The following is an 89489-nucleotide window of genomic DNA, read 5'->3' as shown; positions in this document are numbered from 1 at the left end:
CTCCTCTCTCCTCTCTCCTCCTTTGCTTTTTACCTTCTCTCCCTCTATATATAGTACCCTGCTACCTGCTACCTGCTACCTGCTACCTGCTACCTGCTACCTGCTACCTGCTACCTGCTACCTGCTACCTGCTACCTGCAATCTGCTCCGGGTAGCAATGACCAGTATTACTGGCCATCAGTAATTGAATCTGTTAGTTATGCATCACTCCGTATTGACCGGGCAGGCCAGCAGCTGACGAATATGTGATTGCTGGTCGCTGTTTTGTAACCAAACAGCATACAGTGGCCTTACTGCAACGGGCGTATCTGGCATTACGATGAGATCGGCATATTCGTTCTGCCAGAAATCGGGTAAAAAGGCGCAGGCCCCGGTGGTATGCAGGAGCTGGCGCGTCAGATGAGCGGAGGTGGTAGTCAGAACCGGAACATCATCCGCGCCGGCCATATAGCTTTGATGCTGATGAAAATCTGCCCCCCATTCCAGCTTGATATAATCATATTTCTCCCGCCTGCCAGATTGTTGAGAACAAAACAGCGTGAGCGAGATATGACCAATTTGCTGACTGGTCAGCTCGTCCATTTTGGGCGCTTCGGTAGTGATCAACAGGTCTAACTGGCGCTCATGAAGCTGTTTCACCAGCAGATGACGCTGTGCCACACGCGCTTCAAGGTGAAGACTCTCGCGGCTCTCGTAAAGCGTCTGCAGCCAGGGCGTAAGATAGGCTTCCCACAGCGAAGCGCTGGCTCCAATCGACAGTTCATGGTGCTGCGGCGTATGTGACACCTCTTTCTTTGCCATCATCCAGGTGCTCATCAGGCTTTCGGCGTAGGGAAGAAGGCGTTCGCCTGCCGACGTCAGCCGGATATTATTACGGTGGCGGGTGAAAAGATCCACGCCCAGCTGGGTTTCAAGCTGCCTGATGCGAAAGCTAACGGCAGATTGAGTGAGATAGAGCGCTTCAGCGGCACGTCCAAAGTGGCGGGTTCTGCTCACTTCAAGAAAGGTCTTTAATAATTCCGTATCCACGGCCATCTCCTAAAAAACATTTGTCGTTATGATTTAAATGTTTTGTTTTACACTCTGTCAAGCGTATCTAATACTCCGCGCCATAAATAGCACGGCCATAAAAGAGTTAGGAGCGTGTAAAATGGCGGAAAGCTTCGCAACAACAAATCGTTTTTTTGATAACAAACATTATCCACGCGGTTTTTCCCGTCACGGTGATTTCACAATCAAAGAGGCCCAGCTGCTTGAGCGTTATGGTTACGCTTTTAACGAGCTGGATCTGGTAAAGCGTGAACCTGTGACGGAAGAAGAGCGTCTGTTCATTGAAGTGTGTCGCGGTATTCGCGAGCCACAAACCGAAGCAGAGCGCGTCTGGTCGAAATACATGTCGCGTATCAAGCGTCCTAAACGTTTTCATACCCTTTCAGGCGGTAAGCCTCAAGCGGAAGGGGCTGAGGATTATACGGACAGCGACGATTAAGAGAAAGGGCCTGAAAAGGCCCTTTTTTTACGCCTGAGCTTAGGTCCGTATCGCGTAACCCACTGTGTTCAAGTCCAGGTGCGTCCTGCTGAACTGGCCGGGCGCGGCAGAGGGTTCTACTTCAGGTTAGCATTAAGGGAGCGGATGGTGCTACTCCAGACTTTTATTCAGGTGTATAAGCAACCGGTCAATGCCCCGATAACTTACCGCTTCCTGCAGATGTGCGCGCTGAAGCTCTTCATCGCCCGCGAGATCGGCAATGGTTCTGGCCACTTTTAAGATGCGCTGCCAAGCCCGTACAGACAGTCCCAGCTGATTAAGTACCTCCTCCAGCCACAATGCATCCTGCCGCTGCAGCTGACAGTATTGATGAATCTCAGGAGGATTTAGATGTGCATTGATTTTTCCTCCCCTCATCATCTGCTTATCCCGTGCCGCCAGCACCCTTATACGGACGACTTCGCTTCCTTCGCGCGCGACAGGCGGATGACTCAGGGTGCCTGAGGGGAGCAGTGGAACTTCCAGTGAAAGGTCAAAACGGTCGAGGAAAGGGCCGGACAGACGATTCAGATAGCGTAACGTTTGCTGCGGGGTGCAGAGATTATGAGGGCCGTGGTAATGACCACCGGGGCTGGGATTCATTGCGGCGACCAGTTGAAAGCGGGCAGGGTAAGTCACCCGGGCACGTGCTCGCGAAATACAAATCTCGCCCGACTCAAGGGGTTCCCTCAGTGCTTCAAGCGTCTTTCGGTCAAACTCGGGAAGCTCATCCAGAAAAAGTACGCCGTGATGAGCGAGTGAAATCTCTCCGGGTTTGGGAATTGAGCCGCCACCTACCAGGGCATAGCGTGATGAAGTATGGTGAGGCGAACGGAAAGGGCGCTGACGCCACTGTCGCCGCATTGCGCCGAGACTGGAAAGGCTGGTGATCGCAGCGCTTTCAAGTGCTTCTGCGTCGCTCAGCGGGGGCATTAATCCGTTGAGCCTGGTGGCGAGCATGGTCTTCCCGGTGCCGGGGGGCCCTATCAGCAGCAGGTTATGTCCACCCGCAGCGGTAATTTCAAGCGCCCGTTTAGCCTGCTGCTGACCGATAATGTCCTGTAAATCTTCGCTCTGAGGCAGAGTATCCTGCTGGGTATATTGTGCTTCCCCAAGTGGTGACTGCCCATGGAGGAAGGCACATACCTCAAGCAAATGCCCGGCAGTTAAGCTATTGCCGTTTTTGATCAATCCCACCTCGCTCAGGTTATCAGTAGAGAGAATGAGCTGGCGTTGAGCAGCTGAAGCCGCCAGAGCCGCCGGGATTGCGCCCTGTACGCCTCGCAGAGCGCCTGTAAGCGCCAGTTCGCCCAGGAATTCATATTGGCTCAGTTTGTCCGCAGGAATCTGTTCAGAGGCGCCCAGAATGGCAATAGCAATGGGGAGATCGTAACGTCCGCCCTCTTTAGGCAGGTCTGCCGGTGCCAGGTTGACGGTGATCCGCCTGGCAGGGAAGGTGAAGCCACAGTTAAGGATTGCACTTCGCACACGCTCGCGCGCTTCTTTGACCGTGGTTTCGGGCAGGCCGACCAGCACCAGCGCGGGCAGACCGTTACTCAGATGAACTTCTACGGATACCAGAGGGGCATCTACGCCTATTGCGGCACGGGTACAGGCTATGGATAGCGACATATCATCTCCTTTAAGACGCCATACCCTGCACCCATGTTTGGCACAAAACGAGCCCAAAGATCTATTTCACCGGGCAACGCTGAAAAATTTTTACCCCTCTTCGCATCATTACATGACGATCTTCACAACGCATCACGTTAATCAACACATCCAACCGCCGCACGATGCATTACGGCGTGTGAGTAATGAATAATTTTCACAGTGTGCTTATTTACTGAAAAATGTGGCTTTTTCTGGAAATGTCTTCTGGCTGACTAAAATAAAAACGTAAAAAAAGTTGAAAGACCCGCAGAAACTGTGATAACTCTGTAGGCATTACTTCGAACAAGCGAATATACAGAATACAAATGAAAGCCCTCCTACGCGTCCTAAGCCTGGTCCTCATTAACGTCGTCGTGATTATTATCACGCCGTGCGGGGCTACGCTCGGAGGAAGAAAGGCTTAAAAATCAAGCCTGATTTCGAAAGAACCCCCGCACCGAAAGGTCCGGGGGTTTTTTTTTGGCAACTTATCAACGAAGAGGAACAGACAATGAACAGTAGAATAAAATGCTGTTGTTCCCCACAAGAGGCGGGGAAATAACTATGAATGGTGCTCAGTGGGTGGTTCAATCGTTGCGTACGCAGGGTGTCGAAACAGTTTTCGGCTATCCCGGAGGTGCGATTATGCCGGTCTATGACGCGCTCTATGATGGTGGCGTCGAACACCTACTTTGCCGCCATGAACAGGGCGCTGCTATGGCTGCCATTGGCTATGCCCGGGCGACCGGTAAAGTGGGCGTCTGTATCGCAACTTCAGGTCCCGGTGCCACTAACCTGATTACGGGCCTGGCGGATGCGATGCTGGACTCGGTGCCACTGGTTGCCATTACGGGACAGGTTTCTACCGCCGTGATCGGAACCGATGCTTTTCAGGAAATCGACGTGCTGGGCATGTCCCTCTCCTGCACGAAGCACAGCTTTCTGGTTCAGTCACTCCATGAGCTGCCGGAAATCATGGCTGAGGCATTTGCTATCGCCGCATCCGGCCGCCCTGGCCCCGTACTGATCGACATTCCGAAAGATATCCAGCTGGCCAGCGGCGACCTTACCGCCCACCTTGTTCCGGTTGAAGCCGAGGCAGAACACCCTCATCAGGCATTACAGCAGGCGCGCGCTATGCTGGCCCAGGCGGAAAAGCCGGTGCTGTATGTTGGGGGAGGCGTAGGTATGGCGGGTGCCGTAAATGCCCTGCGCGCCTTCGCTAAGGAGAGCGGCATTCCTGTCGTCGCCACGCTTAAGGGCCTGGGGTCGCCAGACAGTCACGATCCCTGCTATCTGGGCATGTTAGGGATGCATGGAACAAAAGCGGCCAACCTGGCGGTGCAACAGTGCGATCTGCTAATCGCCGTAGGCGCCCGCTTCGATGATCGCGTAACGGGAAAACTTAACGCGTTCGCCCCCCATGCGCGCGTCATCCATATGGATGTCGATCCTGCCGAACTCAACAAGCTGCGTCGGGCGCATATTGCCCTGCGCGGTGACCTCAATAAGCTGTTGCCAGACCTCTATCACCCGGTTGAAATCGACGCCTGGCGTGAGCATGTGCAGGCACTGAAGGCCGGGCATGGCTGGCGCTACGATCATCCGGGTGATGCCATCTTCGCTCCGCTGTTCCTGAAGCAGCTTTCCGACCGTAAACCCCACAGCGCGGTCGTGACCACTGACGTTGGCCAGCATCAGATGTGGGCCGCCCAGCATATAAACCACACCCGCCCCGAAAACTTCATCACCTCCAGCGGGTTGGGAACTATGGGCTTTGGCCTGCCCGCTGCCGTCGGCGCTCAGGTTGCGCGTCCTGATGATACGGTTATCTGTGTCTCTGGCGATGGCTCGTTCATGATGAACGTGCAGGAGCTGGGTACGATTAAGCGAAAAAAACTGCCGGTGAAGATCGTGCTGCTGGATAACCAACGCTTAGGAATGGTTCGCCAGTGGCAGGAGCTGTTCTTCTCTGAGCGCTACAGCGAAACGAATTTATCTGACAATCCCGATTTTCTGACCCTGGCCAGCGCCTTCGATATACCCGGCCAGCGGATTACCCGTAAAGATGAGGTCAATGCGGCATTAGACGCTTTGCTACAGAGTGAAGGGCCTTACCTGCTCCATGTCGCCATAGACGAACATGAAAACGTCTGGCCTCTGGTGCCGCCTGGCGCCAGTAACGAACATATGATGGAGAAAACCTCATGATGCAGCATCAATTGTCTATCGAAGCGCGTTTCCGACCCGAAATACTGGAGCGCATTTTACGCGTGATCCGCCACCGTGGCTTTCAGATCTGCACCATGAACATGGCGACAGAAACGGGTAGCGACAATATTAATATTGAAATGATCGTTGCCAGCCTCCGTCCGGTCGAACTACTGTCAACGCAGTTAACAAAATTGATGGATGTCGCGAGCGTCCAGATCCAACAACAGACAACACAACAAATAAGCGCCTGAGCGCAAAGGAAATAAGAATGACAAAGAAAGCTGACTTTATTTGGTTCAATGGCGAGATGGTTAAATGGGAAGAGGCGAAAGTCAGCGTGATGTCCCATGCGCTACATTACGGCACCTCGGTGTTTGAAGGTGTCCGCTGCTACGACTCGCATAAAGGCCCGGTCGTCTTCCGTCACCGTGAACATATGCAGCGTCTGCACGATTCGGCAAAAATCTATCGTTTCCCGGTCAGCCAGAGCGTGGATGAACTGATGGAAGCCTGTCGCGAGGTGCTGCGGGTCAACAAACTGAAAAGCGCTTATATCCGTCCGCTGGTGTTTGTGGGTGACGTAGGTCTGGGCGTGAACCCGCCGGATGGCTACGAAACTGACGTAATTATTGCCGCCTTCCCGTGGGGCGCTTACCTGGGCGCTGAAGCCCTGGAGCAGGGCATTGACGCGATGGTCTCTTCATGGAATCGCGTGGCGCCTAACACCCTGCCGACGGCGGCAAAAGCGGGCGGTAACTACCTCTCCTCATTGCTGGTCGGCAGTGAAGCGCGTCGTCACGGGTATCAGGAAGGCATTGCGCTGGATACGCAGGGTTACATCTCTGAAGGGGCGGGCGAAAACCTGTTTGAAGTGAAAGACGGCATTCTGTTTACGCCACCTTTCACCTCTTCAGCGCTGCCGGGCATCACCCGCGATGCCATTATTAAGCTGGCAAAAGATAGGGGAATCGAAGTGCGCGAGCAGGTGCTGTCGCGCGAATCTCTCTACCTGGCCGATGAAGTATTTATGTCCGGTACGGCGGCTGAAATTACCCCGGTACGCAGCGTGGATGGTATCCAGGTTGGTGAGGGCAAACGCGGCCCGGTTACCGGTCGTATCCAGTCGGCCTTCTTTGGCCTGTTTACTGGCGAAACCGAAGACAAATGGGGCTGGCTGGATCCGGTTAACCCATAACAATTCGATTAATACGGGCATCAGTTGATGCCCGTGCACTCTCTTATTCTGGAGTATGAGCATGCCTAAGTACCGTTCCGCTACCACCACCCATGGCCGTAATATGGCCGGAGCCCGCGCCCTCTGGCGTGCCACCGGTATGACCGATGACGATTTCGGCAAGCCGATTATTGCGGTGGTTAACTCCTTTACGCAGTTTGTGCCGGGTCACGTTCATCTGCGCGACCTGGGAAAACTGGTCGCTGAAGAGATTGAAGCCTCCGGCGGTGTGGCAAAAGAGTTCAACACTATCGCGGTGGATGATGGCATTGCGATGGGCCACGGCGGCATGCTCTACTCTTTGCCTTCACGTGAACTGATTGCCGACTCGGTAGAGTACATGGTTAACGCACACTGTGCGGATGCTATGGTCTGTATCTCAAACTGCGACAAAATCACCCCGGGGATGCTGATGGCTTCCCTGCGTTTAAACATTCCGGTGATCTTCGTTTCCGGCGGCCCGATGGAGGCCGGTAAAACGAAGCTCTCGGATAAAATCATCAAGCTGGATCTGGTCGATGCGATGATTCAGGGTGCGAATCCGAACGTCAGCGATGCCGACAGCGACCAAATAGAGCGTTCAGCCTGTCCGACCTGCGGCTCCTGTTCAGGGATGTTTACCGCCAACTCAATGAACTGCCTGACCGAAGCGCTGGGCCTGTCTCAGCCCGCGAACGGCTCGCTGCTGGCCACTCATGCTGACCGCAAAGATCTGTTCCTGAACGCCGGAAGGCGCATTGTTGGCCTGGCGAAACGGTACTACGAGCAGGATGACGAAAGCGTGCTGCCGCGCAGCATCGCCAGTAAGGCGGCGTTTGAAAATGCCATGACGCTGGATATCGCCATGGGCGGCTCGACCAATACCGTGCTGCACCTGCTGGCCGCCGCGCAGGAGGGTGACATCGACTTTAATATCTCCGATATTGATCGCCTGTCACGCAAGGTTCCGCATCTGTGTAAGGTGGCGCCAAGTACTCAGAAATACCATATGGAAGACGTACACCGTGCCGGTGGCGTGATGGGTATTCTGGGCGAGCTGAGCCGTGCGGGCCTGATGGATAACAGCGTCAGAAATGTGCTGGGCCTGAGCCTGCAGGAGACGCTGGATCAGTACGACATTGTGCTGACCCAGGACGAAGCGGTGAAAAAAATGTTTCGTGCCGGCCCGGCAGGCATCCGCACCACTAAGGCATTTTCACAGGATACCCGCTGGGAAACGCTGGATGATGACCGCCAGGAGGGCTGCATTCGCTCGCGTGAGTTTGCATTCAGTCAGGACGGTGGGCTGGCAGTTCTGTATGGCAACATGGCTGAAGACGGCTGCATCGTTAAAACCGCCGGCGTGGAGAAAGAGAGCCACACCTTCCGCGGCCCGGCGAAAGTTTATGAAAGCCAGGATGATGCGGTTGCCGCAATTCTCGGCGGTAAGGTTGTTGCCGGTGACGTGGTTGTGATCCGCTACGAAGGGCCAAAAGGCGGACCAGGCATGCAGGAAATGCTTTATCCCACCACCTACCTGAAATCAATGGGGCTGGGCAAAAGCTGCGCACTGATCACCGATGGCCGCTTCTCGGGCGGGACCTCCGGCCTTTCCATCGGACATGCGTCACCGGAGGCGGCGAGCGGCGGCACCATTGCGCTGGTGAAGGACGGCGACATCATCGATATCGATATTCCTCAGCGCAGTATCAGGCTGGACGTGCCGGATAACGAGCTGCATGCCCGTCGTGAAGAGGAAGAAGCGCGCGGAGACGCCGCCTATACCCCTCACGGTCGTGAACGTGAAGTCTCCTTCGCCCTGCGCGCTTATGCCTTGCTGGCAACCAGCGCGGATAAAGGTGCCGTACGGGATAAGAGCAAGCTGGGAGGCTAATGGTTATGGCTGAATCTCAACCGCTATCCGCTCAGCCCTGTGGGGCTGAGTATCTGCGCGCGGTTCTGCGTTCCCCCGTTTATGAGGTGGCGCAGGTCACTCCGTTGCAAAAAATGGAGAAGATCTCTTCCCGGCTGGGTAATACGATTCTGGTGAAGCGCGAAGACAGGCAGCCGGTGCACAGCTTCAAGCTGCGCGGCGCGTATGCCATGATTGCCTCCCTTAATGCGCAGCAGCGGGCGGCGGGTGTCGTCACCGCGTCGGCAGGCAACCATGCCCAGGGCGTAGCGCTGTCGGCAACGCGTCTGGGGATAAAATCGTTGATCGTAATGCCGGTGACGACCGCCGATATCAAAGTTGAGGCGGTAAGGGCATTTGGCGGTGAGGCCTATCTGTTTGGTGCCAATTTCGACGAGGCGAGGGCGAAAGCCCTCGAAATGGCGGAGCAGAGCGGCTACACCTTCATCCCGCCGTTCGATCATCCCATGGTTATTGCCGGTCAGGGCACGCTGGCCATGGAGCTGCTCCAGCAGGATGCGCATATCGATCGCGTTTTTGTGCCGGTGGGCGGTGGCGGCCTGGCGGCGGGCGTGGCGGTGCTGATCAAACAGCTGATGCCGCAGATCAAAGTGATCGGCGTCGAGGCGGAGGATTCTGCCTGCCTGAAAGCCGCGCTTGAGGCCGGTGAACCGGTCGATCTGTCCCGCGTCGGGCTATTTGCTGAGGGCGTGGCAGTCAGGCGTATCGGCAGCGAAACCTTTCGGCTCTGTCAGCAGTACCTGGACGACATCGTCACCGTGGACAGTGACGCGATCTGCGCGGCGGTGAAGGACCTGTTTGAGGATACGCGTGCCATAGCGGAACCCTCAGGGGCGCTGGCGCTGGCGGGCATGAAAAAATATATCCAGCAGCACCAGATCAACGGTGAGCGCCTGGCCCACGTGCTGTCAGGTGCTAACGTTAACTTCCATGCTTTACGTTATGTATCAGAACGCTGTGAGCTGGGGGAACAGCGCGAAGCGCTGCTGGCGGTCACCATCCCTGAGCAGCAGGGGAGCTTTCTGCGATTCTGCCAGCTCCTCGGCGGCCGCGCGGTTACTGAGTTCAACTATCGCTATGCCAGCCCGGATAGCGCCTGCATTTTTGTCGGCGTACGGCTGTCGCGTGGTCTGGAAGAGCGCAGCGAAATCCTGCATCAGCTTGAAGCGGGCGGTTACAAGGTGGTCGATCTCTCCGATGATGAGATGGCCAAGCTTCACGTCCGCTATATGGTGGGCGGGCGGCCTGGAAAACCCCTGCGGGAGAAGCTGTTCAGCTTTGAATTTCCCGAAGCGCCTGGCGCGCTTCTGCGCTTCCTGCAAACGCTGGGGACACACTGGAATATTTCGCTGTTCCACTATCGCAGCCACGGCACCGATTATGGTCGCGTCCTGGCGGCTTTTGAACTGAGCGACAATGAACCGCAGTTTGCGGAGCATCTGGCGGCGCTGGGTTACGATTTCCATGATGAAACCAGTAACCCTGCGTTTCGCTTCTTCCTGGCGGGTTAGGTTTACATCAGGCTCCAGAACGCGTCGATAAGCGGTTCGTTGAGCCGTTTCTTCTGTACGCAGATGCCTAGCTCAAAGGGGGCGACCATCTCGACGTTGTCCAGTTCGAGAATGCGATTGCGTATCGGCTCCGGGCTGTTTTCCAGCACCACATCCGGCAGCAGCGCTATGCCGCAGCCCAGTGCCACCATCGAAACAATGGCTTCGTGGCCGGAAACGGTAGCGTAAATCAGCGGATTAGGAATGCGCTGGCGGCGGAACCACAGGTCGATGCGCTGCCGGGCAGGCCCCTGGTCCGGCAGAATAAACGGAATTTGCGACCAGTCCGGGTCAGGCTGGGTGGCCTGGCTGCGTACCGGACAGGGTAGCGCCGGCGCTATCAGGATCAGCGGGATGAGCCCCAGCGGCATAAAGCCGATGCTGGCAGGCAGGGTTGCCGGACGACCAGCAATAGCAATGTCCGCCTCGGTGCCCTGCACTTTGTCCACGGCATCTGCCGCATCGCCAGTGGTCAGTTTGATTTCAACAAGGGGATGTTCGGCACGGAAGCGATCCAGGATCGGCGGCAGATGGCTGTAGGCCGCCGTCACCGAACAGAACAGCTTTAGCTCGCCGCTGAGCGACGGCCCATGCTGGCCGATAGTATGGCGAAGCTGCTGGTATTGCAGCAGCGTCTGCTGGGCGAAATGGCGCAGTTCCTCACCCGCATCGGTCAGCGTAACGGTGCGATTATCACGCAGGAAAAGCGGCTGGCCGAGATCTTCCTCCAGCCTCTGGATCTGTCGCGACAGCGTCGACGGGCTGACGTGCATGGCTCGGGCGCTGCGGCCAAAATGGCGGCTTTCGGCAAGGTGAAGAAACAGCTTAAGGTCACGCAGATCCATCGGCTTAAGGCCTCGTTTTAACGTTGCATTTTATGCAACATGATATTGTTAATATATCAATTTCAGCAATACATTTCCTGTCATATGATGGGGAACAGACAGGGTGAGCCGGGACGCGGCTACACTGATAAATAAAATGCGAAACACAACCTCATACGGAGTACCCATGGCTAACTATTTCAACACACTCAACCTGCGCAATCAGCTGGCGCAATTAGGCAAATGTCGCTTTATGATGCGCGATGAGTTCGCGGATGAAGCCAGCTACCTGAAAGGCAAAAAAGTGGTAATCGTTGGCTGCGGCGCTCAGGGCCTGAACCAGGGTCTTAACATGCGCGATTCCGGCCTTGATATCGCCTATGCGCTGCGGGCTGAAGCCATCGCTGAAAAACGTGCCTCCTGGCGCAAAGCGACCGAAAACGGTTTCAAAGTGGGTACTTACGAAGAGCTGATCCCGCAGGCTGACCTGGTGGTTAACCTGACGCCAGACAAGCAGCACACCTCCGTAGTTCGCGCCGTTCAGCCGCTGATGAAAGATGGCGCGGCGCTGGGCTACTCTCACGGTTTTAATATCGTTGAAGTTGGCGAGCAGGTGCGTAAAGACATCACCGTGGTGATGGTTGCGCCGAAATGTCCGGGCACTGAAGTGCGTGAAGAGTACAAGCGTGGTTTCGGCGTTCCAACGCTGATTGCTGTTCACCCGGAAAACGATCCGAAAGGCGAAGGCATGGCGATCGCCAAAGCCTGGGCGGCGGCGACCGGTGGCCATCGTGCGGGCGTGCTGGAATCCTCCTTCGTTGCCGAAGTGAAATCCGATCTGATGGGCGAGCAGACTATCCTGTGCGGCATGCTGCAGGCAGGCTCTCTGCTCTGCTTTGACAAGCTGGTGGCTGAAGGTACCGATGCGGCTTACGCTGAGAAACTGATTCAGTTTGGCTGGGAAACCGTTACTGAAGCGCTGAAGCAGGGCGGGATCACCCTGATGATGGATCGCCTGTCTAATCCCGCTAAGCTGCGCGCATTTGCGCTCTCTGAACAGCTGAAAACCATTATGGCTCCGCTGTTTCAGAAGCATATGGATGACATCATCTCCGGTGAATTCTCTTCCGGCATGATGGCCGACTGGGCGAATGATGACAAAAAGCTGCTGGGCTGGCGTGAAGAGACCGGTAAAACCGCGTTCGAAACGGCACCGCAGTTTGAAGGTAAGATAGCCGAGCAGGATTATTTCGATGAAGGCGTGGTGATGATTGCGATGGTGAAAGCGGGCGTTGAGCTGGCGTTTGAGACCATGGTTGATGCGGGGATCATTGAAGAGTCTGCCTACTACGAGTCACTGCATGAACTGCCGCTGATCGCCAACACCATTGCCCGTAAGCGCCTGTACGAAATGAACGTGGTTATTTCAGACACAGCCGAATACGGCAACTATCTGTTCTCCTATGCTGCGGTGCCGCTGCTGAAAGAGTTTATGACCACCCTCCAGGCGGGCGATTTGGGTAAATCTGCGGCGGTCTCCGCCACCGTCGACAACGCCCAGCTGCGCGATGTAAACGAAGCCATCCGCCAGCACCCTATTGAAGCCGTAGGACGCAAGCTGCGCGGCTACATGACGGATATGAAGCGCATTGCCGTAGCCGGTTAATGGCGCAGGCTGACCGGCTGCATGCGGATAATGGGGCGGTGATGAAATCGCAGCCGTTGCAGATGAAGCTGCATGAGTTGGCAATAACGCCGTTTCACAGCCGGCCAGGGGTCAGTAACGACGACGCGTATGTGGAGTTATTGTTCAGGACGCTGAAAGATATGCCGCAGTGGCCATCATCGGGGGTGCGGCAAGTTAGATGATGCGCGTGAATGGGTAGAGAGTTTTACCCGGTGGTATAACGAAACGCATCGACATAGCGGCATCAGGTACGTAACGCCAGGCCAAAGGCACCGGGGCGAAGATGACACGGTGCTGAAGAAGCGGGATGACGTGTACCAGATGGCAAAAGCGCAACGCCCTGAATCCCTGAACGTTGGTCTGGCAGGACACGGAACTGGCAGCCGGTAGATGAGGTTATGTTGAATCCAGAGCGGGAAAAACAGGCAGCCTGAATCAACCAGGGGTGCCAACTACCTTGACACTTACCGTAAGGGCGCTACGCTCTCTGACTACGCGTAGCATCCTGAATATTCGACAATATCACGTTTCCGCCCGCTTTGGCGTCCTTAACATCTCATTAAAGTCGCATAGCGTTTGGTATTGCCCTAAGGTTTGCACCATCTTGTCAGAACCAGTTTTTCGCATATCGAGAACAATGTCTTCAACGCTTCGTTGATTGGTATTATCAGCTAATGCCATTGCCCCGATTAACGTACCGGTGCGACCAACCCCGGCATTGCAGTGAATTAACGGCTTTGCACTGAGATGACTGTTTTCCGCACATTTTTCGCTGATTTTACTTTTAACATAATGAGTCAATTTATTTAATTCGTTCACGTTGATGGTGGTTCTGTCAGGCCAGTTTGTCACATGTATAACTGAAAGCGTCTTTGCCTTCTGCCCATCATCGATTGTCATTTGGTGATGATTTAAAATCAGGTCACCAAGTCTTGTATTTTTTTTCATTCTTGTTTTACTTTTAACCCTTGTCCTGGTGGTAACCTGGATGCCATCATAATTTTTATCCTCGCAAAAATACATAGGTAGTTTTTTTGCAGCGATATCTTCTGATGATGATAACACGACGACCACTGCTGGTTTTTGTTCCAGCAACATTCGGCAATGCTCGGCCATATAATTAGCCTGGGGATACTGGCAGCGCATTGCAATTTCTCTACCGTTAATCGCAATCTTGTTTGCTGGCATAGCCGTGCCATTTGATGTTCGAATCTGCGAACATGCCGCTGTACCGATATCTTCGTAACGCTGGATATTCGGAACGTTGATATACTGAAAAGATTGTGCAAGCTTATTTATCTTATCATACTGGGTTACCACATCATTATCCGTAACGTAATCTTTGCGTGGTAGCGCCGGAAAACAAGCGTTCGCGCGGGAAAGAAGATCCGCATACTTCGCTGAACACTTCATTACCATATTATTATAACTAACCGATTTATTTAGCTTTAGATTATCAGGCCTATTTTTCACCTCAAGTAACCTTTTGGCAAAACAAACGTTCTCAGGGCTTTTATTTTCTTCGGCCAATCTAACTGCTGACAGGGTACTCTTGAATAGATGAGCTTTAATGTAGAGCATGGGTGTGTTAACTTTAATCATGTCATTACCCTCTGGGTTGAAGAGTTAAAGATTTACTAGTATCTCGCTAAAACTCCACTCAATCACTAAACTAGAAAAGGCTTTATTAATTGAATTTTCTTCTGATTTTCGGGCCGCCAAACCCTCAATACAGGAGGAGTTATCACGGGGCATAGCCATAACAAAACTCCTACCATCATAATTTGTAACCTTAAAAATATTACCGCCCAAAGCAGATGAAAAAAAGATTTATTTGACGCGGCTTTTCAAATTTGAGAGCCTTGCCAATTTTCACCAGGCGAGAATGTGATTTATATATTAAGTTTGGCATATACTTATACCTCTATTAGGTAAATATTAAAAATATCATTTATATGATACAATTATGTTTATGCTGGTTTCTTTCTAAAAACGGTCAAATCTCATTTGAAAAATGGGATGAAATAGCTGCAGATGACAAATACTTCTCCGCAACCATTCCTTATCAGACTGTAGTCTCTACAGAACGTAGCACGCCTGCGACGTGAGCGGCGCTGTGGGCAAGACGCCCCGCTGGCACTTCCATCACTCAGATAAAGGTTCTCAGTATGTGTCGCTGGCCTACAGGCAGCGGCTTAAGGATGCAGAGCTGCTGGCGTCAACAGACAGTACCGGTGACGACTGCGACAACGCGATGGCAGAAAACATCAACGGACTTTTCAAAGCGGGGCTGATTCACCGTCAGAGCTGGAAAACCCGGGCAGAAGTTAAGCTTGCCACGCTGACGTGGTTGGACGGATAGAACAACAGCCGCCTGCTGGAAAGGCTGCGTCACATCCTGCCGGCAGAAGCGGAACAGGCATATTATGCTTCCATCGGGAATAGGGTTCTGGCAGCCTGACTGTCCCAGACAAAAAACTCTCCAGAAAACCAGGGCGGTTCAGTTGAGGTAATGAGCAACAACCTGCGGCCTAAATTCTGGTGAGAACTTTTTTCTGGCCATAAAAACAGAAGACCCCTAATCGCTGGGTGTCCAACTTTCGGGGTTCACTTCATTTCAGTGGTTTTTTTGCCAACGGCATCGCGAACCGATTAGTTACGGTACAGCACCTTGATGATGTGGTAACCGAACTGAGTATGCAGTGGGCCATAAGGGGTGATAAGCGGGCAGGAAAACACTACTTTATCAAAAGCGGGGACCATTGCGCCCTGTTTAAACTCGCCCAGATGCCCACCCTTTTTGCCCGATGGGCAAATGGAGTGCTTCTTCGCCAGCTTTTCAAAATCGGCGCCCTGTTCCAGCTGTGCCAGAATGTCCTGCGCTTGTTTCTCTTCCTTTACAAGGATATGCAGTGCTGCTGCGGTTTTTGCCATGATCGTACCTTGAGTCGTATGGATGCTGCTGGCTATACTACCACGCTGTGATTTCTTTCCCTCTGTCATTTCATCGAGCGACTTCCTTATGCGTCTTAATCCTGGCCAGCAACACGCCGTCGAATTTGTTACCGGACCCTGTCTGGTATTAGCCGGGGCGGGATCGGGGAAAACGCGCGTTATCACCAACAAAATCGCCCACCTGATCCGCGAATGCGGCTATCAGGCCAGACACATTGCTGCGGTAACCTTTACCAATAAGGCCTCGCGGGAAATGAAAGAGCGCGTGGCGCAGACGCTCGGGCGTAAAGAGGCACGCGGCCTGACCATCTCCACCTTCCATACGCTGGGCCTGGAAATTATCAAGCGTGAGTACGCCGCCCTGGGAATGAAATCGAACTTCTCACTGTTTGATGACCAGGATCAGCTTGCCCTGCTGAAGGATTTAACGGAAGAGTGGCTGGAAAACGATAAAAACCTGCTGCAACAGTTGATTTCGACGATCGGAAACTGGAAAAACGATCTGATGGATCCCTCCCGCGCGGCGGCCGCCGCGCTTACCGATCGCGACCGGCTGTTTGCGCACTGCTACGGCCTGTACGATCGGCATCTTAAATCCTGTAACGTGCTGGATTTTGATGATTTAATTCTGCTGCCTACCCTGTTGTTCCAGCGTAATACCGAGGTACTTGAGCGCTGGCAACAGCGTATTCGCTATCTGCTGGTGGATGAATATCAGGATACCAATACCAGCCAGTATGAGCTGGTGAAACTGCTGGTGGGCGCGCGAGCCCGCTTTACCGTGGTTGGTGATGACGACCAGTCAATCTACTCCTGGCGCGGCGCCAGGCCGCAAAATCTGGTGCTGCTGAAGGAGGATTTCCCTGCGCTACAGGTGATCAAGCTTGAGCAGAACTATCGTTCCTCTGAACGCATCCTGAAAGCGGCCAACATTCTGATTGCCAATAATCCTCACGTCTTCGAAAAGCGCCTTTTTTCCGAGCTGGGCTACGGTGCCGAACTGAAAGTGGTGACGGCCAATCAGGAAGATCATGAGGCAGAACGGGTGATCGGCGAGCTAATCGCCCACCACTTTGTCAATAAAACCCAGTATAAGGATTACGCGATCCTCTATCGCGGTAACCATCAGTCCCGCGTCTTTGAAAAGATGCTGATGCAGAACCGCATCCCGTACCATATTTCCGGCGGCACATCTTTTTTCTCCCGGCCGGAGATCAAGGATCTGCTGGCCTATCTGCGGGTGCTGACCAACGCCGACGACGACAGCGCGTTTATGCGCATTGTAAACACGCCGAGACGTGAAATTGGCTCAGCAACGCTCCAGAAGCTGGGCGAGTGGGCGATGCACCGTAACAAAAGCCTGTTCAGCGCCAGCTTTGATATCGGGCTGGAGCAGACGCTATCGGGAAGGGGGCTGGAATCGTTGCAGCGCTTTACCGGCTGGCTCCGGGAGATCGCTCAGCTGGCGGAACGAGAGCCGGTGAACGCCGTGCGCGATTTGATCCGCGGTGTCGATTACGAAAGCTGGCTGTTCGAAACCTCCGCCAGCCCGAAAGCCGCTGAAATGCGGATGAAAAACGTCAACACGCTGTTCCAGTGGATGTCCGAAATGCTGGAAGGCAGCGATATTGATGAGCCAATGACGTTAACCCAGGTGGTTACCCGTTTTACGCTGCGCGATATGATGGAGCGGGGCGAAAGCGATGAAGAGTCCGACCAGGTACAGCTAATGACGCTGCATGCCTCTAAAGGCCTGGAATTCCCCTATGTCTATCTGGTGGGGATGGAGGAAGGACTGCTGCCGCATCAGAGCAGCATTGATGAGAATAACGTTGAGGAGGAGCGCCGACTGGCCTATGTGGGTATCACCCGCGCCCGGAAGGAGCTGACTTTTACGCTCTGTCGCGAACGGCGCCAGTACGGTGAACTGATTCGTCCTGAACCCAGCCGCTTTCTGCTTGAGCTTCCGCAGGATGATCTGAACTGGGAAACCGAGCGGAAGGTGGTCAGTCCGCAACAGCGAATGCAAACGGGGCAGAGCCGCGTCGCCGGTCTTAAAGCCATGCTGGAAAAAGCGAAGGGGAACGCGAGTTCCTGACAGGGAGCCGGATTCTGACTCTGACGGCTAAAGGAGGAACAGGGGAGGCTTATCCTGTCAGGTGATGGTCAGGCACCAGTGGGCGTAGCTTTGCCAGTGGCACTCCTGCTCCAGCAGTTCAGCGCGAAGCGGGTGCGCCTCCAGCCAGCCATCGGGTAGCGTCACGCTCAGATTGTCCTCATCGGCGTCCAGTTTGATCGCTGGCAGCGTGTTGTCACGGCGTCGGCTGGCAAAAATAATCGCCAGCCGCAGCAGACGGCACAGGCGCTCTGCCATGCGCGGTGGCACCGCATTTTGCTGGCTCAGCAGCGCCAGATCGATGCTGTTAGCCTGGTTTTTTAGCAGTGTGGCGATAAGTTTCTTCTGGGCGGGCGTAAAGCCTGGCAGGTCGAGATGGCGGATCAGATAAGCGGCATGCTGAGGGGCCTGTTTGAAATCTATGCTAAGTCCGATTTCATGAATCTGACTGGCGCTGTCGAGCAGTTCCCTACATCGTTCATCCAGTTTCCAGCTCTCACCGACCTGCCGGGCAAAACTTTCAGCCAGCTGGCGTACGCGATCGGCCTGGTCTGCATCAATGGCAAACCGGCGCTGGATAGTGCGCAGCGTACGACTGCGGATATCGCGATCGACCGGCAGATGCAGCATGCCGTATACCAGGCCTTCACGCAGCGCCCCCCCGGCCAGCGTCATACTGCTAATGTTCAGCTCATTAAAAATCGCAATCAGGATCGACAACCCACTGGGAAACACCAGCGCACGCTCAAGCGTCAGGCCTTCAATCTCCAGCTCTTCCAGCTTGCCGCACTGAATGGCGCGCTGTCTGAGCTGTTGCAGTTTACTCAGCGTAATGTGCTCATCCATGCCCTGCGCCATCATGATCTCCTGCAACGCCTGAACGGTGCCGGACGCCCCCACGCATACCTGCCATCCCTGTTCGCAAAGGGAATTGGCAACAGGGCGGATCATGTCGCGCGCCGCCCGTTCTGCCTGCTCGAAATTTACTTTACCCAAATGGCGATCGGCAAAGTAGCGCTCCAGCCAGGTGACACAGCCCATCGGCAGGCTAAACAGGGAGGTCGTTTGCGATCCGCTGCCCGTGACCAGTTCGGTGCTGCCGCCGCCAATGTCCACCACCAGGCGCTTATCCGGGCCGCCAGTGGTATGGGCCACCCCCTGATAAATCAGACGGGCTTCCTCTTCGCCACTGATAACGTTGACCGGGCAACCGAGAATGTGCTGCGCCGTTTGCAAAAAGGCGCCCGCATTGGCGGCGAGACGCAGGGTGGCGGTTGCCACCACGCGGATTTGCGTCGGCGGAATGTCCTGTAGCTGCTCTGAAAAGAGCCGGAGGCAGTGCCAGCCGCGGGCCATGGCCTCGTCGGAGAGATGGCTGTCACTGTCGAGGCCAGCGGCCAGACGCACTTTGCGCTTAATGCGCGCCACCGTCTGGATGCCTCCGGCAACCTCGCGCACCACCAACATATGGAAGCTGTTTGATCCCAGATCTATTGCTGCATAAAGTGATGACGCGCTCAGCATGGCAGGCTTATCCCGATCGTTTACGGTTACTATTACGCGGCGCGCCGCTGCGACGGTTGTTATTGCCACCGCGGCGAGGCCCATTGCCAGAGCGGTGACGCGTCAGGCGCTTAGGCGGCGGAAGATCGGTCATTAACGCGTCACTGTTGTAGCGGCTGACGGTAATGCTGTGGCCGATATACTCTTCAATCGCCGGCAGATTCAGCGCGTACTCTTCACAGGCCAGGCTGATGGAGTGCCCGTTGGCCCCTGCGCGACCGGTGCGTCCAATACGGTGCACGTAGTCTTCGCGATCGTCCGGCAGGTCATAGTTAAAGACGTGGGTAACGGCGGGAATATGCAGGCCACGCGCGGCAACGTCGGTGGCGACCAGAATATCCACATCTCCTTTGGTAAAGTCGTCCAGAATGCGCAGACGCTTTTTCTGAGCCACATCGCCGGTTAGCAGGCCAACGCGATGGCCATCGGCGGCCAGATGGCCCCAGATATCTTCACAGCGATGCTTGGTATTGGCGAAAATAATCGCCCGATCGGGCCACTCTTCTTCCAGCAGCGTTTGCAGAAGACGCATTTTTTCTTCGTTAGACGGATAGAAAAGTTCTTCTTTGATACGGTGCCCGGTTTTCTGCTCCGGCTCAACTTCCACATACTCGGCGTTGTTCATATTTTCGAACGCCAGTTCGCGAACGCGGAAGGAGAGGGTGGCGGAAAAGAGCATATTCAGCCGCTGATTAGCCGCAGGCATGCGACGGAACAGCCAGCGAATATCTTTGATAAAGCCGAGATCGAACATACGATCGGCTTCGTCGAGCACAACAACCTGAATCGCACCTAAGTTAACGTGATTCTGTTTGGCGTAATCAATCAGCCGACCGGTCGTGCCAATCAGGATATCAACGCCGCTTTCCAGCACCTTAAGCTGTTTGTCGTAGCCGTCGCCGCCATAGGCCAGCCCCAGCTTCAGGCCGGTAGCCTGGGTCAGCGGTTCAGCATCTGCATGAATTTGCACGGCTAATTCGCGCGTTGGCGCCAGGATCAGCGCGCGTGGCTGATTAGTCTGGCGACCAACAGGTGCAGGGTGAGAAAGAAGATGATGGAACGTTGACGTCAGAAACGCCATCGTTTTGCCGGTACCGGTTTGCGCCTGTCCCGCTACATCACGCCCCTGAAGGGTGAAAGGTAGTGCGAGCGCCTGTATAGGCGTGCAGTTATGAAAGCCTTTAGTTTCAAGGGCTTCAATTACCTGAGGGTGCAGGGCGAAGTCGGAAAACTTCTGTTCAGTTAAGTGTGTTTTGCTCATAGTGTGGTAGAATATCAGCTTACTATTGCTTTACGAAAGCGTATCCGGTGAAATAAAGTCAACCTAAGTTGGCAGATTTTACGCCAACCAGCCAGGCATAATCTTTTGGAGTAAGACATGAGCAGCGATAAAATTGTTCACCTGACCGATGACAGCTTCGAAACCGACGTATTAAAAGCAGAAGGTTTGACGCTGGTCGACTTCTGGGCAGAGTGGTGTGGCCCTTGCAAAATGATCGCCCCCATTCTTGATGAAGTCGCCGAAGAGTACGACGGCAAGCTGACAATCGCCAAACTGAATATCGACGATAATCCGGGCACGGCACCAAAGTATGGTATTCGCGGTATTCCTACCTTGCTGCTGTTTAAGGATGGTGAAGTGGCCGCGACCAAAGTTGGCGCACTCTCTAAAGGTCAGCTTAAAGAATTCCTGAACGCGAATCTGGGCTGACAAACTGGCTGCGTCCGGCAGAGAGCGAAATTTCAGCTCTGCGCTGGACGCAAGCCATTAAGCGTGCTAACTTACTTCTACTGCACTATGTACTTACCTGTACTAAGACTCTAAGTTTTACTCCTTGTTGAACACTGTTTTCATCTAAATCTTACAGATATTCAGCAATCTGACGGTTAGCATCATCAGCATTTCCGGCGTCTTGTCCTTACCGTCTCCTCGTCTCAGATTTGCGTTATCCTGCACGTAATCATCGAGCGGACCCAGACAAGAGTGCCATTAACAGGCATGGATTTTTCGCCATTCCACTTACGACAAACATTTCGAGATTTACCCCGAGTTTAAGAACCCACCATTATGAATCTTACCGAACTAAAAAATACGCCGGTTTCTGACCTGATAATACTCGGCGAAAATATGGGGCTGGAAAACCTGGCGCGTCTGCGTAAGCAGGACATCATTTTCTCCATCCTTAAGCAACATGCAAAAAGCGGCGAAGATATTTTCGGCGATGGCGTACTGGAGATATTGCAGGATGGATTTGGTTTCCTCCGCTCTGGAGACAGCTCCTACCTCGCCGGCCCTGACGATATTTACGTTTCCCCCAGCCAGATTCGGCGCTTTAACCTCCGCACAGGTGACACCATTTCCGGCAAGATCCGTCCGCCGAAAGAAGGTGAGCGTTATTTTGCCCTGCTGAAAGTTAACGAAGTTAACTACGATAAGCCGGAAAATGCGCGTAACAAGATCCTGTTTGAAAACTTAACCCCACTGCATGCGAATTCACGCCTGCGGATGGAGCGCGGCAACGGTTCGACTGAAGATTTAACCGCTCGCGTACTGGATCTGGCGTCGCCAATCGGTCGCGGACAGCGCGGTCTGATCGTCGCACCGCCTAAAGCCGGTAAAACCATGCTGCTGCAAAATATCGCGCAGAGCATCGCCTATAATCACCCAGACTGCGTACTGATGGTGCTGCTGATTGACGAGCGTCCGGAAGAAGTGACCGAGATGCAGCGTCTGGTTAAGGGTGAAGTCATTGCTTCTACCTTTGACGAACCAGCGTCACGCCACGTTCAGGTTGCGGAGATGGTAATTGAGAAAGCTAAGCGCCTGGTTGAGCACAAAAAAGATGTGATCATCCTGCTGGACTCCATTACCCGTCTGGCCCGTGCTTACAACACCGTCGTACCGGCTTCCGGTAAAGTGCTTACCGGTGGTGTGGATGCGAACGCCCTGCATCGTCCAAAACGCTTCTTCGGCGCGGCACGTAACGTTGAGGAGGGCGGAAGCCTGACCATCATCGCGACAGCGCTGGTCGATACCGGTTCAAAAATGGACGAAGTGATTTACGAAGAATTTAAGGGTACCGGTAATATGGAACTGCATCTGGCGCGTAAAATCGCCGAGAAGCGTGTGTTCCCCGCGATTGACTACAATCGTTCCGGTACGCGTAAAGAAGAGCTGCTTACCAGCTCGGAAGAACTGCAGAAAATGTGGATCCTGCGCAAAATCATCCATCCAATGGGTGAAATTGACGCCATGGAGTTCCTCATTAACAAACTGGCTATGACGAAAACTAACGATGAGTTCTTCGATATGATGAAACGCTCATAACGCGTTTCGCCTGTACGGCGGTCACTGGCCGCTGACAGGTGTCATTATGGCCGCTTTGAACTTTATGGGCGGTCAAAGGCAAAAAGAAAACTCGGGCAACGCCACGTTCAAACGTGGCGTTTTTCGTTTGTGGGTTATACGATATTCAGCTACCGGAGAATTAAATAAAGGTGCCTTTCAGGATAAAATTTCAGCGCATTACGGAATTTTGAAGGGAAGCACAATGGAAATCAGAAATCTGCGGTTGTTTAATGGCACAATAGTTGCTTATAACACTGCGAGATTCTTTGCCGAGAGCTGTTTAATGTGAATTTACTCAATATGAGTACAGAGCTTGCCTTAATATTTTTGTTTTCACTGGTATTTCTCTTTTTTGCCCGTAAAGCAGCTAAAAAGGTGGGGCTGGTTGATAAGCCTAACTATCGCAAACGTCATCAGGGCGTCGTTCCCCTGGTTGGCGGCATCTCTGTTTTTGCAGGAATCTGTTTTAGCTACGTCATCAGTAATTACTATCTCCCTCATTTTGTTCTTTATCTCGGCTGCGCGGGCCTGCTGGTGCTGGTCGGTGCGCTTGACGATCGTTTTGATATCAGCGTGAAATTCCGTGCCATCGTCCAGGCGGCCATCGCCGTGGTGATGATGACCTTCGGTAAGCTCTATCTGCTGAGCCTGGGGTATATCTTTGGCCCCTGGGAACTGATCGTCGGGCCGTTTGGCTATGTGCTGACGCTGTTTGCCGTATGGGCTGCCATCAACGCCTTCAATATGGTTGATGGCATTGACGGGCTGCTGGGCGGTCTCTCCTGCGTCACCTTCCTGGCGATGGGCATTATTCTCCTGCTCGACGGGCAGCAAAGCCTGGCGATGTGGTGCTTTGCGATGATCGCGGCCATCGTGCCCTATATCTTGCTGAATCTTGGCGTATTGGGTCGCCGGTATAAGGTGTTTATGGGCGATGCAGGCAGCACGCTAATCGGCTTTACCATTATCTGGATCCTGCTGGAGGCGACGCAGGGGCAGTCTCATCCGATTACGCCGGTCACGGCGTTATGGCTGATTGCTATCCCGCTAATGGATATGGTGGCCATTATGTATCGCCGCCTGAGTAAGGGCATGAGCCCGTTCTCCGCTGACCGTCAGCATATTCATCATCTGATTATGCGTGCGGGTTTCTCCTCGCGGCAGGCCTGCCTGTTAATTACGCTTGCCGCTACGCTGCTTGCCGGCGTCGGCGTGGTGGGCGAATCCCTCTCTTTTGTCCCGGACTGGGCCATGCTGCTGCTGTTTTTAATGGCATTTATGCTTTACGGCTACTGCATCAAGCGGGCATGGCGCGTGGCACGGCTAATCAAAAGAGTAAAAAGACGCCTGCGCAGGGCGCAGTAATGACCCGCTGAGCCGCAATTGCACGATTCCGATACGCTGATGAAAAGGAAAATTATGTATGACGCATCCTGATGCTGCCGATAACGAACTGGATATTCGCGGCCTTTGCTGCGCCCTGTGGAGGGGGAAGCTGTGGATTATCGGCGGTGCGTTGGCGCTGGCGCTGCTGGCCTTTCTCGGCTCGCTGCTGATGACGCCGCAGTGGAGCACGACCGCTATTACCGATCGCCCAACCGTTAATCTGCTGGGCGGCTATTACTCGCAGCAGCAGTTTTTGAATAATCTGGATACGCATGCCAGCAATGCCAGCGTCACGCCGCCATCGGTGATGGATCAGGCGTATCAGGAGTTTGTCCGACAGCTTTCTGCCTGGGATACGCGGCGGGACTTCTGGCTGCAAACCTCCTACTACAAACAGCGGCAAACCGGCAATGCGCACGACGATGCGACGAAACTGGATGAGATGATAAACAATATTCAGTATCAGCCTGCGGACATGGCCAAAAATGTCAGTGACACGGTCAGGCTGGTGGCAGAAACCTCTGCCGAAGCTAATACGCTGCTGCGTCAGTACGTTGCCTTTGCCAATCAGCGGGCGGCCACGCATCTGAACGACGACGTAACCGGTGCCTGGGCCGCGCGCACTATTCAGCTTAAGGCACAGGTGAAGCGGCAGGAGGCGGTTGCCAACGCGATATACCAGCGTCAGGTGAACAGCGTAGAGCAGGCGTTAAAAATTGCCCGCCAGCAGGGTTTTGAGCAGGCGAAGACCTCCACGCCGGTTGAGCAGCTCCCTGACTCTGAACTTTTCCTGCTTGGGCGTCCTCTGTTACAGGCGCGGCTGGAGAATTTGCAGGCCACCGGTCCCGGCTACGAGCTGGACTACCTGCAAAACAGAGCGATGTTGTCCACCCTTAACGTCGGCCCAACTCTGGTGGCGTCTTTCCAGACTTATCGCTATTTGCGTACGCCAGAGGAGCCAGTAAAACGCGACAGCCCTCGTCGCCTGTTTTTAATGATTATGTGGGGTGCAGTAGGGGCTTTAGCCGGTGCAGGGACTGCTCTGGTACGCCGCCCTCGTGGTCGGGCGCGTAATGCGCATTCAGCGACCTAACAGACGAACGAAGAGAGTAACAGTGAAAGTACTAACTGTTTTTGGCACGCGCCCGGAAGCGATTAAAATGGCTCCGCTGGTTCATGCACTCGCACAGGATAGCGAGATAGAAGCGCGTCTGTGCGTCACTGCGCAGCATCGTGAGATGCTGGATCAGGTTCTGAAACTTTTTGCCATCGTACCGGATTACGATCTCAATATTATGCGTCCCGGCCAGGCGCTAAGCGAAATTACCAGCCGTATTCTGGAGGGGCTGAAAGGCGTGTTTGCCGAATTTACCCCTGATGTCGTATTGGTTCACGGCGATACCACCACCACCTTTGCCGCCAGCCTGGCGGCCTTTTACCACCGTATCCCTGTGGGCCACGTCGAGGCCGGGCTGCGGACGGGCGATCTCTATTCGCCCTGGCCGGAAGAAGCGAACCGCACGCTGACCGGCCATCTGGCTTCATATCACTTCACGCCGACGGAAACCGCGCGTGCCAACCTGCTGCGTGAGAATCTGCGCGGAGACCGCATGTTTGTTACCGGCAATACGGTCATTGATGCGCTGTTCTGGGTTCGCGATCGGGTATTGAACGATGAGACGCTCAGAAACAGCCTCGCTGCGCGCTACCCCTTTCTGAAAGCCGGTAAGAAGATGATCCTGGTTACCGGCCACCGACGGGAGAGCTTCGGCGGCGGTTTCGAGCGAATTTGCAGCGCGCTGGCCGAGATCGCCCGGCTTCATCCCGACGTACAAATCGTCTATCCGGTGCACCTGAACCCTAACGTCAGCGAGCCGGTAAACCGCATCCTGCGCGGCATTGATAACATCGTGCTAATCGAGCCGCAGGAGTACCTGCCCTTTGTGTGGCTGATGCTCCATGCCTGGCTTATCCTCACTGACTCAGGCGGCATCCAGGAAGAGGCCCCCTCGCTGGGCAAGCCGGTTCTGGTGATGCGCGACACCACCGAGCGCCCTGAAGCGGTCGAGGCGGGCACGGTCAGACTGGTGGGAACTGACGTGCAGAAGATTGTCAGTGAAGTTTCGCGTTTACTCACGGATGAGCTGGCATACCATTCAATGAGCCGTGCCCACAACCCTTATGGGGACGGTCAGGCCTGCCAGCTTATTGTGCAGGCGCTAAAAAATAATCGGGTTTATTTATGACGTTCAATACCATCTCAATTATCGGACTGGGCTACATTGGCCTGCCTACCGCTGCTGCCTTTGCTTCACGGGGCCATACCGTGGTTGGCATTGATATTAACGCCGACGCTGTAGAAACCATCAACCGTGGCGAAATCCATATTGTGGAACCCGAACTCGACCAGGTGGTGAAAACCGCCGTCGGGCAGGGCTACCTGCGGGCGGCCACCAAACCGGTAGCGGCTGATGCCTTTCTGATCGCCGTCCCGACCCCGTTCCAGGATGAGCATCAGCCGGATATGTCATGGGTTAAGGCCGCTGCACTGTCGATTGCACCGGTGCTGAAGCGCGGGGATTTAGTGATCCTGGAGTCCACATCCCCGGTGGGTGCCACCGAGCAAATGGCCGAGTGGCTGGCCACGGAACGACCCGATCTCCGCTTTCCACAGCAGGCCGGTGAGGCAGCCGATATTCAGATAGCCTACTGCCCCGAGCGCGTGCTGCCCGGAAAGATCATGCTTGAGCTGTTTAAGAACGATCGGGTTATCGGGGGCATGACGGAAACCTGTTCCCAGCGGGCGAAGGCGCTTTATATGCTCTTCGTGGAAGGCGAATGCGTGATCACCAATTCACGAACGGCGGAGATGTGTAAGCTGACCGAGAACAGCTTTCGCGATGTGAATATCGCCTTCGCCAACGAGCTGTCGCTGATCTGCGCCGATCAGGGGATTAACGTTTGGGAGCTGATCCGGCTGGCGAATCGTCATCCCCGCGTCAACATCCTCCAGCCTGGCCCGGGCGTTGGCGGGCACTGTATCGCCGTCGATCCCTGGTTTATTGTGGCGCAGAATCCGGTTCAGGCGCGCCTCATTCGTACTGCGCGTGAAGTCAACGACAGTAAGCCTCACTGGGTACTGGAGCAGGTGAAAAAGGCGCTGGCAGAGTGTCTGACGGCCAGCGATAAACGCGCCAGCGAACTGACTATCGCCTGCTTTGGACTGGCGTTTAAACCAGACATTGACGATCTGCGAGAAAGCCCGGCCATGGAGGTGGCAGAGATGATCGCCAACTGGCATTTCGGCGCCACGCTGGTGGTCGAGCCGCATATTCGTCAGCTGCCTGCGCGGCTGGCCGGTAAGGCCGAACTGGCGCCGCTGGATGAGGCCCTTCGCAAGGCCGACGTGCGGGTGATGCTGGTCGATCATGCCGCGTTTAAAACGGCAGACGTTACTCAGTACGGACCGCGCTGGGTTGTCGACACCAAAGGCGTCTGGCAGTGAGTGCAACCGTGCTGGGCCGCATTGAGCCCCTGACGTGGGAAAATGACTTCTTTGCGGTAAACAGTGCCCTACTGAGTCTGGACGCCCGGGGAGCCGTGCTGGACAGCCATGGATTGCAGGGCTTTGATATCGTCCAGTGCCGGGTGCTTTCGCAGCAGACCGCCGAGCTGGATGCACTGGGCGAGATGGGATTTCGCCTGGTTGAAGGTGAAGTGGACTGCGTGCTGGGCGTGTCGGCGACGTCGCGCCCGGACGGCATACGAATTGCACGCGCTGAGCATATTCCCCTGCTGCGTGAGGCAGCCAGCGCCGCGTTTGCCTTCAGTCGCTTTCGTGCGCCCTGGTATCAGCCCGCCGACAGTGGCCGGTTTTATGCACAGTGGAGTGAAAACGCCGTACGCGGGACGTTTGACCACCAGTGCCTGCTTGCCGTTAATGAGCAGGGTGATATGCAGGGATTTATTTCATTGCGTGAGCTGCCGGACGGCAGCGGCAGAGTCGGCCTGCTGGCCACGCTGCCGGAAGCGCAGGGGCTTGGCGTCGGCCAGCGGATGATTGCTGCCGCCACCGACTGGTGTCGGGTTCGCCGCCTGTCGCGTTTACATATCGCGACCCAGCTGAGCAATCTCCCCGCTCTCCGGCTTTATCATCGCTGCGGTGGCGTGGTTGAACGCACCGCCTACTGGCTTTACAGGTAACAACCATGAATTCGTTTAACGCTTCACCTGGTGGTATGGCAGGTAACATGATGATCCCCTTTAATTCACCCCCGATTGTCGGTACTGAACTGGCGTATATGCAGTCGGCCATGGAGAGCGGGAAGCTCAGCGGCGACGGCGGCTTTACGCGGCGCTGTCAGCAGTGGATGGAGCATCGCTTTGGCTGTAAAAAGGTCCTGATGACGCCCTCCTGCACCGCCTCGCTGGAGATGGCGGCCCTGCTGATCAATATTCAGCCCGGCGATGAAGTCATTATGCCGAGCTATACCTTCGTATCGACCGCCAATGCTTTTGTGCTGCGCGGGGCGGTGATCGTGTTTGTGGATATCCGTCCGGACACGCTGAACATTGATGAAACCCTGATTGAAGCGGCGATCACGCCGAAAACCAAAGCCATTGTGCCCGTACACTATGCCGGTGTGGCCTGCGAAATGGACGCCATCATGGACATCGCCAGCCGTTACACGCTGTTTGTGATTGAAGATGCCGCGCAGGGGATCATGTCCACCTACAAAGGCAGGCCGCTGGGCACCATTGGCGACATCGGCTGCTTCAGCTTTCATGAGACAAAAAATTACACCGCCGGAGGCGAAGGCGGCGCGACGTTGATCAACGACGCGGCGCTTATTGAACGTGCGGAGATCATCCGGGAAAAAGGCACCAACCGCAGCCAGTTCTTTCGCGGTCAGGTCGATAAATACACCTGGCGTGATATTGGTTCCAGCTACCTGATGTCGGATCTTCAGGCCGCCTGGCTCTGGGCGCAGCTTGAAGCGGCAGAACAGATTAATGCCCGTCGCCTTGCCCTCTGGCAGCGTTACTCTGATGCGCTTGAGCCGATTGCACAGACCGGACGCATTACGCTGCCCTCCATGCCGCCCGAGTGCCAGCATAATGCGCATATGTTTTATATTAAGCTGCACAACAATGAGGATCGCGGTGCGCTAATTGACTGGCTGAATGAGGCTGGAATCCTGGCAGTGTTCCATTATATTCCACTCCATTCCTCACCGGCCGGTCAGCGTTTTGGCCGCTTCCATGGGGATGACCAGCATACGCAGGTTGAAAGCGAACGCCTGCTTCGCCTGCCGCTGTTTTATAACCTTTCTGATAATAATCAGAAAACGGTAATCAACTCGCTGCTGAGCTTCTTTTCCTGATATGTCACTGGCTAAAGCATCGGTATGGACAGCGGCCTCTACGCTGGTCAAGATTACAGCAGGTCTGCTGGTGGTGAAGATGCTGGCGGTGTCGTTCGGCCCGGCTGGCGTGGGGCAGGCGGGTAACTTCCGGCAGCTTATTACCGTGCTGGGCGTGCTGGCGGGCGCCGGGATTTTCAATGGCGTCACTAAATACGTTGCGGAACAGTCGCAGCCCACGCCGGCGTTACGCGCCATTACCGGTACGGCTTCGGCGATGGTGCTGGGCTTCTCTACGCTGCTGGCGGCAGGCTTTTTACTCTTTGCCGCGCCGATTAGCACCGCCCTGTTTGGGCACGACCACTACCAGAATGTGGTGCGGGTCGTCGCCTTTTTGCAGGTGGGCATCGCCTGGGCCAACCTGACGCTGGCGGTGTTGAAAGGCTTCCGCGATGCGCGGGGGAACGCGCTGGCCCTTATCCTGGGCAGTCTGGTAGGCGTGGTCGCCTGGTTTATCTGCTACTGGCTGGGCGGCTACAGCGGGGCGCTGGTAGGGCTGGCAATGGTCCCTGCGCTGGTAGTCTTTCCGGCCGCGATAATACTGGCCCGCCGGGATCATCTTCCCCTGCGCTTTCTGCTCCCGCAATGGGATCCGGCGATAGCCGCGAACCTGAGCAAATTTACGCTTATGGCGCTGATCACCGCGGTAACGCTGCCGATCGCGTGGGTGATGATGCGTAATTTGCTGGCGGCGAACAGCGGCTGGGATCAGGTTGGGCTCTGGCAGGGCGTGACCAGTATATCGGATGCCTATCTGCAATTTATTACCGCCTCTTTCAGCGTTTATCTGCTGCCCACGCTTTCCCGCCTCACCAGCCGGCAGGCGATCTCCCGCGAGATCGTTCGCTCGCTCAGCTTTGTGCTGCCGGTGGTGGCTGCGGTTAGCCTGACCGTCTGGCTGCTGCGGGATGTGGCTATCTGGCTGCTGTTTTCCAGCCAGTTTCACGCCATGCGCGACCTGTTTATCTGGCAGCTGGCGGGCGACATTTTTAAGGTTGGCTCCTATGTGTTTGGCTATCTGGTGATTGCTAAAGCGTCGCTACGATTTTATCTTCTGACGGAGGTCAGCCAGTTTCTGTTGCTGACCTTGTTCGCTCGCTGGCTTATCCCTTTGCACGGTGCAACAGGTGCCGCCCAGGCCTATATGGCCAGCTACATCGTCTATTTTGCGCTCTGTACCAGCGCCTTTCTTCTCTATCGTAGAAAAGTATGACCACATTGATTCACGTTCTTGGCTCACCCATTCCCCACCATAATCAGACCGTGCTGCGTTTTTTTAACGACGTACTTTCCGTACGGATGCCCGGCACGACGCCGCGTCATTTCTGGATAGTGGGTGAAGCGCCCGTGGCGTCTGAGTTCACCCGGCTGGACATTCGCTACTTCGCGGATAAACGCGCGATCGCGCAGGCGATCGTTGCCAGGGCCAGGGCGTCGCGGCAAACCCGCTTCTTCTTCCTCGGGCAGTTCAATGCCGCGTTATGGCTGGCGCTGCTGGTGGGGAAAATCAAAGCCGCGCAGTTCTACTGGCATATCTGGGGAGCCGATCTCTACGAACAGGGAAAAGGCTGGCGATTCCGGCTGTTTTACCTGCTGCGTCGTCTGGCGCAGAAGCGCGTGGGACGGGCGTTCGCAACGCGTGGCGATATCACCTGGTTTCAGCAGCGCTGTCCGCGGGTGCCCGCCTCGCTGCTCTATTTCCCTACCCGGATGGCACAGACGATACTGCCCGTCGGAGAGAAAAAAGCGGATGAGCTGACGATTCTGGTGGGTAACTCCGGGGATAGCAGCAATCGTCACGTTCAGGCGCTGCAGGAGATCGCTCAGCAGTTTGGCGACAGGGCATCGGTCATCGTACCGCTCGGGTATCCTGAGAATAACGACGCCTGGATCCAGCAGGTACGGGAGGCGGGCGAGCGGCTGTTCAGCGCGGATAAGCTCCATATCCTCACTGACAAACTCGATTTTACCGCTTACCTTGAGCTGATTTCGCGCTGCGATTTAGGTTACTTTATTTTTGAGCGTCAGCAGGGGATTGGCACGCTGTGCCTGCTGATCCAGGCCAATATTCCCTTTGTGGTGAACCGTAAAAACCCGTTCTGGCAGGACCTGGTTGAGCAAAACGTCCCGGTACTGTTTGCCGGTGATTCGCTGGATGGGCCACGCGTTAAGGAAGCACAGCGGCAAATGGCGCTGCTGGATAAGTCGGCCATCGCTTTTTTTGACCCGGCGTATATCGAAGGCTGGTGTCATGCGCTTACGCTGGCGGAAGGGGATAAAGTATGACGCTGTCGCAGTTTGCGGGCCTGCTGGTGGTCTATCTGCTGTCGCTCGGCGTGGTGCTGACGCTGACGTGGCGAGAGTTTCGTCGGGTGCGTTTTAATTTTAACGTCTTCTTTTCGCTGCTATTCCTGCTGACCTTCTATTTCGGTTTCCCACTGACCTGCCTGCTGGTATTCAGATTCAACGTGCAGGTGGTGCCGCCTGAAAATCTGCTTGAGGCACTACTTTCAGCGACGTGCTTCTACGCAATTTACTATGTGAGCTACAAAACGCGCCTGAGGGCGGCATCAGCGCGGCCATCAAAGCCAGTCTTTACCATGAATCGCGTTGAGACGCATCTGACCTGGGGGATTCTGGCGCTGATTGCGCTGGGCACCGTGCTGGTCTTCTTCCTGCATAACGGCTTTTTGTTATTCCGTCTCCACAGCTACAGCCAGATTTTCTCCAGCGACGTCTCGGGCGTGGCGCTAAAGCGCTTTTTCTACTTTTTTATTCCCGCCATGCTGGTGGTCTATTTTCTCGATCAGCGCATGCGAAACTGGCTGCTGTTTCTGGTGGCGACGGTAGGATTTGGCCTGTTAACCTACGTCATTGTAGGGGGCACGCGCGCCAATATCATCATCGCCTTTGCACTGTTTCTGTTTATCGGCATTGTTCGCGGCTGGATCACGCTGTGGATGCTGGCGATAGCGGGGGTGGCCGGGGTGGTGGCGATGTTCTGGCTGGCGCTGAAACGCTATAACCTTGACGTCAGCGGCGCGGAGGCTTTCTATACTTTCCTCTATCTGACGCGCGATACCTTCTCGCCCTGGGAGAACCTGGGATTGCTGCTGCAAAACTACGACAGGATCGACTTTCAGGGGCTGGCGCCGATGGTGCGGGATTTCTACGTATTTATCCCGAGCTGGCTCTGGCCGGACAGGCCGACAATGGTGCTGAACAGCGCTAACTACTTCACCTGGGAAGTGCTTAATAACCACTCGGGCCTGGCGATTTCACCCACGCTCATCGGCTCACTGGTGGTGATGGGCGGGGTCGGGTTTATTCTTCCCGGCGCTATCGCAGTCGGGATGGTTATAAAATGGTTTGACTGGCTGTATCAGAAAGGCCAGCAGGAGAGTAATCGCTATAAGGCTGCGATATTACAAAGCTTCTGCTTTGGTGCCGTTTTCAATATGATTGTGCTCGCCAGAGAGGGCCTGGATGCGTTTGCATCCCGGGTCGTCTTCTTTTGCCTGATTTTTGTCACGGCGGTGGTGGTGGCGAAGCTGCTCTACTGGCTGCTGGACAGTGCAGGCGTGGTCCGGGCGAAAAAGAGCGCAGCGCAGCCTCTGTCGCATTAAGCCTGAGCGGACACGTCTGTCCGTCAGGCTATTTTTACCTAAAGGAAACGCTCATGGATGCCCCTTCTTCTGTACCGCACTATCAGATCCGCGGCTTTTCGCTGTTGGGTTTTCGCGATATGGCTGGCTTCCTTGATTACCTCTATCAGGGAAGCACCCTGAAGACCGGAACGCTGGTGGCGATAAATGCCGAAAAAGTTCTGACGGCAGAGAGTCAGCCGATGGTTTGCGAATTGATTGATGCGGCGGAATACAAATATGCTGACGGCATCAGCATTGTCCGTTCGGTACGCAAAAAATACCCCGAGGCGCAGATTGCCCGCATTGCCGGTGCCGACCTGTGGGAAGCGCTGATGGAACGGGCAGGCCGTGAAGGGACGCCCGTTTTCCTGATTGGCGGCAAGCCTGACGTGCTTGAGCAGACGCAGGCTAAACTGCGACGCCAGTGGAATGTGAATATCGTGGGTGCGCAGGATGGCTATTTCGCGCCCGCGGATCGCGAGGCGCTGTTCGCACGCGTGGCCGCCAGCGGTGCACGAATCGTAACAGTAGCCATGGGATCGCCCCGGCAGGAAGTACTAATGCGCGACTGTAAGATAAATAATCCTGATGCCCTGTATATGGGCGTAGGCGGCACTTACGACGTGTTCACCGGCCGGGTGAAGCGCGCGCCCCTGTTCTGGCAGAAGATGGGGCTGGAGTGGCTGTACCGGCTTCTTATGCAACCTTCCCGGCTGCGCAGGCAGTTAAAACTGCTTAAATACCTGAAGTATCATTTACGCGGCGATCTTTAAAAAAACTTTTTGTCTTGCGGTAATCGTTGGAATGCAACAATTTTTAGTCCGTTTTCTATACATTCCGTATGTGGTTTAGACAGAACGCACAAAGCGTAAGCAAACGCGATTTTTTATGAAAAAAGCACTGGACAGGATCGGCTCGAATCCGTAGTATGCCCATCCGCAACGGCGCTATGCGCCCGTAGCTCAGCTGGATAGAGCGCTGCCCTCCGGAGGCAGAGGTCTCAGGTTCGAATCCTGTCGGGCGCACCATTAAGTTGTGTGCAAGAGCTGCGGTGGTAACAACCGCGTTAGTTAAGCAGTACAGAAGTAAGCAGTAGGGGTGGTGGCTATAGCTCAGTTGGTAGAGCCCTGGATTGTGATTCCAGTTGTCGTGGGTTCGAGTCCCATTAGCCACCCCAGATTTTGTTCGGTATGCGAAGGTGGCGGAATTGGTAGACGCGCTAGCTTCAGGTGTTAGTGTCTTAACGGACGTGAGGGTTCAAGTCCCTCTCTTCGCACCACAAAATCAGCAGTAATAAAGAAGTCGCAGTATTTCGGCGAGTAGCGCAGCTTGGTAGCGCAACTGGTTTGGGACCAGTGGGTCGGAGGTTCGAATCCTCTCTCGCCGACCACTTTTCAGGACCTTGCTGTGGCGAGGTTTTTTGCTTAAGGTCTGAGGATCTGAGCAACGTAGTACCGCAGTATTTCGGCGAGTAGCGCAGCTTGGTAGCGCAACTGGTTTGGGACCAGTGGGTCGGAGGTTCGAATCCTCTCTCGCCGACCATCTTCAGAAACCCCGCTTCGGCGGGGTTTTTTCGTTTCAAAGTCCAGCTCAGACGGCTTACGCTCTTTGGCAAGGCAACGGTCTCAGGCTCCAGCTACCTGTTTCCCTCTGATTCCTGCAGCACATCCTCCCCCAGGCTTTACGCTTCGCAAACCGCAAACCGCAAACCGCAAACCGCAAACCGATCCGCCTGTTCCGGACTGTGCGTGAATGTCCAGGCATCTGCAATGGCAATATGCTCACCCACTGTCGCTGGCATGAGACGTATAAGTTGATGTATTAAATAGCATTTAATCAATCAGCAGATTGCTGTCGCCGGACAGGGACAAAAGAGGAAAGGGGTGTCGCACTTTTAGGACGTCGTTAAGCGGACAGGGGGAAAGCCCGGGAATTAACGCGATAAAAAACAGCCAAATAGGTGAAAGTATCCGGCTTAACGGCAGGGTGGCATGATGAGTGCAATAGTACAGATGTAGATGCTCATTCCACTGCTTATGTTTGCTCAGGCTTCATAAGGCCGGAATGATGCAGAGCCCTTTATGGTACCTGTTGTCCACCTGCCCGTATCGTTACTGACCTTACGGGACACCCGGACACGACGTTGAGTCAGGTATCCGCCAATTGTCTTACCGACCTGATTTCACACCTGCCTGACCGGCAGGTGTTTTTTTTGGCTGCCCGGCTTAACTACCGGGAGAAAGGGGATTAAGGATTATTCTTCAGCGTGAGCAGCAGGCCGTCGCGACGCATCTGGGCGGCTTCTTCCGGCTTATGCTGATGATCCAGCGTATCAGCCAGCCAGGCATAATCAAATGCGTCCGGGCGCTGCTTAAGGGCTTCCCTGAACGCCTCGCTGGCCAGCTCCCATTCTCCGTGCTTCATCAGCAACTGCCCCAGCGTACTGTGCAGCAGCGGAGTCGCGCCATGCTGTTTAATCTGATGACGCAGCGCTTTCTCGAGCTGTTCCGGATTGCCGGTCTTCAGCCGGGGCATTAGCAATATCAGGCGTTCGTCATAGGCCCGCTTCAACCCGTCCAGCACGATTTGCTGCGCCGTTTCATGATCGTTGCACACAATCAGATGGTCAGCCATCGCAACCTGGAGCGCCGTTTCATGCCGCGTTTTACGACTCTGCGACTGCCACCAGCGCTTCAGGCCATCGCTGCCCTGATCCGCCATTGCCTGATTCATCAGTCCCAGCCAGGCCTCCTGTTTCAGCGCCTGACGGTGAACGTCGTCTGAAACCTGCGCTTTCTCCATTGAAGGCAGGATATCAAGCAGCGCGCTCCATGCCCCCGTGCGGACGTAAGCCTGTTCGGCAAGACGCAGCACTTCCGGATGACGCGGGGCCACCTCGAGCAGGCGATCGACCCCGTTACGGGCCGCGTGATCTTCATTTCTTGCCAGCTGAATGCGGACGCGGGTGATTTCCACCGGTAGCTGATCGCTGCCTGCCAGTTCTGCAGCGCGTTCCAGATGCTGATTGGCGCGCGTGTCGTCGTTACGCTGCTGAGCGGCTTCCGCTGCCAGCAGGTAATTTACCATCGGCTGCTCGGCGTGATCGGCATTGCGCGACAGCAGCTTTTCAACCTGACGATAATCCCCTTCCGCCAGCTTCACCAGCGCGGCATTAGTCTGTTTGCGGGCCCGTTTGCCCTTACGGCCAAGGAACCAGCCGCGCGTTCTGACACCCGTGCGCAGCATACGGCGCAGGATCCACTCAACAAACAGAATAATCACCAGCGAAAGCAGCAGAATGATAGCCAAACCGGTGACGCTGGTTTCGATATTCCAGTTATCGGTCTGAATGAGCACGTAACCCTGATGGCCCGCCAGCATCGGGCCGAGTACCACGCCCGCGATAAGTAAAAGAAAAAGTATCAATACCTTAAGCATGCTTATTCTCCCTGCTGCTGTTGCCCGGCACTGGGCTGCGCCAGCAGGTTGCGCACGCGCGTTTGCATCAGTTTATCCAGCATAGGCTGGCTCTGCAGCGATTCAGGAAGATCCATTGAGATGCTTTGCTGACTGAGATCGTCCAGCTGACTTAAGAACGCTTTCGTGGCCGGGTCGCTGGTATCAAACCAGGCACGCACCCAGGCCGATACGGTATCGATGGATTGCTTGTAGATCTCATCCTGATGACGGGGAACCGCCTGTGCCGCAATGAGCAGACGGGAACGGATGTTTTCGCGCAGATAAATGTCCTGATTCGGGGCCAGCAGCGGCTCCGCCGTAGTATCACGGCGACGCACGGTGATGAAATCATCCATGAAATTGTGCCAGCTTTTCACCAGGTTCTGGCGCCACTCACGCAGGGAAGAGGTCAGCTCGCCGCTATCGGCATCCATCGGCGTATCGTCGTTATCGTTATCCGCCAGGCGCAGATTGTCCACCCCGTTCGACAGCTGGTTAAGCTTGAGGATAATGCCATCGTAGTCCACCTGGCTGACTGACGACAGGCTGCTAATATCCTGGGTCAGGGCGCGGCGTACCTCAATCAGGCTGGGATCGTTCATATCGGCCAGGCTGGAATCTGCGCTTTTAAGCAGCGCGGCGGCCGTGGTCACATCCCGATCGCTCCACAATTTACGACCTGCCAGCTTCACCAGATAATCGGCCTGCGCCAGCAGCCAGGTATGGGCATCGTTCCCGGAGATGGTGGCCACCTTTTGTTTCAACTCATCAAGCTGCTTACTCATTACCGCCTGCTGCTGCCTGGCGGCATCCAGCGCAGCGGTTTGCGTCGTCAGCTGCTGTCCCAGCGTTTGTTTATCGCTAACGGCCTGCTGTTGAAGCTGGGAGAGCTCCCCGGCCAGCGCTTTGCTGGCGGCTGCCTGCTGCTGCGCCTGATGCTTACCGTTAAAATAGAGGCCACCGCCTACGGCCAGTGCGATAGCAATTGCCACAACGGCCAGCGCCGTGCCGGTATTCTTCGACTTATGGGGCGTTTTACTCTCAGCCAGAGAGGGCCCGGCCGCTGGCGTGGTCTCCTCAATGCTGGCCGAGGGATCTTTGTGTTCCGTCATTGTGGCTTTCCCGTTTAAAAGTTTATTGTAACGCGCGGAGCAATGCGTCGTTATCGGCACCATCCGCAACCCTGATTTCGCGCCAACCCAGTTCCCTGGCGCAGGTTGCCAGGCGTTCACTGACGACAATCAGCCGACAGTGGAGAAGCCACTCCTCGCGATCGATTGCGGGAAATAGCGAAAAAAGCTGTTGCAACATCTCGCCGCTGGTCACCACCAGCGTGGTAATCCCGCTGTCCCGCCAGCGTCGTCCCTCTAACGGGCCGTGGTAATATTTCGCACAGCGTTGATAGCACTCGATAAACTGTACATCAGCACCGCGCTGTTGCAAGGTTTCAGCAAGTAATTCCCTGCCGCCATTGCCGCGCAAAATCAGCGCCCGCTTTCCAGCCACCTGCTGGAGTGCAGGTAATTGTATCAGCACCTCGCTGGTTTCGCGCTCGTGTGGCCAGACCACATTCAGCCCGCTGACGGCGTGCAGCGCCAGCGCGGTAGAGCGGCCTATCGCATAATAGTTGAGATTTGCGGGCCAGCTGCCCCCCGCCTTTACCAGCGCGGGCTGGGCGTAGTGAATAGCGTGCTGCGAAAGGATAAACACCAGATCGTCGTCGCGCAGGCTGGCTATCTGCGCCGGGAGACTTCCCAGCTGCGTACCCGGGGTGAATTCAATCAGAGGCATAGCCCAGGCAACCTGACCGGCAAGGCGCAACCGACTGACCAGCTCTTCAGCAGCAGGCTCCGGACGCGTTACCAGGATGCTCATTCGGGAGGATTCCCCTGATAAACGTCAGCGAGGATTTCCCGCCCCCCGTTATCAAGCAGCTCTTCGGCCAGGGAAATGCCCATTTTTTCCGCGTCTTCGCGAGGACCGCGCCGCTCACCGCGTACCATGGTTTTGCCGTCCGGCGCGCCGATCAGCCCGCGTAGCCAGATCTGGTCATCCACAAGCACGGCGTAGCTGCCAATCGGCACCTGACAACCCCCTTCGAGACGGGTGTTCATCGCGCGCTCGGCCCGGACGCGTGTCGCGGTATCCTCATCATTGAGCGCCGACAGCAGCGCGATAGTTTGCGCATCCTCAAGGCGACACTCAATGCCGACCGCGCCCTGGCCAACGGCGGGCAGTGACTCTTCGGCAGGCATGGCGTGACGAATACGATCGCCCAGCCCCAGGCGCTTAAGGCCGGCGACGGCAAGGATAATGGCGTCATAATCGCCCGCGTCCAGCTTCGCTAACCGCGTACCAACGTTGCCGCGCAGCGAGCGAATAATCAGGTCCGGGCGGCGGGCGCTTAGCTGACACTGGCGTCGCAGGCTGGAGGTGCCCACCACCGCGCCGTGCGGCAAATCGTCCACCGAGTCAAACTGGTTAGAAACGAAGGCGTCGAGCGGGTCTTCGCGCTCGCAGATCGTCACCAGTCCAAGGCCTTCAGGGAAGTCGACCGGCACGTCTTTCATCGAATGTACGGCGATATCCGCACGATCGGACAGCATGGCCAGTTCCAGTTCTTTGACAAACAGTCCCTTGCCGCCGACCTTCGCCAGTGGCGTATCCAGGATGATGTCGCCCTTAGTCACCATAGGCACCAGTTCGACGTTAAGCCCCGGATGACATGCCATCAGGCGCTGCTGCACATAATGTGCCTGCCACAGTGCAAGTGGGCTTTGTCTGGTAGCAATTCTTAAAATTTTGTCTAACATGCTTCTTACCGTTTTTATCGTTCATTGATTATCCTATCATTGAACCGTGAAGGCTGTCAGTTTCCGCGGCCTTAAACGGCAGGGAAGAAACGGATCCCGTACGCACTGGCAGGGGATATCGTAAATCGTACTAAACTGTTGTGTAGCGCAACTTTCTTTACGGTCAAGCTGCCAGGTGTTAGATTGATCACGTTTCCAGCAAAAATCCGTACGACTATTTTCTAAAAAAATGCGGCGGACGGCGGAAACAGGCTTTTTTATATGCACTGGGACAATCAGGCGAGACGTCTTGTACCTCTATATAGAGACACTGAAGCAGAGACTGGATGCCATTAACCAGCTGCGCGTTGATCGCGCGCTGGCTGCAATGGGGCCTGACTTTCAACAGGTATACAGTCTGCTGCCAACGTTATTACATTATCATCACCCGCTGATGCCGGGTTACCTTGAAGGTAACGTTCCACATGGCATCGGCTTCTACGCGCCTGATGAAAGCCAAAGCGCCTGGCTTGCCGATCTTGAAGGCGAGTCTGGTGCCAGCGCCGCGTTACCTCCCGAGGGTGAAATGCCCATCACTGGCGTTTACTCTATGGGCAGCACCTCTTCCGTCGGCCAGAACGTTACCTCGGATCTGGATATCTGGGTGTGCCACCAGTCATGGCTTGATAACGAAGAGCGACTGGGCTTACAGAAAAAATGCACCCTGCTGCAAAGCTGGTGCGCGGCGATGGGCGTGGAAGTCAGCTTCTTCCTGATTGATGAAAACCGCTTTCGTCATAATGAAAGCGGCAGCCTGGGCGGCGAAGACTGTGGCTCCACGCAGCATATTCTGCTGCTGGACGAATTTTATCGCACCGCCGTCCGCCTGGCAGGCAAGCGTATTCTGTGGAATATGGTTCCGGGCGAAGAGGAAGAGCACTACGACGATTATGTCATGTCGCTTTACCAGAAAGGCGTACTGACGCCGAACGAGTGGCTGGATCTGGGTGGCCTGGGTACGCTGTCTGCGGAAGAGTACTTTGGTGCCAGCCTGTGGCAGCTCTATAAAAGCATTGATTCCCCTTATAAAGCCGTGCTGAAAACGCTGCTGCTGGAAGCCTACTCCTGGGAGTATCCGGCGACCCGGCTGCTGGCGATGGATATTAAACAGCGCCTGCATGATGGCGAAATCGTCTCTTACGGCCTTGATCCTTACTGCATGATGCTGGAAAGGGTCACGCAGTATCTCACCAAAATCGATGACACCGCCCGGCTGGATCTGGTTCGCCGCTGCTTTTACCTTAAGGTATGCGAAAAGCTCTCCATCGAGGAAGAGCAGTCTGGCTGGCGGCGGGAGATCCTGAGCCAGCTGGTGAAGGAGTGGGGCTGGGACGACGCGCGTCTGGAAATCCTCGATAACCGTGCCAACTGGAAAATTGGCCGCGTGCGCGAGGCTCATAACGAACTGCTGGATGCGATGATGCAGAGCTATCGCAACCTGATCCGCTTTGCGCGGCGCAATAACCTGAGCGTCAGCGCCAGTCCGCAGGATATCGGCGTCCTGACGCGTAAACTCTATGCGGCTTTTGAAGCGCTGCCTGGCAAGGTGACGTTGATCAACCCGCAGATTTCGCCCGATCTGTCCGAAGCGCATCTGACCTTTATTCACGTGCCTAACGGCCGCGCTAACCGGGCGGGCTGGTATCTTTATAATCAGTCGCCGGATATGCAGTCTATTATCAGCCATCAGCCGCTGGAATATAACCGCTACCTTAATAAACTGGTGGCCTGGGCATGGTTTAACGGCCTGCTGACCCGCAATACGCGGCTGCATATCAAAGGCAATGCCGTATGCGATCTGGCGCGACTGCAGGAGCTGGTGGCGGATGTCTCCCATCACTTCCCGCTGCGCCTGCCATCCCCCACGGCAAAAGCGCTCTACAGCCCCTGCGAAATTCGCCATCTGGCGATTATCGTGAATCTGGAATATGACCCGACCGCCGCCTTCCGTAATCAGGTGGTGCACTTCGACTTCCGCAAGCTCGACGTGTTTAGCTTCGGTCAGCAGCCGCAGTGTTTAATCGGCAGTATCGATCTGCTCTATCGTAACTCGTGGAATGAGGTGCGTACGCTGCACTTTAACGGCGAGCAGGCGATGATTGAGGCGCTGAAAACCATTCTGGGCAAAATGCATCAGGATGCCGCCCCACCGGATGCGGTGGAGGTCTTCTGCTACAGCCAGCATCTCAGGGGGCTGATCCGCACCCGCGTTCAGCAGCTGGTATCGGAATGTATTGAGCTGCGACTTTCCAGTACGCGCCAGGAACCGGGCCGCTTTAAGGCCGTTCGCGTGGCAGGCCAGACGTGGGGGCTGTTCTTCGAGCGCATGAGTGTCTCGGTGCAAAAGCTGGAGAATGCGGTGGAGTTTTATGGTGCCATCTCTAATAACAAGCTGCACGGCCTGTCAATTAAGGTGGAAACCGATCAGTCGCGTCTGCCCTCGGTGGTGAATGGCTATGCCAGCGAAGGCATCATCCAGTTCTTCTTTGAAGACACCAAAGACGACCACGGATTTAACATCTATATTCTGGATGAAACCAACCGGGTCGAGATTTATCACCACTGCGAAGGCAGCAAAGAGGAGCTGGTGCGCGATGTCAGTCGCTTCTACTCCTCATCGCACGATCGCTTCACCTACGGTTCCAGCTTTATCAATTTCAACCTGCCGCAGTTTTATCAGATTGTTCAGGTCGACGATCGTTTTCAGGTGATCCCCTTCCGCAGCCAGACGCTCGCTCAGCTCTGCGCCAACGTATCTGATAATGCCTCGGGCGGGGATTACGCCCAGCACATTCAGATGCACTAAGCCAAACCTGCTTCGCTTCGCCAATTGAGAAACAGGATCACCATTTCAGTTGCTTTTAGCACTTCACCTGCGATGATAGACATCCAACAGGCACTGATAACGAGCAGAATAAGCATGAATAAAGTGATTTGCCGGATGGCGCTGGTGCTGGCTGTGGCCAGCCTGACGGGATGTGGACTAAAAGGGCCGCTCTACTTTCCTCCTCAGGAACAGCCAAAAAAGCAAACCAGCGCAAGCGACTATAAGCCAACCCGCGCGGATGCGCAGAAGCAGACAACCACCACCGATCCGACGCAGACCAGTACGTCGTCAGAGACCACTGAATCGGGCACGACGTCGGCTCAGTAAACTATGACATATTCGTCGGAGCAGAAAATGCAGTTCTCGAAGATGCACGGTCTGGGCAATGACTTTATGGTGGTCGATGCCGTTACGCAAAACGTCTATTTCTCGCCCGAGCTGATCCGGCGTCTGGCCGATCGTCATCTGGGGATCGGTTTTGATCAGCTGCTGATCGTTGAACCGCCCTACGATCCCGATCTGGATTTCCACTATCGCATTTTCAATTCTGACGGCAGTGAAGTTGCCCAGTGTGGCAATGGCGCGCGCTGTTTTGCCCGTTTTGTTCGCCTGAAGGGGCTGACCAATAAAAAAGATATCCAGGTCAGCACGCAGTCTGGGCGCATGGTACTCAGCGTGACCCAGGATGAGCGGGTCTGCGTGAATATGGGCGAACCCAACTTTGAACCCCAGCAGGTGCCTTTTCGCGCCAACAAGGCCGAAAGCCTTTACCTGATGCGTGCCGCTGAGCAAACGGTAATGTGCGGCGTGGTGTCATTGGGGAATCCTCACTGCGTGCTCCAGGTCGACAGCGTTAAAACCGCGCAGGTCTCGGTACTGGGTCCGGTACTCGAAAGCCATGAGCGCTTCCCCGAGCGGGTTAACGTCGGCTTTATGGAGATCGTGGACAGCGGGCATATCCGCCTGCGCGTCTTTGAGCGAGGCGCGGGCGAGACGCAGGCCTGCGGCAGCGGTGCCTGTGCGGCCGTGGCGGTTGGGATCCAGCAGGCGCTGCTGGCAGAACAGGTTCGGGTCGATCTGCCAGGCGGCAGCTTAAATATTGCCTGGAAAGGTCCCGGTCATCCGCTCTATATGACCGGCCCTGCCACTCACGTTTATGACGGGTTTATCCACTTATGAAATATGTCGGGGAACAACAGGTTACCAGCGAACTGATGCTGGACGATCGTGCCGTTAGCGATTACCTGCTGCAACATCCGGACTTCTTTATTCGCAATGCGCGGCAGGTCGAGCAGATGCTGGTGCCCCACCCCGTACGCGGCAGCGTATCCCTGGTGGAATGGCAGTTGGGTCGTCAGCGCCATCATATCGGCCAGCTGGAAGAAGAGATCACCCTGCTGATGGAGCAGGCCAGTGCCAATCAGCAGCTGTTCGATCGCCTGCTAACGCTACAGGGCCGTCTGGCCTCAGCCCCCAGCCTGCATGAAATGCTTAACCGCCTGCATCGCTGGGCGCGCGAACTGGGGCTGGCCGGAGCGAATGTGCGTCTGTTCAGCGAAAAGTGGCGCATAGGCGCACCATCGGATTTCACCCAGCTTGCGCTGTCGCGTCAGGCGTTCGAATCCGTTCGCATTCAGCGTCTCGGCAATAAGCAACACTTCTTAGGCAGCCTGAATGGCCCCGAGCTGCTGCTGCTGCTGCCGCAGGCGAAAGCGATTGGCTCGGTTGCACTGTCGCTGATGGGCGAGCAGGGCGATCTGGGCGTACTCATTTTCAGCAGCCGCGACACTCAGCACTACCAGTCAGGCATGGGCACGGTGCTGCTCCAGCATCTCTCCCTGATGCTGCCCGAACTGCTGGCGCGGTGGGTTGAGCGCGTATGAGCAGCGACGCGCCTCTACTTAACGCCGTAGAGGGCTTTCTGCGTTATCTTAAGGTTGAACGCCAGCTAAGCCCGCTGACGCAAATCAATTATCAACGTCAGCTGACCGCCTGTATCGTACTGCTGGAAGAGATGAAACTACCCGACTGGCGGCAGCTCGACGCCGCCCGGGTCCGCTCGCTGGCGGCGCGCAGCCGTCGTGCCGGGTTGAAACCCGCCAGCCTGGCGCTGCGCCTCTCCGCCCTGCGCAGCTTTCTCGACTGGCTGGTCGCCCAGGGGGTGATAAAAGCCAATCCGGCAAAAGGCGTTGCGACGCCGCGCGCGCCGCGCCACCTGCCAAAAAATATAGACGTGGACGACGTCAACCGCCTGCTGGAGATCGACATTAACGATCCGCTGGCGGTGCGGGATCGGGCCATGCTGGAGATCATGTACGGCGCCGGACTTCGTCTCTCTGAACTGGTCGGGATCGACACCGGCCATCTTGATCTGGCGTCCGGTGAAGTCTGGGTGGTGGGTAAGGGCAGTAAAGAGCGCCGCCTGCCCATAGGCCGGACGGCGGTAACCTGGATGGAGCACTGGCTGGCGCTGCGTGAACTCTTTGCGCCTGAAGACGATGCGGTTTTCCTGTCAAAGCAGGGCAAGCGTATCTCGACGCGCAATGTGCAGAAGCGCTTCGCCGAATGGGGCGTAAAGCAGGGCATCTCCAGCCATATTCATCCACACAAGCTGCGCCACTCCTTTGCCACCCATATGCTGGAGTCCAGCGGCGATCTCCGGGCCGTACAGGAGCTGCTGGGACACGCCAACCTGAGTACCACGCAAATCTATACCCATCTCGACTTTCAACATCTGGCGTCGGTCTACGATGCTGCCCATCCCCGTGCGAAACGAGGAAAATCCTGATGCACTTTTACCGCCCGCTGCGCCCTGTGGCGGCGATGTCGTTCGATCTCGACGACACGCTGTACGATAATCACCCGGTTATCCGCCGTACGACCAAAGAATCCCACGCTTTTTTACAGCAGTATCATCCTGCGCTTAACGGATTCAGCGTAGAGAACTACCAGCAGCTGCGCGACAGCCTGCGCGAGCAGGAGCCGGAGATCTATCACGACGTCAGCGAATGGCGCCGCCGCGCCATTGAGCTGGCGATGCGCCAGGCGGGACTGAGTGACAGCGAAGCGGATAAGGGATCGCGGGTGGTGATGACGCATTTCACCCACTGGCGTAATCAGATTGCGGTGCCGGATGAGACCCACACCACGCTTGCCGCACTGGCGGAAAAGCTGCCGCTGATAGCGATAACGAATGGTAATGCCGATCCGCATCTGTTTGGTCTGGAAGGCTATTTTACCTTTATTCTGCGAGCCGGCCCGCACGGCCGCGCCAAGCCGTATCAGGATATGTATCACCTGGCCGCAGAAAAGCTTAATCTGCCGCTGGAAAGCATTCTGCATGTGGGCGACGACCTGACCACGGACGTGGCGGGCGCGGTGCGCAGCGGCATGCAGGCCTGTTGGATAAACCTGCGCGGCGGCAATCTGATGCATATTGATGATGCCCGCCTGCTGCCCACGCTGGAAATTTCACGGTTGGCATCGCTGACTACGCTGATATAATAGGCTGGTTAAATATCCAGTGGGGCGCATGACGCTCCTTTTCTCTTTTTCTGGTGGTGCCTGTGGACGTTTCTGAGTTGCTGGACAGTTTGAATGACAAACAACGCGAGGCCGTTGCCGCGCCGCGCAGCAACTTACTGGTGCTGGCGGGGGCAGGCAGCGGTAAAACCCGCGTGCTGGTGCACCGCATCGCCTGGCTGATGGCGGTGGAGAACTGTTCTCCCTATTCAATCATGGCGGTAACGTTCACTAACAAAGCGGCAGCCGAAATGCGCCACCGCATCGAGCAGCTGATAGGCACCAGCCAGGGCGGCATGTGGATCGGTACCTTCCACGGCCTGGCGCACCGCCTGCTACGCGCTCATCACCTGGATGCCAGCCTGCCACAGGACTTTCAGATCCTCGACAGCGAGGATCAGATGCGTCTGCTCAAGCGTCTGATCAAGGCGATGAATCTGGACGAAAAGCAGTGGCCTGCCCGTCAGGGGATGTGGTACATCAACGGCAAAAAAGATGAAGGGCTGCGACCAAAGCATATTGAAAGCTACGGTAATCCGGTTGAACAAACCTGGCTGCGCATCTACCAGGCCTATCAGGAAGCCTGCGATCGGGCAGGATTGGTGGATTTTGCCGAACTGCTGCTGCGCGCGCACGAACTGTGGCTTAATAAGCCGCATATCCTCAATCACTACCGCGAACGCTTTACCAATATCCTGGTCGACGAATTCCAGGATACCAACAATATCCAGTACGCCTGGATACGCATGCTGGCGGGCGATACCGGCAAAGTGATTATCGTGGGTGACGACGATCAGTCGATCTACGGCTGGCGCGGCGCGCAGGTGGAGAATATTCAGCGCTTCCTCAACGACTTCCCCGGTGCGGAAACAATCCGCCTCGAGCAAAACTACCGCTCGACCAATAATATTCTGAAAGCAGCCAATGCGCTGATCGCCAACAATACCGGTCGGCTGGGCAAAGAGCTGTGGACCGACGACAGCGACGGTGAGCCGATAGCCCTGTACTGCGCCTTTAACGAGCTGGATGAAGCCCGCTATGTGGTCAACCGCATCAAGGTATGGATGGAAAACGGCGGGGCGCTGAATGACTGCGCCATTCTCTATCGCAGCAACGCCCAGTCGCGCGTGCTGGAAGAAGCCCTGCTGCAAACCAGCATGCCCTACCGTATTTATGGCGGAATGCGCTTCTTTGAACGTCAGGAAATCAAAGACTCACTGGCCTATCTGCGGCTAATCGCGAACCGTAATGACGATGCGGCCTTTGAGCGCGTGGTGAACACGCCAACGCGCGGCATCGGCGATCGTACGCTTGATGTTGTCAGACAGACCGCCCGTGAGCGGCAGCTAACGCTGTGGCAGAGTACGCGCGCGCTGTTGCAGGAGAAAGCGCTGGCCGGACGCGCGGCCTCGGCGCTACAGCGCTTCAGCGAGCTGGTGGATTCGCTGGCCCAGGAAACCAGCGAGCTGCCGCTCCACGTCCAGACTGACCGGGTAATTAAGGATTCGGGCCTGTGGCTGATGTACGAGCAGGAGAAGGGTGAAAAAGGCCAGGCGCGAGTCGAGAACCTTGAGGAACTGGTCAACGCCACCCGGCAGTACAGCTATCAGGATGAAGACGAAGATCTGATGCCGCTACAGGCTTTTCTCTCGCATGCCGCGCTGGAGGCCGGCGAAGGTCAGGCAGATAAGTGGCAGGACGCGGTACAGCTGATGACCATGCATGCCGCGAAGGGCCTGGAGTTTATGCAGGTGTTTATCGTCGGAATGGAAGAGGGCATGTTCCCCAGCCAGATGTCGCTGGAAGAGGGCGGCAGGCTGGAAGAGGAGCGGCGGCTTGCCTACGTCGGCGTCACGCGCGCCATGCAGAAACTGACGCTGACCTTTGCGGAAACCCGCCGCCTGTACGGCAAAGAGGTTTTCCACCGCCCCTCTCGCTTCGTTGGCGAACTGCCTGAGGAGTGTGTGGAAGAGGTTCGCCTGCGCGCCAGCATCAGCCGTCCGGTCAGCCACCAGCGTATGGGGACGCCGGTTTCGCAAAATGACAGCGGGTTTGCGCTTGGCCAGCGGGTACGTCACGCTAAGTTTGGTGAAGGGACCATCGTTAACCTGGAAGGCAGTGGCGATCACAGTCGCCTTCAGGTGGCGTTTCAGGGGCAGGGCATTAAGTGGCTGGTAGCCGCCTATGCGAAGCTGGAAACGGTGTGAATGAATGTCACTATGAAACCGTTCAGTAGCTGAAACCCAATAATGGTGTTTCCGGAGCTGGCGGCCCCAACAGCGGTGGCGGATGGACCACCACCACCGATCCCGGTGGCTGGAGTGTGCATCACTATACTGGCGGTAACAGCAGTTCTACCAGTCCCCAGGGGAATGGTGGGGGTAACGGCAATAACGGATCTTCAGGCAGCAGTAAAATCAATCTTACGCTCTTTCCGGAGGCACAGGCATCGGTAGCTGCGGAAAAAGTCACCAACATCGCGCCAGAAGCACTACCGAAAAGTGGCACCGTGGCGGTTAAGGCGCGTATTCAGGATGTCGTGGTTGAGGAGAAACAGCAGTTAGCGGTGGTGCGCCCCGGCAAAAGTCAGCCCGCGCAGCAGGTTCAGGTAGTGCAGGCGGTCAGTACCGCGCGACCGGATGTCTATCAGGTTAGCGTGGTACCGGGTATGCCGCCGGTGCATATTCAGCTTTCGGATGAAACCAAACCGGCGCTCAGTCAACCCTCGGCGGTGTTTACGGAAGTTAAAGAGGCGCAGCCTGGCGCAGTGATCCCCGCAGGGGGCAATAACACTCATGATGCCATTGTGCATTTTCCCACCGGGTCCGGGCAGCCACCGCTGTATGTCTCGGTGGTTGAAATCATGGCACCCGTTAACCAAAAAAACTCAACGAACTCGCCCGAAAACAGCAGACCGTCTGGGCCATTGAGTCTTTGCAAACGCTGCTGAACGAATCACTGCCCCGTATCCGGAGCGACAGCTACACCCTTCCCCTGTTTACCGCAGAAGAAAACCAGTTGCTGCGTGAAAACAGCTATGCCCGGCAACTGGTACAGGTTAAAATTTTTGACATAAGCCATATCCGTGCCAGCGCAGCGGCGCTGCTGGCCGAAACGGATCTGCTCCGCGCCAAAGGCGATACTGCCGGAGCCGACCAACTGCAGCAACAGGCCGCCGCGTTAAACGGGTCGGTTGCTGCATATGAAGCTGAGTTGGTTGCGTTACGTGAAAGTGCTGCAGAAATTAACACCCGCTATGAGGCGATGTATCAGGCGGCCAGCCAGCGTTTTTCTCAGCATCGCGCGGAGGAGAACCGCAAGGCGGTAGAGGCGTATCGCCAGCAAAGAAAGCAGGATCTGCAGGATTATCTCAGCACGGCGATGGTCGCCGCTAATATTAAATCCGCTGAACAACTCAGTGAGGAAATAGAGAAAACACGGCAGTCCCTGCAACAGTCAATTCCCTCCATTGATGCAGCCTGGCAGGAAATTGCCGAGAGCATAGCGGCCACTCTCCCGGTCACTGAACCGATCTCTCCGCCCGATATAAAAATTGATATTCCCGCTTTTGGTGTACCGGCACCGCCCTCTTTTATGCCGCAAAAAACGCTGGAGGAACAGCAGGCGTGGGCGCAAACCAAACTGGCTGTCGCCGGAACCGTGGTATTGCGCGGGTTTGCCGCAGAGGCAGAATCCAGCCGTTCACCGCTGAGTTTTGCCGGGCATCAATTGGGCAGCGTTACCTTTGCTGGCGAGGAAGCCGACCGGTTATGGCAAAGAGCTGAAGAGGCGCGAAAAACGTTGCAGGAAACATCGCACACTCTGCCCGCGGCGGTGACGCTGACCGCGATAGATTTCACTGACACCGATATCAGCACCGTTATGCTGCCCGCTGATGTGCTGGGGCTGACGGATAGCGCAGCCCTGAACAGGGTCGGTGATACGATAGCACTGTCACTGACCGCGCAACTGGTGTTGCAGGATAACCTGTTGAAGGTGGCGTTGGTGCGTCATGAAAAACCGGTCAATGTTCCTGTTGTACACCTTTCCGCCTGGAGTGATGCGGACACCGGATTCTATCATTATGATCTTTGTGATGATGCCGGGGTCAGAGTACCGGTCTTAATCACTCCGGATAAAGCGCCAGGCAGCGGGCCGCTCACGCCTCAGGTGCCGCAAATCCCGGAAGCGATTATCCATACCGGCAATAACAGCGGAACTCAGCCCGCGCCGGTTGTCGAAACGCTGCCCGCTGCGGGGGATACCGGCTACCGCGAACGGATCATTATCCCCCCTGCGGCATCCGGCCTTAAACCCCTCTGGATAATGTTTAACTACCTGCCGGGTAAGTTAAGTATAATGAGGTCTGTAACCCACTGAACCAAAGATTAAGATAATTATTTCAAATAGCGGTCGCCCGGCTGTGCGCTGGCATACCAGGCCATCACTTCAGCCGTTCCTTCGGCACCTTCCTGCGGTGCCCAGTGCTGACAGTCATCTTCCGTCAGCGCCTGATATGGGCCATGTTTCACCTCAAAAATTACGCCGCCTTCATCCAGAGACAGCACCGCATGCCAGCTAAAAGCGGGTATTTCCTGTAACAAAATATCTTCGCCCAGCACGATACGATGGGTCACTTCTCCTGCGTCGTTAAACTGCAACACCACAAAGCGGCCCTTTAGCGGCGTGAGCAACTCCCAGGTTTGCGGATGGCGGTGCGGGCGGATATAGGTACGCGGTTCCATGGCGATGGCCAGACGTTGTACCGGATCGCTGAGTTCTTCATGCAGCGTGCGGTGTGAACGCAGTCGGGCCACGCTGGCAGCCTGTTCACTCATGTGTCTTAAGTCGGAACGGGTAATCTGTTTCATTGGAATCCTTATTATCCGGGGTTGCTGTTGACGCCATTTTCAGCACAGCGTAACATGCGCGCACCATTACCCTAAGAGGACATTCGCCTTGGACACACCCAGTAGATACTGGCTCATTGACCTGGATAACAGGTACAACTCCTAAGGCTATCCTCCTCTGCCGATAGCCTTCGTGGTTGTTGGCGACCTCCGCTTTGCGTCGCTCTGAGTCATATCGACCTGAAACGCCCCGTGTTCAAGCGCCAGTCCCACGTTATTGCGATTTGGGAGTACAGCTATGCTGAGCGCATTTAAACTTGATCACAGCCGCCTGATCCGTCTCGAGCTGGAAGAACCTGGCGATGAGCTGGTCAGTTCGGTCTGGGTTGACCTGGTTGAGCCTGAAGAGAACGAGCGCGATCGCGTGCAGAACGAGCTGGGCCAGAGCCTGGCAACCCGTCCTGAACTGGAAGACATCGAGGCATCTGCCCGTTTCTTTGAAGACGAAGACGGCCTGCATATCCACTCTTTTTTCTTCTATGAAGATGCGGACGACCACGCCGGTAACTCCACGGTGGCATTTACCATCCGTGAAGGCCGTCTTTACACGCTGCGCGAGCGCGAACTGCCTGCGTTCCGTCTTTATCGCATGCGCGCACGTAATCAGGTGCTGATTGACGGTAATGCCTGGGAGCTGCTGCTGGACCTGTTTGAAACGAAAATCGAACAGCTGGCGGATGAAATTGAAAACATCTACAGCGATCTGGAAAAGCTCAGCCGGGTTATTATGGAAGGACAGCAGGGTGACGAGTTTGACTCAGCGCTGTCAACGCTGGCGGAACTGGAAGATATCGGCTGGAAGGTTCGCCTCTGCCTGATGGATACCCAGCGCGCGCTTAACTTCCTGGTGCGTAAGGCTCGCCTGCCGGGCAATCAGCTGGAGCAGGCGCGGGAAATTCTGCGCGACATCGAATCGCTGCTGCCGCATAACGAATCGCTGTTCCAGAAGGTGAACTTCCTGATGCAGGCGGCGATGGGCTTTATCAATATCGAACAGAACCGCATCATCAAAATCTTCTCGGTGGTCTCCGTGGTGTTCCTGCCGCCAACGCTGGTGGCCTCCAGCTACGGCATGAACTTTGAGTTTATGCCGGAGCTGAAGTGGAGCTTTGGTTACCCCGGCGCGATTGCTCTGATGATCCTGGCGGGGCTGGCGCCTTACGCCTACTTTAAGCGCAAAAACTGGCTCTGACGCCGCCGTGTGGATGACATCCACCCTGACCGCCAGGGTGAATGTCACATATCAGACGGGTACCGGCTGTCTGCGCCTGAACGTCCATATTGCATCAAAAATAAACACCGCCAGCGCGGCCCAGATAAAGCTAAAAGAGAGGACTTTATCCGGCGTCATCTGTTCGCCGTAAAAGATAACGGCCAGCAGGAACATCAGCGTCGGGCCAAGGTACTGAAAAAAACCGACAGTGGAGAGGCGCAGGCGCGTGCAGGCGGCGGTAAACAGCATCAGCGGGACGGTGGTCACCACCCCTGCGGCAATCAGCAGCAGGTTAAGATGTAACGTATTCTGGCTCAGATGGCTGGTGTGGCTGTCGGCCACGACGAAAAGATAAATGGCGGCCGCCGGGAGCAGCCAGGTGGTTTCAATCAGCATGCCGGTCTGGGCATCCACCCCAATCTTCTTGCGCAGCAGGCCGTACAAGGAAAATGTCACCGCCAGGCCCAGCGCAATGACCGGTACCGAGCCAAACTTCCACAGCTGTAGCAGGACGCCGCAGGCGGCCAACGCCACTGCCAGCCACTGTGCCCGCCGGAAACGCTCCCCCAGAAACACCATCCCCACAAGCACGTTGAGCAGTGGATTAATGAAATAGCCCAGGCTGGCCTCCAGCAAATGCTGGTTATTCACCGCCCAGATAAACAGCAGCCAGTTACCGGCTATCACCGTGGCGGAAAGCGCCAGCAGCAGCACTTTCTTCGGCTGACGAAGCGTAAGCTTTACGCTCTCCCAGTTCCGGCAAAGGCTAACCAACAGCAGCATAAAGAAAAATGACCAGATAACCCGGTGTGTCATGATTTCCGTGGGCGGCACCTCCTGAATCAGCTTGAAGTAGGCAGGTGCTACGCCCCAGATAAAATAGGCACCCAGGGCGAACAGTACGCCCTGTCGCGTTTGTTGCGCGTCCATGAAAGTTTACTCCGTTAAATGAGTGGATAGGAGGCAGATGTTTGTTCGTAAAGCTGTACAGGCAGATAACGTTTAGTTTTTACTAGCCGACAAGATAGGTTGCCGTCGCGCTGGCGATGTAGACCCCTATGTCATTGTGCAGCTCCACCCGGGCAACGGCCACTTTGTTCCCCGCGCGTAGCAGACTGCTGCTGGCGATAAAACGCTCTCCCCGGCCCGGCCGCAGATAATCCACGCGCATATCAATGGTGCCCATGCGCGAAAGTCGCTGACGCAGTTCATCTTCGGTGATGCTCTCCTGACGGGTGAGGGCGCTGCTCACGCAAATCAGCCCCGCGGCAACGTCCAGTACGGCGGCAATCACCCCGCCGTGCAGGATCTGTTGCGCCACGTTACCCACCAGCTTTGTCTGGTTGTCAAAACTGAGTTCGGCATAGTCGGGTTCCAGACGATCCAGGCGCAGGCCCAGTGACTGATTGAACGGCATATCATAGACAAATATATCTCCGATCAGGCGCCGGGCAGCGTCCTGAGGCAGAGAGACGGCTGAGGTCATAAGGCGTTTCCTTTGTGGCAAAATGGCACAGAGAGAGTGGGCAACGGCATCACTGTTATACGCTCAGCCTCTGCCGCGTTTTACTTTATACAATCAGCACTAATGCCCCCCGACGTTTCTGTGTAGAATGGCGTGCTTTTTACCCACATTACGTTCAATTCTGGAGAACACATATGGCTATGCTCAAAGGATTGCTGATGACAGCACTCCTGTTTCCCTCGTTAGTACTGGCACAGGAAGCGACGGTCACGGAAGTACATGACCAGCCTGCCGTGCGCGGCAGTATCATTGCTAACCTGCTGGAAAAGCATGACAACCCCTTTGTGCTTTATCCCTATGAAAGTAATTACATCATTTATACCGATACCAGCAGCATCAATAAAGAGGCGATTAAGTCATATAACTGGGCGAATAAGGCGAAGCACGACGAGGCAAAGTTTCAGCTAAGTCTGGCGTTTCCGCTGTGGCGTGGAATTGCGGGCGATAACTCGGTGCTGGCGGCCTCCTATACTCAGGACTCCTGGTGGCAGATCTCGAACCGGGGCGGCTCATCCCCGTTCCGCGAAACGAACTATCAGCCGCAAATTTTCATCGGTTGGGCAACGGATTATTCGTTCGCGGGCTGGACGCTGCGCGATGTGGAAACGGGCCTGAACCATGAGTCCAACGGACGTTCCGATCCGACTTCCCGTAGCTGGAACCGCGTATACGCCCGACTGATGGCGCAGAACGGTAACTGGATGGTGGAAGCTAAACCCTGGTACCGCATTCCAGAAAGTGAAAATAATGATGATAACCCAGATATCACTAAGTACATGGGGTATTATCGCCTGACGGTAGGCTATCAGTGGGGCGAAAGCATCTTCAGCGTGAAGAGCAACTATAACTGGAACACCGGTTACGGCGGCGCGGAGATGGGCTGGAGTTATCCACTCAGTGAGCATATGCGCTTCTACACCCAGTTGTTTAGCGGCTACGGTGAATCACTGATTGACTACAATCATCGCCAGACGCGTATTGGCGTCGGCGTGATGCTGAACGACCTGTTTTAAAGCTCTCGGGGTGGGCCACCTGGCGCTGGCCCACTCATCATCAGATTTGGGGAATATGTGTCTACGGCAGCAGTAATAAATCAGGAAGCGTTGGCGGAACAGGTCCTGCAGGATACCTTCGGCTACCAGCAGTTTCGCCCCGGACAACAAACGATTATTCAGGCGTCGCTGAAAGGGCGAGACTGCCTGGTGGTGATGCCTACCGGCGGCGGTAAGTCGCTGTGCTATCAAATTCCCGCTCTGGTCCGCGAAGGCCTGACGCTGGTGGTCTCTCCCCTTATTTCACTGATGAAAGATCAGGTGGACCAGCTGCTGGCCAACGGCGTGGCGGCGGCCTGTCTGAATTCAACGCAGACGCGTGAAGAACAGCAGGAAGTGATGGCGGGCTGTCGCACCGGGCGGATCAGGCTGCTCTATATTGCGCCCGAACGTCTGATGATGGATAACTTCCTTGACGGACTGATGCACTGGAATCCGGCGATGCTGGCCGTGGATGAAGCGCACTGCATCTCCCAGTGGGGACACGATTTCCGGCCGGAGTATGGCGCGCTGGGGCAGCTGCGCCAGCGGTTACCGGACGTGCCGGTGATGGCGCTGACTGCTACCGCCGATGAAACCACCAGAAACGATATTGCCCGGCTGCTTCAGCTCAACGACCCGCTGATTCAGGTTAGCAGCTTTGACCGTCCCAACATCCGCTATACGCTGGTAGAAAAATTTAAGCCGACCGAACAGCTGATCCGCTACGTGCAGGATCAGCGCGGCAAGTGCGGGATTATATACTGCAACAGCCGCGCCAAGGTTGAAGATACCGCGGCTCGTTTGCAAAGCCGGGGTATGAGCGTAGGTGCCTATCATGCCGGTATGGACAATGCCCACCGCGCGCAGGTACAGGAAGCCTTCCAGCGCGACGATCTGCAAATTGTTGTGGCAACGGTCGCCTTTGGCATGGGCATCAATAAACCCAACGTGCGCTTCGTGGTGCACTTTGATATCCCCCGTAATATCGAATCCTATTACCAGGAGACGGGGCGCGCCGGCCGTGACGGCCTGCCGGCCGAAGCGCTGATGCTGTACGATCCGGCAGATATGGCGTGGCTGCGTCGCTGCCTGGACGAAAAAGCGCCCGGGCCGCTACAGGACATTGAGCGTCACAAGCTGAATGCGATGGGGGCCTTCGCTGAGGCGCAGACCTGCCGCCGTCTGGTGCTGCTCAACTATTTTGGTGAAGGCCGTCAGCAGCCTTGTGATAACTGTGATATCTGCCTCGATCCGCCGCGTCGCTACGATGGCCTGGTAGAGGCGCAGAAAGCACTCTCGGGGATTTACCGCGTCGGGCAGCGCTTTGGCATGAGCTACATTGTTGAGGTGCTGCGCGGGTCGAATAACCAGCGGATCCGCGACATGCAACACGACAAGCTGCCGGTCTACGGCATCGGGCGGGAGCAGTCCAACGAGCACTGGGTCAGCGTGCTGCGTCAGCTGATCCATCTGGGCCTGGTGACGCAGAATATCGCCATGCATTCCGCGCTACAGCTTACCGAAGCGGCCCGGCCCGTGTTGCGCGGCGAAACGCCGCTGATGCTGGCGGTGCCGCGCCTGGTCAGCGTTAAACCACGCAGCGGCAGTCCGAAATCGTTCGGCGGTAATTACGATCGTAAGCTGTTTGCCAAACTGCGTAAGCTTCGCAAAGCGATTGCCGACGAAGAAAATATCCCGCCGTACGTGGTCTTTAACGATGCCACGCTTATTGAGATGGCGGAGCAGATGCCCGTGAACGCCTCGGAAATGCTCAGTATCAACGGCGTGGGGCAACGAAAACTGGAGCGTTTTGGAAAACCCTTCCTGATGATGATCAAGGAGCATATTGATGATGAAGACTGACGCTTAATCGGGTTTATATACCCAGGGAACGATAGCGTCCATCGGGTTCAGCCTGTTTGCTTTATGCCATGCGTCGCGCTGAAGCTAACAGGGCACCCACTGCCATAAACATTCCGCCAAAAATTCGGTTCAGTCGCGTCATCTGCCGGGGCCCCTTAATCCAGCCCGCAATGCGCGTTGCCAGCGTGGCGTAGCCAATCATCACGATGATATCGACCACCACGGTAGTGACGCCCAGAATCAGGTACTGCATCAGCTGCGGCTGATGAGGAATGATAAACTGGGGAAACAGCGCGGCCAGAAAAACGATACTCTTCGGATTGGTCAGATTGACCAGAATCGCCCGCCTGAACAGCCTGCGGCGCGGCATCGCTTTTGCTACCGCCTGAAGATCGATGCCTCCGCCTGCACGCCACTGCTGAATGCCCAGCCACACCAGATAAGCGGCACCCGCCCACTTGAGTATTTCAAACGCCAGTACCGAATGGGAAAATAGCGCGCCCAGCCCGATCCCAACCAGCAGAATGTGCAGCGACAGACCCACCTGAAGACCGGAAATAGAGGCGGCGGCCCCGCGAAAGCCGTGACTGATACCGGTGCTCATGGTATTTATCGCGCCGGAACCCGGCGATAAGCTCAACACAGTGGTGGTTAAAAGGTAGGTAATCCACCATTCGATGGTCATTGGTTAAGGCTCCCTGGACAGGCAGAAGTATGACACAATACGACATATTAAAGGGTTGCGCTACGGGCTGACACGGGGTCATGCAGAGCGTTTAACGATGTGAGCGATGAGCGGATGACAAACCATCGTAACGGCTGGCCAACGCGGGAAAAAGCGTTTGCGGCATTTGCCACCGGGCCGCTGCTGGCGTTCTGGCAGACGCGTGAAGAGGGTGAATTTAACGGCGTAAATAACATCCCTATCCGCTACGTTCGCTTTCATGCGGCGCACCACGACAAGGTTATTTTACTCTCTCCCGGACGTATCGAGAGCTATGTGAAATATCCCGAACTGGCCTGGGATCTTTTTCACTGTGGCTATGACGTGCTGATCCCCGATCATCGCGGGCAGGGGCGATCCGGGCGGCTGCTGTCGGATCCCCATCGCGGACATGTGGACGCGTTTGAACACTACGTTGACGACCTGGAAACGCTCTATCTGAAAGAGATTGTCAGCCGCCCCTATCGGCATCGCTATGCGCTGGCCCACTCGATGGGCGGTGCCATCCTGACGCTGATGCTGGCCCGCCAGCCCAACGCTTTTGCTGCGGTGGCACTGGCGTCGCCGATGTTTGGTATCTATCTGTCGATGCCTGACTGGGTGGCACAGCGTATTCTGAACTGGACGGATAAGCGTCCCGGTCTGCGCGAAGGTTATGCGCCCGGCACCGGAAAATGGCGGGCGCGGCCCTTTGGCATCAACGACCTGACCCATAGCCGCGAACGCTACCGGCGAAATTTGCGCTTTTATGCGGACGATCCGCAGCTGCGCGTCGGGGGACCCACCTGGCACTGGGTGCGCGAAGGCGTTCAGGCCGGTAAAAGTATTCTCAGTAAGGCCAAAGAAATCTCAACGCCGCTGCTGCTGCTGCAGGCCGGCGAGGATAAGGTGGTTGATAACCGGGCCCAGGATCTGTTTTGCCAGGCCATGACTGCCGCGGGTCAACCCTGCGAAGGGGGAAAACCGAAGGTTATCGTCGGTGCGCGTCATGAGATCTTGTTTGAAAAAGACAGCATGCGTGCCGAAGCACTGGATGCCATCGTGGCTTTTTTTGCCCGGCATCCCTGATTGCCCCGCTCAGATATTACCCTTAACCGACAGGTCACGCTGTCCGCTAACCGATTAACCAGAGGTTTTATGTACCCTATTGTTGCTTCCGATCTTGATGGCACCCTGCTGTCGCCCGACCACCGTTTGTCCTCCTTTGCCCGCGAAACGCTTCAGCTTCTGACGCAAAAAGGCGTGCATTTTATCTTTGCTACCGGCCGTCACTATATTGACGTGGCGCAGATGCGCGACAGCCTGGGTATTGATGCTTTCATGATCACCTCTAACGGTGCTCGGGTACATAACACCGCGGGCGAACTGGTTTTCAGCCAGAATCTGGATGAGGATATCGCCCGTGAGCTGTTTGCGATGCACCACGATCACCAGGATATTTTCACCAACATCTACCGTGATGAAGAGTGGTTTCTTAACCGGCACCGGCCGGAAGAGATGGACTTTTTCCGTGAGTCAGACTTCAACTATCAGGTCTACCAGCCGGGCGCACTGCCCACGGACGGCATCAGCAAGGTCTTCTTTACCTGTGGTAAACCGGAACTGCTGATCCCACTCGAAGAGGCGCTGATTGCCCGCTGGGGCGATCGCGTAAACGTCAGCTTTTCGCTGCCGACCTGCCTGGAGGTGATGGCGGGCGGCGTATCAAAGGGCCACGCGCTGGATGCCGTTTCCCGCTCTCTGGGCTATTCACTGAAAGAGTGCATTTCGTTTGGTGACGGCATGAACGATAAAGAGATGCTGAGTATGGCGGGCAAGGGTTGCATTATGAGCAATTCTCACCAGCGACTGAGGGATCTGCTGCCGGAGCTGGAAGTGATTGGCAGCAACGCTGACAACGCCGTATGCCACTATCTGCGTCAGCTACATCAGGTTTAAACCGTGCGGATTTCCGCCCCGGTGATGGGGCGGAAAAAGGATTAACGACGAACCGCGTTAGTGATGCAGGAAACTAACGGCTTTATCCGGGAAGTCGGTAAACAATCCGTCGACGTTCGCCTGATTATAGAGCACGTCATACAGTTCGTTGACGCTGTCTGCCCAGACGGGGAGCTGATCTGCCCGCACGGTATAGGGATGGACGACCATATTGCTGTCGTGAGCTTCCTTCACCATATCCGTCAGGCGTATGTGGCCTTGCGTTGACCCCTCAGCCACCAGCATATGGTAGTCGGGGCCAATGCCGTCGGCATACTGCGCAATGGTTTTCATCGCGCCAGGCTTGAACATCCAGTCGTAGCTGTAGTTGACCCATTTCCCTTTCTGCTGCTCCTGCGTCTCTTTATCCGCCGTTTCCGCAATCAGCTGTACCATGCGCAGATTCATCCCTCTGGCGGGCTCCAGCTCAGTTTTAATCCGCTTCACTTCGTTGTAATCAAAGCATTGCAGATAAACGTTGTCGCTTTTGCGGGTATAGCCATACTGCTTCAGGACGTCGAGTACCTTCGCGGAGATATCCTTACCCGCCTTGCGGTGGAACCAGGGGGCTTTGATTTCGGTGTAGAGACCAATATTTTTACCGGTTGAATGATTCAGTCCCTGAATAAATTCGATCTCCTCTTCAAAGGTATGTACGCGGAAATCTGACTGGCCCATAGGGAAACGGCCGGGGAAGGTCTGCGCCTTCTTGCCATTTTTAATGCTAAAGCCTTCGGTAAACTTAAGGCCTTTGATTTCCGCCAGGGTGAAGTCGATCGCATAATAGCGCCCGTCGCTGCGCGCGCGATCAGGATAGCGTTCGGCAACGTCGGTAACACGGTCAAGGTAGCGATCGTGCAGCACCACCAGGCGATCGTCCCGGCTCATGACCAGGTCCTGCTCAAGGAAATCGGCACCCTGCGCGTAGGCCATCGCCTTGGCGGGGAGCGTGTGTTCAGGCAAATAGCCGCTTGCGCCGCGATGGGCAATGACTACTTTATCCTGCGCGGCCACCGCACAAAAGGCGGCGCTCATCATCACGGCGACCAGTAGCGTATTCAGTTTCATCTGCTTCTCCGTTTGCTGTTATTCAGTCTGACTCAGCCGCTGTTTGTGTTTTTTCTCGCTGAACATGGTCAGCACCAGCAGAAGTACCGCCATCACACAGCCGCCCACCATAATGATAAAGCCGCCATTCCAGCCGAAGTAATCCACCGTGTAGCCCACAATGGCGCTGGCCGCGACTGAACCGCCAAGATAGCCAAAGAGGCCGGTAAAACCGGCTGCGGTACCCGCCGCTTTCTTCGGGGCCAGCTCCAGCGCATGGAGCCCGATGAGCATGACGGGACCGTAGATCAGGAAGCCAATAATAATCATGCAGGCCATATCAATGCCCGGATTCCCGGCCGGGTTCATCCAGTACACCACGGTGGCAATGGTGACCAGCACCATAAAAAATACGCCGGTCGCGCCACGGTTCCCCTTAAAGATTTTGTCCGACATCCAGCCGCACAGCAGCGTGCCAGGGATCCCGGCATACTCATAGAGGAAATAGGCCCATGAGGACTTATCCAGGGCGAAATGCTTCACCTCTTTCAGATAGGTGGGCGACCAGTCGAGAATGCCGTAACGCAGCAGGTAGACGAATACGTTCGCCAGCGCGATGTACCACAGCAGTTTGTTAGGCAGAATGTACTGCATAAAAATTTGCCGGGCAGTCAGCTCCTGCTCCTGCTTTTCGTTATAGTCAGGGGGATAGTCGTTTTTGTACTCCTCCACTGGCGGCAACCCGCAGGACTGAGGCGTATCGCGCATCAGGGCAAAGGCAATCATCGCCACCACGATGGCCCCGAATGCTGGCATATAGAGTGCCGCTTTCCAGTCGTTAAACCAGGCCATCCCCAACAGAAAGAGCAGAGGCGGAATACCGCCACCGACGTTGTGGGCGCAGTTCCAGATGGAAACCACTCTTCCACGCTCCTTCTGTGACCACCAGTGCACCATAGTCCTTCCGCACGGCGGCCATCCCATTCCCTGGAACCAGCCACAGAGAAACAGCAGCACAAACATCACCATGATGCTGGAGGTAGCCCAGGGGACAAATCCCATAAACAGCATGACGGCGGCGGCAAGGATCAGCCCGGCAGGCAGGAAAACGCGTGGATTAGAACGGTCAGAGACGGATCCCATGATAAATTTTGAGATGCCATAGGCAACAGAGATGCCTGACAGGGCAAAGCCCAGATCGCCGCGTGAGAAACCCTGATCGACCAGATAAGGTATTGCCAGGGCAAAGTTCTTACGTACGAGATAATAGGCGGCGTAGCCGAAGAAGATACCGAGGAAAATTTGCCAGCGCAGTTTGCGGTATAGCGGATCGATTTGCTTCTCGTCTACCCGTGGCTGGTGCGCAGCTGGCTTAAAAATACTTAGCATTTGGCCTCCAATGGCGCGGTTTATTTGTTTTATTGACGCCCTGAGGCGCCTGGCAGGAGTGGTCGAACCTTTTCGTACGATCCCATGTTCCATTTCGCGCACAGGATAAATGAGAGGGGCTAAGCGAACCGTGAAGAAGGGCGCAAATGTTACTGGTTTATGTCAAATGGATGTTTTATATGTCTTTCGTCACATGTTTACATTTTTCTGGTGAGGCAAAAAGGTGATATCAGTCACGTGTAAATCCCGTTCTGGCATCGATCTCAAGCAACAGTTCCGTCAAATCTACCGGCGGGAGCAGCTGCCTTACCTGACTGTTGAGACGATGCAACGATGGAGGCTCATTCAGTTTCTCCAGGCTGCTGATAGTCAGGGAAGGATATTTACCGTCGTGGCAGATATGAACCTCCGCATCGTACACCAGGCGTTTCCAGGGGCCGGTAATAATATGTTCAGGCGCATCGTCCAGGATGCGCTTTTTCGAGCCGTTCAGTTCCGTCAGATTAAGAATGGCGGACAGCGTATGTTCTCCGGCTGTCGCTGCCTGGAAATACAGGTCGCGCCATACCGCCGGAAGAAAACGCGTTACCCGCCCGTACTGCTCCACCATTTCGTCATGGAAATTGTTGTTCTGAGGCCGAACGGCGCAGAATACTGGAGCGTACCAACGAAGGCCAGGCCGGCAGCAAAGCTCAAAGGCGTCAGGTTTGGCCGCAAACGCACCATCGCCCGTAACGCTGTGCTTTCTCTTAGGCAGGAAGGTAAGGGCGCTACAGCGATAGCCAGGGAGCTAAACATCGCCCGCTCTACGGTATATAAAATTCTGGAAGACGAAAGGGCCCTGAGTTTCTTTTCGTCCATAATTTGCCTGTCTCCGTTGTTGAAGTGAAAATATCAAAAACAGGCAGATACACAATTTAAATTACAGGCTCCAGATTTTTGTATTTGATGTAGTCGTAATTCAGGTGTTACTTATTGGGGCGTTTCGCCAGACCTGGGCACTGGGAAGACCATTTTACAAATTTGGCATTGTAGACAGATTCATCGTCGCTGACGAAAGATACTTTGCCTTCTTTAGCTCCTTCCTTCAGAGTTCCCAGTAGATCCAACTGCACGGTACGCTCATCAAACTCCTTGCCTTTATCATCGAAGGCTTTGTAGCAGCCGACAAAACCAGTTAATTCAATCGGCTTTTTGATGTTGCTATATACAGTCACCTTGAACGTTTTTTCGTACTTAGGCTGTCCTTCAACCACTACCGTCCCCTCAGAGGATGGGATAGCCTGAATAATCAATTTACTATGTAAATCTTCAGCCGCTACTGAAGAAAATGAGAAGAGAACAAGCGAAGAAAGGAGAACTGTAGACAGCTTTTTCATCGAATATATCCTTTTATCAAAAAATTAGTCATTAATTCCGCAACCAGATTACACGCTACAACCTAAATCCAGACTTAATAATCATTATCTTTTGTAAAGTGATTTGCAGCTATCGGTCTTCAAACAACGCACATTGACCTTGTCACCGGTGGCGATGTTGAGCCGCTCCTTCTGCAGCTCCATCTGGTAAATCTGGTTGTCAACTTCGGTGGCCTGGATATGGATATGGCTTTCCAGCGTGGTGATCTGCAGCCATTCTGTTCGTTCTGGCCGGACAGGCCCAGCAGGTTGTTCTGCTGCTGGTAATACAGCGCTACCTGGTTGGTGAGCTGATCCTTATTGATCAGCCCCTTCGTCTGATAGTGCCGGTAGTTCCCCATATTCTCCTTCATAATACGTATCCCTTCCTGGGCACGCCGGAGGATGTCGGCGGAACGGATGAACGCGGCGGTATATTGCGCCTTCTGTTTTTCAGCATGGTAAGCGTGGCCTGCTTGCTGCTTTCCAGTCGGCTGATGATTTGCGCAATGCGTGCCCGCTGGTCATCGATATCCCGCTGCTGGTTATCGATGACCACCCCGCTGCGGGTGCTTTTGCTGAGGTGAATCTGGTAAATGGGGGCGCCGGCGGCGATCGCCAGGGTAAGAAAAGCAATGAGAAAAAACAGGCAGAGCCCTGCCGTGAGCCAAAAGGGAGTGCCGGGTAACAGCAATGCCCGACCGCGCGATCTCAGGTTGTGGTTATCGATCGCTTCCTGGCGAAACACCGTTTTTCTTCCTTAAAAAGAAGGGGGAGTGAAGTCCAGCCCCATTATGCCGTCAACAAATCGTTAAACACCAGCGTTGCGGTGAGTGGGCGTTTGATGAATTGTTGGACATATTAAACAGTAAATTATCTCATTGGCGTGTGTTTTAGTTCTATTGGCCCTCAAACCCCTAAACCAGATATTTTCCTGTACACCCGGGGTTTTCGCTACACTACGGCCCCTTTTACTGCCGAGTGAATCATTGTGACGTTACTGATTGTCACCACAGTCCTGTGGGCCTTTTCTTTCAGCCTTATAGGCGAGTACCTGGCGGGGCAGGTCGATAGCGTCTTCTCCGTGCTGATCCGTCTGCTGCTTGCCGCAGTTGTTTTCCTGCCCTTTTTACGTTTTCGCGGCCAACGGATGTCGACCATTCTGCTGTATATGGCCGTCGGGGCGATGCAGCTGGGCATTATGTACTTGATCAGCTTCCAGGCTTTTCTCTATCTTAGCGTGTCGGATTTTCTGCTTTTTACCGTGCTTACCCCGCTCTGGGTGACGTTGATTTACGATGTGCTAAGTGGTCGTGGCATACGTGCGGGCTACCTGTTCAGTGCTCTGCTGGCGGTGGTGGGAGCGGCCATTATTCGCTACGACAAAATCAGCGATCATTTCTGGTTCGGTCTGCTGCTGGTTCAGCTGGCGAATATCTGCTTTGCGATTGGGCTGGTGGGATATAAGCGTCTACAGGAAATTCGGCCCGTGCCGCAGCATACTGCGTTCTCCTGGTTCTATCTGGGTGCCGCCGCTATTGCCGTCGCGGCCTGGTTTCTCTGGGGCAATCCCCACAGGCTGCCCACGACGTCATTCCAGTGGGGGATACTCATCTGGCTGGGCGTGGTGGCTTCGGGTCTCGGCTACTTTATGTGGAATTATGGTGCCACTCAGGTTGACGCCGGGACGCTGGGGATAATGAATAATATGCATGTGCCGGCCGGGCTGTTGGTTAATCTGGTTATCTGGCAAAGGCAGCCGCACTGGCCGAGTTTCCTGATCGGTGCCGCAGTGATTTGCGTTTCGCTCTGGGTACACAAGAAGTGGATTGTAAATAAACGATAACGTACAGTCTGGCCTGATAAAGCCGGGGAAAGGGTCACCTTCCCCGGCGAAAGACGGCGCTTTTATTATTTGATCAACGTATTAATACAGTCAGTGATTTTGCTTAGCCTGTCTTCAATACGGGCACCAATACGGTCGCCCAGATCTTTACCTGCATCATTGAACTGCTGTTCGCTATAACCCAGTTCGGCTGCAAAGGTTAGTGTTTTAAAGATATCTGAGAAAAATGAACCAAATATTCCGGACATTTTTTCCTGAACCTTACCTGCGCCGCTAACGGTTGCTACTTCAGTACTGGTTAGAACTCGCATAGTCATTACCTCAATCCTTGATTTGAAAAAATACAGTGTGTGCACCCCTCAAGGTGAGCGGTAATGTTATGAGAGGATGGATCAGGATAAAATAGTACTTAATCCAAATGGTTATATCTGTTAAATCGGGATAAATAAGAAGCAAAAGGGAGGCTGTGGTAAAGAGGCAGGGGGAAAAAGGTGGTCAGGGGTAACCGGCGTGAGCAGAGTGACGCTGCCCACGCTGCCCACGCTGCCCACGCTGCCCACGCTGCGGCGCGAGGTTTACTTCGCTGCCGGACGAATTTTCTTCGTTAAACCTTTCAAAAAGTTTCGCAGAATCTGGTCGCCGCATTCACGGTAGTTCTTATGCCCTGGCTTGCGGAAAATGGCCCCAATTTCCGATTGTCCCACGGCAAAGTCTGCCAGTTTTAATATCTCAAGAATATCGGTTGTCTTTAAATCGAACGCGACCCGAAGCTTTTTCATAATGATGTTATTGGTCATCTTCCGCTCAATAGAAGGGGCGGGGGCGTCTTCACTCTTGCCGCGACGGGAGAAAATCAGCCCGTTAAGAAAATAGCCCATAATGACGTCCGGGCAGGCGCGGAACCCCGCTTCATCATCTTTTTTCAGGAAGCTGTTTACTTCAGCTTCGGCCACTTCGCTTTCTGCCAGCGCCAGAATGCTGACTACCTGGGTATCGCTTAAATTCAGCATGTAGCGCACGCTGCGCAGAACGTCGTTATTTGTCATAGCAATCTCATCAGGGAACAAAAGCTGTTGGGCGCATTATAGAGATAAATGGCAGCGGAAACAGGAAAAAACGCCAGCAGGGCATTAACCGCGCGGGGTCAGCAGACGCGGCGCTCAGGCTGTATTTGGCCGGTCAGTGACCGGCTAAAGGTGCTCAGGATGAGATAATCGACTGGGGCAGAGGCGTGCCGGGAAGGGAGGCATCTTTCACGCGCGGAAGGTTATCGCAGGCATGCTGGCGAGCCGAGCGAATAAACGCCTCCACAACCGGCTGACGCTGCTCACCGTCCCTGACCGCTGCATATAAGCGGCTCCACAAACCTTCACCCAGGGGTTTAGTCACCACCAGCCCCTGATGTTCAAAACTCTCCACCACCCAGTGCGGCAGGGCGGCAATCCCCATTCCCGCAGACACCATCTGGATCAGCAACAGCGTATTGTCCACGCTTTTTAGCGCCGGACTGATGCCCGCGGGCTGAAGAAAATGGCGCCAGATATCCAGACGCTGGCGCTGAACCGGATAAATCATCAACACCTCATTCGCGAGGTCTTCAGGATTAATATGTTCACGCCGGGCGAGAGGATGATCGGGAGAGAGCACCAGGCGGACTTCAAAATCAAACATCGGCGAGTAGAAGAGGCCGCTGCGCGGCAGGATATCTGACGTCAGCACCAGATCCAGCTCTCCCTGTTGCAGGGCGGGCTGCGGGTCGAAAGTTACCCCCGATTTGAAATCCATCACCACCTGCGGCCAGTTCTGGCGAAAGTTATTCAGCGCCGGGGTGAGCCACTGAATGCAGCTGTGACATTCAATCGCAATGCGCAGCGTGGTCTGATGCGGCTCGTGGCAGGCCTGTAGCGCCTGCTGGATCTGCGGCAGGACCTGTTCGGCCAGATTGAGCAGGATCTCTCCCTGCGGCGTAAAGCGCAGCGGCTGACTTTTTCGCACGAATAAACGAAACCCCAGCCGCTGTTCCAAATCACTGAACTGATGTGACAGGGCGGATTGTGTTTGATGGAGCTGTGCAGCCGCTGCGGCCAGCGAACCTGTCGTTCGCAGTGCCTGCAACGTTCGCAGGTGTTTGAGTTCGATCATGAGAGTCCTTCACATCGACAGTGAACATTTTGCGCTTGTGGTGACTACAGTACCTGCGGATTATAGATGTGTAAACATCTGGACGTCTAAAAGCCTGGTTGCAGCGACAACCGGCGGCAAACGAGGTAAGTACTGATGACCATTCTGAACCATACTCTCGGATTCCCTCGCGTCGGTCTGCGCCGCGAACTGAAAAAAGCCCAGGAAAGCTACTGGGCAGGTAACAGCACCCAGCAAGAATTACTGGCCGTTGGCCGGGAGCTGCGCACCCGCCACTGGCGGCAACAGCAGGAAGCGGGCGTGGATCTGCTCCCGGTTGGTGATTTTGCCTGGTACGATCATGTGCTGACCACCAGCCTGATGTTAGGTAACGTACCGGCCCGCCATCAGAATAAAGACGGCTCGATCGATCTCGATACGCTGTTCCGGCTCGGTCGCGGCCGCGCGCCCGGCGGTGAGCCTGCCGCCGCCGCTGAAATGACCAAATGGTTCAATACCAACTACCACTATATGGTGCCGGAGTTCACCAAGGGTCAGCAGTTCAAACTGAGCTGGACACAGATCCTCGACGAAGTCGATGAAGCGCTGGCGCTGGGCCATAAAGTGAAACCCGTTCTGCTGGGCCCGGTGACCTATCTCTGGCTGGGTAAAGTCAAGGGTGAACAGTTTAACCGCCTGAGTCTGCTGAAGGATATCCTGCCGGTCTACCAGCAGGTGCTGGCCGGGCTGGCAAATCGCGGTATCGACTGGGTGCAGATCGATGAACCTGCGCTGGTTCTGGAACTGCCACAGGAGTGGCTGAACGCATTCAAGCCAGCCTTTGATGCTTTGCAGGGCAATACCAAACTGCTGCTTACCACCTATTTTGACAGTGCTGACACCAACATAGAGACTATCCGCGCGCTGCCGGTACAGGGGTTGCACGTCGACCTGGTGCACGGGAAGGATGATATCGCGCAGCTGAATAGCCGGATCCCAGCCGACTGGCTGCTTTCCGTCGGGGTCATTAATGGCCGTAACGTCTGGCGTGCCGATCTCAGCCGCTGGTTTGAACGTTTGCAACCGCTGGTCAGCCAACGCAATCAGCTGTGGATTGGTTCGTCCTGCTCACTGCTGCATAGCCCAATCGATCTGAGTACGGAAACCCGTCTGGATGAGGAAGTGAAAAGCTGGTTCGCTTTTGCCCTGCAAAAATGTGCCGAGCTGTCACTGTTAAGCAAGGCGCTGAACAATAACGATCCGCAGTCACTGGAAGCCTGGAGTGCGCCAGGTCGTGCGCGTCTTCACTCCTCGCGGGTGCATAACGCGGCGGTGAGTAAACGCCTGGCGGAGATCACGGTGAAAGACAGCCAGCGTAACAGCGGCTATCAAACGCGCGCCACAGCCCAGCGAGCCCGTTTTCAACTGCCGACCTGGCCTACCACGACCATTGGTTCATTCCCGCAGACCACCGAGATCCGCAGTCTGCGACTGGACTTCAGGCAGGGTCGCCTGGACGGTAGCCACTACCGCACCGGCATCGCTGAACATATCAAACAGGCGATTAAGGAGCAGGAAAGTTTAGGTCTGGACGTGCTGGTGCATGGCGAAGCTGAGCGTAACGACATGGTGGAATATTTTGGTGAAAACCTGGACGGCTTCGCCTTCACTCAAAATGGCTGGGTCCAGAGCTATGGCTCCCGTTGCGTTAAGCCGCCGGTGATTATCGGTGATATCAGTCGTCCGCAGCCCATTACCGTGGCGTGGGCGAAATATGCGCAGTCTTTGACGAATAAGCCAGTCAAAGGCATGCTCACCGGCCCGGTAACCATTCTTTGCTGGTCTTTCCCGCGCGAGGACGTTTCCCGCGAAACCATTGCCAAACAGATTGCGCTGGCGCTGCGTGACGAAGTGGAAGATTTGGAAAAAGCGGGTATCGGCATTATTCAGATTGATGAGCCTGCCCTGCGAGAAGGTCTGCCACTGCGCCAGTCCGACTGGGCCGCCTATCTGGCATGGGCCGTTGACGCCTTTCGCCTGAACGCCGCAGTGGCGAAGGATGATACGCAGATCCACACGCATATGTGTTACTGCGAGTTCAATGACATCATGGACTCCATTGCTGCGCTGGATGCGGACGTGATTACCATTGAAACTTCACGCTCCGATATGGAACTGCTGGAGTCGTTTGAAGAATTTGACTATCCAAACGGAATGGGTCCGGGCGTTTACGATATTCACTCCCCTAACGTCCCCAACGTGGAAGACATTGAGGCGCTGCTGCAGAAAGCCGCGACGCGTATTCCAACCGAGCGCCTGTGGGTGAATCCGGATTGTGGCCTGAAAACCCGTGGATGGACCGAAACCCGCCAGGCACTGGCGAATATGGTTAAAGCGGCGCAGAACCTGCGCAACGCTAAAGCATGAGCAGGGCGTTAACGCGTTAGCAAGGCAGAATTTGCGCAACGCGCTAACGCCTGATTGCGAGTGTAAGCGCGACAAAGATCGACAAGGGATAAGACCCCGAAGATCGGGCGATCCCCGGGACTTTACTGCACTATTCCACGCCGTACTGCCGGAACCAGGCCAGCATCCGCTGCCAGCCGTCTCTGGCTGACTCCTGGTGATAGCTGGGCCGGTAATCGGCATTGAAGGCATGACCGGCATCCGGGTACACCACAATCTCTGCATCTGCGTTGGCCGCGCGCAGCGCCTGACGCATCGTTTCTACGCTCTCAAGCGGGATCCCATCATCCTTGCCGCCATACAGGCCCAGTACCGGCGCGTTAAGGTCGACGGCCACATCTACCGGATGCTTCTGCTGCTTCAGCGTTTTTTCACCCACCAGTTTGCCGTACCAGGCAACGCCTGCTTTCAGCTGTGGGTTATGCGCGGCATAAAGCCAGGTAATACGGCCGCCCCAGCAAAATCCGGTAATCGCCATATTGCGCATATCACCGCCGTTGCGTGACGCCCAGTTCGCCACATGGTCAAGATCGGCCAGCACCTGGGTGTCAGGCACCTTGCTGACCAGCTCGGAAAACAGAGTCGGAATGTCGCTATACTCTGAGGGATCCCCCTGGCGGAAATAGAGTTCTGGTGCGATAGCCAGATAACCTTCAACCGCCAGACGACGACAGATATCCCGAATATGCTCATGGACGCCAAAAATTTCCTGTACCACCAAAACGACCGGGAGCGGGCCTTTTGCGTGGCGTGGCCGGGCGTGAAAGGCGGGCATATTTTCGCCCTGAGTAGGAACAGAGGTTTCGCCGGACAGGATATCGGCGCTGTCGGTCAGGATCGTGGTTGAAGCGGTGGGCGATACCGCGGGAGTGAACCCATTGTTGCTCAATTTCTGAGTCATATTATCTTCGGTTTTCATTGTCCTCTCCGTGCATGGGTTAGCGCAATCAGCTAACTATAGCCAGGATTGCGTTCAGACCAGGTGGCCGGGCTTTACTTCTCTTTAACACTGGCAGCGCGGAGCCAACAGGGTTAATCGGTTCCCTGACAGGGGAGAGAGTCTTAAAATGCGATACATATCACTATTATTATTAATTTTCCTGTAACTTTCATTATGTGTAGTGAGGTTAGTCACATAAATAGGCGCGACATTCTTTTATGGTACAGCGCTGTTACCTATCCCTTTTCTCTAACAGGAGTATCACATGGCGCAGTCAGATGTTTTCCACCTCGGTATTACCCGGGCTGATCTTCAGGGCGCGACGTTAGCGATTGTGCCGGGCGATCCTGAGCGGGTGAAAAAAATCGCCGCCCTGATGGAGAATCCTGTGCATCTGGCTTCGCACCGTGAATTCACCACCTGGCGCGCAGAGCTTAACGGCAAAGCCGTGGTTGTGTGCTCAACGGGTATTGGCGGACCTTCAACCTCTATCGCCGTCGAAGAGCTGGCGCAGCTTGGCGTACGAACCTTTCTGCGCGTAGGCACCACCGGGGCGATTCAGCCGGATATCAACGTCGGCGATGTGCTGGTGACCACCGGTTCGGTTCGTCTGGACGGTGCCAGCCAGCACTTTGCGCCGCTTGAATTCCCCGCCGTGGCGGACTTCTGCTGTACCACCGCCCTGGTCGACGCCGCTAAGGCCGCCGGTGCTAAAACGCATATCGGCATCACCGCCTCCTCTGACACTTTTTATCCCGGCCAGGAACGCTATGACACCTTTTCAGGCCGCGTGGTGAGCCGCTTCCAGGACTCGCTGAAAGAGTGGCAGCAAATGGGCGTGCTGAACTATGAGATGGAGTCCGCCACGCTGCTGACCATGTGCGCCAGCCAGGGTCTGCGGGCAGGCATGGTTGCCGGGGTGATCGTTAACCGCACACAGCAGGAAATTCCTGATGCAGAAGCGATGAAGCGTACCGAAAGCGACGCGGTACGCATCGTCGTTGAGGCAGCCCGCCGCCTGGTATAACCTTTTGTCTGGACATTGATACAGTGCGCCTCTACCTTTCCTCCAGACATGATCGGGACGGAGGACGCCTGTGGACGCAACAACGATATACAGCGTAGGGATCGGGCTGGCTGGCCTGCTGGCAGGCTGGCTGTTAGCCTGGTTTCTTAGCCAGCAGCGCATTTCCCGCCTGGAAACCGAACGGCAATTACTGATGCAGGCGGCCGATCAGCTCCGACAGGAGCGCGTTCGTCTGCATCAGCAGCTTGAAAATCAGCAGCAATCGCAAAAACAGTCTGAAGCAGAATTACGCCAGCTACACGGTGGGCTGTCGGCCGCGCAGGAAAAACTGCATCACCTTGAACACTGGCGTAACGAAAGCGAGCAGCTCAGCCGGGAGCTGCGTAATCAGCTGGAGGTCAACAGCGCTCAGGAAGTTGAACTGAGGGAGATGACTATCCGTCTTGAAGAGACGCGCATGGCCGCGGAAGAGAAACAGCGCCTGCTGGTTAACAGCGAGCAGCGGCTTAACGCCCAGTTCGAGAACCTGGCAAACCGTATCTTTGAGCACAGCGGCCGCCGGGTGGATGAGCAGAACCGGCAGAGCCTGAACGGTCTGATTACTCCCCTGCGTGAACAGCTGGAGGGGTTCCGTCGCCAGGTTCAGGAGGGGTTCGGTCAGGAAGCCCGCGAGCGACACACGCTTTCTCATGAAATCCGCAACCTGCAGCAGCTCAATGCGCAAATGGCGCAGGAAGCGATCAACCTTACCCGTGCGCTGAAAGGGGATAACAAAACGCAGGGCAACTGGGGTGAAGTGGTGCTCAGTCGGGTGCTGGAAGCCTCGGGACTGCGTGAGGGGCATGAGTACGAAACTCAGGTCAACATCCAGCTTGAGCAAAACGGCAGGATGCAGCCCGATGTTATCGTCCGACTGCCGCAGGGTAAGGACGTGGTGATTGATGCCAAAATGACCCTGGTGGCCTACGAGCGCTACTATAACAGCGAGGATGACGCCTCGCGCGAAGCCGCTATTACGGAACACATCACCTCAATCCGCGGGCATCTTCGCCTGCTCAGTCGAAAAGATTATCAACAATTACCCGGTTTACGCTCGCTTGATTATGTGTTGATGTTTATCCCCATCGAACCGGCTTTCCTGCTGGCCATTGACCGCCAGCCGGAGCTGATTAACGAGGCGCTGAACCAAAATATCATGCTGGTGAGCCCGACCACGCTGCTGGTTGCGCTGCGCACTATCAATAACCTGTGGCGCTATGAGCATCAGAGCCGCCATGCGCAGCGCATTGCTGACCGCGCGGCGAAGCTTTACGACAAGATGCGGCTGTTCGTGGATGATATGACGTCGATGGGACAGAGCCTCGATAAGGCGCATGACAGCTACCGCCAGGCAATGAAAAAGCTGTCCGAAGGGCGTGGAAACCTGATCGCCCAGACCGAAAGCTTTCGTCATCTGGGGGTGGAGGTGAAGCGGCCAATCAACCCCCGACTGGTCGAGCAGGCGATGCCTGAATCGCCTGAAGATCCCGGCGATGACGAAACGGGTGAGCCGATCGAAACAGAAGCCGCGATGGGCTTTAATCCCGCAGCAGGCGTCAGTGAATAAGCGGCCAGGCAACGTGCCTGACCTGCGGGACTCTGATACACTTGATTGATAATTGATTGCAGAGCAGGCAAAACAAATGGCAGATGAATCAAAGGACACCACCCATTTCGGCTTCCGTACCATAGCGAAAAGCGACAAAGAGGAAATGGTCGCTGACGTTTTCCACTCCGTTGCGGCTAAATATGACCTGATGAACGATTTGATGTCGTTTGGCATCCACCGTATCTGGAAGCGATTTACCATCGACTGTAGCGGCGTACGCCGGGGCCAGCGCGTGCTGGATCTGGCGGGTGGAACGGGCGATCTGACGGCGAAATTCTCGCGTCTGGTGGGCGACACCGGTGAGGTGGTGCTGGCGGATATCAACAGCTCTATGCTGAAGGTCGGCCGCGAAAAGCTGCGTAACAACGGCATTATCGGCAATGTCAGCTACGTCCAGGCCAACGCAGAAGCGCTGCCCTTCCCGGACAACTATTTTGACTGCATTACCATCGCCTTTGGCCTGCGTAACGTGACGGAAAAAGAGAAGGCGCTGGCATCAATGTTCCGCGTTCTGAAGCCGGGTGGCCGTCTGCTGGTGCTGGAGTTCTCAAAACCGGTGCTGGAACCCCTTAACAAAGCGTATGACGCTTACTCATTTCATATCCTGCCGCGCATCGGCGAGCTGGTGGCAAAGGACGCCGGAAGCTATCGCTATTTAGCCGAGTCCATCCGTATGCATCCGGATCAGGAGACGCTTAAGCAGATGATGGCGGACGTGGGTTTTGAAAATACCACCTACCATAATCTTACCGGTGGCATTGTTGCACTGCATCGTGGATTCAAGTTTTAAACAGGAAAGCGAATGACCTTAACGCCGCTGTTAACCGCAGGGCTGGAAACGGCGCTAAATAAGATACTGTATCGCGACCGTGGCCTGAAAGCGGCGCGCCAGCGCCTGTCCGGCAAAAGCCTGCGCATTGAGCTGGCTGAAATAACGCAGCCCTTCATTTTTATCTTCAGTGAGAAGCAGGTAGATGTGCTGTCTGAATGGAGCGATACGCCGGATTGCACGGTGAAAACGCGCCTTGCCACGTTACCTAAGCTGCGTAACCGTCAGCTGCTCACCGGGCTTATCCGCAGCGGTGAGCTGGAAGTGGAAGGCGATTTGCAGGTGGTACAATACTTCTCGGCGCTGATCGATCTGGCTGAACTTGATCCGGCTGAGTACCTGTCGCCGTGGATGGGAGATGTTGCTGCTCATGGCATCAGCCAGTTTGGCCGTCGCGGCCTGCAATTTATTCAGGGTGATATTCAGCGGAAGCAGGGTTATCTGAGTCAGGCGCTGACCGAAGAGTGGCGCCTGGCGCCTGGTGCGCTAGAGCTTGCCTGGTTTGCCGAAGAAGTTGACGCCGTCGGGCGCTCTCTGGCGGCACTGGAAGCGCGTATCGACAAGCTGGAGGTCAAATGAGTTTCGGAGAACTCCGCCGTCTTTACTTTATCATCAGCGTATTCCTGAGCTACGGTCTGGACGAATTTATCCCTAAAACCCGCATGGCGCTTCCGCTGATCCTCTGGCGCAGGTGCCTGTTCTGGATCCCCAACCGCCATAAAAATAAGCCGGTTGGCGAACGCCTGCGGCTGGCAATGGAGCAGCTTGGCCCGGTGTGGATCAAGCTGGGCCAGATGATGTCCACGCGTCGCGATCTGTTCCCGCCGCTCATTGCCGACCAGCTTGCCATGCTCCAGGATCGGGTGGCACCCTTTGATGGGGTACTGGCTAAGCAGCAGATTGAAGTCTCGCTGGGCTGTCCGGTCGAAACCCATTTCGACGATTTTGACATCAGGCCGCTGGCCTCTGCTTCTATCGCTCAGGTTCATACCGCCACGCTGCGGGAGAGCGGTCAGAAAGTCGTGATCAAAGTGATTCGCCCGGACATCCTGCCGGTGATTAAAGCGGATATGAAGCTGATCAACCGCATGGCGCGCTGGGTTCCACGACTGCTGCCGGACGGGCGGCGCCTGCGACCACAGGAAGTGGTGGCGGATTACGAAAAAACGCTGATTGACGAGCTTAATCTGCTACGTGAGGCGGCCAACGCCATTCAGCTGCGTCGCAATTTCGATAGCAGCAAAATGCTCTATGTGCCGGAAGTCTATTCGGATTACTGTAGCGAAAACATGATGGTTATGGAGCGCATCTACGGTATTCCCATTTCGGATGTCGTGGCGCTTGAGCAGCACGGCGTTAATATGAAGCTGCTGGCGGAACGTGGCGTGCAGGTGTTCTTTACCCAGGTGTTCCGCGACAGCTTTTTCCACGCGGATATGCATCCGGGCAATATCTTTGTCAGCTATGACCACCCTGAAGATCCGCAGTATATTGGCATTGACTGTGGAATTGTGGGGTCGCTGAATAAAGAGGATAAGCGCTATCTGGCGGAAAACTTTATCGCCTTCTTCAACCGCGATTATCGTAAGGTCGCCGAGCTCCACGTTGATTCCGGCTGGGTTCCACCCGACACCAACGTCGAAGATTTTGAGTTTGCGATTCGCACCGTCTGCGAGCCGATTTTTGAAAAGCCGCTGGCGGAAATCTCTTTCGGCCACGTCTTACTGAATCTGTTCAACACCGCGCGCCGCTTCAATATGGAAGTTCAGCCGCAGCTGGTGCTGCTGCAAAAAACGCTGCTCTACGTTGAAGGGGTAGGGCGACAGCTTTATCCCCAGCTTGATCTGTGGAAAACGGCAAAGCCTTTCCTTGAGGAGTGGATTAAAGATCAGATCGGCATTCCGGCCATTGTACGGGCGTTGAAAGAGAAAGCGCCTTTCTGGGCGGAAAAGCTGCCTGAACTGCCGGAGCTGTTCTACGACAGCCTGCGTCAGCATAAACATTTGCAGCACAGCGTCGACAAGCTCACTCACGATCTGAAAAGCGAGCGGGTAAGACACAATCAGTCCCGCTATCTCTTCGGCATTGGCGCGACGCTGCTGCTGGCCGGGACAGCGATTTTACTGACCCGGCCTGACTGGGATCTGTTCTCCGCAGCAATGATCGCCGGTGGTCTGGTGAGCTGGCTGATAGGCTGGCGCAGAACGGACTGATTGTCACAAAAGGTAAAGAGCCCCCGGCCGTGGGGGTTAGCGCATCGTCACCGCGGCCGTAGCTGTTATATACTGCAAAACGGGCATTACAACTCATCTGAGGCAAAATTATGGGCGGTATCAGTATCTGGCAATTATTAATCATTGCCGTCATCGTAGTTCTTCTGTTTGGTACCAATAAACTGCGTAATCTGGGTTCCGATCTTGGTTCTTCCATCAAAGGCTTTAAAAAAGCCATGGGTGATGAAGACGAGAAAGAGAAAGAAAAAACTCATGCTAATGATGCTGATTTTAATGCCACTCTGGCAGACAAACAGCAGACGGAAGCGAAGAAAGAAGACGTTAAGAACGACAAGGTATAATCCGTGTTCGACATAGGCTTTAGTGAACTGATACTGGTTTTCGTTATCGGACTGGTGGTGCTGGGTCCACAGCGTTTACCTGTGGCGGTGAGAACCGTCGTAGGCTGGATCCGCGCGCTTCGCTCAATGGCATCCAGCGTACAAAATGAGCTGGCGCAGGAACTTAAGCTACAGGAGCTACAGGACAGCCTGCGTAAAGTGGAAGAGGCCAGTAAGAACAGCCTCACTCCCGAGCTGAAGGCCTCAATGGAGGAGCTTAAGCAGTCGGCTGAATCGATGAAACGTTCTTACCTGGGCGAGAATGAAAAAGCCGACGATGTGGCTCACACCATCCATAATCCGCTGGTGAAAAACGCAGAGGCGGCCCATGAAGGCGTCACGCCAGCAGAGGCTGAACATCATGTGAGTGCACCCGCGCAGTCACCCGAACAGGCTGAGGCTGCTGTCAACGCTCAGCCCCTGTCCGGTGCTGCCGAGCAGGCTGAAGCTGCTGTCAACGCTCAGCCCGCGTCCGGTGCTGCCGTTCAGACACAGGCGCAGCCTGAGGTTTATGTACAATCGGCATCAACGGCCGGGGTGTCCGCGCAGCCTGCTGAGCAGGGTGCTGCGCCCGCTCACTCTCCTGCACCCGCCAGCGTGGAGCCTGCGACTACGGCAGCAGTGACGGGCGATGATCCTCACCTCTCAAGCCGCGCCCCCACATCCACTACTCAACCGGGCAATAAGCGATAACCATGGCTGTTGAAGATACCCAACCGCTTATCAGTCATCTGATTGAACTGCGTAAGCGCCTGCTGAACTGTATTATTGCCGTCTTAGGCATTTTTATGTGTCTGGCCTGGTTTTCCAACGACATCTATCAGCTGGTTTCTGCCCCGCTGATTAAACAGATGCCGGCGGGAGCCAGTATGATTGCCACCGATGTGGCTTCGCCGTTTTTTACTCCGATCAAACTGACGATCATCGTCTCGGTCTTTCTGGCCGTACCGGTGATCCTCTATCAGATTTGGGCGTTTATCGCACCAGCGCTCTACCGGCATGAACGCAAACTGGTTATGCCGCTGCTGTTTTCCAGTTCATTCCTATTCTATATCGGCATGGCTTTCGCCTATTTTATTGTCTTTCCGCTGGCCTTTGGCTTTTTCGCCAAGACGGCACCGCAGGGCGTACTGATTGCCACCGACATCAACAATTATCTCGATTTTGTGATGTCGTTATTTATGGCTTTTGGCGTCTCTTTTGAGGTGCCGATTGCGATCGTTCTGATTTGCTGGACCGGTCTCACGACCCCGGAAGATCTGAAAAAAAAGCGCCCGTACGTGTTGGTGGGTGCCTTCGTGGTGGGGATGCTATTAACACCGCCTGACGTCTTCTCGCAAACGTTGCTGGCTATTCCGATGTACTGCCTTTTCGAGATTGGCGTTTTCTTCGCACGCTTCTACGTAGGCAAACGGCGCCGGGACGATCTGCAGGAAGAGGACGAAGCAGAGTGACAGAGATGCTCTAATCCAACGCCTTGCGTTCAACTCAATTTCGTAAACCGCCCGCCAGGGCGGTTTACGTTTGGAAAACGGTATGTTTGATATTGGTGTAAACCTGACCAGTACCCAGTTCGCGAAAGACCGTGACAGCGTAGTAAAACGTGCCCAGCAGGCGGGGATTACCGGCCTGCTGCTGACCGGCACCAACGCACTGGAAAGCCAGCAGGCACAGAGTCTTGCCTCCCGCCGCCCCGGCTACTGCTGGTCTACCGCCGGAGTCCATCCTCATCATGCCGCCGAATGGTCCGCTGAAACGGCTGCCACGCTCAAAAGGCTGGCTGAGAGTGAGCAGGTGGTGGCCATCGGCGAGTGCGGACTGGACTTTAACCGTAATATTTCTGAGCCTGAGCAGCAGGTATACGCCTTCAAAGCGCAGCTGAAGCTGGCTGCTGAACTGGCAATGCCGGTTTTTCTCCACTGTCGTGAAGCCCATGACCGCTTTCTTGAGGTGTTAACGCCATGGCTGCCAGCGCTACCCGGTGCGGTGGTTCACTGCTTTACCGGGACACAGTCAGAGCTGGAGGCCTGTCTGGCGGCAGGACTCTGTATCGGTATTACCGGCTGGGTGTGTGATGAGCGGCGCGGTACGGAATTGCGTAGCCTGATGCCGTTAATTCCGGCCGACAGGCTGCTGCTGGAAACGGACGCGCCCTGGCTGCTCCCGCGCGATATGCGACCCAGACCTCCCTCAAGGCGCAATGAACCCTGCTTTCTTCCTCATATTGTGCAGCAGGTCGCCGCGCTAAGGGGAGAAGAGGCAGAGAGTCTTGGGCAGCAGTGTGACCGCAACGCGCGCCGGCTGTTCCGGCTGGCGGATTAGGCCTGGCCCTCAGGGGCGGGTATAGCCGAGTCAGTTAGCGAGCCATAAGGTCGGTCAGCACGAAACGTTGAGGGAGCAAATAAGCGTTACAGCTTCTGGAATTGCAGATTGTCCACGCTGCGTACAATCTGCTTGTTGAGCAGATTAAGCAGCAGCATTGAGCGCGCTTCACCGTCGGGTTCGGTAAAGATGGCTTTAAGACCTTCAAAAGCACCGTCGGTGATCAGCACCATGTCGCCCGCCAGCGGCAGGTCAGGATCAAGCAGGCAGGCAGCTGGCTGCGTCTCCAGCGCGGTTATGACATCCTGTGGTACGGTGGCGGGCTGCGCGCCAAAGCGAACAAAATGGCTGACGCCCCGCGTGGCGCTGATGGTAGTGGTGTGGATCGACTCGGGGTCGAACTCAATAAAAAGATAGTTAGGGAACAGGGGTTCATTCACCTGGGTACGCTTTCCACGAACCAATTTCTCTAGTGCAATCATTGGGCTGAGACAATGCACCGCCTGGCGCTCAAGATGTTCTTTTGCGCGAAGCAGCTGGCCACGTTTGCAGTAAAGTAAATACCAGGATTCCATAACGTCACTTTTTAATAATCAGGCCGCTAAGAATACCAAACTCGCCGCGAGAGTCATAGCTGGTTCAAGGTGAGATGCGGCCTGAACGAAATTCTGCCTTCCCAGGACCTGTGATGCAATCCTGTAATTTAAAGAAATAACGTCGAATTAACTGGTACTAATATTCGTTGCTGCGGACAGTGGTTAAATTTGTTTATGCAGATACTGGTTGGGAATGTAATCTCTTTGTGTATGCGAGCGACCTCGCGCTGGCTCAGAAAAACTCAGCACAGCGTCCGAATCATCCCTATAATGGCCAATTCACTGACCCTATTGATGAGAAGTCATGAAATACCACGACTTACGCGATTTTCTGTCACTGCTTGAGCAACGCGGGGACCTGAAACGTATTAAACACGAGATCGACCCCTGCCTTGAAATGACTGAAATTGCCGACCGCACACTGCGGGCGGGCGGTCCTGCACTGCTATTCGAAAACCCTAAAGGCTACGGCATGCCGGTACTGTGTAACCTTTTCGGTACGCCGGAAAGGGTGGCATTGGGAATGGGGCAGGAGAGCGTTTCGGCGCTGCGTGAAGTAGGCCGCCTGCTGGCCTTTCTGAAAGAGCCTGAGCCTCCGCGCGGTTTCCGTGACTTCTTTGATAAAATGCCGCAGTGGAAGCAGGTGTTGAACATGCCGACCAAACGACTGCGGGACGCCCCCTGTCAGCAGCAGGTCTGGCAGGGCGACGAGGTGGATTTACATCAGATCCCGGTGATGAAGTGCTGGCCTGAAGACGCGGCGCCGCTGATCACCTGGGGTCTGACGGTAACGCGCGGCCCACATAAAGAGCGGCAAAACCTGGGTATCTATCGCCAGCAGGTCATTGGCAAGAACAAGCTGATTATGCGCTGGCTTTCTCATCGCGGCGGCGCGCTCGATTTTCAGGAGTGGTGTCAGCATCATCCCGGTGAGCGTTTTCCGGTTTCCGTCGCGCTGGGGGCCGACCCCGCTACCATTCTCGGTGCCGTGACGCCGGTCCCGGACACGCTGTCCGAGTATGCCTTTGCCGGGCTGCTTCGCGGCACAAAATCCGAAGTGGTCAAGTGTATCTCCAACGACCTGGAAGTCCCCGCCAGCGCTGAGATTGTACTGGAGGGATATATTGAGCAGGGCGAACTGGCCCCGGAAGGCCCCTATGGCGATCACACCGGTTATTATAATGAAATAGATAATTTTCCGGTTTTCACCGTAACTCATATCACACAGCGCCGCGATGCCATCTATCATTCAACTTATACGGGACGTCCACCCGATGAACCCGCCGTGCTGGGTGTGGCCCTGAATGAAGTTTTTGTTCCCATTCTGCAAAAGCAGTTTCCTGAAATTGTTGATTTTTACCTGCCTCCTGAGGGATGCTCCTATCGCCTGGCGGTGGTAACAATTAAAAAGCAGTATGCGGGGCATGCCAAGCGGGTAATGATGGGAGTCTGGTCTTTCCTGCGGCAGTTTATGTATACCAAGTTTGTTATTGTTTGCGATGACGACGTCAACGCTCGCGACTGGAATGATGTGATCTGGGCCATTACCACGCGTATGGATCCGGCAAGAGATACGGTTCTGGTTGAAAATACGCCCATTGATTATCTGGACTTCGCCTCGCCGGTTTCCGGGCTGGGTTCAAAGATGGGACTTGATGCGACCAATAAGTGGCCGGGAGAAACCCAGCGCGAATGGGGACGTCCAATTCAAAAGGATCCCGCAGTAACCGCTCATATTGATGCGATCTGGGATGAACTGGGCATTTTTAGTGACAGGCCTGCGCGCGACGCTGCGCCCGGCAAATGAATTCGACCCGACAGAGGGAACGCATGACAACGTTAAGCTGTAAAGTGACCTCGGTAGAGGCGATTACCGATACCGTATACCGAGTTCGTATGGTGCCGGAAGCTGATTTCAGCTTCAAAGCGGGCCAGTATTTGATGGTCGTGATGGATGAGCGCGATAAACGCCCGTTTTCGCTGGCCTCCACGCCGATGGAAAAAGACATTATTGAACTGCATATCGGCGCGTCGGAGCTGAATCTCTATGCCATGGCAGTGATGGAACGTATTCAGGAACAGCGTAAAATTACCGTGGATATTCCCCACGGCGACGCCTGGCTGCGCGAAGAGAGCGATCGTCCTCTGGTGCTTATTGCCGGTGGTACGGGCTTTTCCTATGCGCGTTCCATTCTGCTGACTGCGCTATCGCAGCAGCCCGATCGGCATATTGCCCTGTATTGGGGCGGACGTGAACTCAAGCACCTCTACGATCTGGAAGAACTGGACGCGCTGGCGGTAAAACACCCTAACCTGAAAGTGATCCCGGTTGTCGAGCAGCCTGAAGCGGGCTGGGAAGGACGCAACGGAACGGTTTTAACCGCAGTAATGAATGATTATGGCAGTCTTGCCGATCAGGATATCTATATTGCAGGACGGTTCGAAATGGCCAAAATTGCCCGGGAACGCTTTTGTACCGAACGCGCGGCAAAAGAAGACCGCATGTTTGGTGATGCCTTCGCCTTTATGTAAAGGTTGAACACCTGGTGATGCCCTCGCCTTACTGTGAAAGGTTGAGGGCGTGCCAGTGGCGCTCTGCTGCTTCTCAGGCTCTTTCGAAAATCGTCGCGATCCCCTGTCCCAGCCCAATACACATTGTCGCCAGGCCAAACTGCGCATCGCGTCGCTCCATCAGATTAAGCAGCGTGGTGCTGATGCGCGCACCGGAGCAGCCAAGCGGATGCCCCAGTGCGATAGCGCCGCCGTTGAGGTTAACTTTTTCATCCAGCACGGCTTCTAACCCCAGATCCCTGATGCAGGGTAGCGTCTGAGCGGCAAAGGCTTCGTTAAGCTCGAAAACGCCAATGTCACTGGCGTTCAGCCCCGCACGTTTAAGCGCCAGCCTGGAAGCCGGAACCGGCCCGTAGCCCATGATTGACGGATCGCATCCAACCACGGCCATTGATTTAATCCAGGCTCTCGGCTGCAGACCCAGCTCCCGCGCACGCGTTTCACTGAGGATCAGCATGGCCGCCGCGCCATCTGACAGGGCAGATGAGCTGCCCGCCGTTACCGTACCGTTAACCGGATCAAAGGCAGGGCGTAACGCAGCCAGCCCTGCCACGGTGGTATCCGCACGAATCACCTCGTCCGCATCATATCGCTTCAGTATACCTTCAGCATCATGCCCGCTGGTCGCGACGATCTCACTGGCAAAATACCCCGCCTGCGTGGCATTCCAGGCTCTCTGATGTGAGCGGGCCGCAAAGGCATCCTGCATTTCCCGGCTGATATGATGCATACGCGCCAGCATTTCGGCCGTCAGGCCCATCATTCCCGCCGCTTTGGCGACGGTTCTGCTCAGGCCCGGATGAAAGTCCACGCCATGGCTCATAGGTACGTGGCCCATATGTTCAACGCCGCCAATCAGGCAGGCGGTGGCATCGCCGACCATAATGGCGCGTGCTGCGTCATGAAGCGCCTGCATTGAGGATCCACACAGACGGTTGACCGTGGTAGCCGGGACGCGATGGGGAATTTCTGCCAGCAGGGCAGCGTTACGTGCAATGTTAAAACCCTGTTCCAGAGTCTGCTGGACGCAGCCCCAGTAAATATCATCCAGATCGTCAGCCTGTAGCGCGGGATTACGGCTCAGCAGGCTTCTCATCAAATGGGCCGAGAGATCTTCCGCCCGAACGAGGCGATATGCGCCGCCTTTAGAGCGCCCCATCGGCGTACGGATCGCATCAACAATAACGACTTTTTCCATTTTGCTATCCTTATGCCGTTTTCAGCGCGGCGTCGTAAAGTGATTCTGCCCGGGGATACCAGCTCTCATTATTCCGGGCCCTGTCGATCAGGCCCACCGGCGGTGTGTACAGGGCGCCAAAGCGAGAAAGCTGTTCTGCCTGAACGGTGACGTATGCGCTGCCGCGGGTGTCGAGATAGCGGAAAACGCCGCCGTGGAACGGTGGGAATCCCAGTCCATACACCAGTGCAATATCCGCTTCAGCCGGAGAGGCAACAATTTTCTCCTCCAGACAGCGGATAACCTCATTAATCATCGGGATCATCATGCGTAAGATAATTTCCTCATCGGTAAATACGCGCGTTGGCTCACAGACGCTGCGCAAGAGTGCCTCTGCCGCAGGATCGGCGATTTTCTTCTGCTTGCCCCGACTGTCGGTTTCCCAGCGATAAAAACCCAGCTGGTTTTTCTGACCAAAGCGTTTGGCATCAAACAGCACATCAATTGCGTCGCGATACGTTTTGCTCATCCGATCAGGAAAGCCCTCTGCCATCACCCGCTGTGCATGGTGCGCCGTGTCGATACCGACTACGTCCAGTAACCATGCCGGCCCCATTGGCCAGCCAAACTGTTTCTCCATCACCTTATCAATCTGACGGTAGTCCGCGCCGTCGCGGAGCAGCAGGCTGAAGCCAGCAAAATAGGGGAACAGTACGCGGTTGACGAAGAAACCGGGACAGTCATTAACGACAATGGGCGTTTTCCCCATCTTACTGGCCCAGGCGACGACTTTAGCCAGCGTGGCCTCGGAGGTTTTTTCACCACGAACCACCTCAACCAGCGGCATACGGTGAACGGGGTTAAAGAAATGCATACCGCAGAAGTTTTCGGGCCGCTGAAGCGCGTTAGCCAGCTGGCCAATAGGAATAGTGGAGGTATTCGAGGCCATAATGGCGTCATGGCGAATATGTCCTTCGGTTTCGGCCAGCACGGCGGCTTTAACCTGAGGGTTTTCCACCACTGCCTCAACCACGATATCGGCACGCTCAAAGTCGGCGTAATGAAGGACAGGCTGGATATTACCCATTATGCGGGCCAGTTTTGTCCCGTCGATTTTTCCGCGCGTCAGCTGCTGATTCAATAATCTCCCCGCCTCTTTCATCCCCAGTGCCAGGGCGGTGGGATTGATATCCTTCATCGTGACCGGAACGCCTTTCCAGGCAGACTGCCAGGCAATGCCGCCGCCCATAATGCCTGCGCCCAGCACTGCCGCCTGCATTGGCGTATCGACATCGCGCGTCAGCTTTTTCACCTTCGCCTTAACGGCCTGATCGTTAAGGAAAATACCGACCAGCGCGCGAGCTTCATTCGATCCCGCCAGCGGGACAAACGCCTGCGTTTCCAGCCTGAGTGCCTCATCGCGCCCCAGACTGGCGGCAGCTTCAATCGTTTTTACTGCCATTAGCGGAGCGGGGTAGTGTTTACCGGCGGTTTGCAGCACCAGGCTTTTTGCAATGCTAAAGCTCATCGTGGCTTCGGTTTTGCTGAGCTTGAGCTTCGCAAGCTTAGGCTGACGGCGCGCGCGCCAGTCCTGCCTGCCCGCAATGGCGTCGCGCAGAATAGCTAACGCGGCATCCTGTAATTTATCGTCTTTTACTACGGCATCGACCAGTCCCAGCGCCAGCGCACGCGCGGCATCAACGTCTTTCCCGGCGGTGATAATTTCCAGCGCGCTATCAGCGCCCAGCAGGCGCGGTAGCCTGACCGAACCGCCAAAGCCAGGCATGATGCCCAGTTTGGTTTCCGGCAGGCCAATGCGGGCGTCCGCGGTAGCAATGCGGAAATCCGTTGCCAGCACACATTCGCAGCCTCCCCCCAGCGCGTAGCCGCGGATGGCGGATAGCGTAGGAACCGGCAGATCTTCCAGCCGGTTAAATATGCCGTTAGCGACGTTCAGCCATTCGGTCAGTTTCTCTGCGGGAGCGGCAAATAGTGACAGGAACTCGGTAATATCCGCGCCCACAATAAAGGCTGGCTTGCGCGTGCTCAGCAGGAGCGCTTTCAGTTCCCGCTGGTTTTCAAGCACCGTAATCGCCTCGCCAAGGCTGGTAACAGTGCGGGTGTCCAGCTTATTGACGGAACCGGGCGCATTAAACGCCAGCTCGGCGATGCCATCTTCCAGCCAGTTTAGGGTCAGGGTGTCGCCTTGGTAGAGCATGTCTTTCTCCTGAGCAGCGATAAGGGATCTGGTCATACCAGATGATCGAGAGTGTGGAAGGGATGTTAATTATTTGCAAACGAGAGTTTGCTTATTTGCAAACAAGATCACAGCCGTGGCAAAACGGCATCCTGGACCAGGCTGTGTTAAGATGCGTGCAATTTCGCGATAACGGAGTGAAGGCTGTGGAAACGTTGGTAAACCTTTATCATGATCATGTAAAAGTCCTGCAAACCCGCGCCCAGCAGGTGCTTGCACGTTTTGAACTCGACGCCATGCTGATCCACTCGGGAGAGCTGTTATCGGTATTCCTTGATGACCATGCCTATCCCTTTAAGGTAAACCCACAGTTTAAAGCCTGGCTGCCAGTCACGTCGGTACCTCACTGTTGGCTGTGGATAGACGGGGTAAACAAACCTAAGCTTTGGTTCTATTCTCCCGTGGACTACTGGCATAAAGTTGAACCCCTGCCGCAAAGCTTCTGGACCAGTGAGATGGAGATCGTTGCGCTGAGAAATGCCGACGATATCAATCAGCAACTTCCCGCTCAGCGCCAGAACGTTGCCTACATTGGCCCGGTGCCGGAGCGCGCTTCGCAAATCGGCATTAAATCAGCATCGATCAATCCGCAGGGCGTGATAGATTTCCTGCACTATCACCGTGCTTATAAAACCGATTACGAGCTCCACTGCATGCGTCAGGCACAGAAGAGCGCCGTAACCGGGCATCGGGCGGCGAAAGAGGCTTTTCTTTCGGGCATGAGCGAGTTTGATATCAATGTCGCCTATCTCAGTGCGACAGGGCATCGCGACATTGACGTTCCTTATGGCAATATCGTGGCGCTGAACGAACACGCGTCCATTCTTCACTATACCCAGCTGGACCATTTGCCGCCGGACCAGTCACGCAGTTTTCTGCTTGACGCTGGCACCGAATACAACGGTTATGCGGCGGATCTGACGCGAACCTACGCCGCTCATGGCGACACTGAATTTGCCCAGCTGATTAAAGATATGAATAGCGAAGAGCTGGCGCTGATTAGCACCATGAAAGCCGGCGTGCGCTACACCGAATACCATCAACAAATGCATCAGCGCCTCGCCAGACTGTTAGTTAAGCATCAGCTGATCAAAGGGCTAAGCGAAGAGGCTATCGTTGCTAACGACCTGACCGGGCCGTTTATGCCGCATGGCATTGGTCACCCGCTTGGGCTTCAGGTCCATGACGTGGCGGGCTTTATGCAGGACGATTCCGGTACGCACCTTGCCGCTCCCCGCCAGTATCCCTGGCTGCGCTGCACGCGGATCATGGAGCCGCGTATGGTAGTGACCATTGAGCCCGGCCTCTATTTTATCGACTCCCTGCTGGCGCCCTGGCGGGAAGGTAAGTTCAGCCATCACTTTAACTGGGGGCGTATTGACGCGCTAAAACCTTACGGCGGTATCCGTATTGAGGATAACATCGTGATCCACCCGCATAGCGTAGAAAATATGACGCGCGATCTTAAACTGGCCTGATGAACGCCTACGATATTCCTGCAGAGCCTTTAAGCTTTAGCGAGGAGATTAAGAAAAGCCGTTTTATTACCCTTATCACTCATACCGATGGGTTAGAGGCCGCACGGGCCTGCGTGCAGCAGGCCCGGCGGGACCATCCCGCCGCGCGACATCACTGCTGGGCCTGGGTTGCGGGCGCGCCCTCAGATTCCCAGCAGCTGGGCTTCTCAGATGATGGAGAGCCTTCGGGAACAGCGGGGAAACCGATGCTTGCTCAGCTAATGGGTAACAACATTGGCGAAATCACCGCAGTGGTGGTGCGTTACTATGGCGGCATCCAGCTTGGCACGGGTGGACTGGTCAAAGCCTACGGCGGCGGTGTACAGCAGGCGTTAAAGCTGTTGGTGCGGCAGCAGAAGGTCCCGATGCTCAACTTCTCCCTCACCTGCGACTATGCTCAGCTGGCTGAGATTGAGAGGATGATAATCCGCTTTCATGGTCAGCTGTTGCAGAGTGACTTTGTGCAGCACGTTGCACTTACGCTGGCATTGCCCCATTCGCAGGTTGCCGGCTTTGCCCAAAACCTTACCGATTTCAGCAGAGGGGCGCTGACGCTGGCCCCGCTCAAATAATTTTAATACTGTCAGGAAAGGAAAGGCTGAATGCATTTTCGTGCCATTACCCGCATTGTGGGTTTGCTGGTTATTTTGTTCTCGGGAACCATGATTGTCCCTGGCCTGGTCGCGCTGCTTTATCGGGACGGCGCGGGGCGAGCTTTCGCGCAGACCTTTTTTATGGCGCTGATAATCGGGTCGCTACTGTGGTGGCCTAACCGTAAACAGAAGAGTGAGCTTAAACCCCGTGAGGGCTTTCTGATTGTGGTGCTGTTCTGGACCGTTCTGGGGAGCGTAGGGGCAATGCCCTTTATCTTCGCTGAACACCCTAACCTCTCCGTGACCGATGCTTTTTTTGAATCCTTCTCAGGGTTGACCACCACCGGGGCGACCACGCTGGTGGGTCTTGATTCATTGCCCAAGGCGATCCTCTTTTATCGGCAGATGCTGCAATGGCTTGGCGGTATGGGGATTATTGTGCTGGCCGTTGCCATTCTGCCTATCCTCGGCGTCGGGGGGATGCAGCTTTATCGTGCCGAAATGCCCGGTCCGCTAAAGGATAACAAAATGCGGCCACGTATTGCCGAAACGGCCAAAACGCTGTGGCTGATCTATGTATTGCTGACGGTAATTTGTGCCCTGGCGCTCTGGCTGGCTGGCATGCCGTTATTCGATGCCATAGGGCACAGCTTTTCAACTATTGCCATCGGCGGTTTTTCAACTCACGATGCCAGTATTGGTTATTTTAACAGCCCAACCATCAATACTATTATCGCCATCTTCCTGCTGATTTCCGGCTGTAACTATGGTCTGCATTTCTCACTGCTAAGTGGCCGTAACCTGCGCGTGTACTGGCGGGATCCTGAGTTTCGTATGTTTATCGGCGTTCAGATTACGCTGGTCATCATCTGTACCCTGGTGCTGTGGTGGCATAACGTTTATGCCAGCGGAATGCAGACGCTTAATCAGGCGTTTTTCCAGGTGGTGTCGATGGCCACCACCGCAGGCTTTACCACGGACAGTATCGCCCGCTGGCCTCTGTTCCTGCCAGTGCTTCTGCTGTGCTCCGCATTTATAGGGGGATGTGCTGGTTCTACGGGGGGAGGACTGAAGGTTATCCGTATCCTGCTGCTTTTCAAGCAGGGGTCACGCGAGCTGAAAAGGCTGGTCCACCCCAATGCGGTTTACACCATTAAGCTTGGGCCACGCGCGCTGCCGGAACGTATCCTTGAAGCCGTATGGGGGTTTTTCTCGGCCTATGCGCTGGTGTTCCTTCTGAGTATGCTCGCGATTATTGCCACGGGCGTCGATAATTTCTCCGCTTTTGCGGCGGTAGCGGCTACGCTAAATAACCTTGGGCCGGGATTAGGGGTGGTGGCGGATAACTTCACCACAATGAATGACACGGCGAAATGGATTTTGATCCTGACGATGCTTTTTGGCCGCCTTGAGGTCTTTACGCTATTAGTCCTGTTCACGCCTACTTTCTGGCGCGAATAACCGAGTTGAGTACATATATGAAAGCGTTAATCCTTTTTTCCAGCCGTGATGGCCAGACCCGGCAAATTGCAGCAACGATCGCCAACACGCTTAAAGCGCGCCAGGAGTGCGACCTCGTTAATATCTTGCATGCGTCTTCGGTTGACTGGTCGCAATACGATCGCGTACTGATTGGCGCATCAATTCGTTATGGGCACTTTCATCCGCAGGTTGCCAAATTCGTTAAGCAAAACCTTGCCGAAATCCGCCAGCGGGCAAGCGGGTTTTTCTCAGTGAACCTGACAGCCCGTAAACCGGAAAAGCGTACGCCCCAGACGAATGCCTACACGCGCAAGTTTCTGTTGCAGTCGCCATGGGAGCCGGACTGCTGTGCGGTCTTTGCCGGCGCGCTGCGCTATCCACTCTATGGTTTCTTTGATCGCATCATGATTCAGCTCATTATGCGGATGACCGGCGGTGAAACCGATGCCAGTAAAGAAGTAGAGTACACAAACTGGGACCAGGTGAACCGTTTTGCTCATGAATTTGCTGCATTAACCGGCAAAATGTAGTTAAAAGAGGCGCTTTGTTGAAAAATAACGCTGTCAGTTATTTATTTCTAATAAATACTTGTCAGCCGTCAGGAACTCCCTATAATGCGCCTCCATCGACACGGAACAACGGCTTACAGGCCGCCGGGTTGAGAGGTTCAGGAAGCTGAAGCGCCGGAGAAAAACTTCCCAAA

The 89489-nt window shown here is 55.3% G+C and carries 80 protein-coding genes, 5 tRNA genes and 5 pseudogenes; 63 read left to right on the top strand and 27 right to left on the bottom strand.

Annotated elements, in window-relative coordinates:
- On the top strand, positions 1-184 hold a 184-nt coding region (locus ACLRGG_RS12165; protein WP_416250012.1), incomplete at its 5' end, for a hypothetical protein.
- A gap of 20 nt (positions 185-204) precedes the next feature.
- Here ACLRGG_RS12165 and hdfR read toward each other — a convergent pair.
- Positions 205-1029: an HTH-type transcriptional regulator HdfR gene (hdfR, locus tag ACLRGG_RS12160; RefSeq protein WP_416250011.1), complete on the bottom strand. Its 825-nt coding sequence runs from the start codon at positions 1027-1029 to the stop codon at positions 205-207.
- A gap of 121 nt (positions 1030-1150) precedes the next feature.
- On the opposite strand from hdfR, the gene ACLRGG_RS12155 reads away from it, so the two are divergent.
- Complete coding sequence (locus ACLRGG_RS12155; protein ID WP_067709670.1) at positions 1151-1489, top strand: MaoP family protein; 339 nt, start codon at positions 1151-1153, stop codon at positions 1487-1489.
- A gap of 150 nt (positions 1490-1639) precedes the next feature.
- On the opposite strand, the gene ACLRGG_RS12150 is transcribed toward ACLRGG_RS12155, so the two are convergent.
- Positions 1640-3160 (bottom strand): YifB family Mg chelatase-like AAA ATPase, encoded by a 1521-nt coding sequence (locus ACLRGG_RS12150; protein WP_416250010.1) that lies wholly within the window; start codon positions 3158-3160, stop codon positions 1640-1642.
- 347 nt (positions 3161-3507) lie between these two features.
- Here ACLRGG_RS12150 and ACLRGG_RS12145 point away from each other — a divergent pair, with 347 nt between their 5' ends.
- The 6 genes from ACLRGG_RS12145 (at position 3508) to ilvA (ending at position 10052) form a co-directional block, all read left to right on the top strand.
- The gene (locus ACLRGG_RS12145) at positions 3508-3606 is read left to right on the top strand and encodes an IlvGEDA operon leader peptide (protein WP_416250009.1); all 99 of its coding nucleotides are present in this window, start codon (positions 3508-3510) and stop codon (positions 3604-3606) included.
- Between the two features lie 139 nt (positions 3607-3745).
- Positions 3746-5392: an acetolactate synthase 2 catalytic subunit gene (gene ilvG, locus ACLRGG_RS12140; RefSeq protein ID WP_416250008.1), complete on the top strand. Its 1647-nt coding sequence runs from the start codon at positions 3746-3748 to the stop codon at positions 5390-5392.
- Entirely contained in the window at positions 5389-5646 is a 258-nt protein-coding gene (ilvM, locus tag ACLRGG_RS12135) for an acetolactate synthase 2 small subunit (RefSeq protein WP_416250007.1), read from the top strand. Before ilvG ends, ilvM begins: the two co-directional genes overlap by 4 nt.
- 17 nt (positions 5647-5663) lie before the next feature.
- On the top strand, positions 5664-6590 hold the full coding sequence (locus ACLRGG_RS12130) for a branched-chain amino acid transaminase (protein WP_416250006.1): 927 nt from the start codon (positions 5664-5666) through the stop codon (positions 6588-6590).
- A gap of 61 nt (positions 6591-6651) precedes the next feature.
- Positions 6652-8502, top strand: a complete 1851-nt coding sequence (gene ilvD / locus ACLRGG_RS12125) for a dihydroxy-acid dehydratase (RefSeq protein ID WP_416250005.1) — start codon at positions 6652-6654, stop codon at positions 8500-8502.
- 5 nt (positions 8503-8507) lie between these two features.
- A complete protein-coding gene (gene ilvA, locus ACLRGG_RS12120) occupies positions 8508-10052 on the top strand; it encodes a threonine ammonia-lyase, biosynthetic (protein WP_416250004.1) in 1545 nt (514 codons plus the stop codon).
- A 2-nt stretch (positions 10053-10054) separates the two neighbouring features.
- Here ilvA and ilvY read toward each other — a convergent pair whose 3' ends face one another.
- The gene (gene ilvY, locus ACLRGG_RS12115; protein ID WP_416250003.1) at positions 10055-10936 is read right to left on the bottom strand and encodes an HTH-type transcriptional activator IlvY; all 882 of its coding nucleotides are present in this window, start codon (positions 10934-10936) and stop codon (positions 10055-10057) included.
- Positions 10937-11102: 166 nt separating this feature from the next.
- Between ilvY and ilvC the strand changes: the two genes are divergently transcribed.
- Together ilvC and ACLRGG_RS12105 are read left to right on the top strand one after the other, a co-directional pair.
- On the top strand, positions 11103-12581 hold the full coding sequence (ilvC, locus tag ACLRGG_RS12110; protein ID WP_416250002.1) for a ketol-acid reductoisomerase: 1479 nt from the start codon (positions 11103-11105) through the stop codon (positions 12579-12581).
- Between the two features lie 17 nt (positions 12582-12598).
- A pseudogene (locus ACLRGG_RS12105) lies at positions 12599-13036 on the top strand (integrase core domain-containing protein); the annotation flags it as partial.
- Positions 13037-13124: 88 nt separating this feature from the next.
- On the opposite strand, the gene ACLRGG_RS12100 reads toward ACLRGG_RS12105, so the two are convergent.
- Complete coding sequence (locus tag ACLRGG_RS12100; protein WP_416250001.1) at positions 13125-14204, bottom strand: protein-tyrosine phosphatase family protein; 1080 nt, start codon at positions 14202-14204, stop codon at positions 13125-13127.
- Between the two features lie 509 nt (positions 14205-14713).
- Between ACLRGG_RS12100 and ACLRGG_RS12095 the strand changes: the two are divergent.
- Positions 14714-15063: pseudogene (locus ACLRGG_RS12095) on the top strand (transposase domain-containing protein); the annotation flags it as partial.
- Positions 15064-15254: 191 nt separating this feature from the next.
- Here the strand turns inward: ACLRGG_RS12095 and ppiC are convergent.
- Entirely contained in the window at positions 15255-15536 is a 282-nt protein-coding gene (gene ppiC, locus ACLRGG_RS12090) for a peptidylprolyl isomerase PpiC (RefSeq protein WP_034938966.1), read from the bottom strand.
- A gap of 88 nt (positions 15537-15624) precedes the next feature.
- Between ppiC and rep the strand changes: the two genes are divergently transcribed.
- Entirely contained in the window at positions 15625-17655 is a 2031-nt protein-coding gene (rep, locus tag ACLRGG_RS12085) for a DNA helicase Rep (RefSeq protein ID WP_416250000.1), read from the top strand.
- Between the two features lie 57 nt (positions 17656-17712).
- Here rep and gppA read toward each other — a convergent pair whose 3' ends face one another.
- Both gppA and rhlB read right to left on the bottom strand, forming a co-directional pair.
- The gene (gppA, locus tag ACLRGG_RS12080; protein WP_416250014.1) at positions 17713-19197 is read right to left on the bottom strand and encodes a guanosine-5'-triphosphate,3'-diphosphate diphosphatase; all 1485 of its coding nucleotides are present in this window, start codon (positions 19195-19197) and stop codon (positions 17713-17715) included.
- 7 nt (positions 19198-19204) lie between these two features.
- Entirely contained in the window at positions 19205-20497 is a 1293-nt protein-coding gene (rhlB, locus tag ACLRGG_RS12075) for an ATP-dependent RNA helicase RhlB (protein ID WP_416249999.1), read from the bottom strand.
- A 117-nt stretch (positions 20498-20614) separates the two neighbouring features.
- Here rhlB and trxA point away from each other — a divergent pair, with 117 nt between their 5' ends.
- The 18 genes from trxA to ACLRGG_RS11985 all read left to right on the top strand — a co-directional run bounded on the left by trxA (position 20615) and on the right by ACLRGG_RS11985 (position 34583).
- Positions 20615-20947, top strand: coding sequence for a thioredoxin TrxA (gene trxA / locus ACLRGG_RS12070; RefSeq protein ID WP_067709696.1), 333 nt, complete (start codon positions 20615-20617; stop codon positions 20945-20947).
- A gap of 357 nt (positions 20948-21304) precedes the next feature.
- Positions 21305-22564 carry a transcription termination factor Rho gene (rho, locus tag ACLRGG_RS12065; RefSeq protein WP_067709698.1) on the top strand — a complete coding sequence of 420 codons (1260 nt, stop codon included), beginning with the start codon at positions 21305-21307 and terminating at the stop codon, positions 22562-22564.
- Positions 22565-22610: 46 nt separating this feature from the next.
- A complete protein-coding gene (locus ACLRGG_RS12060) occupies positions 22611-22874 on the top strand; it encodes a hypothetical protein (protein ID WP_416249998.1) in 264 nt (87 codons plus the stop codon).
- Entirely contained in the window at positions 22871-23950 is a 1080-nt protein-coding gene (wecA, locus tag ACLRGG_RS12055) for a UDP-N-acetylglucosamine--undecaprenyl-phosphate N-acetylglucosaminephosphotransferase (protein WP_416249996.1), read from the top strand. Before ACLRGG_RS12060 ends, wecA begins: the two co-directional genes overlap by 4 nt.
- 58 nt (positions 23951-24008) lie before the next feature.
- Positions 24009-25064, top strand: coding sequence for an ECA polysaccharide chain length modulation protein (gene wzzE / locus ACLRGG_RS12050; protein WP_416249995.1), 1056 nt, complete (start codon positions 24009-24011; stop codon positions 25062-25064).
- Positions 25065-25086: 22 nt separating this feature from the next.
- The gene (wecB, locus tag ACLRGG_RS12045; protein WP_416249994.1) at positions 25087-26217 is read left to right on the top strand and encodes a non-hydrolyzing UDP-N-acetylglucosamine 2-epimerase; all 1131 of its coding nucleotides are present in this window, start codon (positions 25087-25089) and stop codon (positions 26215-26217) included.
- Positions 26214-27476 carry a UDP-N-acetyl-D-mannosamine dehydrogenase gene (gene wecC, locus ACLRGG_RS12040; protein ID WP_416249993.1) on the top strand — a complete coding sequence of 421 codons (1263 nt, stop codon included), beginning with the start codon at positions 26214-26216 and terminating at the stop codon, positions 27474-27476. Before wecB ends, wecC begins: the two co-directional genes overlap by 4 nt.
- Positions 27473-28174 (top strand): dTDP-4-amino-4,6-dideoxy-D-galactose acyltransferase, encoded by a 702-nt coding sequence (rffC, locus tag ACLRGG_RS12035; protein ID WP_416249992.1) that lies wholly within the window; start codon positions 27473-27475, stop codon positions 28172-28174. The genes wecC and rffC overlap by 4 nt, the downstream gene beginning before the upstream one ends.
- 50 nt (positions 28175-28224) lie before the next feature.
- Entirely contained in the window at positions 28225-29355 is a 1131-nt protein-coding gene (rffA, locus tag ACLRGG_RS12030) for a dTDP-4-amino-4,6-dideoxygalactose transaminase (RefSeq protein ID WP_416250013.1), read from the top strand.
- Between the two features lies 1 nt (position 29356).
- Positions 29357-30607, top strand: a complete 1251-nt coding sequence (wzxE, locus tag ACLRGG_RS12025; RefSeq protein ID WP_416249991.1) for a lipid III flippase WzxE — start codon at positions 29357-29359, stop codon at positions 30605-30607.
- Positions 30604-31680, top strand: a complete 1077-nt coding sequence (locus ACLRGG_RS12020; RefSeq protein ID WP_416249990.1) for a TDP-N-acetylfucosamine:lipid II N-acetylfucosaminyltransferase — start codon at positions 30604-30606, stop codon at positions 31678-31680. The genes wzxE and ACLRGG_RS12020 overlap by 4 nt, the downstream gene beginning before the upstream one ends.
- Entirely contained in the window at positions 31677-33020 is a 1344-nt protein-coding gene (gene wzyE, locus ACLRGG_RS12015) for an ECA oligosaccharide polymerase (RefSeq protein WP_416249989.1), read from the top strand. Before ACLRGG_RS12020 ends, wzyE begins: the two co-directional genes overlap by 4 nt.
- 53 nt (positions 33021-33073) lie before the next feature.
- Positions 33074-33814, top strand: coding sequence for a lipopolysaccharide N-acetylmannosaminouronosyltransferase (gene wecG, locus ACLRGG_RS12010; RefSeq protein WP_416249988.1), 741 nt, complete (start codon positions 33074-33076; stop codon positions 33812-33814).
- Between the two features lie 178 nt (positions 33815-33992).
- Positions 33993-34069 (top strand) — tRNA-Arg (locus ACLRGG_RS12005).
- A gap of 73 nt (positions 34070-34142) precedes the next feature.
- A tRNA-His gene (locus ACLRGG_RS12000) sits at positions 34143-34218 on the top strand.
- A 15-nt stretch (positions 34219-34233) separates the two neighbouring features.
- Positions 34234-34320 (top strand) — tRNA-Leu (locus tag ACLRGG_RS11995).
- Between the two features lie 34 nt (positions 34321-34354).
- Positions 34355-34431: transfer RNA gene (locus ACLRGG_RS11990), tRNA-Pro, on the top strand.
- A 75-nt stretch (positions 34432-34506) separates the two neighbouring features.
- Positions 34507-34583 (top strand) — tRNA-Pro (locus ACLRGG_RS11985).
- A gap of 705 nt (positions 34584-35288) precedes the next feature.
- Here ACLRGG_RS11985 and hemY read toward each other — a convergent pair.
- From hemY to hemC, 4 genes are read right to left on the bottom strand one after another with little or no spacing between them, the layout of a single operon-like run.
- A complete protein-coding gene (hemY, locus tag ACLRGG_RS11980) occupies positions 35289-36479 on the bottom strand; it encodes a protoheme IX biogenesis protein HemY (RefSeq protein WP_416249987.1) in 1191 nt (396 codons plus the stop codon).
- A gap of 2 nt (positions 36480-36481) precedes the next feature.
- Complete coding sequence (hemX, locus tag ACLRGG_RS11975; RefSeq protein WP_416249986.1) at positions 36482-37612, bottom strand: uroporphyrinogen-III C-methyltransferase; 1131 nt, start codon at positions 37610-37612, stop codon at positions 36482-36484.
- 22 nt (positions 37613-37634) lie between these two features.
- Positions 37635-38375: a uroporphyrinogen-III synthase gene (gene hemD / locus ACLRGG_RS11970; protein ID WP_416249985.1), complete on the bottom strand. Its 741-nt coding sequence runs from the start codon at positions 38373-38375 to the stop codon at positions 37635-37637.
- On the bottom strand, positions 38372-39313 hold the full coding sequence (gene hemC, locus ACLRGG_RS11965) for a hydroxymethylbilane synthase (RefSeq protein WP_416249984.1): 942 nt from the start codon (positions 39311-39313) through the stop codon (positions 38372-38374). Before hemC ends, hemD begins: the two co-directional genes overlap by 4 nt.
- A gap of 289 nt (positions 39314-39602) precedes the next feature.
- On the opposite strand from hemC, the gene ACLRGG_RS11960 reads away from it, so the two are divergent.
- The 9 genes from ACLRGG_RS11960 (at position 39603) to ACLRGG_RS11920 (ending at position 50081) form a co-directional block, all read left to right on the top strand.
- The gene (locus ACLRGG_RS11960) at positions 39603-42158 is read left to right on the top strand and encodes a class I adenylate cyclase (RefSeq protein WP_416249983.1); all 2556 of its coding nucleotides are present in this window, start codon (positions 39603-39605) and stop codon (positions 42156-42158) included.
- A gap of 114 nt (positions 42159-42272) precedes the next feature.
- On the top strand, positions 42273-42506 hold the full coding sequence (lptM, locus tag ACLRGG_RS11955) for an LPS translocon maturation chaperone LptM (protein ID WP_073981057.1): 234 nt from the start codon (positions 42273-42275) through the stop codon (positions 42504-42506).
- Positions 42507-42533: 27 nt separating this feature from the next.
- Entirely contained in the window at positions 42534-43358 is an 825-nt protein-coding gene (dapF, locus tag ACLRGG_RS11950) for a diaminopimelate epimerase (RefSeq protein ID WP_416249982.1), read from the top strand.
- Positions 43355-44062: a DUF484 domain-containing protein gene (locus ACLRGG_RS11945; protein WP_416249981.1), complete on the top strand. Its 708-nt coding sequence runs from the start codon at positions 43355-43357 to the stop codon at positions 44060-44062. The genes dapF and ACLRGG_RS11945 overlap by 4 nt, the downstream gene beginning before the upstream one ends.
- The gene (gene xerC / locus ACLRGG_RS11940; protein ID WP_416249980.1) at positions 44059-44967 is read left to right on the top strand and encodes a tyrosine recombinase XerC; all 909 of its coding nucleotides are present in this window, start codon (positions 44059-44061) and stop codon (positions 44965-44967) included. The genes ACLRGG_RS11945 and xerC overlap by 4 nt, the downstream gene beginning before the upstream one ends.
- Complete coding sequence (yigB, locus tag ACLRGG_RS11935; protein ID WP_416249978.1) at positions 44967-45683, top strand: 5-amino-6-(5-phospho-D-ribitylamino)uracil phosphatase YigB; 717 nt, start codon at positions 44967-44969, stop codon at positions 45681-45683. Before xerC ends, yigB begins: the two co-directional genes overlap by 1 nt.
- 62 nt (positions 45684-45745) lie before the next feature.
- The gene (gene uvrD, locus ACLRGG_RS11930) at positions 45746-47908 is read left to right on the top strand and encodes a DNA helicase II (RefSeq protein WP_416249977.1); all 2163 of its coding nucleotides are present in this window, start codon (positions 45746-45748) and stop codon (positions 47906-47908) included.
- A gap of 116 nt (positions 47909-48024) precedes the next feature.
- Positions 48025-48651 (top strand): colicin-like bacteriocin tRNase domain-containing protein, encoded by a 627-nt coding sequence (locus ACLRGG_RS11925; protein ID WP_416249976.1) that lies wholly within the window; start codon positions 48025-48027, stop codon positions 48649-48651.
- Entirely contained in the window at positions 48636-50081 is a 1446-nt protein-coding gene (locus ACLRGG_RS11920) for an S-type pyocin domain-containing protein (RefSeq protein ID WP_416249975.1), read from the top strand. The genes ACLRGG_RS11925 and ACLRGG_RS11920 overlap by 16 nt, the downstream gene beginning before the upstream one ends.
- Before the next feature lie 17 nt (positions 50082-50098).
- Here the strand turns inward: ACLRGG_RS11920 and ACLRGG_RS11915 are convergent, their stop codons facing one another.
- Positions 50099-50572, bottom strand: a complete 474-nt coding sequence (locus tag ACLRGG_RS11915; protein ID WP_416249974.1) for a WbuC family cupin fold metalloprotein — start codon at positions 50570-50572, stop codon at positions 50099-50101.
- A gap of 88 nt (positions 50573-50660) precedes the next feature.
- Here ACLRGG_RS11915 and ysgD point away from each other — a divergent pair, with 88 nt between their 5' ends.
- Positions 50661-50717, top strand: a complete 57-nt coding sequence (ysgD, locus tag ACLRGG_RS11910; protein ID WP_369815727.1) for a YsgD/CorL family protein — start codon at positions 50661-50663, stop codon at positions 50715-50717.
- Between the two features lie 132 nt (positions 50718-50849).
- Positions 50850-51803: a magnesium/cobalt transporter CorA gene (gene corA, locus ACLRGG_RS11905; RefSeq protein WP_416249973.1), complete on the top strand. Its 954-nt coding sequence runs from the start codon at positions 50850-50852 to the stop codon at positions 51801-51803.
- A gap of 51 nt (positions 51804-51854) precedes the next feature.
- Here the strand turns inward: corA and rarD are convergent, their stop codons facing one another.
- Both rarD and ACLRGG_RS11895 read right to left on the bottom strand, forming a co-directional pair.
- Complete coding sequence (gene rarD, locus ACLRGG_RS11900; RefSeq protein WP_416249972.1) at positions 51855-52754, bottom strand: EamA family transporter RarD; 900 nt, start codon at positions 52752-52754, stop codon at positions 51855-51857.
- 82 nt (positions 52755-52836) lie between these two features.
- On the bottom strand, positions 52837-53310 hold the full coding sequence (locus ACLRGG_RS11895; protein WP_416249971.1) for a thioesterase family protein: 474 nt from the start codon (positions 53308-53310) through the stop codon (positions 52837-52839).
- Positions 53311-53483: 173 nt separating this feature from the next.
- On the opposite strand from ACLRGG_RS11895, the gene pldA reads away from it, so the two are divergent.
- Both pldA and recQ read left to right on the top strand, forming a co-directional pair.
- Positions 53484-54362, top strand: coding sequence for a phospholipase A (gene pldA / locus ACLRGG_RS11890; RefSeq protein ID WP_067709753.1), 879 nt, complete (start codon positions 53484-53486; stop codon positions 54360-54362).
- 57 nt (positions 54363-54419) lie between these two features.
- A complete protein-coding gene (recQ, locus tag ACLRGG_RS11885; RefSeq protein WP_416249970.1) occupies positions 54420-56246 on the top strand; it encodes an ATP-dependent DNA helicase RecQ in 1827 nt (608 codons plus the stop codon).
- A gap of 61 nt (positions 56247-56307) precedes the next feature.
- Here the strand turns inward: recQ and rhtB are convergent, their stop codons facing one another.
- Positions 56308-56931, bottom strand: coding sequence for a homoserine/homoserine lactone efflux protein (gene rhtB, locus ACLRGG_RS11880; protein ID WP_416249969.1), 624 nt, complete (start codon positions 56929-56931; stop codon positions 56308-56310).
- Between the two features lie 114 nt (positions 56932-57045).
- Between rhtB and pldB the strand changes: the two genes are divergently transcribed.
- Both pldB and yigL read left to right on the top strand, forming a co-directional pair.
- The gene (gene pldB / locus ACLRGG_RS11875; protein ID WP_416249968.1) at positions 57046-58038 is read left to right on the top strand and encodes a lysophospholipase L2; all 993 of its coding nucleotides are present in this window, start codon (positions 57046-57048) and stop codon (positions 58036-58038) included.
- A gap of 69 nt (positions 58039-58107) precedes the next feature.
- Positions 58108-58908, top strand: a complete 801-nt coding sequence (gene yigL / locus ACLRGG_RS11870) for a sugar/pyridoxal phosphate phosphatase YigL (protein WP_416249967.1) — start codon at positions 58108-58110, stop codon at positions 58906-58908.
- Between the two features lie 57 nt (positions 58909-58965).
- Here yigL and glpQ read toward each other — a convergent pair whose 3' ends face one another.
- The 3 genes and pseudogenes from glpQ to ACLRGG_RS11855 all read right to left on the bottom strand — a co-directional run.
- Positions 58966-60015, bottom strand: a complete 1050-nt coding sequence (gene glpQ, locus ACLRGG_RS11865) for a glycerophosphodiester phosphodiesterase (RefSeq protein WP_416249966.1) — start codon at positions 60013-60015, stop codon at positions 58966-58968.
- Between the two features lie 18 nt (positions 60016-60033).
- Positions 60034-61383, bottom strand: coding sequence for a glycerol-3-phosphate transporter (glpT, locus tag ACLRGG_RS11860; protein ID WP_416249965.1), 1350 nt, complete (start codon positions 61381-61383; stop codon positions 60034-60036).
- A 232-nt stretch (positions 61384-61615) separates the two neighbouring features.
- Positions 61616-62023: pseudogene (locus ACLRGG_RS11855) on the bottom strand (Tn3 family transposase); the annotation flags it as partial.
- Here ACLRGG_RS11855 and ACLRGG_RS11850 point away from each other — a divergent pair.
- Positions 62014-62272: pseudogene (locus ACLRGG_RS11850) on the top strand (helix-turn-helix domain-containing protein); the annotation flags it as partial. The pseudogenes ACLRGG_RS11855 and ACLRGG_RS11850 overlap by 10 nt on opposite strands.
- Positions 62273-62351: 79 nt before the next feature.
- Here ACLRGG_RS11850 and ACLRGG_RS11845 read toward each other — a convergent pair.
- Both ACLRGG_RS11845 and ACLRGG_RS11840 read right to left on the bottom strand, forming a co-directional pair.
- Positions 62352-62762, bottom strand: coding sequence for a DUF4354 family protein (locus tag ACLRGG_RS11845; RefSeq protein ID WP_416249964.1), 411 nt, complete (start codon positions 62760-62762; stop codon positions 62352-62354).
- 96 nt (positions 62763-62858) lie between these two features.
- Positions 62859-63528: pseudogene (locus ACLRGG_RS11840) on the bottom strand (HlyD family secretion protein); the annotation flags it as partial.
- A gap of 243 nt (positions 63529-63771) precedes the next feature.
- On the opposite strand from ACLRGG_RS11840, the gene ACLRGG_RS11835 reads away from it, so the two are divergent.
- Entirely contained in the window at positions 63772-64626 is an 855-nt protein-coding gene (locus tag ACLRGG_RS11835; RefSeq protein ID WP_416249963.1) for a carboxylate/amino acid/amine transporter, read from the top strand.
- 65 nt (positions 64627-64691) lie between these two features.
- Here the strand turns inward: ACLRGG_RS11835 and ACLRGG_RS11830 are convergent, their stop codons facing one another.
- From ACLRGG_RS11830 to metR, 3 genes are all read right to left on the bottom strand, one after another.
- Positions 64692-64943 (bottom strand): hypothetical protein, encoded by a 252-nt coding sequence (locus ACLRGG_RS11830; protein WP_416249962.1) that lies wholly within the window; start codon positions 64941-64943, stop codon positions 64692-64694.
- 258 nt (positions 64944-65201) lie between these two features.
- On the bottom strand, positions 65202-65672 hold the full coding sequence (locus ACLRGG_RS11825) for a YehS family protein (protein ID WP_416249961.1): 471 nt from the start codon (positions 65670-65672) through the stop codon (positions 65202-65204).
- Positions 65673-65826: 154 nt separating this feature from the next.
- Positions 65827-66768 (bottom strand): HTH-type transcriptional regulator MetR, encoded by a 942-nt coding sequence (gene metR, locus ACLRGG_RS11820; protein ID WP_416249960.1) that lies wholly within the window; start codon positions 66766-66768, stop codon positions 65827-65829.
- Positions 66769-66903: 135 nt separating this feature from the next.
- Between metR and metE the strand changes: the two genes are divergently transcribed.
- A complete protein-coding gene (gene metE, locus ACLRGG_RS11815; protein ID WP_416249959.1) occupies positions 66904-69174 on the top strand; it encodes a 5-methyltetrahydropteroyltriglutamate--homocysteine S-methyltransferase in 2271 nt (756 codons plus the stop codon).
- Between the two features lie 130 nt (positions 69175-69304).
- Here the strand turns inward: metE and ACLRGG_RS11810 are convergent, their stop codons facing one another.
- On the bottom strand, positions 69305-70132 hold the full coding sequence (locus ACLRGG_RS11810; protein ID WP_067709782.1) for a dienelactone hydrolase family protein: 828 nt from the start codon (positions 70130-70132) through the stop codon (positions 69305-69307).
- Positions 70133-70418: 286 nt separating this feature from the next.
- On the opposite strand from ACLRGG_RS11810, the gene udp reads away from it, so the two are divergent.
- From udp to tatD, 9 genes are all read left to right on the top strand, one after another.
- The gene (udp, locus tag ACLRGG_RS11805; protein WP_416249958.1) at positions 70419-71180 is read left to right on the top strand and encodes a uridine phosphorylase; all 762 of its coding nucleotides are present in this window, start codon (positions 70419-70421) and stop codon (positions 71178-71180) included.
- Between the two features lie 70 nt (positions 71181-71250).
- Complete coding sequence (gene rmuC / locus ACLRGG_RS11800; protein ID WP_416249957.1) at positions 71251-72786, top strand: DNA recombination protein RmuC; 1536 nt, start codon at positions 71251-71253, stop codon at positions 72784-72786.
- 76 nt (positions 72787-72862) lie between these two features.
- Positions 72863-73618 (top strand): bifunctional demethylmenaquinone methyltransferase/2-methoxy-6-polyprenyl-1,4-benzoquinol methylase UbiE, encoded by a 756-nt coding sequence (gene ubiE / locus ACLRGG_RS11795; RefSeq protein WP_416249956.1) that lies wholly within the window; start codon positions 72863-72865, stop codon positions 73616-73618.
- Between the two features lie 12 nt (positions 73619-73630).
- The gene (gene ubiJ, locus ACLRGG_RS11790) at positions 73631-74236 is read left to right on the top strand and encodes a ubiquinone biosynthesis protein UbiJ (protein ID WP_416249955.1); all 606 of its coding nucleotides are present in this window, start codon (positions 73631-73633) and stop codon (positions 74234-74236) included.
- Positions 74233-75870 carry a ubiquinone biosynthesis regulatory protein kinase UbiB gene (gene ubiB, locus ACLRGG_RS11785; protein WP_416249954.1) on the top strand — a complete coding sequence of 546 codons (1638 nt, stop codon included), beginning with the start codon at positions 74233-74235 and terminating at the stop codon, positions 75868-75870. The genes ubiJ and ubiB overlap by 4 nt, the downstream gene beginning before the upstream one ends.
- A gap of 110 nt (positions 75871-75980) precedes the next feature.
- Positions 75981-76232 (top strand): Sec-independent protein translocase subunit TatA, encoded by a 252-nt coding sequence (tatA, locus tag ACLRGG_RS11780; protein WP_416249953.1) that lies wholly within the window; start codon positions 75981-75983, stop codon positions 76230-76232.
- A 3-nt stretch (positions 76233-76235) separates the two neighbouring features.
- Positions 76236-76964 carry a Sec-independent protein translocase protein TatB gene (gene tatB, locus ACLRGG_RS11775; RefSeq protein ID WP_416249952.1) on the top strand — a complete coding sequence of 243 codons (729 nt, stop codon included), beginning with the start codon at positions 76236-76238 and terminating at the stop codon, positions 76962-76964.
- 2 nt (positions 76965-76966) lie between these two features.
- A complete protein-coding gene (gene tatC / locus ACLRGG_RS11770; protein WP_067709801.1) occupies positions 76967-77725 on the top strand; it encodes a Sec-independent protein translocase subunit TatC in 759 nt (252 codons plus the stop codon).
- 82 nt (positions 77726-77807) lie between these two features.
- A complete protein-coding gene (gene tatD, locus ACLRGG_RS11765) occupies positions 77808-78593 on the top strand; it encodes a 3'-5' ssDNA/RNA exonuclease TatD (protein WP_416249951.1) in 786 nt (261 codons plus the stop codon).
- A gap of 86 nt (positions 78594-78679) precedes the next feature.
- On the opposite strand, the gene rfaH is transcribed toward tatD, so the two are convergent.
- Entirely contained in the window at positions 78680-79168 is a 489-nt protein-coding gene (gene rfaH / locus ACLRGG_RS11760; RefSeq protein WP_416249950.1) for a transcription/translation regulatory transformer protein RfaH, read from the bottom strand.
- A 325-nt stretch (positions 79169-79493) separates the two neighbouring features.
- Here rfaH and ubiD point away from each other — a divergent pair, with 325 nt between their 5' ends.
- Entirely contained in the window at positions 79494-80996 is a 1503-nt protein-coding gene (ubiD, locus tag ACLRGG_RS11755; RefSeq protein WP_416249949.1) for a 4-hydroxy-3-polyprenylbenzoate decarboxylase, read from the top strand.
- Between the two features lie 23 nt (positions 80997-81019).
- Positions 81020-81721, top strand: coding sequence for an NAD(P)H-flavin reductase (gene fre, locus ACLRGG_RS11750; protein ID WP_416249948.1), 702 nt, complete (start codon positions 81020-81022; stop codon positions 81719-81721).
- Positions 81722-81794: 73 nt separating this feature from the next.
- On the opposite strand, the gene fadA is transcribed toward fre, so the two are convergent.
- Both fadA and fadB read right to left on the bottom strand, forming a co-directional pair.
- Complete coding sequence (fadA, locus tag ACLRGG_RS11745) at positions 81795-82958, bottom strand: acetyl-CoA C-acyltransferase FadA (protein ID WP_416249947.1); 1164 nt, start codon at positions 82956-82958, stop codon at positions 81795-81797.
- Between the two features lie 10 nt (positions 82959-82968).
- A complete protein-coding gene (gene fadB / locus ACLRGG_RS11740; RefSeq protein WP_416249946.1) occupies positions 82969-85155 on the bottom strand; it encodes a fatty acid oxidation complex subunit alpha FadB in 2187 nt (728 codons plus the stop codon).
- A gap of 185 nt (positions 85156-85340) precedes the next feature.
- Here fadB and pepQ point away from each other — a divergent pair, with 185 nt between their 5' ends.
- From pepQ to hemG, 4 genes are read left to right on the top strand one after another with little or no spacing between them, the layout of a single operon-like run.
- Positions 85341-86672, top strand: coding sequence for a Xaa-Pro dipeptidase (pepQ, locus tag ACLRGG_RS11735; RefSeq protein WP_416249945.1), 1332 nt, complete (start codon positions 85341-85343; stop codon positions 86670-86672).
- Entirely contained in the window at positions 86672-87283 is a 612-nt protein-coding gene (locus ACLRGG_RS11730) for an IMPACT family protein (RefSeq protein ID WP_067709821.1), read from the top strand. Before pepQ ends, ACLRGG_RS11730 begins: the two co-directional genes overlap by 1 nt.
- A gap of 30 nt (positions 87284-87313) precedes the next feature.
- Positions 87314-88765 (top strand): Trk system potassium transporter TrkH, encoded by a 1452-nt coding sequence (gene trkH / locus ACLRGG_RS11725; RefSeq protein ID WP_067709823.1) that lies wholly within the window; start codon positions 87314-87316, stop codon positions 88763-88765.
- A 17-nt stretch (positions 88766-88782) separates the two neighbouring features.
- The gene (hemG, locus tag ACLRGG_RS11720) at positions 88783-89316 is read left to right on the top strand and encodes a menaquinone-dependent protoporphyrinogen IX dehydrogenase (protein ID WP_416249944.1); all 534 of its coding nucleotides are present in this window, start codon (positions 88783-88785) and stop codon (positions 89314-89316) included.
- Positions 89317-89489: the final 173 nt, after the last annotated feature.

Origin of the sequence: Erwinia sp. PPS120 (assembly GCF_047918655.1) — a bacterium.
Taxonomy (GTDB): Bacteria; Pseudomonadota; Gammaproteobacteria; order Enterobacterales; family Enterobacteriaceae; genus Erwinia; species Erwinia tasmaniensis_A.
The sequence above is the reverse complement of the archived record's forward strand: the minus strand, read 5'-3'. Positions and strand labels throughout refer to the sequence as shown.

Excerpts from the sequence above, each read along its gene's own strand:
- ACLRGG_RS12155 (WP_067709670.1), top strand. The coding sequence starts at position 1,151 with ATGGCGGAAAGCTTCGCAACAACAAATCGTTTTTTTGATAACAAACAT.
- ACLRGG_RS12150 (WP_416250010.1), bottom strand. The coding sequence starts at position 3,160 with ATGTCGCTATCCATAGCCTGTACCCGTGCCGCAATAGGCGTAGATGCC.
- ACLRGG_RS12145 (WP_416250009.1), top strand. The coding sequence starts at position 3,508 with ATGAAAGCCCTCCTACGCGTCCTAAGCCTGGTCCTCATTAACGTCGTC.
- ilvG (WP_416250008.1), top strand. The coding sequence starts at position 3,746 with ATGAATGGTGCTCAGTGGGTGGTTCAATCGTTGCGTACGCAGGGTGTC.
- ilvM (WP_416250007.1), top strand. The coding sequence starts at position 5,389 with ATGATGCAGCATCAATTGTCTATCGAAGCGCGTTTCCGACCCGAAATA.
- ACLRGG_RS12130 (WP_416250006.1), top strand. The coding sequence starts at position 5,664 with ATGACAAAGAAAGCTGACTTTATTTGGTTCAATGGCGAGATGGTTAAA.
- ilvD (WP_416250005.1), top strand. The coding sequence starts at position 6,652 with ATGCCTAAGTACCGTTCCGCTACCACCACCCATGGCCGTAATATGGCC.
- ilvA (WP_416250004.1), top strand. The coding sequence starts at position 8,508 with ATGGCTGAATCTCAACCGCTATCCGCTCAGCCCTGTGGGGCTGAGTAT.
- ilvY (WP_416250003.1), bottom strand. The coding sequence starts at position 10,936 with ATGGATCTGCGTGACCTTAAGCTGTTTCTTCACCTTGCCGAAAGCCGC.
- ilvC (WP_416250002.1), top strand. The coding sequence starts at position 11,103 with ATGGCTAACTATTTCAACACACTCAACCTGCGCAATCAGCTGGCGCAA.
- ACLRGG_RS12100 (WP_416250001.1), bottom strand. The coding sequence starts at position 14,204 with ATGATTAAAGTTAACACACCCATGCTCTACATTAAAGCTCATCTATTC.
- ppiC (WP_034938966.1), bottom strand. The coding sequence starts at position 15,536 with ATGGCAAAAACCGCAGCAGCACTGCATATCCTTGTAAAGGAAGAGAAA.
- rep (WP_416250000.1), top strand. The coding sequence starts at position 15,625 with ATGCGTCTTAATCCTGGCCAGCAACACGCCGTCGAATTTGTTACCGGA.
- gppA (WP_416250014.1), bottom strand. The coding sequence starts at position 19,197 with ATGCTGAGCGCGTCATCACTTTATGCAGCAATAGATCTGGGATCAAAC.
- rhlB (WP_416249999.1), bottom strand. The coding sequence starts at position 20,497 with ATGAGCAAAACACACTTAACTGAACAGAAGTTTTCCGACTTCGCCCTG.
- trxA (WP_067709696.1), top strand. The coding sequence starts at position 20,615 with ATGAGCAGCGATAAAATTGTTCACCTGACCGATGACAGCTTCGAAACC.
- rho (WP_067709698.1), top strand. The coding sequence starts at position 21,305 with ATGAATCTTACCGAACTAAAAAATACGCCGGTTTCTGACCTGATAATA.
- ACLRGG_RS12060 (WP_416249998.1), top strand. The coding sequence starts at position 22,611 with ATGGCCGCTTTGAACTTTATGGGCGGTCAAAGGCAAAAAGAAAACTCG.
- wzzE (WP_416249995.1), top strand. The coding sequence starts at position 24,009 with ATGACGCATCCTGATGCTGCCGATAACGAACTGGATATTCGCGGCCTT.
- wecC (WP_416249993.1), top strand. The coding sequence starts at position 26,214 with ATGACGTTCAATACCATCTCAATTATCGGACTGGGCTACATTGGCCTG.
- rffA (WP_416250013.1), top strand. The coding sequence starts at position 28,225 with ATGATCCCCTTTAATTCACCCCCGATTGTCGGTACTGAACTGGCGTAT.
- wzxE (WP_416249991.1), top strand. The coding sequence starts at position 29,357 with ATGTCACTGGCTAAAGCATCGGTATGGACAGCGGCCTCTACGCTGGTC.
- ACLRGG_RS12020 (WP_416249990.1), top strand. The coding sequence starts at position 30,604 with ATGACCACATTGATTCACGTTCTTGGCTCACCCATTCCCCACCATAAT.
- wzyE (WP_416249989.1), top strand. The coding sequence starts at position 31,677 with ATGACGCTGTCGCAGTTTGCGGGCCTGCTGGTGGTCTATCTGCTGTCG.
- wecG (WP_416249988.1), top strand. The coding sequence starts at position 33,074 with ATGGATGCCCCTTCTTCTGTACCGCACTATCAGATCCGCGGCTTTTCG.
- hemY (WP_416249987.1), bottom strand. The coding sequence starts at position 36,479 with ATGCTTAAGGTATTGATACTTTTTCTTTTACTTATCGCGGGCGTGGTA.
- hemX (WP_416249986.1), bottom strand. The coding sequence starts at position 37,612 with ATGACGGAACACAAAGATCCCTCGGCCAGCATTGAGGAGACCACGCCA.
- hemD (WP_416249985.1), bottom strand. The coding sequence starts at position 38,375 with ATGAGCATCCTGGTAACGCGTCCGGAGCCTGCTGCTGAAGAGCTGGTC.
- hemC (WP_416249984.1), bottom strand. The coding sequence starts at position 39,313 with ATGTTAGACAAAATTTTAAGAATTGCTACCAGACAAAGCCCACTTGCA.
- lptM (WP_073981057.1), top strand. The coding sequence starts at position 42,273 with ATGAATAAAGTGATTTGCCGGATGGCGCTGGTGCTGGCTGTGGCCAGC.
- dapF (WP_416249982.1), top strand. The coding sequence starts at position 42,534 with ATGCAGTTCTCGAAGATGCACGGTCTGGGCAATGACTTTATGGTGGTC.
- ACLRGG_RS11945 (WP_416249981.1), top strand. The coding sequence starts at position 43,355 with ATGAAATATGTCGGGGAACAACAGGTTACCAGCGAACTGATGCTGGAC.
- xerC (WP_416249980.1), top strand. The coding sequence starts at position 44,059 with ATGAGCAGCGACGCGCCTCTACTTAACGCCGTAGAGGGCTTTCTGCGT.
- yigB (WP_416249978.1), top strand. The coding sequence starts at position 44,967 with ATGCACTTTTACCGCCCGCTGCGCCCTGTGGCGGCGATGTCGTTCGAT.
- ACLRGG_RS11915 (WP_416249974.1), bottom strand. The coding sequence starts at position 50,572 with ATGAAACAGATTACCCGTTCCGACTTAAGACACATGAGTGAACAGGCT.
- corA (WP_416249973.1), top strand. The coding sequence starts at position 50,850 with ATGCTGAGCGCATTTAAACTTGATCACAGCCGCCTGATCCGTCTCGAG.
- rarD (WP_416249972.1), bottom strand. The coding sequence starts at position 52,754 with ATGGACGCGCAACAAACGCGACAGGGCGTACTGTTCGCCCTGGGTGCC.
- ACLRGG_RS11895 (WP_416249971.1), bottom strand. The coding sequence starts at position 53,310 with ATGACCTCAGCCGTCTCTCTGCCTCAGGACGCTGCCCGGCGCCTGATC.
- pldA (WP_067709753.1), top strand. The coding sequence starts at position 53,484 with ATGGCTATGCTCAAAGGATTGCTGATGACAGCACTCCTGTTTCCCTCG.
- rhtB (WP_416249969.1), bottom strand. The coding sequence starts at position 56,931 with ATGACCATCGAATGGTGGATTACCTACCTTTTAACCACCACTGTGTTG.
- pldB (WP_416249968.1), top strand. The coding sequence starts at position 57,046 with ATGACAAACCATCGTAACGGCTGGCCAACGCGGGAAAAAGCGTTTGCG.
- yigL (WP_416249967.1), top strand. The coding sequence starts at position 58,108 with ATGTACCCTATTGTTGCTTCCGATCTTGATGGCACCCTGCTGTCGCCC.
- glpQ (WP_416249966.1), bottom strand. The coding sequence starts at position 60,015 with ATGAAACTGAATACGCTACTGGTCGCCGTGATGATGAGCGCCGCCTTT.
- glpT (WP_416249965.1), bottom strand. The coding sequence starts at position 61,383 with ATGCTAAGTATTTTTAAGCCAGCTGCGCACCAGCCACGGGTAGACGAG.
- ACLRGG_RS11845 (WP_416249964.1), bottom strand. The coding sequence starts at position 62,762 with ATGAAAAAGCTGTCTACAGTTCTCCTTTCTTCGCTTGTTCTCTTCTCA.
- ACLRGG_RS11830 (WP_416249962.1), bottom strand. The coding sequence starts at position 64,943 with ATGACTATGCGAGTTCTAACCAGTACTGAAGTAGCAACCGTTAGCGGC.
- ACLRGG_RS11825 (WP_416249961.1), bottom strand. The coding sequence starts at position 65,672 with ATGACAAATAACGACGTTCTGCGCAGCGTGCGCTACATGCTGAATTTA.
- metR (WP_416249960.1), bottom strand. The coding sequence starts at position 66,768 with ATGATCGAACTCAAACACCTGCGAACGTTGCAGGCACTGCGAACGACA.
- metE (WP_416249959.1), top strand. The coding sequence starts at position 66,904 with ATGACCATTCTGAACCATACTCTCGGATTCCCTCGCGTCGGTCTGCGC.
- ACLRGG_RS11810 (WP_067709782.1), bottom strand. The coding sequence starts at position 70,132 with ATGAAAACCGAAGATAATATGACTCAGAAATTGAGCAACAATGGGTTC.
- udp (WP_416249958.1), top strand. The coding sequence starts at position 70,419 with ATGGCGCAGTCAGATGTTTTCCACCTCGGTATTACCCGGGCTGATCTT.
- ubiE (WP_416249956.1), top strand. The coding sequence starts at position 72,863 with ATGGCAGATGAATCAAAGGACACCACCCATTTCGGCTTCCGTACCATA.
- ubiJ (WP_416249955.1), top strand. The coding sequence starts at position 73,631 with ATGACCTTAACGCCGCTGTTAACCGCAGGGCTGGAAACGGCGCTAAAT.
- ubiB (WP_416249954.1), top strand. The coding sequence starts at position 74,233 with ATGAGTTTCGGAGAACTCCGCCGTCTTTACTTTATCATCAGCGTATTC.
- tatA (WP_416249953.1), top strand. The coding sequence starts at position 75,981 with ATGGGCGGTATCAGTATCTGGCAATTATTAATCATTGCCGTCATCGTA.
- tatC (WP_067709801.1), top strand. The coding sequence starts at position 76,967 with ATGGCTGTTGAAGATACCCAACCGCTTATCAGTCATCTGATTGAACTG.
- tatD (WP_416249951.1), top strand. The coding sequence starts at position 77,808 with ATGTTTGATATTGGTGTAAACCTGACCAGTACCCAGTTCGCGAAAGAC.
- rfaH (WP_416249950.1), bottom strand. The coding sequence starts at position 79,168 with ATGGAATCCTGGTATTTACTTTACTGCAAACGTGGCCAGCTGCTTCGC.
- ubiD (WP_416249949.1), top strand. The coding sequence starts at position 79,494 with ATGAAATACCACGACTTACGCGATTTTCTGTCACTGCTTGAGCAACGC.
- fre (WP_416249948.1), top strand. The coding sequence starts at position 81,020 with ATGACAACGTTAAGCTGTAAAGTGACCTCGGTAGAGGCGATTACCGAT.
- fadA (WP_416249947.1), bottom strand. The coding sequence starts at position 82,958 with ATGGAAAAAGTCGTTATTGTTGATGCGATCCGTACGCCGATGGGGCGC.
- fadB (WP_416249946.1), bottom strand. The coding sequence starts at position 85,155 with ATGCTCTACCAAGGCGACACCCTGACCCTAAACTGGCTGGAAGATGGC.
- ACLRGG_RS11730 (WP_067709821.1), top strand. The coding sequence starts at position 86,672 with ATGAACGCCTACGATATTCCTGCAGAGCCTTTAAGCTTTAGCGAGGAG.
- trkH (WP_067709823.1), top strand. The coding sequence starts at position 87,314 with ATGCATTTTCGTGCCATTACCCGCATTGTGGGTTTGCTGGTTATTTTG.
- hemG (WP_416249944.1), top strand. The coding sequence starts at position 88,783 with ATGAAAGCGTTAATCCTTTTTTCCAGCCGTGATGGCCAGACCCGGCAA.